This window comes from Winogradskyella algicola (assembly GCF_005869935.1).
In the GTDB taxonomy this organism is placed as follows: Bacteria; Bacteroidota; Bacteroidia; order Flavobacteriales; family Flavobacteriaceae; genus Winogradskyella; species Winogradskyella algicola.
The window spans coordinates 230,686-344,607 of sequence record NZ_SZQF01000002.1 but is presented as its reverse complement, the minus strand read 5'-3'; the positions used below and the strand labels follow the sequence as shown (position 1 = coordinate 344,607).

Below are 113,922 nucleotides of genomic sequence, written 5' to 3'. Positions count from 1 at the left end.
AAGGGATGCGTCAGCAATCCATTGAGCTCTGATTTGTTAATGAAGTTGTTTAGTTGCCAAGCTTGCTTGAGCATTTTTTTGTTTGAAGTATGTTCAAAGCGGAGCTCAAGGGATGCGTCAGCAATCCATTGAGCTCTGATTTGTTATGAAGTTGTTTAGTTGCCAAGCTTGCTTGAACATTTTTTTGTTTGAAGTATGTTCAAAGCGGAGCTCAAGGGATGCGTCAGCAATCCATTGAGCTCTGATTTGTTATGAAGTTGTTTAGTTGCCAAGCTTGCTTGAGCATTTTTTGTTTGAAGTATGTTCAAAGCAGATCTCAAGGGATGCGATAGCAATCCATTGAACTCTGATTTGTTTATGAAGTTGTTTTGTCGCCAAGCTTGCTTGAGCATTTTTTTCTTTTCAGTACGTGTTAGGAGCCAGTTTAAGTGTTTTCTTTCTATATTTAGGCAATGATCTTATTCTACCTACAAGAAGCTCAGAATCCTGAAATTAACCCTACTTTTAGACTGGTAATGCTAGTCATCTTTTTTATTGGCTTAGCAGTTGTAATTCTTTCTAAGTTTTATGCCTTTTTTGAGTCTATTTATGCTTCAAAATATAAGAAACCATTCTTTTTAAATGCTATTGTATTTAAAAAAGAGTTAACAAATAGACAGCAATCAGTTTTAAAGAATGAATTTGATTTTTACAATAGGCTCAATAAAAGAGAACAAGACATCTTCAGACATCGTCTAGCAACGTTTATTAATAAAAAAGAATTTATAGGTAGAGAAGGATTGGTAGTGGATGAAGTGATGAAGACGTTATTTTCTGCTACAGCTGTAATGTTAACGTTCGGTTTTAGAAACTATAGTATTGAATTGATAGATAAAGTAATAATCTATCCAACAGCATACTATTCTAATTTAAATGAAACTTACCATAAAGGGGAAACAAACCCGCAATTAAAGTCAATAGTTTTTTCTTGGGAAGATTTTAAAAAAGGATATCACATAGGTGACGACAATTTAAATTTAGGAATCCATGAGTTTGGGCATGCAATTCATTTAAATGCTTTTAGAAAATCGGATATAAGTAGCGAGATTTTTAGAGATGGTTTCAATAAACTGGCTAGTTACCTTCAAGATCATAAAAAGGTTAGAGATAATTTAATAACATCAAAATACTTTAGGGCGTATGCCTATACCAATCAGTTTGAGTTTTTTGCAGTATTGTTAGAAAACTTCATAGAGACTCCAGACGAGTTCAGAGATAAATTTCCAGAACTTTACAACTATATGAAACAAATGTTAAACTTTAATTTTGCAGGATACTGATGACTAAGAAATAAGCATTATTTTTGAAGTATAAGCAACTATAAACTATACATGAAAAGAATATTAGTAACAGGTGGAGCAGGATTTGTGGGTTCACATCTCTGTGAGCATCTCTTAAATAAAGGAAACGAAGTTATATGCTTGGATAATTATTTTACAGGCTCTAAACAAAACATAGAGCATCTCATGGATCATCATTATTTTGAATTGGTGAGGCATGATATTACTAATCCTTTTATGGCCGAAGTAGATGAGATATATAATTTTGCTTGTCCGGCATCTCCTGTGCACTATCAATACAACCCTATAAAAACAACCAAAACCTCTGTAATGGGTGCTATAAATATGTTAGGATTAGCAAAACGTGTTAAAGCAAAAATATTACAGGCATCTACAAGTGAAGTGTATGGAGACCCTACAGTACACCCTCAGCCAGAAAGTTATTGGGGAAACGTCAACCCTATAGGATCACGGTCTTGTTATGATGAAGGTAAACGATGTGCAGAAACCTTATTTATGGACTATCACAAGGAGAATAAGGTAAAGATTAAGATTATACGTATTTTCAACACTTATGGTCCAAGGATGCATCCGCAAGATGGAAGAGTGGTGTCCAATTTTATAGTGCAAGCCTTAAAAGGTGAAGATATTACGATTTTTGGTGAGGGTACACAAACTAGAAGTTTCCAGTATGTTGATGATTTAATTGATGGGACAGTTAGAATGATGAATACTCGAGATGGATTTATAGGTCCTGTAAATATTGGTAACCCAAAGGAATTTACCATGATTCAATTAGCAAATGAAATAATTGACCTTACAGGTTCCAAATCTAAAATTACATACTTGCCACTGCCTGAGGATGATCCTATGCAGCGTCAGCCAGATATAAGTTTAGCTAAAAAAGAATTAGGAGGATGGGAGCCAAAAATAAATTTAAGAGAGGGATTAAAAAGTACAATCAACTACTTTGATGATTTATTGACTCGGGAAAGCTAGCTTCTAACGTAGTATTAGTATATAAAAAAAGTCTCTAAAAATTAGAGACTTTTTTTATTTTATTTATGTTTTCAATGACTACCATAGCGCGAATATAGCTTGTAAGTGGGTTTGATAATGATTGTTATCTAGTCCACTTTCTGCATGGTCTAATGCAAATTTACCAATAACTTGAGCGCGTATTCCAAAGGTCTGTCTTCTATTTAACCAAAACAATACACCACCACCAAGGTTAAGCGATATATTTGTTTCGTCGATATTAAAAAATCCTACACCTGCGTTACCGTAAAAATCAATCCAATCTGCAGAAGGGAAGATATGCTTTCCGAAGTAATACTTAGCGTGAGTGTCAAAAGAAAAATAAGTGTAATCTTCTTGCAATACTACACCATCAATTTTATCACCTTCAGCAAATGAGTTTAATGTAAAGGCTTGCTCGATTGATAAACCAGAAGTCCATCCTACTTCTACTCCAAGAGAAATAGGTAGATTAATGGCCCAGTCTGTCATACCATTTGCAGGTGATTGTGTTCCAGCACTGTTAACAGCATTAAGGCCTACACTTCCAAACCATTCAGCAGAACCAGACTGGCTGTAGGAATTTAACGATAACGTCACCAAAGCTGTTAGTAAAAGTAATTTTCTCATGAAAAAATTTATTTTAAAAATCAAAGTTAAACTTTATGGCTTATAAAACAAATAAGATATTAAGTTATTATAGTTAAATGTAAATATAATTAAGTGTTTTTTAAAACAGACCTCATATGGCTAAAAATACGTCTACGGTCTTTTAATAATGCTGTTCTATAGGCTTTATTTTTTATAAAATGAGGAATCCTACTGATGATTATCCATAAAAAATCGATAAGCTTTATGAGTTTATTCCAAAATTTATAAAATTTAAGATGCTTTAATTTAAAGTTGTAAAATTTGGTTACAAAATTTGTACCGCTGTATTTTTCAGGAATATCTTTAAAAAAGATGCCCAATAAATTAAAGTAATTCCTAATGAGCTTACTGTTACTGTTTATGGTTGAGCAATCTTTTCGTTGCAATATCACCAGGCTATCGTAAGCAGATCTAAAACTAACACTATTGTATAAACTACCATTGTCATTGATCTGATAGTTAAGAATATTGTGAAGTAATAAGTGTTTTGAAGAGGGTATAGCAATGGTATTAATAAGTTGACTAGAAGATAAGATGTTAGAACAACTCAATGCTTTGTCTGTATGAGATACAAAGAGTTTTCTGTGTAATTCTACAGCACAAATATACTTGTCGGTTTTAAGTCTTGGTAGGTGTTTGTGTTCAAAGAAATCGTTGCCAAGTGTTTGTTCAATGGGATAGTAACTATTCTTTTTCAATATGTCAAAAGCCAAATCAAGCTGATTATTAGCGACTAAAATATCAATATCTCCAAGCATACGCTCTGCATTATCATCATAATAACCTCCAGAAATCAATGCGGAACCTTTTAAGAAGACGTGTTCTATTTCATGTGTATTCAATAACTCAGATAGCGAATTCACCTGAGATATTATTTCATGATTTCTTTGCGCGTTAAGTGCTGTAATCTCTTTAAGATAGATGTCTAATTCTTCAGGCAGCAGATGGGTGAGCTGCTTTGTTTTTAAGCGACAATAAATAGCGGGTAATATAAGGTGTTTGCTTCCTTCAATCACAATGTTGTCCCAGTCAAATTCCTTATCACTAAGTGTCTCTTCCAACATGTCATTAGAAGACTTAAAACTTAGAATATCTGCTATGTATTGGTATGTAATGGCAAGGTTACCCATTAAATAGAATTAATTGGTACTAAATATAATGAATATTAATCGCTATTAAATTGTTTAAAGCAAGCGGTAATTTCCTTTGTGACGCTTTCGGTATTACTGTATGTTAACTTATAAACGGGTGTTTGAGATAACCAATCTAAAAACTGACTTGCATGCAAAGGCTTAGGTGATAACCACGATTCAGGAATTAGAGTTTCTAAGGCTTCCTTAATCGATATCGACTCAAGAGATGTTTTACTACCTTTACTATAGTTAACCATTATAATTGCACTACAAGGATAACAATCTTTGATAGGGCTTTTGCAGGGTAGGTGTTTAATTACACCTTTAGTTTTATTAAATAATGTATTTGGTAAACTATCAAAATCATCAACTAAAGGACGTAATAAATCAAAAGCTCCTTCTTTTATAGATATTGCTGAAGGGTTGTGGTAAATCCTAGAGTCTTTAGCAAGCATGGGAGAGACGTCATCAGCAACTAATTCAAAACCTTGAGCACTAAGTAAAGCGCACAATGTACTTTTTCCTTTACCAGATGCGCCAATAAATAAAATGGAATTCTTGCCATCCGAAATAGTAGACCCATGAAACGTACCTAACCAATCCGATTCATCCTTATGGTGAATAAAGGAAAGAAGCTCCATAGCAAACTTGCCTTGTATAAGATGGTAGTCGCGTTTTGGTACTGTGCGCACCAATACTTCATTTTTAAATAGACATAAACGATCATCTTCAATATAAACATCGTAGATAATGTCTGGTGTAAAAAAAGCATTTGTCTCTAAATGGGCTATGCTAGGATGGATGGTTTTCTTAACTAAGTCCGAATCAAAGTTTACTCTAAAGATTCTATTATTGAAATTATAATCTACAGAGATTTGACGTTTAGAGGCATTAAATGGAGTATCTAATACAGCAATATCATCAGTTTTAGTATGACATTGCTCTAAATAAGAGTTTAGGCTGTGAATAACTGTGGTGGTGTCTATACTGGAATCAACACTTATAAATTTTGATTTAAATTCATCAAGTGATGAACATTCTAGATAATTGTATAGGAGATTTTTAAAATCATCATCTACAATACTGTAAACGTTAGATTTTTTGTACCAAAGCAACCAATAAGAACCAAACAAACGTTGATATGTTGGTGCCAAGTTGTGATTCAAACTTTATTGTAAATTAATCAAATGGATTTCCTCCTGGATCTGGTGGAGAAGACGATTGCGCTTTAAGTGGATTTAAAATCACAAAAGTACCTACAGCTGTTAATGCTGCGTACTTTCCCATTTTTTTAATGGCATCTTTACGAGTGATTTTGTCTGTATTGTTGTCTTTTTTCATGGCCAAGCCTAGATTTGGTTCAAAAATAATAAAATAATTTATTTAACAAGGGAAAAAATAAAAACGTTTATACTAAAATTTAATTCACATTAAATATTAAAGTGTAAGGTTTTCTAACCAATGATTTAACGAATATAAAAAATAAAGTTAAAAAACCTTACAATGGTCTAATACTAACGCAAATAGTATTAGGCTGGTTTTACTTATTTCAATATAATTTTTTGAGTCTTAACGGCATTACCATTAACGAGCTTCACAATATACACACCTGTATGTAAGTTGCTGGCATCGATAGTCTGTAATGTCGAGTCAGATACTAGCGGTCTAGCAGTAACCAAACGTCCTTGTATATCATATACGTTAGCAGAGGTACCTTCGGTTAGTTGTCCTGCGATACTGATAGTTTTGTTGGTCTGGTTGCCATAGATTGAAATACCATCAAAAATACTGTCCGCCGTAGACAATGCACTATTAGAGAACCTTAAGTAAAAACGTCCCGTACCATTTAAATCCTCAGAAGGCGTTAATACATAATCAGCAGCATTTAATAAGGTAGAGGTGCTGGTTAGTGTATCGTCCAAATACACTTCAATAGAGGCTGGCATTGTGTTTTCAGCAATGCTAAAAGTCAACTGCTCACCCATATTAGCATTAACACCCAAGGCAATAGTTGTGTCGTTATAATCAGTTTTTCCAATAGCCTGTGTTGCGAACGGCACGTCCATATTCTCTTCTACTAAGTGCGAAAATAGAGAAAAAGCTGGTGCAACACCACCAAGCAGACTAGCATCATAACCAGGGTCTAAACCTAAGCCGCTAGAGGCTGTAAAATATACCTTAGTGATAAAGTTGTCCGTAGCATTACTTAAATTGATATTAACGTTCGATATAGCCGATCTACCAGCAATAAAGTCGTCATCGGTAGATATAATACGCATATCTGGAGTGCTTGTTGTAAACTGAAGGTTGCCACCAACAACATTGGAAGCTACAAAGAACCCTTGACCAGGTGCAATGTTTAGTGTATTGTTTTCTATGGCACTGATAATCGTGTAATCATCAGCAGAAGTACCGTTAGTACTGTCGTTATAACCATAAATCACCACGGCACTCGGATCTAAGACCGCAGCATTTTGAGTTAAAAAAGCTTGCGCATCCAAGTAAGAAGGGAAAGGGTTACCAACCAAGTTAAGAATACTTGCTGAACCCTGAGCAATTGGTACTTGAACCAAACCAGTATTTACAGTACCTTCAAAAGATACTAAATTTGAACCGGCAACAGGATCAATACCGCTTCGGTAACCAACACCAGCAGTAAGTGGTGTAGTATCAGTTTCATCCCAAAGCTCATATGGTTCCGTTGCATTATCATTGTCAAAACCACCGAAAAGAACATCTGTGCCTGAAGGATTTGCTAAAATATTGGTGTTGTTCCCTATAAAAGTATTGAATTGTTGACCAGAAAGAGGTGCGCTAATTAAGTCATTACCATTAATAGGTCCATTATTATTGACATGGCGGTTGTAAACTACAGCACCAGTAATTGTACCTTCTGGTATTAGGCTTGAGTAGCTCGTCGAAACAGATTCTAAAGTTAGTACATCAGCTACATTGAGGTTTGCACCTGAGTTTATTGTTAATGATGCACCTGGATTTATAGTAACCAGTCTAGAATCTGTATTTGTTGAGATTATAGCATTATCTGAAGCTATTAAAAACTCATCATTAGGTGTAGACGATCCGTTTGGATCACTTGGAGTCCAAGAACCATTATAGGTGTAAGTAGTAGACTCACGGTATAATTCTGAAGATGTGAATGTAACATCACTGGTTCCTGGGTTACCTACTGGTAATCCGTTACCATAACCTTCATCCGACCTAAATACGCCACCACCGCCAAAACCATCGAGATAGGTAACAACAAATGTAAACTCAATAGCATCTCCAACGCCAATACCTATATCTGTTTTGGCAAAGCTCATGCTAAAGCTGGCTTGGGTATTACTGGTTGGATTTCCTACTCCAGCAATAAATGGAAATGAAGCGTTATTAACTAATTCCCACAGTCCACCAAAAGAGGTGTTCACTGCAACTGCAAAATCAGGCTCCATTCCTGATGGAAAATTTACTACTGAACGTGTAGCACCACCAAAAGTACCAGCACCATTTATGGCTCTGCGTAACTTGTCACCATTATCTGGGTCAGCAAAATCCACCGTTGAACTAAACCCACCTGTTCTGCTATCTATATATATAACCATTTCGTTGTCAAAAGTACCTGAACCTCGATTAAACGTAATGGTTATATTTGTTCCGTTGTCTGTAATAGTCATATTGCTACCACCAACTGCTCCTCCAAAACCAGAATTACCATTACCATTATAGGTAACTTGAGCAAAAGAAGTAAGTGCGCAAAACAAAAATGAAATAAAAATGTAAAACTGTCTCATAAGCTTATTATAGATTTGATATTATGATAATTAGATAAAACCAAATATAGTTTTTTTTTCAGATTTAAAACATCTTACTAATCTAAAGTTCATATATCGGTATTTCTAAAACAATAAAAAAACGCACCCAATACTGAGTGCGTTTCATTCTGTATGAGAATTTTTTCTCTTTATTTCAATATAATTTTTTGAGTCTTAACGGCATTACCATTAACGAGCTTCACAATATACACACCTGTATGTAAGTTGCTGGCATCGATAGTCTGTAATGTCGAGTCAGACACTAGCGGTCTAGCAGTAACCAAACGTCCTTGTATATCATATACATTAGCAGAAGTCCCTTCGGTCAGTTGTCCTGCGATACTGATAGTTCTGTTGGTCTGGTTGCCATATATTGAAATACCATCAAAAATAGCATCTGTTGTAGACAATGCACTATTAGAGAACCTTAAGTAAAAACGTCCCGTACCATTTAAATCCTCAGAAGGCGTTAATACATAATCAGCAGCGTTTAATAAGGTAGAGGTGCTGGTTAGCGTATCGTCCAAATACACTTCAATAGAGGCTGGCATTGTGTTTTCAGCAATGCTAAAAGTCAACTGCTCACCCATATTAGCATTAACACCCAAGGCAATAGTTGTGTCGTTATAATCTGTTTTTCCAATGGCCTGCGTTGCAAACGGCACGTCCATATTCTCTTCTACTAAGTGCGAAAATAGAGAAAAAGCTGGTGCAATACCACCAAGCAGACTAGCATCATAACCAGGGTCTAAACCTAAGCCGCTAGAGGCTGTAAAATATACCTTAGTGATAAAATTGTCCGTAGTATTACTTAAATTGATATTAACGTTCGATATAGCCGATCTGCCAGCAATAAAGTCATCATCGGTAGATATAATACGCATATCTGGAGTGCTTGTTGTAAACTGAAGGTTGCCACCAACAACATTGGAAGCTACAAAGAACCCTTGACCAGGGGCAATGTTTAGTGTATTGTTTTCTATGGCACTGATAATCGTGTAATCATCAGCAGAAGTACCGTCAGTACTGTCATTGTAACCATAAATCACCACGGCACTTGGATCTAAGACCGCAGCATTTTGAGTTAAAAAAGCTTGGGCATCTAAGTAAGAAGGGAAAGGGTTACCAACCAAGTTAAGAATACTTGCTGTACCCTGAGCAATTGGTACTTGAACCAAACCAGTATTTACAGTACCTTCAAAAGATACTAAATTTGAACCGGCAACAGGATCAATACCGCTACGGTAACCCACACCAGCAGTAAGTGGTGTAGTATCAGTATCGTTCCATAATTCATATGGTGCGCTGGCATTGTCGTTGTCAAAACCACCAAATAAAACCTCTGGTCCTGTTGAGTTTGTTAAAATATTAGTGTTATTGCCAATAAAGACATCAAATGCTTGTCCGCTTAAAGGGGCACTAATTAAGTCGTTACCATTTACAGCATCGTTAGTATTTACATAGCGATTATATGTCACAGTACCTGTAAGTGTACCATCTAGAATTAAACTAGAATAACTTGTTGATGTCGACTCTAAAGTTGTACCATTAGTTGCATCTAAAGTTACACCAGAATTAACGGTAAGACTGGCACCGGGATTTATAGTGAATGTATTAGTGTTTATATCGGCACTAGCAACAAAATCATCTAAAATGAATGCATTGGACTCATTTGAGTTCTCATCTGCCTGGGCGTTGTACTTCCATGTACCAGAAGCATAAACCAAATTATCTATTACACCTGGATTAGCTAAATTTTCTGATGTGGAAATGTAAGTGTCGGTTACAAAATCAAAAAAGTCTCTATCACTACCACCTACAGCATTAACCGTATCGTCAATCAAAGTGCCATCAGCAGTGCTTACTGTACCACCTTCGTAAATTTGCCAACTACGCGCTGTGCCAGTACCAAAGAACATAGCACTCGTACCTTGAACAAAAACAGTTTCTGTATTTAAAGAGCCAAACTCAGTTTCAAAATTTGTCTGTGTTCCACCTCGCGTTACTATTAAAAAACCATTAGCAGGTATTGAAGCATTAGCAATATCATCATCAAAATCCCAAACTGTTCCGTCGCTTTGCATAACAAGTTTTGACGTGCTCATGTCTATGATATTAGTTGTAGTATTATATATTTCAATAAATTCATTATTAAAATTACTAGCATCACTCACTTCCGTAATAATTAAATCACCAGCTAAAGGTGCTATAGGCGCTAAATTGATATCAAAAGTCATAGAGTCGTAGGAGCCACTGATTAAAGTCGAGTTGTCTACAGCTGTTAATACTATACCACTTGCGCTATTGTCAAAAACTAGGTTTGAAAAAGTAGCTAAACCATCGACTGCTTCAACGGTAGTTGTAGCTGAAGCATCAAAACTTCCTGATGTTGTCAATGCAATATCAAAACCAGAACCACTATAATCTATATCCACGTTGCCGTTTACATCAGTATAAGCAACTTCAACAGATGGCGACATTACAGTGTTAATAATAGTATTACTAGGTTGTTCAATGTAAGATAATTGTGTAGCTTCTACATCAACAACAAAATCATTAGAATTAAAATCACCTAGTGTTAAACTAGTAGCAAATCCACTTCCAGCTAAGTCAGTAGTAAATCCATGATTGTCAGCATCTACCATAAAGGCAATTGTGCTTCCGTCAGTTAGACCTGTAGAGTTTAGATATACCCCTACTGTTACTGTAGAGGATGTACCATCTGCTACATCTAAATTTCCAGAAATAATTGTAGCGTCTATAAAGCCGTCAGTAATATTTAAATTTTCGATTGGAATAAGGCTACCATTATTTAACGTTATACCTTGAATGGTTTCTGTCCAGTCTGCTGTATTTGTTGTGTGAGGAAACAATCTTACATTAGTAACCAAGGTGCTTAAGCCATCACTAGTTCCAATATCTTCAATTGTAAATTCAAAAACATCGATGGCTTCAGCTGAGGTGTCAGCTAAAGAAGAAAGTGTTGTGCCAACTGGTTGTGAGCCAGAATCATAAATTTCAGAATCAGTATCGTTTGAAGAAACAATTTCTATACCTTCTATGTTTATATTATCAAATCCAGCATAATCGGAACCACCATTTTGTTGGGCACCTAGCACAAGATAAGCTGAATCAGCAGTGTCAGGTATTGTAACTGTAATTGTAGTCCAAGCTTGAGTGTCTTTGTTTAAGCTTACGATACCTTGTCCAACTTCAGAACCTACAGGACCGTAAAAGACTTCATACCTTATTTCATCAGATCCATCAAATCCTATAGTGTAAAAATCAAAAGAGATTTCAACACTATTATAACTAGATACATTAATTGCGTCAAATGTTAGGGTGTGCTCAAATGCGCCCCCACCATTCGGATTATCTATATCCTGAATTCCCCAAAAACTGCCTGTTGTTCCCGCAGGGTCGTTATTGGTAGTAACTATATCCCAATCATCGCTCCCTGTACTATAGGGCGCAGGGTTAGAAGTATAGTTCCATGTTGGAGTTGAACCATCAAAGTCCTGAACTGCAATCGTAGTCTGCCCAAACCCAATGCTTGTAAATAAAATGGCAATTAAAATTGTGTAAAAATGTTTCATGTGTTTTTAAATAAATTGTTTAACGATAACAATAAGTAGTAATTATAATTCAATAAAGTAGAAAAGGATGACAAATATAATAAAACTATAGACCCATTAGGGCTTTAGATATTAACAAAGCGTTAATAATGATTCTTCAATCTTCAATATAAACTAAAAAAGCGCAGGTTACCGCGCTTTTTTTGTTCATTCTGCTAATTTCTTCCTATTTCAAAACAATCTTCTGTGTTTTACTGGTATGGGCACTTTCAATGGAAACGATAAATACACCAGAGGGCAAGTCGATCAAATCAACCTCTTGTGAACTTAGATGGGCTTTTAATTGCTGTTGTATCAAAAGACGACCTTGTATATCAAAAAGCTTCAGTTCGGAAACTGTATAAAGTTGTCCTTTTATAGCTAATGAACGCTGCTCTTGATTGACAAATAAACCAAGTTGTTCCAAAGCGGTTTCATTTTGACTTAAAGCTTGATTAACAAAACGTATATAGAAGCGACCTTTATCTACTACAGCAGTATTTAATGTGGCCTCATAGTTATGCGCATTAAGTAATGTAACGCTCCCAGCAACTACATCTTCAAGATACACGTTTATCCCTCCAGGTAAGGTAGACTCTAAGATTGAAAATGTAACAGGTTCATTAGGATTGATGCTAATACCCAACGGTATCATAACATTGTTGAGGTCATAGCTATGAAGCGCTTGTACTGACATGGCAGTATCATTACCCTCTTCCACAAGATACGAATGAATCGAAAAATGAGCCGGTTGGCTATTCCATACCGACGCATCGTAACCTATATCTAAACTCGTACTAGCTTCTGGGTTAAAATAGAAGTCCGTTTTATAACGTGCGGTGCTACTGCTCAACTGAAGTTTAAGATATGTTAAAATGTTAGTATTCCTTCCGGCTATAAAATCATCATCAGTACCAGTAGTACGCATTCCGGGAGTAAATTCAATAGTTCCAGAGCTTTCAGCATTAATAAAAAAACCTTGTCCTGGGGCAACTACAGTACTTGGAGTGGTAGTTGCGAGGTTATAAATGGTCCAACCATCGGATGCGGCACCATCATAGCCATAGACGCCTACTGCATTCTCATCGATAAGACCAGAGTTAGCCATATTGTTCAAAAAGGCTTGTACATTGATATAACTTGGATAGGGATTTCCTATCAAATTCCAATCACTTGAACCATCTGAAACCACAGGTACATTAACTGTTGTGGTTTCTGCATTTCCCGTAAATGTAAACGTGGAGTTATTAGTAGAGCCTGTACGGTAACCAATACCAGCTCCCATAGTACTGGTATCGTTTGATGGCGTAAAATTGATATAACTGCCCGTTGAAGTATCAAAAGGGCCAAACAAAAATGCTGTATTGCCGCCAATAGTTCCTGACAGTAGGTTTGGGTTTGCTGCTCTAAAATCACCAAAAGTCTGTCCAACCAGTGGAGCACTTATAAGATCATTTGCTGTAGTAGTTGCACCGGCACCTGCAGCACTATTCACATGGCGTTTATATTCTATAGTGCCGTTTATTGTACCATCTAATATAAGGCTAGAGTAGCTTGTGGATGTGGACTCTAGAGTAAAGATGTTAGAAACATTTAAATCAACACCACTATTTACAGTGACGCTGGCGCCAGCTTCAACAGTGATGGATTGGGCATTTGTATTAGAATTAAAGATGGCATTACCAGCTTCAACAAGTATTGGATTAGCCAGAGTTGCTACTCCATTAGGGTCTGTAGGTGACCAACCATTATTGTAAGTGTATGTTATACCAGGAAGAACTGTAACAGTGTAATCTTCTATTTCACCATCTGTAGAGCCATCACACGGGCCATTTGTTGGTACATTCGAAAAAAAGTATTGGCATAAAATACGCATTCTTGTATCCCCAAGTGCGGCATCCAAGGGAACCTCAATAGTTAAAGCACTATTAGATGTAGGTCCATTGGGTGTATTAATCGCCTCTCCTAAGTCATAGGTCTCACCAGCATCATCAAAATCACCATCTCTATTCCAATCGATCCAAGCATAGCTATACACAGCAAAATTACCATCCGTATTAAGGTTTACAGTTAAATCTTCAGATTCACCTCTGGCAATGCTTGTGGATTGTGCTGTAAAATCGTCATAACCAGACCCTTGAGTCGTAACGTTATTAATACTTCCAAAATCAACCAGAGTAATTGAGGTATCAAAACTAGTGTCACCATTTACGGTACAATAATCTATAGCTAGGCTTACAGGAACACCAGAACTCCAAGAAGTACCTTTTCTTGTGAAAATTTCGAAATGATAGGTGTTGCCGAGGCTTACATTGCTAACAGCAACACTGCTGCCAATAGCGTTAAAAACAACAAATTCGTCAGTTGAAATTTCTGTGCCATTGCCAAAGATTGTATCAGGACTGTAAATACTACCATCTCCTGTGGGTGTTGAGCTTACAGCACTACCTTCTCGGGCTATAACAAGGATGTCGTCATAACAGCTGCCTAATGCCCAATTTAGATTAATAGCATTGCCGTCGTAATTGGCAGATACATTGGTCACCGCGTCAGGAATGGTACATGGTGCAAGTTCAACGACCGAAATATCATCCAAAAACCAATTATCACCATCATTCTGTTCCATTACAAAGGCAATATAGATGATGCCACTGTAATGAGATAGGTCGATGGTTTTTTCATTAAAGGTAGAACCCAACTCGGCTTCGTTGTATGTTTCAATAGTTGTAAAACTTGAAATATCTGTCGGTGATGTTTGTGATACTCTGACGGAATACTCGGTATTCCAATCTAAAGTAAACTGTTCCCTTGCAAAAAACCGTAACTGTGTCTGTGCGCTTCCCAAGTCAATAGCAGGAGTAACCAACCAATCTTCAGCGTTACCTCCTGTAACCACTTCGTACTCCACAAACGCAGATGTTGTGCCAGAATTGGCTAAAAGTGTTGAGCTGGTCCAATCATTAATGGTTCCTAAGTTATTTGAGCCTCTAAAGCTTTGCCAACATGCGGGCGGAAAGACACCTCCTTCAAACCCTTCGTTAAATGGTAGGGAAAAAGCAGTAGTACAGTCACTTGTTCCGGTAACTTCAATAGCATCGATGCGTTGACGTTCACCACCACCATTATTGGTCATAGTGACCCTAAGTTCTAATGTAGAGCCCAATAAACCCGATGTACTACTCAACGTAAGATCATAATCATCAGAAAGTGTTCCGTTTATTGATGCTGTGGTCCAGGTACCAGAATCTATGCGATATTCAATGAGTACAGTATCAGTGGGTTCTAGATTGTTACCTCCAGTACCATTAGATTCTGTTACCGTTAAAGAAAATGCCACGGCAGTGTAATTAGAAATATCAATAATAGGAGATAACCAAGAGGCATTGGTGTCTAAGTCTCTACCTTCTAAAAATTCATTACCACCCACATCAATCACCGCAAAATAATCATTAGTGTTAGTAAGGTTAGCGTTACTGATATCAATAGACCAGTTAACGCCAGATAGGTCAATACTTGGGTCGTCATCGTCAGACCCTATCGCTCCCTTACCAGTTTGGCCGGTAAAGTCTTCAAGGTATATGGTGCTCTGCCCAAAGGATATGAGACAGCAAAGTGCACAAAATAAGTGCAAAGTGTTCTTTTTCATTGTTTTTAAACATTAGTAGTTCAATTATAATTTTTAATAAATACACACCTCTGCCTGTTTGATGGATGTTGATGTTCCTACCAGATAAGGGCAGCAAACATTAATACCAACAAAAACATCAAAGGTTTTGATAGTACATAACAATGAAAATGGAATTCTAAATATGAGAATATAACACGTGGTTGTAGCAAGAATACCAAGTGCTAGTTAAGAATTTTCAATGTTATTATTTAAGGGTTAAAACATTAAACAATACACATTAGTTAAAAAGTGGTCACAAGAATTAATTAATGTGTTGTTTTTGTAATCATTAGGAGTCGTTAATCATATCATATTAGTTTTTAAAGTTGTCAATGGATTATAAAAAAATCGTACTTGAGATATAAGACCTTCAAATACGATGACTTTTAGTTGTTTAAAACGAAAACTATAAGGGGCTAGGAAGTTGGTAGTATGAGTGTGAATACTACTACAAAAGGTTGAAAATATTAAAGATTCCCTCATGAAATCAATAAAATCCTTTGTTCGAGTTGGTGTTTGATAACTTAATTCTCACAAATATAATAAATTTTAATAATTACTTTCTTACAATCTTGTTTGATAAAAACACTTTTTATCATCTTATGTATACCTTAATAAAAGCATGTAGTAAGAGAATACACAACATAAGGTAAATGGTATTAATTTGGAGCTACTTTGTTATGATGCTAAGAGAATTGTTTTAGATTTGTAACGTAGCCGTAATTTATAACCTGTTTATAGATAAAGTTGGTAGGTGTAATTGGCTAAGTTTTTAACAAATAATGGATATACTTAAAGTAAAAAAAGCACAACTACAAGGTCAGGTAAGACTCAGTGGTGCTAAAAATAGTGGGCTTAAACTACTCACAGCATCAGTATTAACAGATGAACCTGTTGAAATTTCTAATGCTCCCAACGGATTGTTAGATATGCAAGTACATATTAAAATGCTCAATAAAATGGGCAAGATTTGTGAAGAGGGTGACCGTTTTTTAAAGATTACAGAGAATACCATTAACCCAGAACTTTTATGGGACGAGCGATCCATCAGAAACTCATTACTCATTTTAGGAACGCTAACCACAAGATTTGGTCATGGAAAAGTACCATTACCAGGTGGCTGTAAATTAGGCGAGCGCAAGTATGATTTGCACGTTATGATTTTAGAGCAGATGGGTGCCAAAGTATGGGAAGAAGAGGGCTATCTGTGTACCAAAGCAAACGGAAAACTTAAAGGTGGAGACCTTCATTTGTCTATGCGTTCTACTGGTGCAACAGAAAATGCCATTTTGTGTGCAACGTTAGCAGAAGGCACTACTACAGTTTGGAATCCACACATACGGCCAGAAATTATAGACCTTATTACCATGCTCAACAAAATGGGAGCAAAGATTAAGGTGTTTGGCCAAAAATGTATTGTTATAGAAGGTGTAGAAAAATTAAGTGGTGTAAAGCATAGTGTAATACCAGATAATATGGAAGCCTTAACTTGGGCTATTGGTGCTGTGGTAACACATGGTGATGTTGAAATTTTAGATTTCCCTTTTGAGCATCTCGAAGTCCCTTTGGTACACCTAAGAGAGAGTGGCATGCAATTTTACAGAGGCGAAAACTCGTTGATTGTAAGAGGAGGCGAAGCTTATCCTATAGATATTAGTACTGGGCCATATCCAGGTATCAACTCAGACATGCAGCCCTTGTTTGCGGTGTTTGGTGCAGTATCCAAAGGGGAATCCCGCATTATAGATTTAAGATTTCCTGGACGTTATGGATATGCCGAAGAATTAGCAAAAATGGGTATGGATTATCAAATAGATGGAGACTTGCTTAAGATACATGGTGGCAATCCACTTACAGGAGCTACGGTTACTGCACTAGATTTAAGAGCTGGTATTGCTTTGGTTTTAGCAGGACTTACAGCAGATGGAGAAACTACCATTGAAAATGCTTGGCAAATTGGTAGAGGGTACGAAAACCTACATGATAAATTGCAAGGATTGGGAGTTAATATGAATCGATGAGTAGATTACTAAAAAATAAGTTTAAATCTCTCGATATTCATACAAGAGAAGTAATTAAAAAATCTATTGCTTCCATGTTTGTAAAAGGTACTGGCATGATTGTAGCTCTTGTGGTTAGCATTTTTCTAGGTAGAGCAATTGGTGCATCAGGTTTAGGGATTATTAATCTTTCTAATAGAGTAATTGCTATCGCTCTTGTATTTTGCTTATTGGGTACAAGGACAGTATTAGTTAAAAATATAGCTGTAGGGTATAATCTAAAACAATTTAATAGAATAGGGTCGTACATGCATACGGCTTATATTTTTAATGGTTTACTTTCTATAATTGTTGTTAGCATTCTTTTGTTAATATCTCCTTGGTTAGCATTTAACGTTTTTAATGAACCTGATTTGATGATACCCCTGGTTGTAGCAGTAATATCTCTGGTTCCTCAAACTTTTTCAAGATTATTTAGTGCAGGGGTAAACGGATATAGAAAAATTTGGCAAAGTAATTTGGTAGACAAAACACTGAGTTCGATCTTAATAGCAATATCACTTTTCTTAATGTATATTACAGATACAGAAATTTCTATTGTTAGAGTTGCAATTGTCTATGGTGTAAGTAGCCTAATAGTTACCATAGTCATTGGTGTTTATTGGAAAAAATTATTTACAAATAATAGTAAGCCAAAATTTGTTGTAAAAAAGTTAATAAGACCTGCGCTGCCTCTGTTGTGGATATCAATAAGCAGCATAATTTCAGCTAATGCAGCAGTTGTTTTACTTGGTTGGCTAAGTAATTCAAAAGAAGTTGGCTTGTATACTGTTGCGACAAGTATTGCACTTTTAACAAGTTTTTTTTTAAAAGTGACAAACTCTGTTGTCTCACCAAAGTTAGCAGGTTTAAATGCAGAGGGCAAAAAAAAAGAAATGGAAGTAATGGTAAGGCAAACCACCAAAGGTTTGACATTTATAGCAGGCTTACCTGTGATTATTTTTATAATTGCCGGAAAGTATGTTTTAAATCTTTGGGGTGAAGAATTTATCGTCGCATACCAAATTTTGGTTATTTTGAGTATTGGTCAATTTTTCAATATAGCAACAGGGTGCTCGGGTTTATTGTTAGTAATGTGTGGTTTTGAAAAACAACATGGTTATATATCTTTCGTTTTTGTGGTGCTCAATTTAATTTTAAATTTTATTCTTATCTCATGGTATGGGCTTTTAGGTGCTGCTATAACCATGTCTGTGACAGTGGCTCTAGAAAACATAATTAAGGTCATTGTAGCACAGAAAAAAACAGGGATCTTAACTTTACCAATAAAAATTTTTAAATGAAAAAAGACTTTACCTTTATCAGTGGGCTAGGTGGTTCGGGAACTAGAGTTATTGTAGATATATTTAAAGAAATTAATTTTAATTTTGGTTACGATGTTAATCGTGCAGACGATGACTTATCATTTACGTTATTATTTAAATTACCAACCCATTTTAAAAAATATTTTGGTAAGCGAAGTAGGTATATAAATCGTCTTTTAGATACGCACAATAAACTTCTGCTAAACAAGAGATTGAATTTTTTGGACTGTTATTTTATACTAAGAGCCTCTATCCTTCATTTTTTTCAATTTCGTAAGTACAATTTTAAATGGATACTTTACAGGTATAAAGGAATTCTTTTTAAGCGGAGAGGTGTTGATGAACAATTATGGGGATGGAAAGAACCTCATACGATTATGTTCATAGAAGATATTTACTATAAGTACCCTAAATCTAAATTCATCTTGCTAATAAGAAATGGATTAGATATGGTATATTCTAAAAACAATCAACAATTTTATAATTACTCAGAATATTTTGATATCGATAATAAGAATGAGTCAGAAAAAAACAAATTTGACTTTTGGTACAATTTTAACAAGTACAGTATTGAAAAAGGGCGGAAATTATTTGCAGAAAACTTTCACATAGTGTTCTACGAAGATTTAATACATCATAACGAAGGTAGTATTAAAGAACTATTACAGTTTATGGGTTGCACGGCAGATCAATCTTCAATAGAAAAAATAAAATTGAAAATAACTGCACCACAAACAGTAAACCGCTTCAAGAATAAAGATAAAAGTTGGATTGATAAGGATGTAAAAACAAAATTACAAACTATTGGATACGATAGTAAAAAATTTGATTTAGAATGATAAAAATTGCAATATGCTTAACAGGCTATTATTTTAGAAATTTAAATCTATATAAAAGTTTGCTTGATGAAGCTAAACTAAACCCTTCGTTTATTTTCGATTTTTACATTCTATCCCACAAAAAAGTAACAGAAATTGATAGAAATATTCTAAATTATTTAAGAGATAATAATTGGCAAATTATCTTTGAAGAAAATGTTGGTTGGGATTGGGGTTGTCACGTGCAATTTATGCAATGGTTATCAAAAAAAAACAACCAAAAACCAGATTATATACTCTTTTTGCATGATGATATTAGAATTGTAAAAAATGGTTTCGTTGAAGCTTTTATGAATAAAATAAAGCAAGGATTCGAATTGGTTGGCAACAGTAGTCCTTTTACTAAAATTGATAATTTTAAAGATAATTATTTCGAAGAAGCTTTTATTTTAAACAGGCTAAATATTCCATTTGCAGAAAAAGAGATAAAAATTGTAAGAGGTTCTGCATTTTTCACAACCTTTGGACTCGCAGATTCTACTTTAAAAAACTTACCATACCAAATTACAGGAAATATACATATGGCTAATAGATCGCTTCGCCTTTTTGCATCGATGGTAGCAGAAAAAGTTAGTGTTCAAAAAGTATGCTATCTTGATAAAAGAAACTTTGAAAGTGATTTTATTATTGAAGAAATGAGAGGAAAGAAGATGAGTCCCTTTTTTAAAATTTTGAGACAGTTAAATCAGCAGACTAAAAAACTATTTAAAGCTATATTTAAAAAGTATCAATATTTTAGATTAAATCAATCTAAAAGTAATTGTAAAAACAGGCTTAAGATTCATATTTCTAAAACTTCGGTACTTAATGGTTATTTAAACATACACCTAGGTGAAAACAAAAAACACAAAAGTGATATAGATGATTATGAAGATTTGATAAAGAATGGAAGGGTTTGTGAAGTGAAAATATCCGACGATTTGATAGCCTATAATGAACAAATAATGAGTCATATTATTAGTTCAGCTAAACGTTCAAAACAACCAGTAAGAATTTTTATTGAAGTTTCAAAGAATCAAAAAACTACTGTCAAAAAAGTAATACCAGCTGACCAAAGTTTAAAAATACATACTTTTCTTATGCCAAAAGGTGATGGTTTTAATTGGATTAGTAATTTAGTCATTGACGTAAATTTTTGATCTAAAAAATAAATGAAGTATTACAAAGATTTTGATTTAACAAATTATAACGCATACAGGGTAAAAGCGATTTGTAAGAATGCTTTTTTTCCAGAAAATGAAGCAGACCTTACAGCGTTATATACCAAAAAACAAGACTATGTACTTTTAGGTAGCGGTCATAATATTATTTGTTCTAAACCGTATTATGATGCAGATTTTATCATCTTTAATGGTAATTTTAATACATTAAAAGTGGATGAAACTACAAGTGTAATTGAGGCAGAAGCTGGCGCAACCATTTTAGAGGTGAGTAATTTGGCACAAAAGCATAGCTTATCTGGCGCAGAGTTTTTTTACGATATACCAAGTTCGGTTGGCGGTGCTGTAGTAATGAATGCTGGTACCAAAGAAGGGGAGACCAAAAACATTTTAACTAAGGTGCGTTACCTCGATTTGGCAGATATGCTGGTTAAAGAAAAACATAATGAAGATCTAGAGTTAAGTTATCGCAACAGTCTATTTCAAAAACAAAATGATAAAGTCATTCTAAAAGCTTGGTTTCAACTACAAAGGGGCAATGCAGTAGACATAAAATCCATTATGGAAGCGTCTAAAGCTAGACGTTGGGAAAAACAACCTAGAGAATACCCAAATTGTGGCAGTGTATATAAAAGACCTCCTGGGCGTTTTGTTGGGCCAATGTTAGATGAGCTTGGGCTTAAAGGTTACAGGGTAGGTGGTGCAGAGATATCCAAAAAGCATAGTGGGTTTATCGTAAATGTAGGTAATGCAACAGGTAAAGATATTTTAGAGCTTATTAAGCATACCAAAGAACAAGTTAAAGCAGCTTTTGGAGTAGATTTAGAAGTTGAGCAACGTATTATCTAAGAATTATAAGTTTGGTAGACTTTTTTTAGAAAAATTATAATGAAATGGGCATAACAAAATCAAAAAAAGGGCTAGTCTTAATACTGTTCTTTACGCTGTTGTCGTTTTTTGATTTACTGTATCCGTCAAAAGGCGATAATGTAGATAGGATTGTGCCGCAAATCGGCAGAGCTGCTTTTTTTGGAGTTATGTTGGTTTATCTTTTTAATATTAAAATAAAGGGATACAGAATACCCGAACCAATTACGGGCAAAGCTATTAGGTTTCTTTTGTTGTTATTTTGTGTGGTTAGTTTACTACATTTAGAGTTACTGTTAAAAAATCTCTTTCCGTTCTTAAAGGTGTTGTATTGGATGGCAGGTTACTATTGCTTTTACTATGCTATCGTCTCGGGTCTTGTGTCTAAGAGACATCTTAATATACTTGTCGTTTCCATGGTTGTTATTTATTTCTTGGTAGTACTTAGGGATTTTTCGAATACAGCTTTATGGAAAGGGTCAAAAAACTATTTTGTATCTAATAATTCGTATCATTTATTAAAATTATTCCCTTTAGTACTTCTAATGAGAAATAAGTTTACTAATGTATTGATATTGCTAACTGCATTAGGAATTGTTTTAGCGTTTAAAAGAGGAGCGTTGTTGGCATTTAGTGTAGCTTTTGCAGTATATTATTTTTATATTTTGTTTAAAGTAAAAGAAAAAAAGCTTCTGAAGTTAATCTTTGGTATAGGTGTATTTTCTGCGGCTTCCTATTACTTTTTATTAAACATGGATATTTTTCTTACTCGTGTAGAAGATTTTGAAAATGTTGAAACAGCAGGATCTGGGAGGGGAAGAATGTTTACTCTTATTATAAATGAAATGTTGAATAATGATAATCCGTTAGTGTTGTTGTTTGGCAATGGGTTTTATGCAACAGTTGACTTTTTTCAAAAGACTATTGGTCATAGCATAGTGGCGCATAGTGACATTATGGAATTTTTCTTTAACTACGGTCTTTTAGGACTGGGTGCAATTATTTTCTTTTTTTATAGAGTATTTAAGTTGTTTTTATTTTTTAAAGGCACTTATGAAGGACTTGTGATTTTTATATGGATGGTGGTTGTTGGCCTTGGCTGTTCTTACTCTGTTAATCTCTTTGCTCCCGAAATGATTTATGCTATCATCTCTTTGGTCATATTAGAGGCTAAAAGAATTTGGATACTAAATAGTAGGACTATAACCCATCAACCAATTAATTAACTAAAAACTAATAATGAGAATAGTTTACTTAATTACAACAAAGGGACATGGAAAAGGAGGGCATTTTCATAGTTTAAATACCATAGCCAATACCATTGGACAGGTTCATGATGTACATGTAATTAATGTTGGTGTGCAACGCTCAGAATCTCTGGATTCCAGTAGCTATAAAATGTCATTTGTAAACTATAACGGATATAATTTTTTTAAGGTTTTTCTCAAGCTTAAAAAGATCGTTAAACATATTCAACCTCAGGTAGTTCACGCATTTGATGTAGAATCCTTTGCGTTTGGAAGATTACTTTCTGCAAATCTAGGACAGTCTAGTTACCTTAATAAATGCGGTGGGCCAAACCCAAAATTATACTATCCCAAAGCTGATAATTTAGTGCTTTTCAGCCATGAGAATCAACATTTTTTTGATGAGCATAGAAAATATCAAAAAGTTAATAAAGTTCTTATACCTAATAGAGTGTTACCTGTTTATATAGATGAAGAAAAGGTAAAAGCGTTTAAAGAAAAACATAAGATAAATACGGAAATTACAATCTTAAGAATTGCTAGAATAGGAAACCATTATCATAAGTCCATATTACAAGGTATTAATTTGGTGAAATGGCTTGCAGAACAAGGATGTGATATCAAATTTATAATTTTGGGTACCATTCAGAGTGAAGATATATATAGAGATATATTAGATTATATCAATCAAAATAATATATCTAACCATGTTATTATAGAAACAGATGATAAATTTACTTATAATGCAAGTAGGGTTCTCAGTGTGGGTGATATAATTATTGGTACAGGTCGAAACTTTATGGAGGCCTCGAGTCTAGGTCAAATTTTACTTGTTCCTTACAAGGACGATGATTACCCTTTGCTTGTAGATAATCATAATTTCAATCAAGTTTTCGAAACCAATTTTTCGCCAAGAACTAAGGTAGATAATTATGACAGCAAATTAAATTTAGAAAATATACTTAGCCTAGTTCAATCAAATGATCGTAACATCAATTCCAAAAAATGGTTCAATAGTTTTTTTAATGTCAATGAGGCGGTAAATAAATATACCGAGTTGTACAATGTATCTGATAATCGTAAATTATTTTTGTTAGATGTTATCCTTAATATATTGTATTCAATCAAAGGACTTGTAATTAAGTAGTAAAGAGACAAACCATGAAAATAATCATAGGTGGCGACATTTGCCCAATAAATACGAATAAAAACCATTTTAAAAATAATGCTAAGCTTTTTGGTGATTTTCAGGAAGAATTCCAACAATCAGATTTAAATATTATAAATCTAGAGGTTCCATTGACCAATGCTACAAGAAAAATTTTAAAGTCAGGCCCTAATATCAAAGGGCCAGTTTTTGCTGCAAATTCTTTAAACCTGTCAAATATACATGTAGTGAGTTTGGCTAATAATCATATAGGTGATTTCTCTAGTCAAGGAGTGTTAGAAACTATTGAGGTTTGCTCTAAAAATAATCTAAAGAGTGTTGGTGCTGGTACAAATATCTATGAAGCTGGCAAGCCATTAGTTGTAAATGCAGCCAAGAAAGTTGGGATAATATCCATGTCTGATACAGAATTTGGAATAGCTACAACTAAAACAGCTGGAGTAAATCCTTTAGATATTTGCGAAGTTTCCCTGCGGTTAATCGATCTTAAAGAAAAAACCGATTTTAATATTGTTATTCTTCATGAAGGCAAAGAACATTACAAATACCCATCACCTAACTTGCAAAAAATTTGCAGATATTTATGCGATGTGGGGGCAGATTTAGTTGTTTGTCAGCATTCACACATATGTGGTGCCTGGGAAACTTATAAAAATGCTAATATTTTTTATGGACAAGGTAACCTCATGTTCGATTATGCCAACAGAAATTCCATTAACTGGAATACAGGTTTTTTAATTAAGATAGAGTTAGAAGACAATAAGGTTCGCATAAAACAAATACCATTTAAACAAACTTATCCGGGTATAGCTAAGTTAAATAAAGAAGAAAGCGAAAAGTTTTTTGAGGAATCAGAACAAATGAGCAAAAATGTCTTAGATCAGAATTTTATAAATGAATCTTGGGCTAAGTTTATTGAAAAGTTCGAACCATTGTATTTTAGTGTTTTTAAAGGATATGGTAGAGTTTTAAGGAAACTGAATTCCATATTTCCTTTTGTAAAAAGAACGTATTCAAAAAAAAGTAAAGCTATATTACTTAATGCAATAAGGAGCAGAGTTCATAGAGAAGTTGTAATAGATATTTTAGAGAAAGAGGTAAATGGAAAATAAAACAATAGTTTTCTTAGTAGACTACAATAATAGGTTTTCATACAAGTGGAATGCTAAACCTTACAGAAGTGGTCTTAATAAAGAGACACTTCTCTTGGAGTTTAAAAAACTTGGACGTGAGGTCATATTTATGTCTTACACAGATTTAAATTTTAGAGACAAGGAGTTTTTTTTAGACAAAGTTTTTTTATACACTAGCCAAGAAGATGAAAATTTATTTTACAAAAGCTATGTAGAAGATATTGTATTAGGCTTAGAATTGATAGGTGCAAATGTGATACCAGGATATAAGTATTTAAGAGCTCACCATAACAAAATGTTTATGGAGATTATTAGAGATGTGGCACCTATCCCTGAAATCAAAAATATAAAGTCAAATTATTTTGGGACTTTTGAAGATTTCAAAAAATCTGCCGATAGTTTTAGTTATCCACTAGTACTTAAAAGTGCGTTTGGTGCTACAAGCAAAGCTGTAACTTTAATCAGCAATAAAAAAGAAGCGCTAAAAAAAATAAAATCTTATTCTAATAGTAAAAGCTTTTGGTATGATCTCAAAGATTATATTAGAGCCATAAAACACAAGGGCTACAAAAGAGAATCTAGATATAGAAGAAAATTTATAGTACAGAACTTAATATCTGGGATGGATAGAGACTATAAGATACTAGTATTTGGTGATAAATATTATGTTTTAGAAAGAAGAGTTAAGAAAAATGACTTCAGAGCAAGTGGAAGCGGACTTATAAACTATACCAAAGATATACCAGCAGGTATGTTAGATTATGCTCATGATTTTTTTGAAAAACAAAACCTTCCGTTTTTTGCAATGGATGTGGCCTTTGATAAACAAAATTTCTCTTTAATAGAGTTTCAGGCATTATACTTTGGAACTCATACTTTAGACACGGCACCATATTATTTTATCCAAAAAAATGGAGAGTGGGTTTGTGTTGAGAAAAAATCTGTAATAGAAACAGAAATGGCATTTGCTTTAGATAGTTTTTTAAGCAGACAGCAATAAGTGTCTAATACAATAAATATGAAAAAAGTACTAATAGTTGTACCAGATTTAAACTTGCCAGGTGGTGTTGCCAATTATTATAAGACTTTAAGGATAGATAAGCATAAACACATAAAATACTTTAATATTAATGGTGGTATTTTTAAGAATACGGCTTTAAGATTGATAGAAAGAAATATTTCTTTTTTCTTTTTATTGTTTAGGTTTAAAATTGTTCATGTCAATCCTTCGCTACTAAATAAAGCTTTTTTACGCGAAAGTGTTTTAATCGCTATATCTTTATTGCATAGAAAGAAAATAATAGTATTTGTAAGAGGTTGGGGTAATGATTTTGAAAATAAAATACATTCTAACAAGATTTATAACCAAATATTTAGATTAATATGGTGCAAGGCAAATGTGTTTATTGTACTTGGCAATGTGTTTAAATCAAAAATAAAAAAGCTTGGTTATAATAAAAATGTAATAATAGAAACAACCTTGTCTGAGTATCAAAGTTCGATACCTAAATCAATAGATAATAAGGGTGTTAATTTGCTTTTTATATCTAGGTTGGTAAAAGAAAAAGGAGTCTATATAGCAATAGATGCACTAAAGATTCTTCAAAAAAAATATAATATAAAGAATGTGTGTTTATACATTGCAGGAGATGGTGATATACGTAAAGAGGTTGAAGATTATATTAACAAACAAGAGGTTGTTAATTGTAGTGTGTTAGGGGCTGTGCACGGTGACACAAAAGATGAATTATTTCAAAAGTCTCATATTTTAATTTTTCCGACATATCATGGAGAAGGGCTTCCAAATACAATCTTAGAAGCAATGGGTAGTGGACTTCCTATAATATCTAGAATCAATGCAGGTATACCAGATCAGGTAGAACAGGGCGTCAATGGGTTTTTAACTTTGTCATTAAAACCAGAGTGGTATGCTGAAACCGTATTAAAGTTGCTGGATAACGATACATATCAAACAATTTCAAAAAATAATATAGAAAAAGCAAAGCATTACTCAATAAGTGCCGTAAGTTCGAGATTGCTGAGTATATATAGTCAACTATAAAATAAAAAGTGATTCCTAATTTTAAAAACAGCTTCCAAAACCTCAAAACCTATTGCGAAACCGAAAACTTCGCAGGTTGGGACCCTTACGATGGTTTAAACTCTAAAGTGTTTCAAGCATTACCGCTTAAACATTGGGATTTGGCGCGCTTGGCATGGATACAGGGCTTTAAAAGGAGTCCTATTAATTTTAGGAGACTATTGCTGGTACCTAAGCAGCACAACTCAAAAGGGATAGCATTATTCCTTTTGGGCTATTGTAGGTTATACGAAGCATCACGCAATGGTAATACCGAATTCGGAACCTCAGAAACGCTTTTAGAGAAAATTAAGTATCTAACCAAACTACTTTTAGACATGAAAGTAGAAGGTTATGCAGGGGCATGTTGGGGCTATAACTTCGATTGGCAGGCAAGACGACTCTTTCTATTCAAAAAAAATACACCAACAGTAGTGGCAACTGCCTTTTGTGTAGAGGCACTAATAGAAAGCTATAAAATAACACAAGACGAAAACGTGCTAAATACAGCCCTGTCGTCAGCAGAATTCGTGTTGCAAGATTTATCCAGAACCGAGCACGGTAACGGACACATCTTTTCATACAGTGTCAAAGACGGCAATAATACGGTAATCAACGCCTCGTTGTTAGGTGCAAAAATTTTAAGCTACGCCTACAAATACAAACAAAAGCAAACGTATCTAGATACGGCAAAAAAAGCGGTTATTGCAGCTTGTGATTTGCAAGAAGACGATGGTTCATGGATATATGGATTATTATCCATACAGTCTTGGAAAGATAGTTTTCATACCGGTTTTAATTTAGATGCCTTAGAAACCTATCAGCAAAATACAGGCGATACGACGTTTCAAAAATACATAGATAAAGGTTGGGACTACTATACAGAACACTTTTTTGAAGCAGATGGCAAACCAAAATATTATCACGATAAAACCTATCCTATAGATATCCATTGCCCAGCACAGGTCATAGTAACAGCCTCAAAATTGAGCACCTTTAAAGAACATTTAGAATTATTAGAGCGTACACTAAACTGGACGATAGAAAACATGCAGTCTAAAAAAGGCTACTTTTATTACCAATACAGGCAAGGATTGAGTTCAAAAATTCCATATATGCGATGGAGTAATGCCTTTATGTTTAACGCTATGGCACATTATTATTTAGAAATAAACAAATAACCATGCAGTTTCAAGCCCTAAATAACGTCATTACCTATGCGCCAAAATCTAGAGATCAACTTATAGACTATGCTTTTCAGCATCACAAAATATTGGTGGCAGTAAATGCAGAAAAAATTCTACATGCTACAGATCAAAGTCGCGCTATTATTAACCGAAACTTAGGTTATCCAGATGGTATAGGTGCCGTTTGGGCATTGCGCAAAAAAGGACATAAAGAGGTCGTTAAAATCCCAGGATGCGAACTTTGGCTAAATATTGTAGAGAAGTACCATAAAACAAAGACGTTTTATTTGGTAGGAGGGAAACAAGAAGTTATAGATGAAACTGTTGCAAAGCTAAAAGAAGACTTTAAAGGCATTAACATATGTAACTACAGAAATGGCTACATAAAGAATGAAGTTGAAGAAAAAACGCTTATTGAAGATATCGTTAAACACCAGCCAGATGTTGTTTTTGTAGCTATGGGATCACCAAAGCAAGAACTACTCATGGAGCGTATACAGCAAAAACATCAAGCCGTATATCAAGGCTTAGGAGGAAGTTTTGATGTGTACACAGGTAATGTAAAACGCGCTCCAAAATGGTGGGTTAAAAACAATCTAGAATGGGCATATAGACTCATTAACCAGCCATCAAGAATCAAGCGTCAAATACATCTGGTACGTTTTTTAGTAAATTTAATACTAGGGAAATATTAAGAACCCAAACAATAATAGTTATTTAGCATTTTAAACAAAAGGTATCGTGTTGGCGTCACGTCGAGCATGTCTGTAGCTAGATAGGCCTTCCGATAGCTAACACCAAGATTATCAAGAAGCATATCATAAAAAGAAAACACACGCATTACGTCAGTTCGAGTGTTTTATTCGAAGTATGAGAATAAAATGTATCGAGAAGGTTTTTGGTTGCTAAATTGTAATACTAAAGAAATGATAGCTAACAGGCAGGAAAATTTTTATCATGTCAATCAAAAGGCCCAATCCCAATGACGAATTTTATAAAAAAGAACAGGAGTTGGTACATTAAGTTGCTATTAAATTTTAGAATATTAGATAGCAATGCGTCATTAGGAGCTCCTTCGGGTCTTCACCGGGTCTAATTCGGGTCTAATTCGGGTCATATTCGGGTCAACGGTAGTTTTTTCCTACAAATCCTAAAAGTTTGAATTTAAAGACTGTTGTTCATGGTAAAGGAATTGCTAAAAAACTATAAATTTGTAGTATTAGCACTATAACTATAATAAAACCAATCAACCCAAAGCTCTCATGTACAAGATCACAATAATAGCAGGTGCAAGACCTAACTTTATGAAAATAGCACCAATAATCCATGCCATTGAAAATGCTAAACAAAAAGGTGAAGCTTTAGAGTATAGATTAGTGCATACGGGTCAACATTACGATAAAAACATGTCTGGTAGTTTTTTTGAGCAACTCAGCATTCCAGAACCACATATTAACTTAGAGTGCAGTGGAGGCACACAAGCTGAGCAAACAGCAGCGATTCTAGTAAGTTTTGAAAAGGAATTAATGACAAATCCTGCAGATTTGGTTTTGGTGGTTGGTGATGTAACATCAACAATGGCTTGTGCTTTAGTAGCGCAAAAACTGCATACTAAGGTAGCCCATGTAGAGGCAGGTATTCGCTCTGATGACTGGACAATGCCAGAAGAGATTAATAGATTAGTTACCGATAGTATTACCAATTATTACTTTACAACATCAGAATTGGCGAACCAAAACTTGCTTAAAAGTGGTGCAGAAGACAACCAGATATTTTACGTGGGTAATACCATGATAGATACACTTTTAAAGCATAGACCAAACTTTAAAGCACCAGAGGTCTATGGTCAATTAGGTCTCAAGCCAAAATCGTATATCGTAATGACGCTGCATCGTCCAGCAAATGTCGATGAAGAGGGTCAGTTAAAGGCTATGATAGAAGAGATTGTTGGCAATACTAAAGACTTGCCATTAATTTTTCCTGTGCATCCAAGAACTGCTAAAATCCTGGAGCGTTTAAAAGTGTCACATCCTAGATTGCATATGGTGGCACCTTTAAGCTATTTAGAATTTAATTACTTAGTAGAAAACGCTAAAGCAGTCATTACAGATTCAGGTGGTATTACAGAAGAAACCTCAGTAATGAACGTGCCTTGTATGACGCTTCGAGATAACACAGAGCGACCAGAAACCATAACCTTAGGGACTAATGAGTTGGTAGGAACTAATCCGCAGGCTATTAAACCTTACTTAGAAAAACTTTTTAATGGAGAATGGAAAGATTACAAAACAATTCCGCTATGGGATGGTAAAACCGCTGAAAGAATAGTAGCGCATATCCTAAATTTTGCTAAGAAATAATTTGTAGATATTTGTCTAAACATCTTATACTTCGTTTAGAAAGTTGTATATTTCTAATCCCCTAAGATGTTTTAAAATCAACCATATGATTGAAACATTACTCAAGAATTTTTCCCCTGAAAATAATATAACCATTTGGTTAATAGCAGCTTTTGTATTGGCTTTCTTAATCGCTTTTCAGACATTCCCTACCATACTATATGTAGCCAAAGAGAAACACTTAATGGATGAACCAGATAGTAGAAGTGTGCATTCTGATAAAACACCAACCCTTGGTGGTATTGGTATTTTTGTAGGGCTCATTGTCGTAATGACAATTGTAGGAGCCTTTTTAAATACCAAGGTTTTGCTATTGGTTATGGGCGGTCTTACGATTCTATTCTTTTTAGGGCTAAAGGATGATTTAACCGTACTCTCTGCAAGGAAGAAGTTTATGGGACAATTACTTGCGGCTGGTTTGCTCATTGTGTTTACAGATACTAGGATAATTGGATTTTCAAAAATTTTAGATATCGATGTGTTGCCATATTGGATATCAGTAGGATTTACCCTCTTTGTTTATGTTCTTATTATTAATGCATACAATTTGATTGACGGCGTGGATGGGTTGGCAGGTACTATTGCATTAAGTGTTAGCGGTATTTTTGTGTACTTTTTTGTAAATTCTAATGAGTTGAGTTTAGCAACGATTGCTATTGCCCTATGTGGTTGTTTGCTTGCATTCCTAAGACTAAATTTTTCAAAAAAGAGTAAGCTTTTTATGGGTGACACTGGTTCAATGATTGTTGGATTTTTACTGGCCTTCTTTACTATTAGCTTTATTAATATGGCACAATTAGATAGTAGCTCAGCATATTATAAGGCATCACCAGCTTTAGCGTTTGCATTATTATTTTACCCACTTATTGATACTTTAAGAATATTCTTTATAAGAATCGTAATTCACAAAACAAGTCCTTTTAAAGCCGATAAAAATCACATTCATCACAGATTCATAAGAAGTGGTTACAGCCATTTAATGACAACGGTTTTAATTAGCAGTATTAACGTTATTATAATAGGTATAGCTTTTAATTTACTTCACCTCAACCTCAATACTCAAATCATATTTTTATTACTTTATGGTTCTGCCCTTTATACGCTGCCATTTCTAATAAGAAAAATAACGGTTAATTGAGTTAAGTCCGTACTAAGATCTTATTATGTTACTATAGCTTTTGTCAATCCTTGAAATGCGGTTATATTTGCTATACTTGTAATTATTAGTTTTAATGAAAAAAAGAATATTAAGTTTACTTATTTTGGTTGTTTTGAGCTCTTGTGCTTCAAAAAAAGAAATATTGTATATGCAAGATGCCCTACAGCAAGATAATAGCACAGTAAACTATAAGTCTGCGAATATTCAGCCAAATGATATTTTAAAAATAACGGTAGAAAGTACAATACCAGAAGCAGCAGTACCATACAATAAATCTAGAGTCTTGGGTGCGCAGCCTCAAAACTTACAAGTACTTCAATTAGATGGCTATTTAGTATCTATAGATAATACAATTAAGTTTCCGGTTTTAGGTGAAATTTCGACAGCAAATAAAACAACTAAAGCATTGGAAGAGGACATTAAAGATCGGTTAACCTCAGGTGGCCATCTTACCAACCCAACAGTTAACGTAAGACTCATCAATGCTAAAGTTACTATTTTAGGCGAAGTTAATAAGCCTGGCACGTATAGTTTTACAGAACAAAATATTACGATATTACAAGCCTTAGGTTATGCTGGTGATCTAACTATTAATGGTAAACGTGATGATATTCTTATAACTCGGGAAGTTGACGGTGTGCGTAAAATATCTCATATAGACCTAACTTCAACTTCATTTATGAATAGTGAGTTCTATTTTATAAAGCCAAATGACAATATTGTTGTAAACCCTAATAACCCTAAGGTTAAAAGTGCTGGTTTTGTTGGTAATGTGGGCACTATATTAACCATTGCATCATTAGCGCTTAGTGTTACAATTTTACTTACAAGATAAAGTATGGATAATCAATTTAATAATAGTTTTTTGGGGGAAGAGGATAAAATTGATGTTAAGCAAATTGTAAGGCAATATTTAAGCTATTGGCCGTGGTTCGTAATTGCAGTTGTTGTTTCAATGTTAAGCGCGTATATCTACTTGCGATACGCACCACGTATTTTCGAAACCTATTCTAAAATAAAAGTTTTAGATGAATCTGAAGGTCTAGAGTTACCTACCTCCGCATTTGTTTTTAAGAGATCTAATATAAACCTTGAGAATGAAATTGAAATTATAGGCTCATTTCTTATTATGGAGAAGGTAGTTAGGGAGTTAAACCTAAATACTGTTTTTTATGAAGAGGGTACAATCCAAACCAAGCAAATAGAATCACTGCCACTAGATTATGCTCAAGTCATCCTGCCAGATAGTATATCAGCACCTATGTCCTATAAGGTATCAATAACTGATAAAGGATTTCAAATAACCAATTTAGATACAGAAAAAGTCTTTAATTTTAAAGGACATTCAACATATACACAGAATCATAAATTACCATTTAATTTAAAGTTAAACGATCAGATACCGTTAACTGATATAGTTGAGAATACATATAATATTGTTTACAGAACAGTAAAAGAAGCTACACTGTCCTTAAAAACTAAAATCGTTGTTGAAGCTATTGGAGACCAAAGTGACATATTAAAACTTTCAATTAAAGGTGAAAGTAAAGAGTTGTCAGAAAAAATCCTAAATACTTTAATGAAGGTTTTTGATAATGATGGTATTAAAGATAGGCAGTTAGTATCTGAACGTACTATAGATTTTATAGATGCAAGATTTAAATTTTTGGCAAAGGAGTTAGACTCCATAGAAATTAATAGACAAGGGTTTAAGCAAGATAATAATATAGTAGACATTCAAACCGATGCAGAGCTAGGACTTCAACAACGAACAAAATCCGAAGAAGAAGTGTTTGCGCTAGAAAACCAATTAGAACTTTCAAATTTGTTGGTCAATTCACTGATTACTGACTCCAAATCAGACCTATTGCCAGCAAATATTGGTATAGAAAACGTAAGTATTAATGCGCTTATTTCAGAATACAATACTGCAGTAATAAATAGGGATAAGTTAATTAGTAGTGGTGGTGAAAATAATCCAATGGTGCAACTAGCTATTACTGAAGTTCAAAATTTAAAGTCAAATATAGATCGGTCTTTAAAGGCATATTCAGCTCAAGTAAGTGCCTCTCTAAATCAATTAAAAAATAAGAATAGAAGATTGACTGGAAGAGTGTCTCAAATACCAGAGCAAGAAAGATTGTTTAAGGCTATTGATCGTCAACAGAAAATAAAGGAAAGTTTATATCTATTATTACTTCAAAAACGAGAAGAGGCTGCTATAAATTTAGCGATAACTGAACCATCTATAAAAGAGGTCGAGAGAGCACTTTCTAGTATAAAACCAATATCGCCAAAACCAACTATAGTCTATGCAGGTGCCCTTTTAGCTGGCTTATTAATACCTTTTGGAATATTATACCTCATTTTTATGTTAGATACAAAACTACATAGTAAAGACGATATTATTGAGGTAACTTCAAAGATCCCTGTGATAGGTGAGATACCAGATTTAAGAAAAAAGAAAAATATTATTTTTAAGGATCCCAATGACCGTTCACCACTAGCAGAGGCTTTCAGAATATTAAGCTCTAATGTAGATTTTATACTACCTATAGAACAAGATCGAGGGAGAGTTATTTACTGTACATCGACAATAAAAGGTGAAGGAAAGACCTATGTTAGCCTTAATTTGTCTCTCGCTTTATCTAGTATCAATAAAAAAGTGTTGGTCATTGGTGCTGACCTTAGAAATCCTCAGATACATTCGCATATTAGTGAGGATAAACAAAAGGCAGGTTTATCTAACTATCTTCATGACGTAGATTACGATTGGAAAGATGCTCTAATAAGTGGTTTTGATAAGCATCCTAATCACCATATTATTCTTTCAGGAAGTATTCCGCCTAATCCAGCACATTTGCTTACAAATGGACGCTTTAAAAAATTAATTGAAGAAGCAAGAGAAGAATATGACTATGTTGTCGTTGATACAGCGCCAACAATATTGGTAACTGATACCATGCTAATTTCTCAATTTGCAGATGCGACTATTTACCTTACAAGGGCTAACTATACCGAGAAAAACTTATTAAAATTCTCAAAAGAATTATCAGAGAGTGGTAAGTTAAAGAATGTGGCATATGTTATTAATAGCGTAGGAGCGAGTAAGTCTCAAGGCTATGGCTATAACTATGGCTACAACTATGGTTATGGTAGTGTTAAATAACACATAGGATGTAACTACTGGTTTGGATTCAGTTTCTTACATGATATTTATCATGATTTCTCTCGGTTTTATGGATTACTTTTAATAGTGAATTATAAAACTAATAGTCATGAGATATATACCACCAATTTCCGAAATAATGAGTAAAAACATCATTGCTCTTAATAGAGATGATGATTTAGAAACTGCCGAACTACTTTTTAAAAGACATAAAATAAGACATATACCTGTTGTTAACGGAGAAGTTATTATAGGGATGCTTAGCTATTCAGATTTGTTACGCATAAGTTTTGCTGATGCTGTCTATGACAATGAAGAAGAAGTTGATACTCTTGTGTATAATATGTTTACAATAGACCAAGTGATGGTAAAAGACGTGGTTACCGTACCTTCAACTGCAACTATAAAAGATGTAGCTAAGATATTGTCAGAAAAAGAGTTTCATGCTTTACCTGTTGTAGACGACGGAAACCTTGTGGGTATAGTTACTACTACAGATTTAATAAATTATCTCCTAAAGCAATTATAAATGAAAAGCGCCTATAAGGCGCTTTTTTATGAGTTGGCTATGGATTTTAAACTTTTGATTGTTGCTGTAGGATTATCACTTTTAAAAACATGACTTCCGGCAACAAAAGTGTCTGCACCAGCCTCGACTAATTTCTTTATATTCTCATCGGTAACACCGCCATCAATTTCAATGCGCGTGTCTAAACCTTGTTTATCAATTAGTGCACGCAATTTTTTAATACGTTGGTAGGTAACGTCTTCAAATTTTTGACCGCCAAAACCAGGATTTATTGACATTAGCAATACCATATAACATTCTGGTAAAATATCCTCTAAAACATTAATGGGAGTAGTAATGTTAAGAACAACTCCTGCTTTGCATCCAGCATCTTTAATTTGTCGTAATGTTCTATGTAAATGTACTGTAGATTCATAATGCACAGTAATGATATCTGCACCTACTCTAGCAAATTCTTCAATATAGCGTTCAGGTTTTTCAATCATTAAATGCACATCTAAAGGTTTGGTAGCGTGCTTTTTTATAGCTGCAATTACTGGCATTCCGTAAGAAATATTTGGCACAAAATGCCCATCCATTACATCAATATGAAACCAATCTGCTTCACTATTGTTAACCATTTCGGTATCGCGTTGTAAGTTTCCGAAATCAGCAGCTAACATGGAAGGTGCTATAATTTTTTTAGTCATTTAATTAGATTGTTAAGAGTTTGGGCAAAGTTATATAAAATTGAAGTTTATTAAGCTTTGAAGTTAATAAGATATTATAAAAAGTGAACCCACGGTAATCAGCCGTGGGTTCTTTCATCAATCAAAAAACGAACAGTTATGTTTTGTAACTGTTGTTACCTTTATTAGGTTGGTGCTTAAATATACAAAAAACCAAGCCCAATCAAACCTTTATATCATTTTAACTCTAAATACTTTTATAATTATTATAAATAATATTATCTAAAGTATTCTATAACAGAAGTTAACCTAAATAAGTTTTTAATATTTTACTTCTAGACGTATGTTTTAATCTGCGAATTGCTTTTTCTTTAATTTGTCTAACACGCTCACGAGTTAAATCAAAAGTCTCTCCAATTTCTTCTAAAGTCATCGGATGTTGATTTCCAAGTCCAAAATACAATCGGATCACATCAGCTTCTCGTGGAGTAAGAGTTTCTAGCGCACGCTCAATTTCAGTTCTTAAAGATTCATGTAATAAATCTTTATCAGGATTTGGAGACTCGCCGCTACGCAGTACATCGTAAAGGTTAGAATCTTCACCTTCAACCAAAGGTGCATCCATGCTTACATGGCGACCAGAATTTTTCATAGACTCTTTAACATCGTTAATAGTCATGTCTAATTCCTTAGCAATTTCTTCAGCAGATGGTGGACGCTCATGACTTTGTTCTAAGAATGCAAATGTCTTATTAATTTTATTTATTGAACCAATCTTATTGAGCGGTAAACGCACAATACGAGATTGCTCTGCTAATGCTTGTAAGATAGATTGACGAATCCACCATACCGCATAAGATATAAACTTAAAACCACGTGTTTCATCAAAACGCTGAGCGGCTTTAATAAGACCTAAATTTCCTTCATTAATTAAGTCTGGTAAGGTTAAACCTTGGTTTTGGTATTGTTTTGCTACAGATACAACAAAGCGTAGGTTGGCCTTAGTTAATTTTTCTAAAGCAACTTGATCTCCTGCTTTTATACGCTGTGCTAATTCTACTTCCTCGTCTGCTGTAATTAAGTCGACTTTACCAATTTCTTGTAGGTATTTGTCTAATGAAGCGGTTTCTCTGTTAGTAACCTGCTTGGTAATTTTGAGCTGTCTCATTTACTTATATATGATTTGTGCAATTTACAACATTGTTGTTGCTTTTATTATACGTAAACAAGCATCAAAATGTTACAGAGTTTAGAAAAAAAAATTAAATTTTAAGCAATTTTACGGTGTCAAGGTGAATGGCATCGATGGTCTCATTTGTGAATTTGTAATGCCCTCTTGTAGTAATTAACCTAAAGCGATAAGACTTGAGTTGACTTAGCGTGTTGAGAAATAACCACTTTGATTTTAATAGCTTAGGTCTTTTAGATTTTAGGCTTAAATCAAAAATATGTTTTCTACCTTCTTTTTCAGCAACAATATCTGGTGTAATATCTATATCACTACCTCTTTTATGATAAGATTTTGGCGTTTCATAGCCTTCTAAATCTGCTTTGATATTATTGTATCCCAAGTTTTCTAAATAACTTATTGAGTTACTTAATTCTTCGCTGTATTTTTTTTTATCTTCTGAAATCATAACATATATAATAATGATTTAGAATGAAAATTCCAAATTTTCGACTGTTTTTAAGTAGCTAAACACTACTAAATCCTTACTTGGCCATCCCCAAAAACATAATATTTATTGGTAACTAATTGCTTTAAGCCCAGTGGTCCTCTATGATGTAACTTGTCTGTACTTATAGCAAGTTCAGCACCAACTCCCATTTGCCCACCATCGGTAAATCTAGTGGAAGCATTGTGGTAAACAGCAGCACTATCTACATTGTTCATAAATGTTAAGGCCTCATTTTCATCTTCTGTTATGATTGCTGCAGAGTGTTTACCTGAGTATTTATTGATCATTTCAATTGCTTCGACAACATTATCAACAGACGCAATGAGAAGCTTTAGTGCGAGAAACTCTTCAAACCAAATACTGTCCTGAGATACTTTATCTACGTGCTTTAAAAGATGAGAAACACTTTTATCTGCGATGATTTCGACCTTATGTTGTTCTAGTTTCTGCTGAAGCATTTTAAGTTTGGTTTTATATTCTGGAATATTCTTATTAATCAATACTTTATCAAGTGCGTTACATCCTGAAATTTTGTCGGTTTTGGCGTTGATAATAACATTAACAGCTTTACTCCAATCTGCTTTTTCTGAGACATACAAGAAATTATTTCCTCTACCACTGACGAGTACTGCACAGGTTGCATGAGTTTTAACGAACTCAATAAGTCGTTCACCTCCTCTCGGCACAATTAAATCTAACGGTTCGGTTGGATTTTTCAAAAACTCTTGGGTTTCTTCTCGTTTTAAATGTAATAGCTTAATCCAATCTTTAGAAAGTCCGTTTTTAGTTAAAGCTTCATGCCAGCATTGCTCTAAAATAATATTACTGTTATAAGCTTCTTTACCACCTTTTAGTAAGATCTTATTATTGGCCTTAAATGCCAATACAGCGGCTTCAATGGTAACATCTGGTCGCGATTCATATATAATAAGAATGGTGCCGAATGGGGCAGTAGTATTCACTATATTAAGTCCATTTTTTAAGGTTCTATTAGAAATTTCCTGACCAACAGGATCGTCTTGAAGTCTTACCGAGTTTACGGCTTCTATCATTTCGTTTACTTTCTTATCATTAACAATAAGGCGGTCAAAAAGCGCTTGGTCTTCCTTTTGAAAAGCTTCTAAGTCTTTTTTATTGGCTTCTATAATAGCATCGCGTTTGCGATCTAAAATATCTGCCATGGATGTTAATACCTTGTTTTTTATTTCTGTATTCAAAAGTTTCATAATTGTTTCGATTTTAGGCACTAATAAATTTTGTGCCAACTTCTTTGTTATTAATAATATCTACAATGACGTTTTCGCGCTTGCCGTTTGCGATGTAAGTAGGAATATTCTTTTTGGCAGTACCTTTGGCTATCTTTAGTTTAGACGCCATGCCTCCACGTCCTTCGCCTTCTTTTTTATTAGAAGCGCAAACATACTTTTCTACATTTTGGTTTGTTTTTACGACGTTTAATTTTCTAGATTCGTCATCGTCTGGGTGGCCTGTGTAGAGTCCGTCGGTATCTGATAGTATGATTAGGCGATCTGCATCGAGTAGTTCTGCGACTAAACTCGCTAGCTCGTCATTATCAGAGAACATGGACATGGTTAAAGAGACGGCATCGTCTTCATTTGCAATCGGAATTACACCTTCGGCCAATAATCCTTCATAGCAGTTTATCATGTTCTGACGATGTTTTCCAGGGTCAAAATCGCGTTTGGTTGCCAAAATTTGCGCGCAGCGCATTCCATAGTCATGGAAAATACTGTAGTAATGACGCATCATTCTGGGTTGTCCTACGGCAGAATATACTTGTCTTCTTACAGATTTGTTATCTATTTTAGTATCGCCCAAAACTTCCATACCTGCAATTGCAGAGCCAGAAGACACCAAAATTACCATGATATCTTCTTCATATAATACGGCGATTTGGCGAACTAACTCTCTTAGTACTGGTCCTAAAATTCTATTGTCTTTATTTGTTAAAACGTTGGTGCCTACTTTTACGACCACACGTTTAATATTGTCATTCATTTTATTTGTTTTTTCCTAATTCAACAGCTCTATCAAATGCGGCATAAGCTGCATCCTGTATGAGTTGCTTTACATTATTATCTTCCATTGAGTCTATTGCGGCTTGTGTAGTGCCGCCTTTTGATGCTACTTTGTCAATCCAGCGCTCAGGTGAAATATTAGACTGGTTAAACAATTCAATAGCTCCTTCAAAAGTGTTGCTTACCAAAACTTTAGAGTCATAGTCTGAAAAGCCCATCTTTTGAGCAGCTTCTAACATAGATTGCATAAAGTAAAATACATAAGCTGGCCCACTACCAGAAATACCTGTAGAGGCATCGATAAACTTCTCGGAGTCTACATGTATAGAAGTCCCTGTTGTGTCTAATAGTTGGCGCACCATTAGTAACTCTACACGAGATATGGCTTTTGCGCCAGTGTACGAGGTTACACCTTTGCCTACTTTAGCTGGTAGATTTGGCATGGTGCGTATTACTTTTTTAATTCCTAAACCATCTTGTATTGTTTCTATGCTTACACCTGCCATTAGCGATACAAATATTTGTTCGCTATGAATAAGCGGCTTCATTTTTTTGAATAAATCTTCGCAGTGATATGGTTTTACTGCTAAAAATACAATGTCCGATTTCGGTAAACCATCCTCTAAAGAGGTGTACACATCAAATCTTGGGTTTTGTCTGAGTGTTTCAATTTTGTTAGGGTCAGTGTCATAGATTCTTAACTTTTGTTTTCCTAATAAAGAAGAATCTGCCATGCCTTCTGAATAGGTTAAGCCCATATTTCCGGCACCTATTACTAATACTTTCATACTTGTGTTTTAATTAAACTTTACTTGTCAGTTGCTATGTAAGCCGCAAACACTATGCGATAGTGCCAAACTAAAAAGTTGATTTTAAGTTTTTTGAAGTTTAAAAAGAAAAAGTGGAATTGTTGAGGATATGCCAAAACATTGCTTGTATGCTTAAGGATATGTGAATCTTAAGAAATGTTAAATACATTAAAACTGTCAGTATGTCGGTGACAAAATGTGATTTTAAGGCTAAAATAAGGGGTTATTAGGAGGTAATAACGTAAGTCTAAACGTTTTTTCTGGGAATGATTAAATGTTTTTTGATTGGTAGAAATAAAAAAAGGAGGCTATGTTTTAGCCTCCCTTTTTGTTTAATTAAGCAAACGAATTGCTTCATATATTGTAATTAGTTTTCCTCAAAAGTTTGTGCATCACCAAAATGAGCAACTCTTGAGTTGATGGCAAAGGCATCACCTGTAAAATTTTCATTAGTAATGAATGCAACGATACTCATTTCATTTGTATCTACAACATTTGATGGTACATTAGCAGTGAAAGTCCTACTATAAACAGAATTAGTAACTTCATTATTAGGAAGGTCATCGCCTAAAATATTGGTTAAGCTAGCTCTAAGTACATGGTCATGTACAAAATTTGGAACAGGGTTTTGACCACCATAATAACTTTGATTATTTGCTTGATCATAAACTAATCCATCTTCAAGTACCATAACTACAAGTTTAGCATTATTAAAATCAAAATCTTGACTAAATTTAGCATCTACTTTAACGGTCATTGTATTACCAGATAACGATGGTGTAATAGCCAAGCCTAGAGGTGCGTTGTCACATACAGTTTGGTCGACAATCTGGTCTATATTGTTTGGTTCTGGGAATGTCCAATCAGAGCCTCTGTTAACTTTGGCTGTTGGGTAACCTGTTACACCAAGAGCAGATTCCAATATATCGGCACCTGCAAAATTATATGGGTCATAACCGTTACTGGATGTATTAGAACTATACCTGTGAATAGCAACTACACTTATTTGATCTGTTTGCTCCTTGACCTGCTCTATAGCGTAAGTTACTCTTGTACAAAAAGGACACCAAGTCCCTGTGAAATCTTCTATGACTACATGTTTTGTAAATTTAAAGTTGTCAACTGCAACATTTACATTTAAATTATTTGTCGTACTTATATCTTGGTAAGTCGCAGAGACTTGTAACGAACCTGCTTGGGTTGTAGTATATGTATTACCAGATATGGCTGTGCCGTTAACAGAGATTGTAGCCGAATTGGTAACATCTGTATTATTGTTGCCCATAACAGCAAAACTTACAGTGTCACCAGCGTAAATGCCACAGGCTACAGAACTTGATATTTCAACAGATATGCTTGTTATGTCATTACCGTTTCCATTGCCGTTTCCATTTCCATTGCCGTTTCCGTCACCATCGCTATCGCTACTGCAAGCGCTAAAGCTTATAGCTAAGGCCATAAATAAAAGATTGAATAGATGTTTAGTTTTCATAAATTATGAGTTTTAATAAAAAATTTTTAAGGTTTTGTTTAAAAAAATGCAAATTATACTAATTTTTTAAAAAAGTGGTATTATTATTGCAAAATGTTAAAAAAAACTAAAATTTTAAAAACATGAAATATCTATTTGCTGCTTTTTTTATAAGTATCTCATTACTAATGCATAGTCAGGAATTTCCAGACATAAACCTAAATAATCTCGATGGAAATAGTATTTCTGTAAAAGCGCTTACGGACTCTAGCGATATAAAAATTTTTAGCTTTTGGGCGACTTGGTGTGTTCCTTGTATTAATGAGCTAGATGCTATAGCTGATGTCTATGAAGATTGGCAAGATGAAACCAACGTAGAACTTATAGCAGTCTCTACAGATGATGCTAGAACTAAGAAACGCGTTATTCCTTTAGTGAATGGAAAAGGCTGGGAATACCAGATATTATTAGATGAAAATCAAGATCTTAAACGTGCCCTAAATATTAATGTGCTACCATATGTTGTTGTGGTTAAAAATGGTGAAATTATTCATACCAGAACAGGCTACACACCTGGAAGTGAAGAGGAACTATATGAGGTCGTAAAAGAACATTCTAAATAACTGTAGACAAAACAACAACAATAACCTAACTAACCTAACTAAAATTTACAATCATATATGAAAAAGCTTTTAATGCTGTTAACATTTTGTTTTACGGTAAACCAAATGTCAGCACAATTGCTAGATAACTTGCGTGTTGGTCTAGAGTCTAACATGGCGTGGTATAATGATGACAAACGCACAGGACCTTTTTTTGATGGTGAAAATAATGATGGTGATGAGCATGTAAGGGTCAATTCTTACCTAAAACTAGACTATGATTTTCTTGAAAATTTTACAGCAACGGTTCAAATAGAATCATACGAACCATTAGCTTTATTAAATTATTCACCAAATTTTGAAGGTACAGACTTTGGGATTTATTCACTCAATTACAGAAGTGATAAGTTAGAAGCAAGTGCAGGACACTATTATGAGCAATTCGGTAGTGGTCTTATCCTTAGAAATTGGGAAGATCGACAGCTTGGTCTTAATAATGCTCTTTTGGGTGGAAGAGTAAAATACATGCCCACAAACTTTTTGTCTTTAACAGGGTTGTATGGAAAACAACGTGTTGGCTTTGAAACTGCCGACAGTGATATTTTTGGTTTCAATACTGAAATCGATATTTCTAATATTTTTAAGTTTGAAAATTCCTCATTAAATCTTGGGATTAGTTATGTTGGTAGGCAAGAAAAAACAGATATAGAAGAACCGAATTTTGATGAGTTGACTAATGCTTTTTCTGGTCGCATAGATTTCTCTAAAGGTAACTTTTATGCCAATGCAGAGTACGTTACCAAGTCTGATGATGTCTTTGTTATTAACGGACAAGTCATTAATTCATTTGTTAATCCAGGTAATGCTTTATTATTCAATACTGGGTTTTCTAAAAAAGGTTTTGGACTAGATGCCACATTTAGACGTTTAGAAAATATGGGGTTTTTCTCGGAGCGTGAAAAAACAGGAAATGTTTTTTTAGAGAATAATATCAATTTTACACCTGCACTAACAAAGCAGCACGATTATTTATTGACTAATATTTTTGTGTATCAGGCACAGTCTCAAGTTGTTTTTGCAGATCCTGAACTTATGGAGGCAGGTGAAATAGGAGGGCAGATTGATGTATTTTATAACATTAAAAAAGGAACAGCACTTGGTGGTAAATATGGTACAAAACTAGCATTTAATGCGTCGTATTGGGCAGGTCTTAAAGGAGATTATGATTTTGATAATTTAACTTATGATGTAGATTATTTTGGTTTTGGCGAAAAGTATTTTTCTGATGTTAGTTTAGAGATTAGAAAAAAATGGAATAAAAAGATGAATTCTATTTTTTACTACGTTAACCAATACTATAACCAAAGAACTATAGAAGATAATTTCTCTGGTGAACAAATTAAAACTAATATTATCGTTGGTGAAACCTTTTATAAGTTTGGTAGAATAGGACAGTCTGTACGCTTAGAATTACAGAAACTATGGTCTAACACTGAAAATCATGATTGGGTAGGTGGAACCATAGAATATAATGCAAGTCCGAGATTATCATTTTACGTTAACGATATCTATAATAGTGGAACTGATAGTAGTACATCAGAAAATCATTATTATAATTTTGGTGGTAGTTATAACAAGGGTGCAACCCGTTTTTCTTTAAATTATGGTAGGCAACGTGCAGGATTGGTCTGCGTAGGCGGTGTTTGTCGTTTTGTTCCGGAGGCTACAGGGTTATCTGCCAGTTTATTAATGTCATTCTAGAAATTTGAGACAATATCAAAAAAAAGCCCATCAATTTTGATGGGCTTTTTTATTAAACATAAAAAGCGTAATTAATCTTCTTTGTTATTGTCTCTTCGGTTTCTATCGTCTCTGCGATTATTACCTCTGTTACGGTTATCGCGTCCTCGATTATTGTCTCTGTTACGGCTGTTATCACGTTTTGGTCTATCTTCCCAACCTTCAGGTTTTGGTAAAATAGCTTTTCGAGATACTTTTTCTTTGCGAGTTCTAGAGTCTATACCAAAGTATTTTACATCAAATACATCTCCCATGTTAACGACATCAGAAACATTCTCTGTGCGTTCCCAAGCGAGTTCGCTTACGTGAAGTAAAACTTCATTGCCAGGAGCTTCAGTATATTCTACAACAGCACCAAAGTCTAGCATTTTAATTACTTTTACTTCGTAAATGCTACCAACTTCTGGTTTAAACATCATGGCATCTATATGAGCCATTACAGCGTCAATACCTTTGTTGCCAACACCAAGAATCTCAACAATACCCTCTTCAGTAACAGGGTCTTCATTAATTACTATAGTGGTTTCGGTTTCTTTTTGTAATTCCTGAATCACTTTTCCACCAGGCCCAATTAATGCTCCGATGAATTCATTTGGAATACGTGTTGTCACCATGGTAGGTGCATGATCTTTAACATTAGCATTAGGTTGTGCAATTGTATCTGTAAGATGCTTTAAGATGTGTAAACGACCATCTCTTGCCTGCATTAATGCTTTTACTAAGATTTCATAAGATAATCCTTTGATCTTAATATCCATTTGGGTTGCTGTAATACCGTCTGCAGTACCAGTAACTTTAAAGTCCATATCGCCTAAGTGATCTTCATCACCTAAAATATCTGAAAGTACAGCGTATTTGTCACCATCGGAGATCAGTCCCATGGCAATACCAGAAACAGGTTTTTTAAGCTGAACACCTGCATCCATTAACGCCATAGTACCAGAACAAACGGTTGCCATAGAAGAAGAACCGTTAGATTCTAAAACTTCAGATACTACTCTCACAGTATATGGACAGTCCTCTGGAACCATACCTTTTAATGCACGTTGTGCTAAGTTACCATGACCAACTTCTCTTCTTGAAGTTCCTCTAATAGGTCTAGCTTCACCAGTTGAAAAAGGAGGGAAGTTGTAGTGTAAATAGAAACGCTCTTCACCTTCAAAAGATGGCATATCTATTTGGTTAGCCTCTCTAGATGTTCCTAAAGTAACTGTTGCTAATGCTTGAGTTTCACCACGTGTAAAAATTGCAGAACCGTGAGTTGATGGTAAGTAATCTACCTCACACCAAATTGGTCTTATATCTGTGGTTTTACGACCATCTAAACGTAATCCTTCGTCTAAGGTTAAATTTCTTATTGCTTCCTTTTGCGCTTTGGCTACGTATTTATGAATAAGTTTACCCAATTCATCTTGTTCTTCTTCAGAAAACGAATTGAAGACTTCTTCTTTAATTTCAGAAAATGCAGCACCACGCTCATGTTTTGCAGAACCAGCCTTAGCAATAGCATACGTTTTGTCATATACCATGTCATGAATTTTCTTAGCTAAGTCTTCATCTTCAACTTCTGGTTCGTATTCACGCGTTTCTTTTTTACCAAAAGCTTCAGCTAATTTTAACTGCGCTTCACATTGAATTTTAATCGCGTCATGTGCTGCTTTAATAGCTTCTACCATTTCTTCTTCAGAAATCTCATCCATTTCACCTTCTACCATCATTACTGAATCTGCAGAAGCACCAATCATCATGTCGATATCAGATGCTTCTAATTGAGCAAAAGAAGGATTGATGATAAATTCACCGTCTACACGAGCTACTCTAACTTCAGATATTGCAGTCTCGAAAGGAATATCTGATAATTGAATTGCTGCAGAAGCAGCTAAACCTGCCATAGCATCTGGCATTACATTTTCGTCGTGAGACATTAACTGAATCATCACTTGAGTTTCCGCATGATAGTCTTTTGGGAATAGTGGGCGTAATACACGGTCTACTAAACGCATAGTTAATACTTCTCCATCACTTGGCCTTGCTTCTCTTTTAAAGAATCCTCCAGGATAACGACCTGCTGCCGCAAACTTTTCTCTGTAATCTACTGTAAGTGGTAAAAAGTCAACATCTGCTTGGTGGTAGTTAGACACTACTGTACATAACAGCATACAATTACCAGATTGAACTACAACACTACCATGTGCCTGTTTTGCTAATTTTCCCGTTTCAATAGAGATTTCTCTACCATCACCTAGGTCTATGACCTCTTTGTAAGTTTTTGGAATCATAAAAATTTTCATTTCGATTACGCTCAATGATCAAATTTTCAATTTAATGATCATCAAACTTGTTAAACATTGGTGTTGTGTTGTTGTGTAGTTGTTGTTGTGACCAATGAAAAACCGAAGTCCCAAACTAGTTTTGGGATCTCATCTGCTATTTCAATTCGAAAATTAAACGCTTTCGAAGACGTTATATTGTAAACAAAAAACCACGCTAAAAGCGTGGTCTTCGTATTTAGATTATTTTCTTAATCCTAATTCTTTAACGATAGCACGGTATCTTAAGATATCCTTTTTAGTTAAGTAGTCTAATAAAGCTCTACGCTTACCTACCAACTTTACTAGAGAACGCTCAGAGTTGTAATCTTTACGATTGTTTTTTAAGTGCTCAGTTAAATGGTTAATTCTGTACGTAAATAACGCAATTTGTCCTTCAGCAGAACCAGTATCATTTTTTCCTTTACCGTGTTTTGCGAAGATTTCTTCTTTTTTCTCTTTAGATAAATACATTCTAATATTATTGTAAATGATTGTTATGTACTTTGAAAGATTTTCTTTCAAGCGGCAAATATAATACTTTCTTTGTGATTTGTGGTTTTTTTCGTAACTTTTAATCTGTATAACAACGTTTTAATAAGTCTCCCCTGGCTAATTAAGAGCTTTTTCCTATTGATCCTGAAAATTTAGTTAGGATGAAAGCTATTCGCTCTTCTCAAAATGTTGCTAATGCATACGATGTTCTCGATCGTGTGTTTAACAATACTTATAATGGTATTGCTGTTGTAAGTATGGATGGCAATTGGCTTAAAATGAACGAAGCCGTTTCTGATATTTTTGGTTATACAAAATCCGAGCTTTTTAATATGGATATAGACAACATTGTCTTTATAGAAGACTTGGGTGTGCATGAAGAAAAGTTTGAGAAGTTAATAAGCGGAAAAATTGATAAGTATCGTGTAAAACAGCGCTATTTTCATAAAAGTGGCGATGTCATCTGGTTATTGATCTATGTGACTCTTGTATATTTTAAAGAAGGTAGGCCGCATATGATTTGGCAATTTACAGATGTAACCAACCGTCAAAAAAATCAAGATAAGTTAAAAGCTATGTTGAGTGTAGCTAAAGAGCAGAACGATAGATTAACATCTTTTGCCAATATAGTAACGCACAACCTCAGATCACATTCAGGAAACCTTACTTCTCTAACGAAGTTCTTAGAAGACGACTTCGAAGGGATAGTAGCTAACGAGAACTACATAATGCTTAAGCAAGCAATAGATAATTTGGAAGAGACCGTTGCCCATCTTACTGAGGTTGCTAAAATTAGAGAAATAGAACCTTCCAAATTACAGGACCTTAATCTTTATGAATATGTTGAAAAGGCTATGTATAATATTATTGCAATGGCACAAAACTCAAATGCTCTAATTTATAATGAAATAGATGAATCTCACTATATAAAGGGTGTGCCAGCATATCTAGATAGTATAATTTTAAATTTTCTTACCAATGCTATTAAGTATAAATCAGAAAAAAGGATACCCATTATTGAATTAACCTCTTTGATTGAAGATGAGTATATAGTATTTAAGATAAAAGATAATGGATTAGGTATCGATATGGATAAGTTTGGTGACAAGCTATTTCAGATGTACAAGACCTTTCATTATAACGATGATGCCATAGGTATTGGTCTTTTTATCACCAAAAATCATATTGAATCTTTGGGCGGTAAGATTACTGTAAACAGTGAGGTAGACGTAGGTACAGAGTTTTCAATTTATTTTAGAAAAGCATAAATTTTATTTTTCGATTAAACTTTTTTCAATTGTTATAGTCTTAACATCATATTAACAATAAAAAAGTAATCATGAATTATTCAAATCACAAACTCAAAAAAGTCGGTATTAATTACGTGAGTAAAAATTTTAATGTCATTAAAAGAGGAATTTTCAGCCTTTTGGTTTTAGGTTTAACATTTACGTCTTGTAGTAATAATGACGAAGTTACGGCAACAGAAGATGTAACACAAGATACAATCGAGGTGCAGCGTTCTGCTGAAATCGACCAAATAGACAACATTTTAGGTGATTTAGTTATAGACGCTTATGAACAACAAGAGTTTGAGTTGGCAGATAGAATTGAATACACGCAAGATAATCCGACAAGAGAAACATACTCAAGAGATATTCCAGAATGCGTAACAATTACTCTGGTAGCACAACAAAATTACAGAGAAGTAACGTTAGATTTTGGTACAGAAGGATGTGTGGTCAATGGACACTTAATACAGGGACAGATTGTATTTGATTATACCAGAAATCCAGAAGCACAACAAATTGCTATTAATTATAATTTAATTGATTTCTACTTTGATGCTAAAAATGTAATTGCAAGTCGTTCTATTTTAAAAGAATTATCTAATGATAACGGAAATCCACAGTTTACACACAACCTGAGCGTTACAGTTATTTGGCCAAATGGTGTGCAAGCTTCTAGAGAAGGAACTAGGATAAGAGAATGGGTTGAAGGCTTTGGAAGTGGTGTTTTTAGCGATAATGTTTTTGAAATTACAGGGGATTGGACAGCAACTTTTGTAAATGGAAACACACATACTTACGAGGTTCTAGTCCCTTTAAGAAGAGAAGTTATTTGTGCTTTCTTTGTCAGTGGTTCTTTTGATGTACAACGCACAAATTTTGGTGGTATCTTTGATTTTGGTGAAGGTAATTGCGATAACCAAGCGACGTTTACTTTTAACAATGGTACAGAAATACCTATAGTGCTAAATTAGATTTAGTTTCAGTTGATTGGAGTAAAAAAGCGAGCCATTTGGCTCGCTTTTTTTATGCTCTTAAAGGTTGATTTTTAATTAAATCTATATATTGGTTTACCTTTTTCTTTAAATCTTTTCTGTGTGTTATAAAATCCAAGAAACCATGTTCTAATAAGAACTCTGAGGTTTGGAACCCTTCAGGAAGTTCTTGTCCTGTGGTATCTCTAACAACTCTTGGGCCTGCAAAACCAATCAAGGCACCAGGTTCTGCAATATTAATATCACCTAGCATCGCAAATGAAGCTGTAGTACCACCTGTGGTTGGATCTGTACATAAAGATATATATGGTATACCAGCATCTGCAAGTTGTGCTAATTTAGCTGAAGTTTTAGCTAACTGCATTAGTGATAGGGCTGCTTCCATCATACGAGCACCACCAGATTTACTAATAATCATAAATGGAATCTTTTTCTTTAACGCATAGTCTGCAGCTCTTGCAATTTTTTCACCTACAACACTACCCATAGATCCACCTATAAAACCAAAGTCCATACAGGCAACAACTAAATCTTCTCCCATAGATTTTCCTACGGCAGTTCGCACAGCATCTTTAAGGTTAGTTTTAGCTTGGGCTGCTTTTAAACGATCTGGGTATTTCTTGGTATCTTCAAATTTAAGAGGATCCTTAGATGTTAAATTTGTATCCAATTCTTTAAACTTGTTGTCATCAAAAAGAATTTCGAAATACTCTTTACTTCCAATTCTTACATGGTAGCCATCCTCTGGACTTACATAAAAATTTTGTTCTAATTCTTTAGTGTCTATTATTTTACCGGTAGGAGATTTGTACCAAAGTCCTTTTGGAGTATCTTTTTTCTCTTCTGTAGACGTTTGAATTCCTTTATCTTTTCTTTTAAACCAAGCCATATCAATTTGATTTTTAAACCCTTAGACTGTGCTTAGGGTAATTTTAATCATAGATTAAAAAAATTCTATAATTAATTGTTGTTAGTTAGTTAAAGCAAAATTACTACTAATTAATTAAACTCAAAAGTAGTTGCTTCATGTAATTGTTAAAATAAACAAACCTATCAAAACTATAAAACAGTTTTGATAGGTTTGAAAATTTTGAATGAGTTGTTATGTTATAAAGTATCTACGTTATTTAAGTCCTCAAAAGCTTTTTTAAGACGTTCAACAAAAGCTTGCTCACCTTTTCTTAGCCAAACTCTTGGGTCGTAGTATTTTTTGTTTGGTACATCGTCTCCCTCAGGATTACCAATTTGTGTTTGTAAGTAATCATGATTGTCTTGTACATAATCTCTAACACCACTTAAGAACGCCCATTGCATATCGGTATCTATATTCATTTTAATAACACCATAGCCAATAGCTTCTCTTATTTCTTCTACTGTAGAACCAGAGCCACCATGGAACACAAAATCAATGTGGTTGTGACCAACATTATATTTTTTAGTAATATATTCTTGCGAGTTCTTTAAAATTTTTGGTGTTAATTTTACATTACCTGGTTTGTAAACACCATGAACGTTACCAAAAGCAGCAGCGATGGTAAACTGATCACTAACTTTGCTTAACTCTTCATAAGCATAAGCCACTTCTTCTGGTTGCGTGTATAATTTTGAAGCGTCTACATCACTATTATCTACACCATCTTCTTCACCACCAGTAATACCAAGCTCTATCTCTAAAGTCATACCCATTTTACTCATACGAGCTAAGTATTGTTTACAGATTTCTATGTTTTCTTCAATTGGCTCTTCAGACAAATCTATCATATGAGAACTGTAAAGTGGCTTACCAGTTTCTTCAAAGTGTTTTTCGCTAGCATCCAATAAACCATCAATCCAAGGCAATAATTTTTTTGCACAGTGATCCGTGTGTAAAATTACAGGAACTCCATAAGCTTCTGCCATATGGTGTACATGTTTAGCACCTGCAATTCCGCCTGCAATAGCACCTTTTTGGTTTTCGTTTCCTAAACCTTTTCCTGCATTAAATTGTGCACCTCCATTAGAAAACTGAATAATAACTGGGGCATTTAAAGCTTTAGCGGTTTCTAAAACACCATTAATAGAATTTGAACCTATAACATTTACTGCTGGTAAGGCAAATCCTTTTTCTTTAGCTAATTTGAAAATTTCCTGAACTTCTCTTCCTGTTGCAACGCCAGGTTTGATATTGTGACTCATTATTATATGATTGAAAATTAGATATCAAAAATACGGAATTTTAGCCATTTTTTGATCTAGATGATTAGAATAATAACTATAAAATATCGAAAACGATGTAGATGAATTAATGCTGTTAGAAAGGATAATTTATACCAATATTGTAAACAGCGTTTCGAAAGTTATAGTTTCTAAACCAACGACTACCTTCTGGTTGCGAAGGGTCGTAGGTTTTAAAACCAGTATCGAACCGAAGTACAAAAAAACCGAAATCATAACGAAGGCCAAAACCAGAACCAACAGCTATATCTTCGAGCGAATTAAAATCAGTAAAGGTCGCTCTATCATCTTCAACATTGTCCAAAACATTCCATATGTTTCCTGCGTCAACGAAGAGTGCGCCTCTTAAATCTCCGAAAAGTCCGAAACGTTGTTCTGCGCTTAAGTGAATTTTAAAGTTAGCCTCGTTAAATTCATTAGTTGAGCTAGAGCTTCCTGGTCCAAGATTATAAGCTGTCCAAGCTCTATTGTCATTAGGTCCACCAGCAAAGAAACTTTCAGCAAAAGGAATACTGTTAGAGTTGCCGTAAGGTATGGCTATGCCAGCATAACTTCTGAATGCAAAAACATTGTTTTTACCTAAGTCGAAATATTTTACATAGTCAACTTCAGTTTTAAAATACTGAGAAAAAGCTACACCAAATACCTCATAATCTCCATCGCTGTTTTTTGGCGCACCAAATATTTCAGATAGGTTAGATAGTAAATTACCGGCTAGCTCAACGCGCCATTTAAAAATAGAAAAGTCATTGTCAAAGATACTTGTGCGTTTATCTTTTTTATAATCGAAACTAGTTGAAAAAATAAGGTTGTTTTCTGTAAGTCTTTGTTTTCGTTCTTCAATATTATTTACTGTTATAAAATCATCGTCGTTAGATGATAAACTTGTATTTCCGTTGAGTACGTCATCAATAAATTGATTGGCTCCATTTGGAATGGATAGATTTTCTTCTGAAGCTATATAGCCAATGTTTCTAGCAATAGTATTAAGTCTGCTAAAAGAATTTATGTAAACTCCAAAGTAATTGTTTGTATTTAGGTTTTTTACAAACTGAACATTAAAGAGTTCTAGTGTATTTGAAACTGTTCGTGATGGTGACCAATTATAGCTTAAAAGTCCGGATAAGGTTTGCTTATCTAATCCAATATTCTGTTGACTCGTTGTAGAAAGGTTAATTGCTGTACTAGGCGACATGTATTTTGGGATAATACTATCTGTGTTGAATGGTGTAAATAATCTTGGAATTGTTAACCTAATATTACCACCAAATTCATTTATATCAAAAAAGGCATCATCATCTTCACTACCATCTCTTGAAGCACCAATGGCTGCAATGCCACTAATTTCTAAAGTTTCTGCTCCTCTAAAAATATTTCTAATTTTTAAACCAGGAGTTACAGAAAAACCAATGGTCTGTATATTGCTTTGAGAGACATCTAAGTCTAAACTTAGCGCGTATTTTTTCTTTGGTTCTAGATATATATTTGCAGTTAATGTGGTATCCTCGGTGTTTTCTATGTATTCAATACTTGGATATCTAAACATTTGTAAATCATTAAGGTAGCGCAAAGATCTGCTACGTGCTAAGTCTGTATAAGTATCACCTTTATTTATAAAAACAGCATCGGTTAATGCCTGAGGCCTAAATCTAAGTTTTTCTTTGCTGAATAAATTGTAGTCCTTGTAGATTGTTGTATCAGAAATTGTTTTGAAGCGATTATCAAAATTATCGTCTGTAAATATGTTAACTTCTTTTATTTTAAAAATTTTGAAAGGTTCAACCCTAGAAGAATCTTCGGTCCTTACAGTTCTGTTTGCTATTATAATGTCTGTATTAACCTTGTGGTTAGTATCTATAGTATCTGTCTCAAACCTAATGTAGTCCTGACCAAAATAGTAGAAACCAGCATTTCTCAAATAGGTGTTGATGCGCTCGCGCTCATTTTCAAAATTTTGTTCATCGTATTGTTCTCCTTTCTTTAGAAGCGTTTTTCTAATAAATTTAGGATAAAGGGAATCTATTGATGGACTACTAATAACTGGTTTTAAAGAGTCTAAAAAGTAGGGTTCATTTTTAGTGACTTTGTAGGTAACTTCAGCTCTTTTGTTACTGTCCTTGTCAACTTCAAAAATCACCTCATTATCAAACCAACCTTTACTGTAATAATATTTTCTGAGGTTATTTACAGTTTTTAATGTTTTATCTTCATCATAAATGGTAGGCTTTTCACCAGTACGTTTTAGCCAGCTATTAAAGTTTTTCCTAGCCTCTATTTCTTTATCAAATTGTTTTTTAGATAATAATTTAGTTTTCCAACGTACCTTAGAAGAGTCACTAAATACTTTTGCTTGTAGTATAGAGTCTATATTAGGTCTTGCTAAATTATAAACATGAAGTTTTAAAGGAAAACCCAGTAGACTATTCATACCAGAATTGGTTTTCTGAGTAATGATGTTGTTGACGCGTTCTTCGTTATTAATCTTATCATCTACAATGATGGTGTTTTTGGTAATTAAATGTTCATTAGATTTTACACGTTTTACAACATCACAAGAATTTAAAAATGTAATAAAAACCAACATCAAAATACCCTTGAGCATTCTAGGAAATTTAGCAAGTATAGAGTTTTGAATTTGCAAGTTTATTTGATGTATGTTTTTTGATATTGGTTGCTATAAACAAAAATTAGTCCAAAAAAGGTTTACTTTGTAATTAACCACAACAAAAGTAAATACATTTTAATGGTTACAAAGCAAGACATAAAGTTAATTAAAAGTTTAAATCAAAAAAAACACAGGCAACAGTTAGGTCTCTTTACTGTTGAGGGTATAAAAGGCATTACCGAATTTCTTGATTCTGATTTTAAACTTCATAAATTATATGCCACCAAGCAAATTTTTAGCGCTCCAGAACACCAGATTGTAGAGATTTCTGAAAATGAACTACGTAAAATATCAGCTTTAAAAAACCCAAATACTGCATTGGCAGTTTTTGAGATACCGAAATCAAAAAGTGTAAATCTAGATGGATTGATTGTAGCCTTAGATGATGTAAGAGACCCAGGGAATTTAGGGACAATTATTAGACTTTGTGACTGGTATGGCGTAACGGATTTGGTTTGCAGTCTTAATACCGTAGATTGTTACAATTCTAAAGTAGTACAAGCTACAATGGGTTCTCTAACGAGAGTCAATATTGTATATAAGGACCTTTCAAAATTTATGACAAACTATAAAGGTGAAGTTTATGGCACCTATATGGATGGCGAGAACATTTATAGTGCAGATTTGCCAAATGAAGGTATTATTGTTTTAGGTAATGAAGCCAATGGTATTTCAGATGCAATCACAACATTAGTAAATAGACGCCTTACAATTCCTCAATTTGGAAAAGGCAAAGACACGGAGAGCCTAAATGTAGCTAATGCAACAGCTATTGCATTAAGTGAATTTAGAAGGAGAACTATTGAAATGTAAAGTTTATAAAAATACCCCTAGTTTGCATTTTAGCAACATTACCGGTCCAAGGACTATTTGGGTCGGCATCTCTTACAATTTCATCATTTATAGCAAAAACACCACGAATTGAAGGGGTAAACTTAAAGTAAAGCAGGTATAAGTCTATTCCAAAACCAATTTCGTAGAAATACATGTTTTTTTTCATTCTAAACTCACCAGCACTATTGTCGTCAGGATTGTCTTGGTTACTAGAGAGATTTAATGCTGTTGAAAAACCACCAACTATAAAGGGCTTAAAATTATTAATCCGTTTTGTAGAAACCTTTAATAGTAAAGGAATATGAATGTAAGTAGATTTTACTTCTCGTAATAAGTCAGAGTCGTTAAAATCGGTGCCCTCAAAATAACTTTGGTTATACATTAAATTTCTGGTAGTAAAGAAAACACCAGGCTCTAATCTCAAATTCATATAGTTATTAATACGCATGTCTCCAATAAGACCAAGATGAAACCCAAACGTATTGTCAACTAAGATATCATCAAGATTTTGTTCATACTCAAACTTAAAATCGTATTGATTAAACCCTAAGAAATAGCCCCAAGACAAAAACTTTTGGTCCAAATTGTCAATATTATTAGCAACCTTTTCCTTGGTAAATAATTGTGCAGTTGCTAATTGAGATGCCATTATAAATGTTAAGAAAACTAGGATTTTCTTCATAACTATGCTTTAGATGCTGTATATATTGTTGCCACACCCATGGTTTGTGGTTTATCTTCGACATTAATAAACCCAATTTTTCTCAAAATATTGTTTAGTTCCTCACCATAAGGAAAAACCGAAGCTGATTCGCTTAAATAGTTATAAGCTATTTTGTCTTTTGAAAATAATTTTCCAATAGTTGGTAATATAAATTTAGAGTAGATATTATACCCAAATTTATAAATTGGATTTGTTGGTACCGAAGTTTCTAAAATAACAAAAATTCCGTTAGGCTTTAACACTCTTAATATCTCTGAAAGTCCCTTTTCTAGATTTTCAAAATTTCTTATACCAAAAGCAACCGTTATGGCGTCAAAGGTATTGTCACCAAAAGGTAAATTCTCAGAGTCTCCAATTACCATCGAGATAATATTCTCTAATTTTTTTGTAACTATTTTTTTTCTGCCCACTTCAAGCATACCATTGCTAATATCTAAACCAATAATTTCTTTAGCATTGGTTGAGGCAAGGTTAATGGCTAAATCACCTGTGCCAGTGGCAATATCTAAAATATTTTCTGGCTGTTTTTGGCTAACAATTTTAACGACTTTATTTCGCCATTTTACGTCAATACCAAAGGAAATAACACGATTCAGTCCATCGTATTCATTAGAAATGGTATCAAACATTTCGGTAACCTGTTCTTTTTTAGAAGCGTTACTGTTTTTGTATGGTTTAACTTTTTCGGCCATTAAAATTTTTTTGCAAAAATACGTGAAATTTTTTGTTTGAAAATTCACAATCCATAATTCACAAATGAAATATTTCTTTAAATGTTAATAGTTAGCCATAGGTGTTAAGTTTAAAGCTTTGAAACGTATTAACTTATTACTTCTTACTATATTTGTATGTTTATTTTGAATAAAAACATAGATGAAAATAATTATCGCAGGTGCAGGAGAGGTAGGATTTCATTTGGCAAAATTACTATCCTACGAGTCGCAAGAGATAACACTTATAGATACAAAAAAGGATAACCTGACCTATGCAGGTGAGCATCTGGATATAAAAACCATTAAAGGAGACGCCACATCTATTGCTATTTTAAGAGAAGCGCGTATAGATTCGGTAGAACTATTTATAGCAGTTACATCGTCTGAAACTACAAATATTACAGCATGTGTGCTAGCAAAACAATTAGGCGCTCAGCGTACAATTGCACGAATATCCAATACAGAATTTATTGATGAAAAGGAAACTATTGGGTTTTCTCAATTTGGCATAGACGAGTTGATTTCACCAGAGTCTCTAGCAGCATCAGAAATTGAACTTTTATTAAATCAGTACGGTTTTAACGATACTTATGAGTTTGAAGGAGGTGCATTAACAATGTTGGGTTTAAGACTTTCTAGAACTGCAAAGTTTGTTGGTAAGACGGTAAAGGAAGCGGCAGAACTTTATTCAGAATTGCATTTTATTCCAATTGCAATTCAACGATACGGAACTCAATATACTATTATTCCACGTGGTGATACACAATTTAAAGAAGGAGATAAAGTAGTATTTATGACTTCTGCAGGTGGTGACGCCGAATTATTTGAACTTTCAGGTAAGGTTAAGTCTGAGATTAAGAATGTAATGATTCTCGGCGGAAGTAAAATCGGTTACAAAACTGCAAGAGACCTTTGCAAAAGCAAGTTTAAAGTAAAACTTGTAGAAAGTAAAAAGCCGCTTGCTGAAGATTTAGCAGATAGACTGCCTAACGCTTTAATTATATGTGGAGACGGAAGAAACGTTGAGATTTTAGATGAGGAAAATATTAACGACATGGATGCTTTTATCTCAGTAACTGGTAATTCTGAAACTAATATCATGTCGTGTTTATTAGCAAAGTCAAAAGGGGTAAGAAAAACAATTGCCTTGGTTGAAAATATGGACTATTACCAGCTATCTCAATCTATAGGTATAGATACCCTCATCAATAAAAAATTACTTGCGGCAAACAACATATTTAGGTACATAAGAAAGGGTGAGGTTGTAGCCATGACCAAGCTTACTAATATGAATGCAGAATTGTTAGAATTTGTGGTGAAGCCTAATTCTAAAATTACAAATAGACTTATTAAGGATTTAAATTTTCCAAGATCGGCTATCTTCGGCGGTGTTATTAGAGATGGAGAAGGTATGATTCCTTTGGGAAGCTTTAAAATTGAGGCTGGAGATAGAGTTGTAGTCTGTTGTTTGCCACGTTCTATTTCTGAAGTAGAGGCCTTTTTCTCGTAATTAGTATTATGTCTAGAATTCGACTAAATTATAAAATCATTTTCCATTTTTTTGGATTGCTATTGCTTTTCAATGGTGGTTTTATGATGTTGGCCACGCTTATCAGTCTAATATACAAAGATGGTGTAACCTTAAATTTATTTTTAGCTAGTTTATCTACTTTGCTCATAGGTGGTGTCGCCATGTATGGCACAAAAAATCACAGTAAAGAGATGAACAAACGCGAAGGTTATATTGTTGTAGCCTTTGGTTGGATTGTAATGTCGCTAACAGGTACATTGCCTTACATGGCAACAGAATCCATTCCTACATTTACTGAAGCGTTTTTTGAAACCATGTCTGGCTACACGACAACTGGTGCCAGTATACTTAATGATATAGAAATACTTCCTGAAGGTGTTTTGTTTTGGAGAAGTATGACCCATTGGATAGGTGGTATGGGAATCATTGTACTTGCTATTGCCATTTTACCGTTATTAGGAGTAGGTGGTATGCAGCTTTTTGCAGCTGAGGCACCAGGACCTGGTGGTGATAAATTACACCCAAGAATCACAGACACTGCAAAACGCTTATGGCTTATATACTTTGGTTACACTGTTGCCGAGACAATTCTTTTGCAAGTAGCAGGCATGTCTTTTTTTGATGCTATTAACCATGCATTAAGTACATTATCCACAGGAGGTTTTTCAACTAAAAATGCAAGTATAGCACATTGGAATGATAATCCAACAATTCAATATATCATCATATTTTTTATGTTTTTAGCTGGTACAAATTTTGTACTGAGTTACTACCTTTTTAAAGGTAATGTTACCAAAATTATTAAGGATGATGAGTTTAAATTATATTTTAAATTCATATCGATTTTTACCATTATCGCTGCGGTTTTAATTTATTTTAGAGCAGATGTGTCTCAGTCTACCATTGCGCATCCAATGGTTTTAGGTGAAGGTGAAAGTGCTTTTAGACATGCTTTATTTCAGGTATTAGCAGTAGTTACAACAACAGGATTTGTGTCGGCAGATTATACCATGTGGACACCATTTTTAACGGTATTCTTCTTTGGGTTAATGTTCTTGGGAGGTTCTGCAGGTAGTACCTCTGGAGGTGTTAAGGTTGTACGTCATTTAATTTTAATTAAAAATGGTTTTTTAGAATTTAAACGCTCATTACATCCTAATGCTATTTTGCCTGTACGATATAATACAAAATCAGTTTCTAAAGACATTGTATTTAATGTCTTAGGGTTCTTTATTTTATATATGCTGTCCTTTATTATTGGAGGGTTAGGATTCTCCATGTTTGAGATAGATTTTGAATCTGCCATTGGTCTGTCAGCCTCTAGCTTAGGTAACGTAGGGCCTGCACTCGGTGATTTTGGACCTGTAAATAATTATGCTGCATTACCACCTTTAGGGAAATGGTGGGCGTCATTTTTAATGCTGATTGGTCGATTAGAATTGTTCACAGTGCTTATAATTTTGACTCCTTTTTTCTGGAGAAACAGATAAAATTTCAAAAATTTTTAATTTTTTTTAAAATTTAGCTAGCCTATAATTTTACTATTGTTTTTTGAGTTTTATGTGCTCTAAATCAAGCTGTTGTTGAGATACTACTTGTAACATTTTTATTTCTGTTGCGTCATATTTGCGTAACCAATTAAAAATTATCAATCATGGAATTAGTATTAAATCAAGAATTAGAATCTGTACCAGAACCCATTGCGGTATCGCATTACACAACAAACGGTTTGTTAAATTCTAATTACAAATCTATTGTGAAGCACAACTTTAGCAAGTCTACAACAAAATCTGTTTTCGGAATTAGACAGCGTATTAAGTCTTCACAATTGCGTAAAGTAGACCACGTTGCAGCTATATTAAAATTGTCTGTATTCGTTATAGCTTTAATCGCTATTTTCTAAAATATATTCACTCTAGTTTCTGAACTCTAACTGGCATTTTTAAAAATGCCTTTTATCTCTATTAACATGTATATAGATATAATGTTAATGCTCTGTACCTTAATTTAAAAGTAAGAAGTTATGTCAGGAGGATATATGTCAACCAGTATTAAAAATAATCTAAGTTTGCTTTCTAAAAGAGAAAAACTTAAAAATACTCTAGGTAGTAAAAAAAATACCAGAAAAACAGAGTATAACTTACCGAAAGCTTCTAACAAGGAACTAAGTATTATTGCTAGACGCATGCAGGAGGAACATAGGCTTAGAATGGCAAAAGTAATGGTGGTAACAGCAATTCTATTTTTTATTCTCGTAGCTGTTTTTCTTGCTTCAAGAGGTGGTATAGTAGAACTCTTAACGTATTAAAAAATAAAACTTTGGTTTGGATGCTATTGGCATCATAAAAAAAGCTATAATTCATCTTTTAAGAATTATAGCTTTTTTTTAAAACGTTATCGGTAGGCTTAACTTAATGCTTCTTTAATCCTTTTAACTGCTTCGATAATTTGCTCTTGTGAAGCAGCATAAGAAATACGTATGCAGTCAGGATTACCAAAAGCTTCACCGGTTACTGTGGCTACTAAAGCTTCTTCCAATAAGAAGAGAGACATGTCAGTAGCGTTGTTTATGGTTTTTCCTTTTATGGTTTTTCCAAAATAGGAAGACACATTAGGGAATACATAAAAAGCACCTTCTGGTTCATTGGTTTTAAAACCTTCAATATCATCAAGTAAGCCTAAAATTAATTGACGACGTTCTTTAAATTCGTCAATCATGTATTGAATTTCAGAAGGATCTGCTTCTAAAGCAGCTATAACCGCACGCTGGGCAATACAGTTTGCTCCACTAGTGACTTGTCCTTGCATTTTATTGCACGCTCTAGCAATCCACTCTGGTGCACCAATATAACCAATTCGCCAACCTGTCATAGCAAAGGCTTTAGAGACACCATTTACAGTGATTGTTCTGTCATACATATCATCAAACTGAGCCATACTATGATGACCTCCAATAAAATTGATATGCTCATAGATTTCATCTGAAACAACATGAATATTAGGGAAATCCTGCAAAACATCTGCAATGGCTCTAAGCTCATCTTTGCTATAAACTGAACCGCTTGGGTTACAAGGTGAACTGTACCAAATCATTTTTGTTTTTGGAGTAATGGCAGCTCTTAATTGATCAGCTGTCATTTTAAAATCATTGCTTATCGCTGTTTTTACTTCAACAGGAACTCCACCATTTAATTTTACGATATCTGCATAGCTAACCCAATAAGGGCATGGTAAAATAACTTCATCACCATCATTAAGCATTACGGAAGCTATGTTAAACAAAGCTTGTTTGGCTCCAGTAGAGACTACTATTTGAGATCTTGAATAGTCCAACCCATTATCACGTTTAAACTTTGTAATAATCGCATCTTTAAGTTCTACATAGCCATCAACAGGTGTGTAACTATTGTAGTTGTCGTCCACAGCTTTAATTGCAGCTTCTTTTACAAAATCTGGCGTGTTAAAATCTGGTTCACCAAGACTTAATCCAATAATGTCTTTACCCTCTGCTCTAAGTTCTCTGGCTTTTGCAGCCATAGCTAGGGTTGCTGAAGTCGATAGATTATTAATTCTATCTGAAAGTTGGTTCATGTTTTAGTAGTAATAGAATTATGCTTGCATTGCTGGTTGCGTTCCCATTTCTTTTAAAAATCTAAAATGCGCAGCAATAGCTTTTCTTGTGGTTTCGTATTCTTTGTAAGGTAAATTAAATTCTTTAGCAGTCTCCTTTACAATTTTAGCAATCTTCCCGTAGTGTATATGACTAATGTTAGGGAAAATATGATGCTCTACCTGATGATTTAAACCACCTGTATACCAGTTTACTAACCAATTTTTAGCTCCAAAGTTAACAGTCGTTTTAAGCTGATGAATTGCCCATGTATTCTTCATAGTACCATCCTTTTCAGGCATCGGCATTTCGGCTTCATCCATAACATGCGCTAACTGAAATACAACACTAAGTATAAGACCTGCTACATAATGCATTATAAAGAAACCAATTAAAACCTCATACCATGCTAAATCTGTAAGTACAATAGGTAAAACAATCCACATAGCAATGTAAACCAGTTTAGAAATCACCAACTTACTCCAATTTACAATAGGGTTTGGTAGTTTCCCATATGATAATTTGCGCTTCATGTAGCGTTTCATTTGTTGGAAATCTGTTGTAATTGCCCAATTGATAGTAAGCAATCCATATAAGAAAATGGAGTAAAAATGTTGAAATCTGTGGTGTTTGCGCCATTCTGCGTGTTCAGAAAACCTTAGGATTCTTCCAGCTTCTAAATCTTCATCATGCCCATGAATATTAGTATATGTGTGGTGAAGGACATTGTGCTGTACTTGCCAGTTGTAAACATTTCCGGCCAAGATGTAAATACTGCTACCCATTAGGCGATTTACCCATTCTTTGTTAGAAAAAGAACCATGGTTGCCATCATGCATCACATTCATGCCAACTCCAGCCATACCAACACCCATAACCACTGTTAGTAAGATTTGAGCCCAAGTAGGTATGTCTAGTGTAAGCAATAAAAAATATGGTGTTAGAAAAAGGGAAAACATAACAATCGTTTTAAGCCATAATTGCCAGTTACCTGTACGTTTAATGTTATTTTCTTTAAAGTAATTGTTAACACGCTTATTTAGAGTTCTAAAGAACTTTGCCGAGTCAACACGAGAGAATGATAAGGTTTGTTGAGCCATAAATCTATTTTTTATTTATAACGAAATGAGATTAACTTCATTATAAGTTGACAAAGATAATTAATAAATAAAATGAAGCCTTATGCTTAGGCGTTAATTTATGCACACTAAAATAGTTATTTTTGCACAAATTGTAATAGATGGATTTAATTCTAAAATATTTTCCTGATTTAACCGAACATCAGATTGAACAATTTGCAGCTCTTGAAGCATTATATAAAGATTGGAATTCAAAAATAAATGTGGTGTCTCGCAAAGATATTGACGAGCTCTATCTTAGACATGTGTTACATTCTCTCGGTATTGCTAAGGTGATACAGTTTGCAGATGGTTCCTCAATCTTAGATGTTGGTACCGGAGGTGGTTTTCCTGGTGTGCCTTTGGCTATTATGTTTCCTAATTGTCAATTTCATTTAGTAGATAGTATTAATAAAAAATTGAAAGTTATTAATGCGGTTTGTGAAGCTATTGACTTAACTAATGTAAGAACAACACATAGTAGAGTAGAGGCTATTACTGAAACTTGCGATTTTATTGTAAGTAGAGCCGTTACAGCTATGCCAGAGTTTACAAAATGGGTAAAAGGTAAAACTGCGAAAAAGCAGAGAAATGAATTAAAGAATGGGATTTTGTATTTAAAAGGTGGTGATCTAACAGAAGAGTTAAAGCAATACACCACAGTTAAAGCCTATTTATTATCAGATTATTTTGAAGAAGAATTCTTTGAGACTAAAAAAGTGATTCATTTACCACTTAAGCATAACTAAATAAAGAGGCTGTCTAAAAAGTCAGTGTTTTGTCAATCTGAACTGGTTTCAGATTCTAAAACAAACTAAAAATCTGCTTATTAAGATTCTGAAATAAATTCAGAATGACAGATTTTCAGACTTTTTAGACAGCCTCTTTTTTATGCTACAATTAAATTAGTCAGCGATAAACTTAGTTGTGAAGCTAGTATTATTTTCTGAATTTACATTCAATATGTAAAACCCTGAAGCTAGATTTACAGGAATTGTAGTTCTATTATTCAATAATATTGAAGTGTTATAAATTACCTTCCCTGAAACATCCATAACTTGTATTGATGCATTTGATTCAGTGTTAGAAAGAAGAACAATTTCGTCTTTTATAGGATTACTTTCCAGTTGAAATGAGTATGCGTCATTATCTGTATTACTCAATGGTATTGTTAAGATTTCAGAAAGTGCAAAAGCTACGTTATCCTCAGTTAACTGAACATGAGGCTCATTGTCATCTGGTAAAAATGTATTATCAAAAGGTGTGATGTTTGTTGTTCCACGACCAGCCAGATTAATATCGTGATGCCAATCTATTTCATCATCTGTGATTTCTAATGCAAGTCCACTTACGGAAGGGATGAAATTGAATTTATCGATTTGTAAAGCATTCACAAAATCGCCTGCTGTACCACCTCCAGAGGCAATATCACCAGTTAAAGCTGCCAGATCAAAAAGCCCACCTGGTGCTGAGTCTACACCATCAGAATAAGAAAATGACTGACTACTTGCTTCAGACCCTTCTACTTCAACTCCAAAAAGAGAGATGGAAATATCACTTACTGTAGATGTTATACCAGCTGCTGGTGTAAAGTTTATTTCGATATTAACAATTGCTGTGAAAATACCCGCAGGAACGCTTAAGCTAGTATTAATTACAGAATATCCATTTGTAACTGTAGGTCCGCTATTACCCATTGCAAAATATGAACTCCCAATGCCACTACCATTTATTATTGCAACCTTTCTTGTATTCTCGGGAAATCCTGAAGTATTAAAACTGTTGATGTTGCTCACAAATTGAGTTCTAAAAGGATGCGGTTGAGGCAAGGTTAGAGCAGGATCAAAGTTTACAGAACTTCCAGATTGAAGGTGCGCTTCAAAATGATCAACTAATAACTGTCTTGCGGCTGAAGATTTTAAAAAAGAATCTATGAGTGGTTGTACCTCTGCAATTGGTTGTGTGCCATTATTAGCAAGAAAATTTAATTGATGCTGTAAACCTATTGGAACATTAGCGCCATGATGAGGAGAATCAAAAGACATATATAGTCTCGTATCGGCATCTAGCATGTTAGCCTCCATGTAATTTAAGGCATAACGAGATATTAATCCACCCATGCTTGGACCTATGATAACGTTTTGCTCAGGGTTACTTGCACTAGCCTTTGAGGTGTTTATAATGTCCAAAAGTTCTACAAGTAGCATGGCATTACGTTCTATAAAGTCAGTACCACCATCTATTGTTGCGCCATCAGCAGCTCTTACATAAACAGGGAAGTTTAAGATAATAACATCAAAACCTTCAGCTCTTACTAAGTCTGCTAAGTTTTGGGAACCAGAACTGCCAGTAAAATCCAATAAACTGTATAGTCCAGGAATGTCTCTTGAATCTGTTGGGTCAAAGCCGTCAACTACAATGATAGGTTTGTCTAAAATACCATCATCAGTATCTAGAAAAATTTGATATTCACCTTCACCAGGATAGTTGTTTGCTTCACCATAAGCTGATAAATCTGGTGTTATACTCGAAGTGAAGGAAGTTTGAGCTATAACTAAAGCGGGAACAATTAATAAAATTAAAATGTAAAATTTCTTCATATTGAGGGAGTTTTTGATTTTAGACTTAAAAGATACAAAGTTTCAAAAGGCAATTGCTAAATTCAATGTTATATTCTACCAAAAGCAAAAAAAATCCTTAAAAGCACAAGGCTCTTAAGGATTTGTAATTCAGTTTGTTATACTGGTTAGCCTAAGAAAGGATATCTGTAATCTGTTGGAGTTACAAATGTCTCTTTAATTAACCTTGGAGATACCCAACGCAATAAGTTTTGAGCACTACCAGCTTTATCATTTGTTCCAGAAGCTCTGGCACCACCAAATGGTTGCTGGCCAACAACAGCACCAGTTGGCTTATCGTTAATGTAGAAGTTACCAGCCGAATTTTGTAATGCTGTAGTTGCTTCGTCTATAGCATAACGCTCAGTGGCTAAAATCGCACCAGTTAAAGCATATTCACTTGTTTCATCAACAAGTTTTAAAGTCTCTGAATAGGCATCGTCTTCGTAAACATATATAGTTATTACTGGACCAAATAACTCTGTACACATCGTAGTGTATTTTGGATTTGTAGTTACAATAACTGTTGGTTCAATAAAATACCCTTTAGATTTATCGTAATTACCACCAGCAATAATTTCAGCATCACTATCAGCTTTCGCTTGATCTATATATTTAGCTAATTTATCAAATGAACCTTCGTGGATTACAGCAGTGATAAAGTTGCTCATATCTTCAGGAGAACCCATTTTAAAAGAAGCAATGTCTTCTAACACATAGTTTTTAACATCTGCCCAAATGCCTTTTGGAATGTATGCTCTAGATGCAGCACTACATTTTTGACCTTGGAATTCAAAAGCACCACGAGAGATAGCAGTTGCTACTTGCTTAGCATTAGCGGATTTGTGAGCTACGATGAAATCTTTTCCACCTGTTTCTCCAACAATTCTTGGGTATGTTTTATAATTGTGGATGTTCTCTCCAATTTGTTTCCAAAGTTCCTTAAATATAAATGTAGAACCTGTGAAGTGTAAACCAGAAAAATCTGGACTAGCTAAAACAGTATTGGTAATCATTACAGGATCCCCAAATACAACATTAATTACACCATCTGGTACACCTGCTTCTTTAAATACATCCATAATTACTTTAGCAGAGTATATTTGGCTGTCACTTGGTTTCCATACAACAACATTACCCATTAATGCCATACATGCAGGTAAGTTGCCAGCAATTGCAGTAAAGTTAAAAGGTGTTACAGCATAAGTAAAACCTTCAAGTGGACGATATTCTACACGGTTCCAAGCATCGCTTGTGCTTTCTGGTTGCTCCATGTAGATATCAGTCATAAACTGTACATTAAAACGTAAAAAGTCTATAAGCTCACATGCAGAATCAATCTCTGCCTGGTGGATTGTTTTAGACTGTGCAATCATAGTTGCAGCATTAATTTTTGCTCTGTATGGACCAGCAATTAATTCTGCAGCTTTAAGAAAAATACCAGCACGTTGTTCCCAAGGTAATTGAGACCAAGTCTTACGAGCTTCTAATGCTGTAGCAATGGCTTCTTCAACGTGCGATTTCTCAGCTAAATGGTATTCGCCAACGATATGTTGATGGTCGTGAGGAGGAGACATTGTTCTGGTGTTTCCAGTTTTTACATCTTTTCCGTTAATATATAAAGGGACTTCTACTTTGCTGTTAAACATAGCTTTGTAAGTTTCGGCTACAGCTTTACGCTCTGGTGAGCCTGGTGCATAAGACTTTACAGGCTCATTAACCGCTACAGGTACATTAAAGAATCCTTTTGACATAATATGATTGTTTTTGTTTGAATTTTTGAAAGTGCAAAGGTACAATTTTTAAAGTAGAAATTTGGTTTCAAACGTTATAGTTCTGTGAAACTTACATCCATATTTTTTGTAAGTTGCCGTTAAAATTTTCTACAAAGACCTATGTTGAAAACTGATGCCTTTATTTTAACCCTTGCTTATCCTGAAACTATTGTGTCTCATGCAGACGAATGGTATTCTAAGTATTTAAAATACCTTTCAATCGGCAATAAAAATCATGTGAGAGCTGGACACGCAGCCATGGTGTTAATTCATAAAGAAACAGGTGTTTTAGAGTATCATGATTTTGGAAGATACATCACCTCAGAACCCAATGGACGTGTTAGAGGACGAGAGACGGACTTTGAATTGAATTTTCCTCTAAAAGCAAAAATTGAAGACAATACAATTAAAAACTTAGATGAAATTCTTGAGTTATTAGCTGTGAACCCTAAACTGACACATGGAGATGGTCATTTGTATGCATCGGTTTGTAGTGCCGTGAATTATGAGTCAGCCCGAAATCATATCGATATCATGCAAGCTAAAGGCTTTATTAGGTATGCGGCATTTATAAAAGAGGCTTGTAATTGTGCTAGGTTTGTAACTGATGCATTAATAGCAGGTGTTTTAGATGTGAAAATTAAGAGACAACTACTGCGATCTAAATGGTTCACGCCAAGTACTATTGGCAACGTTGTTATTGCAGATACTGAAGATTTTGTCCATTTGGTAAATGAAAAAGGTGTTATATCTGAATTTAAATCTACCGTTAGCAGAGAAAATAGGAGGTTGTTTTTAGATAGGCTAAAAGGTTATAACCCAAGTTTGGTTGGAACGCTAAAACCAAAACACAATGAGGTTAAGAAAGAACATGCGCAATGGCTGAGTGGTATTGCTGCAGGTGCCTGGTTTGAATTACACGATTTAGGACACGATTCTGAGTTTCGTTTTAGAAGGATTTCACCTTATGGGAATATGGACTGTGACGGTATTTACAAAGTGAATGATGATAGCTTTGATATTTCTAAAGACTATCAGTTTGTTCATTATTCAAATTGTTTGTTTTTTAATATAGAACAAGAGGGTAAGAAATATAGATTTAATCTTATAAAAAATTATATGTCAGATTGAGCGCAGTCGAAACCTAATTAAGCGCAAAAGGAGCACTCAATTTAAACGAAGGAATATATACTTTGAACTTACTGGCTTTTGTAAAGTTTACCATATTGTAATGGCCTTGCATAGCGCCAAAAGGAGAGGTTAGTAGGCAACCAGAATTATAAGTGTGCTTTTCACCTGGTTTAAGTACAGGTTTTTTTCCAATAACACCTTCACCTTCAATAATCTCTTCGTTATTAAGGGCGTCAAGGATTTTCCAATGGCGAGAATGTAACTGAACAGAATCTTTACTTTGGTTTTCAATAGTTACCTTATAACCAAAAGCAAAATGCACTTTATAATTTTTATAAAAAGTGCCTTCAAAATTGGTTTCGACTGAAATTTTAATACCGCTTGTAACTTGTTGTACCATAGATTTTTTGAGCGTTGTACTTGCTAAAATAAGATAAAATTTTAATCAAGTCGTAAATTTTAAGTTAAGACGTAGGTATTTTTAACATTTTTTCGTCTACATAGGCCTCCAAAGTTCTAAAAAAGGCTAAAATGTCTGCTTTTTCCAAGACACTATTTATGGTTACCATGCGTACAAATTGTTCGTTTTTATAGGAGCCAAAACCTACCATGAGTTGTGCATCTTCGTATAACGCAGTACATAATTCTTTTGGGTCTATGTCTTTATAGTTAAAGCAAACTGAAATAGAATCATCAAAACTGTAAAGTTTATAATCTTTATTTTGTTTGATGTAATCTCTGACGATTTCAGCCATTTCAAACTGCTTGTCAACAATTTTTTCTAGTCCTTTGGTGCCGATGGATTTCCATAATGTCCATATTTTAAGAGCATCATTGCGTCTACCACATTGCATTGAGGTTTTACCTAGGTTAAAGTCATCTCCATCGGTTTGGTATAAATAATCTGCTTCGTTTGAAAATGAATGGTGCAGTTGCCCAGGGTGTTTTGTAACGATAATAGAGCAGCTTAAAGGTGTGCCAAGCATTTTATGTGCGTTAACACTAAACGAATCGGAATTTTTGAGACCATTTACCAGATGTTTGTATTTTTTGCTAAAAATAACACTACCACAATAAGCACCATCAACATGAAGCCAAAGGTGGTAGGTTTTGCATATAGGACTTAAGGTTGAAATATCATCAAAAGCGCCCAGCACAGTTGTACCTGCAGTAGCATTTACAAAGAATGGTATGTGGTTGTTTTTGAGGTCTTCTTTAATCAAAGTTTCTAAATGATTGGCGAGCATCTCACCTTTGTCGTTGGTTTTAACAAGACGTAGCTGCTCCCGTCCAATACCAGTTAAGGCTGCATTTTTTGCTATGGAATAATGGGACTCAGCAGAAGTGTAAACAATCATTTTTGATGAAAGCCCTTTAGCTCTAATAGATTCATTTTTGGCATCTCTTGCCATAATAAGTGCCATCATATTACTCATAGAACCACCTGGTGCAAAAGTACCATCGCTTTTTTCTGGATATCCTGCTAGTTTAGAGATGTTTTTCAGAACTTGTTTTTCTATACCAACTTGTGGTCCTGCAACCTTGTAAGTATACATGCTGTTGTTGAGCATTACGGCTAATAGATCACCTAAAGTTGCTTTGCCGATTCTTCCTCCAAAGAGTTGATTAAAAAAGGATTTTGAAGCTGTTTTGGGCGTGCTTTTTACGATGGTTTTCAGATTGTTAATTAGGGTCTCATCAGCCATGCCTTCATCATCTAATGATAAGTCTAATGCATCGTATAGACTAGAAGTAGTAATTTGTTTGGCTACTGGTTGTTTATATTCTTCAGCTAATAACAGTTCAGCGAGTTCTATGAAAATATTGAGGTCTTTTTGCATTAGATTGATTTCAAAATTTTGCTCAGGATAAATTTATTCCTATTTTCGATATTAAAGAATTATTTCTCTAAATATTGAGTACTCAGGAACATATTCATTCACTTGTTAATGTATTGTCGCATTCTTCCAAAGAAGATTACACAGATATTCTCTTAAATTTCAATTTTCAGGATGTAGACTTTTCTGAAATAGAAAATTGGAAAACCCATAGTTACACAAGAAACTGTTTTTATAAGGATGAAAATTTTGAGCTGATTTTGATTTGTTGGGATAAAGAACAAAAAACGGCTATTCACAATCATGGCGGCGAAGATTGTTGGGTCTACTTATTAGAAGGTGAGTTGGAAGAGGATTTTTATGAGTTGGATGATTCTGGGCAATTAAAACATAAATCATCTCAGATTTTAAAACCAAATGGAATTTCTAAATCTGAGGGACATGATGGATTTCATAGATTAGGAAATAGTACTAAAAGTAGAGCATTAAGTCTTCATGTTTACGCAAGGCCAATAGCGCAAAGTCTTACTTTTGATGATGGTTTAGGAAAGTTGGTTGATAAAAAGTTAGGATACGATACTTTTAAGAGTTTTGTGTCTATGGGGCTTTAAAGGCAAAAATTATAAATATAATTTAAGAAGAAAATTCATTTTAGCTTTTTTAATTGTTTTATCATTTGTAATTATCAAATTGCCCTTAAACTCAAAGTTAACACAATCAAAATGGTCGCATTTTAAATCCGTGTTTTCTTTAACAGAGTTTTTGTCAATTTCTATGACAATATTGCCAATACAGGACTTTTCTATTTCAAAATACTCTAGTTTCTCGAGATCCCAGAAAAACTCAAAACTACTGACCTTTGGTTTCTCACTAATAATTTCTGATAAGCAATTATTAATTTTATTGTCTTTGGAAACAAATTTAATATCGATTTTTTGGTTGAAATCCCCATGAAAGAAAATATCTAAACTTTCATTAGAGCCTTCGACTGTACCCAATAAATTACCTTGGTATTCACCATTATCTTTGCCATTGGTGTAGTTTGCAAGAAACACATAATTCAAAAATCCGAATGAAATTAATATTATAATATTTTTCATCCTAATTAGAAATATCTACAGAGGTAGCTTCTCCGTAACCGATGAGCCTGTCATATCTCGCTCCTAAATCTCTGTAATACACTAAAGTCTTGTAGTTGTTTTCGGTTTGCCAGTAATCGCCACTAATAGCACCTTCATCAAGTTCACCTGTCTCACTATCTACAACAACATACTTATAATTATAAAATCCTTGTTTTAACCTAAAGTTTGTTTCGTATGCACCTTTTTCAGAATTATATTCCATTCTGGTCAGCGGTTCAATGGCAAATGCATTAAAATTACCATATACATGAATGTCTTTTCCGATTAATTCATCCTGTACTAATGAAAAATGCACCATGGTGTAGTCTGCTTCGATGTCTACGTCTGTTCGGTCTAATGCTGTTACCTGAAAATTGCCATTTAAATCTGGGTTGTAGGTGTAAGGTCTTCCTACTCTAGGCGCATTTGGGTACAAGTAAGTTTGGTAAATATCTTTTAGGTCAATAAACTGAACACCTACATTAGATACTCTTACATCCTTATTTTCAAACCATAAAAACTCGTTACTTCCCCAAAAAGCAGACTCAGTATCGTAACGATATATTAGCTCGTTACCAAGTGTGTATTGTGGCTTTAAATCTGAAATTGAAGTGTTGAGGTTGTTGTTTTGAATGATTACAGTTTTAATAGTCTCAAGAGGATTATTAAAATTGATGCTACTTGTAGAAATTGTAAGGTCAACCGATTGTTTTTCTTCAATAACTCTTACATCTCTAGAGCGTTTTACTCTAACACCAACATTAACCAAGTCTTCATATATCATGAATTTTCTGCTGAACATTAGTTCATCATATTCGTCATATATAGATATCATGTAGTTGCCACTCTTTAATAATGCTCTGGTTTGAATATTAGGGATTTGTAATTTATAGTGCGAATACACTTGGTAAGTATTAAAAGAGTTATAATATTCCAATATACGTTGATTGTCTAATCCTCTCATATACTCTGCCTTAGCAAGAACTGAAGGTGTCCAATCAAAGTTAAAATGCTCAATCACATAATAAAAGTCTTCTTCATTGGCATTAAGTGCGTCAAATTCTAAAACCAAAGGTTCTCCTAGTTTTAAAACAGGTAACTGACCCTGAGTGGTGTTACTTTTAAAGGTAATTGTTTTAATAAAATCTGGAGGACTAACTTCTTCTGCTTGCGCAAATAAAATTGTAGGGATGCTAAGAAAGCACAAAATATAGAAAAGTTGTTTTGTATTCATCTGGTAAAAGTAAGATACTATAAATATAATCAAAATCTGTGCCTCAATGCATAAGAGTTATTTATAATGATTATAAATAAAAATGTTGATGTTAAATTGAAAATAAATTGCTCTTTAATTCTTAAATTTGCACGGATTTTTAGATAACTAATCTTTAACTATATGTCAAAAGACATCAGAATAAAAAAAGGTTTAGATATAAAACTAGTCGGCGAAGCTGAGAAAACAACCGAAAATGCTATTGTTAGTAATTTTTATTATATCAGACCAGAAGATTTCCACAGTATTATCCCAAAACTTGTTGCTAAAGAAGGTACACGTGTAAAAGCGGGTGAAACGCTGTTTTACAACAAGGACATGGAGGACATGAAGTTTGTTTCACCTGTTTCGGGCGAGATAACTGAAATACAGCGTGGTCCAAGACGTCGTATCGACGCAATAAAAATTACTGCAGACAAAGAACAATTTTATGTAGATCACGGTAAGTTTGATATGTCATCTGATGCAGATAAACTAAAAGCACATCTACTGGCATCTGGTTGTTGGGCTTTTATTAAGCAACGTCCATACGATGTTGTGGCAAAAGCTAATAGCATTCCAAAAGGAATTTTCATTTCAGGGTATGCTAGCGCACCTTTAGCTGCTGATTTAGATTATACCTTAGCAGGCAAAGAAGCAGAATTGCAAGCTGCTGTTACTGCACTTTCCAAACTTACTGAAGGGAGCGTTCATGTTGCTGTAGGAAGTTCTAATTCTCCATTAGCAGGATTAGATAATGTAACTACTCATAAAGTTTCTGGTCCACATCCTTCAGGTAATGTTGGTACTTTAATTAATAAAGTAGACCCAATAAACAAAGGTGAAGTTGTTTGGACAGTCAACGCACAAGATTTAGTAATTATCGGTGAGCTTTTATTAACAGGAAAGTTTAATGCAGAGCGTATTGTAGCTCTTGCAGGTTCTTCTGTTAAAAAGCCTAGATATTTTAGAACAAAAATTGGTTCTGAAGTGGCAACTATGGTTTATGATAATGGCGTAGATAAAGATGGTAACGACAGAATTATTTCAGGAAATGTTTTAACAGGAAAAAAAGTAGCACCAGATGGAGCTTTAGATTATTATAGTAACGCCATTACTGTGATACCTGAAGGTGATGATTATGAATTCTTCGGTTGGAATAAGCCAGTATTTGATAAGGTATCAACGTCTAGAGCGCTAACATTTTCTTGGTTAAATCCAAAGAAAAAGTATGATCTCAATACAAATACAAATGGTGAGCATCGTGCATTTGTGGTTACGGGAAGTTACGAAGAGGTATTTCCTTTAGATATCTATCCAATGCAAATTCTAAAAGCTTGTATGTACAAAGATTTAGATGAAATGGAAGCGTTAGGTATGTATGAAGTAGCACCAGAAGATTTTGCATTAACAGAATTTATTTGTGTGTCTAAACAACCACATCAAAAAATAATAAGAGAAGGATTAGACTTAATGCTTAAAGAGATAGGATAATGGGTTTAAAACAAAATTTACACAATTTTAAAGAGAAGAATAAAGATAAAAAGTGGCTTCCAGGATTTAATGCTCTTTTTACCTTTTTGTACATGCCAAACGAGACCACGCATAACGGTACTCATATAAAAGCGGCAGATGATCTTAAACGTACCATGAATACGGTAATTATGGCTTTAGTGCCATGTTTAATATTTGGTATGTTTAACGCTGGTTATCAACACTACTTGGCACAAGGTCTAATAGACTCTGCTGACGGATTTTTAGGCGCATCTTTCTGGACATGGGACAATTTTGTTATTGGTCTTTGGAAAGTTCTGCCATTGGTGGTAGTGTCTTATGGTGTTGGCTTAGCTGTAGAATTTGTATTTGCCATAATTAAAGGGCATGAAGTAGAAGAAGGTTACTTGGTAACAGGAATGCTAGTACCATTAATTGTACCAGTAGACATTCCATTGTGGATGTTAGCGGTAGCTGTAGTTTTTGGTGTAATTATTGGTAAAGAAGTATTTGGTGGTACGGGAATGAATATTCTTAATCCCGCGTTAACTATCAGAGCATTTTTATTCTTTGCTTATCCAACTTGGATGTCTGGAGATAAAGTGTGGGTACATGGTGCTGTAGAACGCGATCAAGCCATTGCAAATGGCGCTAATTTAGATGCAATCTCTGGCGAAACTTTGTTAGGGTATTACGCTAAATCCGGACAAGAGCTAACTGTAGCAGGAACAGATACGGTAACCACTTATGGTGCTAGAGCAGAAGAACTATACTCTTATGCAGATATGTTCTGGGGTATCATACCTGGTTCAGTAGGTGAGACTTCAAAGTTCTTAATTATTATAGGTGCCCTATTTTTAATCTTTACTAAAATAGGAAGCTGGAGAATAATGCTAAGTACAGTGATTGGGGCATTAGTTATGGGACTAATCTTTAATGGAGTTGTCGATGCTGGTTGGATTGGTGAAACAAGTAAGTTTTATGGACTAATGAGTGTTCCATTTTGGCAACACCTTATCATTGGAAGTATATTGTTTGGTGCCGTTTACATGGCAACTGATCCTGTAACTGCATCTCAGACAAATAAAGGAAAATGGATATACGGTTTTTTAATCGGATTTATTTCTATTATGATACGCGTCTTTAACCCAGCATATCCAGAAGGTGTATTCTTAGCGATTTTATTAATGAATGTATTTGCACCGACTATTGACCATTATGTGGTACAAGCAAACGTTAAGAAACGAATGAAACGATTAAAAGCGAAAGTTGCATAACTATGGAAAATAGAACAGATAAAAATTCGTACACAATTATTTTTGCTATTGGAATGGTAATTGTTGTGGGTGCCTTATTAGCATATTTAGCATCGACATTAAAACCAAAAATTACCGAAAACCAAAGGTTAGAAAAGCAACAAAATATTCTTTATGCCATGGGCATAAATGAGAACGACGAAACAAGTGCAGTATTTATTTCTACTGACAAAGCACCTGAGGCTTTTGATACCAATGTTACTGATCAGATTGTTATTACAGTTGATGCTAATGGTAAGGTTGTTAAAACACAATCTAGGGATGAATATTACGAAGAAACTAAGCAGGAGCCATACCTTATAGATGTAAAGAAGCAGCAAGCAAGTGTAAAAGCTGGTGGAAACAGAAAGCTACCTTTATTTGTTGGTAAAACTCCAGAAGGAAAAACCGTCTATGTAGCTCCAATCTATGGTAAAGGACTTTGGGATGCTATTTGGGGTTATGTAGCGATGGACGAAGATATGATTGTTAGAGGTGCCTATTTTGACCATAAAGGGGAAACACCAGGTCTTGGTGCTAACATAAAGCAGCGTTATTTTATGGACGACTTTTACGGTGAGCATCTGCTAACTAAGAACGGAGCCTTTAAAGGAATAACAGTTGCAAAAGGTAATGCGGACCCAAAAAACAATGATAAAACTGATAATGAGGTGGATGCCATTGCTGGTGCCACAATAACTGGTGACGGTGTAACAGCAATGATTAAAAAAGATTTAAAATTATACTTACCTTACTTTAATTCATTAAAAGGAAAATAAGCGATGGCAAAAGATAGTAGATTAATATTAGACCCACTAACAGATAATAATCCAATTACTATTCAGGTATTAGGTATTTGTTCGGCACTTGCAATTACCGCTGAGTTAGAAGCATCAATTGTAATGTCTATCTCTGTGTTATTTGTAATGGGTGTAGGGAATGTTGTTATTTCATTAATGAGAAACATTATTCCTTCAAAAATTAGAATTATTGCACAGCTAATTGTTGTAGCGACATTAGTGATCATAGTGGATTTAGTTTTAAAAGCCTTTGCCTACGAACTCAGTAAAACGTTATCCGTATTCGTAGGTCTTATCATTACCAACTGTATCATTATGGGGCGTTTTGAGGCCTTTGCTTTAGGTAACGGTCCTTATAGATCTTTTTTAGATGGTATAGGAAATGCGCTAGGTTATGGAATTATCTTAATAATAGTAGGATTCTTTAGAGAGCTCCTAGGGTCAGGAACTTTATTGGGAATTCCGGTATTAGGAGATCCAATAGAGAAAACAGGTTTGTACGCTTTGGGTTATGAGAATAATGGATTTATGTTATTGTCACCAATGGCTCTGATTGTAGTTGGTATTATTATTTGGGTACAGCGTACAAGGAATAAAGCATTAATAGAAGATTAAATGTAGTAATGAGATTCTAGTAATGAGAATTTATATTTCTCAAAACTAATTGCTCAAAACTCAATACTAAAAAGAATATGGAACACGTAGAATTATTTTTTAAATCAATATTTATAGATAATATGGTATTCGCTACATTCTTAGGAATGTGTTCATACCTAGCAGTATCTAAGAAAGTGTCAACAGCTGTTGGCCTTGGTGCTGCCGTAATATTCGTATTAGCAATAACAGTGCCTTTAAACTGGTTGTTAGATCAGTATATTTTACAACCAGGCGCCTTGTCTTGGTTAGGTGCTGAGTATGCAAGCTACGATTTAAGTTTCTTATCGTTTATTATGTTTATAGCTACCATCGCAACTATGGTACAGTTGGTAGAAATTATAGTAGAGAAATTTTCACCTTCCTTATACAACTCCTTAGGTATATTTTTACCATTAATTGCTGTAAACTGTGCAATTTTAGGTGGATCTTTATTTATGCAGTCTCGTGAAATAGCAACTTTAGGCTTAGCACTTAACTACGGAATAGGTTCTGGTATAGGTTGGTTTTTAGCAATTTTAGCTATAGCAGCAATTCGTGAAAAAATTAGATACAGTAATGTGCCTCCAGCATTAAGAGGTTTAGGTATTACATTTATCATTACTGGCCTAATGGCAATTGGATTTATGAGCTTTGGTGGAATGTTGACAGGCGGTGATGACGAAGGTAAAGCTGAAGAAAAATCTGCCGCAATAGAAGTTATCGAAGAAGATGTTAAACAAGAAGATGCTAAAACTGAGTCTGACTTAGAATTGGCAGAAAATATAAATAAGTAATCGATGAGCATGATGATATTAGCCGCAAGTACAATCGGAACTGTAGTAGCAACTGTTGGAGCCTTTTTGTTGGTGACGCTATTACTAGTAGCATTATTATTATTTGTAAAACAAAAATTATCGCCTTCTGGACCAGTAAAAATACTCATTAATGGCGAAAAAGAAATTGAAGTAGCCTCAGGCGGGACACTACTATCAACATTAGGAAGTAATAAAGTATTCTTACCGTCTGCATGTGGTGGTGGTGGAACATGCATTCAGTGCGAATGTCACGTACTATCTGGCGGAGGAGAAGCTTTACCTACTGAAACACCTCACTTCTCAAGAAAGGAACTTCAGCATGGTGCTCGTTTAGCATGTCAGGTAAAAGTCAAACAAGACATGGAAATTACTATTCCCGAAGAAGTATTTGGTATTAAAAAATGGGAAGCAACCGTTGTTCGTAACTATAATGTTGCGTCTTTTATTAAAGAGTTTGTTGTTGAAATACCTGAAGATATGAATTACAAAGCGGGAGGTTATATTCAGATTGAAATACCACCATGCGAAATTAAATATTCTGATATAGATATTACCGCACACCCAGAAGAGCATGATACACCAGATAAGTTTCAAGCAGAATGGGATAAGTTTGGTCTTTGGCCATTAGTAATGAAAAACACAGAAACTGTAGAGCGCGCATACTCCATGGCTTCTTACCCAGCCGAAGGTAGAGAGATTATGCTTAACGTACGTATTGCCACTCCACCATGGGATCGCGCAAAAAACCAATGGATGAATGTAAATCCTGGTGTAGCATCATCATATATTTTTGCTCAAAAACCTGGAGACAAGGTGGTGATTTCTGGTCCTTATGGTGAATTCTTCATCAATGAATCGGAGAGCGAAATGCTTTATGTTGGTGGGGGTGCAGGTATGGCACCAATGCGCTCACACTTATATCACTTATTTAAAACCTTAAAGACTGGGCGTAAAGTAACCTATTGGTATGGTGGGCGTTCTAAGCGTGAATTATTTTATATAGATCACTTTAGAGAATTAGAAAGAGACTTTCCGAACTTTAAGTTCTACATGGCATTATCAGAGCCATTAGAAGAAGATAATTGGAAAGTTAAAAAAGACATCAACGATGAAGAAGGTGATGGTTTTGTAGGATTTATTCATAACTGTGTGATTGATAACTATCTTAACCATCATGAAGCTCCAGAAGATATAGAATTATACTTCTGTGGCCCACCGTTAATGAATCAAGCCGTTCAAAAGATGGGAGAAGATTTTGGTATCCCAGATGAACATATCAGATTCGATGACTTTGGTGGATAAACATTAAAGTACTAAATAAATAAAATCCTATTCAAAATTTTTGAGTAGGATTTTTTAATTCTGTTGTTTTTGAATACTCAGAATACTAAGATTATTGTAACACTTCTTTAATAATTTACTTCGTATCTTTGTTGTCTAGAAGAAGAAAATGAATGGAAACAAAAGTAGCTTCAAATATATTACCAGAACGCAAACCAAAATGGTTAAGAGTCAAATTACCAACAGGTAAAAAATATACAGAACTAAGAAGTTTAGTAGACAAGTACAAATTAAACACTATTTGTACATCCGGGAGTTGTCCAAACATGGGAGAATGTTGGGGAGAAGGAACGGCAACTTTCATGATATTAGGTAATGTCTGTACACGTTCTTGTGGTTTTTGTGGTGTTAAGACAGGAAGACCAGAAACTGTTGATTGGGATGAGCCAGAAAAGGTAGCACGTTCTATAAAACTGATGCAAATAAAGCATGCTGTTTTAACAAGTGTAGATAGAGACGATCTTAAAGATATGGGAAGCATTATGTGGGCAGAAACAGTAAAAGCTGTTAGACGAATGAATCCTGAAACTACTCTTGAAACATTGATACCAGATTTTCAAGGTATAGAGAGACATATTGATAGAATTGTCGAAGTAGCTCCAGAAGTTGTGTCGCATAATATCGAAACTGTTCGTCGCTTGACTAGAGAGGTACGTATACAAGCAAAATATGACCGTAGTATGGGTGTTTTAAAATATCTAAAACAACAAGGACAACGTAGAACTAAGTCTGGAATAATGCTCGGTTTAGGAGAGGCAAGGGAAGAAGTTATTGAAACACTTCACGATCTTAGAGAAAACGATGTTGATGTTGTCACTATTGGTCAGTATCTTCAACCAACCAAAAAACATCTACCTGTACAACGATTTATCAATCCAGACGAGTTTAATGAATACAAAGAAATTGGATTAGATCTTGGGTTTAGGCACGTAGAAAGTAGCGCATTAGTGAGATCTTCTTACAAGGCACAGAAACATATTAATTAATGATAAAGGTTGCCATAAATGGATTCGGTAGAATTGGCCGACGTGTATTTAGATTAGCATTAGACCATCCAAAAATAAAAATCGTTGCTATTAACGATATATCAGATGCCAAAACATTGGGTCACCTTCTTAAATACGACAGCATACATGGTGTGCTTCATAAACATGTTACCTACAGTGCTAATAGTATTATTATAGACGGTGATGCAATCCCTTTATTCAACGAAAAGCATCCTAAAACAATCAACTGGAAATCAACTCAACCCGATATAGTTATTGAATCAACCGGAAAATTTAAATCCAAAGCAGAATTACAACACCATATTACTAATGGTTCAAAAAAAGTGATCTTGTCTGTTCCGCCTACGGATGATGACATCAAAACTATAGTTCTTGGTGTCAACGAAGACGCTATCGTAGGCTCAGAGTCTATTATATCAAATGCTTCTTGCACCACCAACAACGCAGCACCAATGATAGCTTTAATAAAACAACATTTTGGTATAAAACAGGCTTATATTACAACGGTTCATTCATACACTACAGACCAAAGTCTGCACGACCAGCCACATAAAGACTTAAGACGGGCCAGAGCTGCAGGCCAATCTATTGTACCAACAACAACAGGAGCTGCAAAGGCTCTGACAAAAATATTTCCTGATTTATGCGATGTTATCGGAGGCTGTGGTATAAGAGTTCCTGTAGCAAACGGCTCACTAACTGACATAACTATTAATGTAGAAACTGATACTACTATAGAAGAAGTAAATTCTATATTTAAGAACGCTTCGAAAGGGTCTTTAAAAAATATTTTAGAGTATACAGAAGACCCAATAGTTTCAATAGATATTGTAGGTAATAGACACTCTTGTATATTCGACGCTCAGATGACTTCCGTTATCGGAAACATGGTGAAAATAGTGGGCTGGTACGACAATGAAACAGGATATAGTTCAAGAATTTTAGATTTAATTTGCAATTTATCGGATAAAAAAGCACTTTTGTCGAATAAATAATTATATTTGTTTTATAAATAGAGCTGAAATGTCCCGAATCAAATATCACATATTTGTTTTTTTAGCATGTTTTTGTAGTCTGGTTTTCGCGCAACAAAGTGTTGTGGAAGATCCAGACATGTTATCTATACGCTTACAAGAACGAATTATCAAGCAAAATTAGAAAGCGATAGAGGTGATTATTACAATGCTCTAAATAACCTTGATAAAGCTTTAGATATAGCGAAAACTATTGATGATAAAATAAGTCAAGGAACAACACTTACCAAAATAGCTAAAGTGCGTTACCTAGTAGGCGAAACCGATAAAGCTAATATAGCACTAGGAAAAGCAATTCAGTTGCAACGCGAAAATGATGACTATGGTAATCTTGCGGTCAGTTATAATATACAAGGTGTTGTATACAGTACTGATGAAAAATATAAGTTGGCATTAGATTATTACAATTCCGCAAAAAATTTGTTTGAACAAGAAGATTTGGAAGAATACATTTCAGAAGTTACCTTAAATGAAGCAAAGGCATACATAGCACTGCAGAGATACGAAGAAGCTAAAACACAGCTCGATAAAACAATTATTATTTCTAAGAAATATGAACAAAGAAGAGTTTTAAGTAGTGCCTTAATTCAGTCTGGTAAAGTATCGAGTGCACTAGATAATACTGATTTAGCTTTATCTCAGGTAGAGGAAGGACTCTCAATTGCAAAAGCCCATAATGTAGTAGAAAATGTTAATGAGGCTTATTTAACTTTAAGTGATATACATAAAAAAAGAGGTGACTATAAAAATTCATTGGAGAACATAACCCAGCACATACGTCTTTCTGATTCTATATTAGATGTTAAGCGCGAAAACTTAGCTTTAGGTGTTTCAAGCCAAGTTATCAATAAATATAAGGATGCCCAAAATGAGCAGCTCAAACAACAAATAGACGAAGTAAGTGCGGAAAGTAATTTTACAAGAATAACAACGATATTAAGTATTGCCTTAATTACAATTCTTTCGCTTTTAACTTTATCCTTATATAAAAACAACAATATAAGGTTGAAGACTAACAATATGCTTCACAAAAAAAATGATGAGCTTATCGTTGCTAAAGAAAAAGCAGAGTTAGCCTCAAAAACAAAAGCTAACTTTTTATCAACCGTAACACATGAGTTAAGAACACCTCTTTATGCTGTTACAGGGCTGACTAATATGCTTTTGGATGAAAACCCAAAAGAACATCAAATACCACACTTAAAATCATTAAAATTTTCAGGAGATTACTTGTTGACGTTTATTAATGATATTCTTCAAATAAATAAAATTGAAGCAAATAAAGTTGAGCTAGACCCTGAAATATTCAACCTTAAAAATAAAATAGAAAATGTAATGTCTGCCTTAGACAATTCAGCTAAGGATAATGGCACTAAATTACATTTCGATTATGAAGATGGTTTGCCAGAAAGTTATAATGGTGACCAGCTAAAGATTTCCCAAATCTTAATTAACCTACTCGGAAATGCCATTAAATTTACAAAAGATGGAGACATCTGGGTAAGAGCGTACAAAATTGATCAAAAGGACAATAAGTACACCTTACGTTTTGAAATTGAAGATAATGGTATTGGTATTACAAAAGAAAAACAAGACCAAATGTTTGAGAGCTTCTCCCAAGGCTCCGTGCAGATTAATCGCAAGTATGGCGGTACAGGTCTTGGTTTATCGATTGTAAAAGGACTTATCAAAATTCTTAAAGGAAAAATTTATTTGAAGAGTGAACTTGGAAAAGGTACTACATTCTTCTTTGAGATTCCCCTAGAGAAGGCTGAGACAGTTGATACGCCAGCGGTAGAAGAAACTAAACAAACAAATAAGATGGAAGATTTGGATCTAAGCGAAGTGAAGATTTTAATTGTCGAGGACAATAAAATCAACCAAATGATTACCAAAAAGATTCTCAATAAAATGGGACTTTATTGTGATGTTGTAGATAATGGTGAAGCTGCCGTAGAACAAGTAAAATCAACAGATTATAATGTTGTTTTAATGGATATTCATATGCCAGGTATCAGTGGTTTAGAGGCTACTAAGATTATTAGAACTTTCAATAAAGACTTAGTCATCTTCGCATTAACAGCTGTAACGTTAGAAGATAAAATGCATGAGTTTGGTGAAGCCGGGTTTAATGATATCATCTCTAAGCCATTCAAGCAAGAAGATTTTGAAGGTAAGTTATACGATGTGCTTTCAGGTAAAGAAGTAGTGTCTAGTTTCTTTTAGCCTACAAAAGACATAATTGCATTATCAAAAACATCTTTTTTATCAATAGTTATTTCAATCGGAAGGTAGAATAATTTAGCTTCTAAACTTTCATTATCCACTAATCGGACAAAATCTTTTTCTGTAGTTATAATCAATTCCTTTTTTGCTAATTCTTCAATGTCATTTATCCTAAAACTATAGTGGTCAGGGAACTCTAAATGATCAAAATTTAATCCCTTAGTTTTCAAAAATTTAACCAAAGGCGTTGCATTAGCTATACCAGTTACAAGCGTAAATTCTGGTAAAGATTGTACTGCCATCTTAGAATGTGTTGAAATAACCTTTTCAGCGTAACTTATAGAGCTAAATACTAATTGTTGATATGGTTTAATCCCTAACCCATTAGAAATTTTATGTTTTTCACTTTCAGAAATATCCGCAGGACATTTTGTTACTACAATTATATCAGCTCTTTTAGCACCAGATCTTGGTTCTCGTAAGTTTCCAGTAGGCAAAACAATATCATTGCTATACAGGTTATAATATGCGGTTAGCAGAATATTAAAACCAGCTTTTACTTTTCTGTGTTGGTAAGCATCGTCTAGTAAAATAACTTCAGGTTTATCCTCTAACTCTAGCAATTGTGCAATACCATTTTGGCGATTACCATCAACAGCAACTTTTATATCCTTAAATTTTCTGAAGAATTGAAAAGGTTCATCACCAATGGTATCAGCTGTTGCACCTTGGCCTGCCAACTCATAACCCTCGGTTATGCGTTTGTAACCTCTGCTTAGTGTAGCGACAGACTTTTCATCTTTTAGCAAACGAATCAAGTATTCTATCATAGGTGTTTTTCCTGTGCCACCAGTACTAAGATTTCCAACACAAATAATCGGAATGTCATATGATTTTGAAGACTTAACACCTTTATCGTATAGCCAATTTCTTAGCCAGGTCACCAAGTAGTAAATTGGCACAACAGGAAACAATATGATGCGTAGAAATTTCACAAGCACTAAATTATATTATTTTTGAAACAAATATACACTTATGCTAGTACACGACGTAATAAATCATTTACACGAGTTGGCTCCTTTAAACTATGCCGAAGATTTTGATAATGTTGGCCTTTTGGTGGGTGACAAAAATCAAACAGTCACAGGTGTTTTGGTAACTTTAGACACGCTTGAAGCTGTTGTAGATGAAGCTATAGAAAACAACTGTAATCTAATTGTGAGTTTTCATCCTATCATTTTTAAAGGCCTAAAAAAACTGACCGGTAAAACCTATGTAGAGCGTGTAGTTATAAAAGCAATACAGCATAAAATCGCAATTTTCTCAATACATACGGCTTTAGATAATGCATTTCAAGGTGTTAATTCTATAATCTGCGATCAGTTACAATTACAGAATAAAAAGATTTTAATACCACAATCTGGCACCTTAAAAAAGTTACAAACCTATGTACCTAACGAAAATGCTGAAGCATTAAGAACAGCATTATTTAGTGCAGGCGCAGGCAACATAGGTAATTACGATGCTTGCAGTTTTAATCTTGAAGGCAAAGGAACTTACAGAGGAAATGAAGAATCAAATCCAACATTAGGTGAAAAAGGCAAATTACATACCGAAAATGAAACTTTAATTTCTGTAGTATTTGCAAAACATACAGAATCTAAAGTTCTAAGAGCACTTTTTAATACACATCCTTATGAAGAAGTAGCTTACGAAGTTACCACGTTAGATAATACCAACCAGTATATAGGTATGGGAATGATTGGTGAGTTGGCAAAAGAGATGGATGAGTTAGACTGTTTAAATTACGTAAAGCAAAAAATGAATACCAAATGCGTGAGACATTCAAAACTCCTCAATAAATCAATAAAAAAGATAGCGGTTTTAGGAGGTTCTGGAAGCTTTGCCATAGGTGCAGCTAGGGCATCTGGTGCAGACTTGTTAGTAACAGCAGATCTTAAATATCACGACTTTTTTAGTGCAGAAAACAATATTTTGTTAGCAGATATTGGTCATTATGAGAGCGAACAGTTCACAAAATCGTTTTTAGTAGACTATCTCTCGAAAAAAATTACTAATTTTGCAGTCATTTTATCAAAGACAAATACAAATCCGGTAAAGTATTTATAATTATGGCGAAAAAAGCTGAAGTTACTGTAGAAGAGCGTTTAAGAGCGCTTTACGATTTACAGTTAATAGACTCTAGAGTAGACGAAATAAGAAATGTGAGAGGTGAGCTTCCTTTAGAAGTAAGAGATTTAGAAGATGAGGTGGAAGGGTTAAATACCAGACTAGAGAAACTAAATGATAGCCTTGCTGTTATTGATGATGAGATTAAAGGAAAGAAAAATTTAATTGAAGAAGCTAAAGCTTTAATCAAAAAATATAGCGAGCAACAAAATAACGTTAGAAATAATAGAGAATACAATTCATTGACCAAAGAGATTGAATTTCAGGAATTAGAGATTCAATTGGCTGAAAAGCACATCAAAGAATTTAAGGCTCAGATAGAGCAGAAAAAAGAAGTTATTTCTGAAACTAAAGACCGTTTAAAAGATCGTAAAGAGCACCTTAAGCACAAAAAAGGTGAATTAAATGAAATCTTAAAAGAAACTGAAAAAGAAGAAGAGGCCTTAATCGCTAAATCAGAAGATTTTCAGAAGAAAATTGATCAACGTTTAGTAAAAGCGTATTTGAGAATTAGAAATAATGTAAAAAATGGTTTAGCGGTAGTACCAATTGAACGTGGAGCTTCTGGTGGTTCTTTCTTTACTATTCCACCACAGGTACAAGTAGAGATTGCTTCTCGTAAAAAAGTTATTACTGATGAGCATAGTGGTCGTATCTTAGTAGATGCTGCTCTTGCAGAAGAAGAAAAAGAAAAAATGGATAAGTTATTTGCTAAACTAGCAAAGTAACTACCATTAAATAATATCTCAAAAGCCTTCACAATTTGTGAGGGCTTTTTTATTTAATAAAACTTTAAAAGATTTCTTTTTAAGGAATTGTATTTTTATACGTCTATAGAAAAGTAAAAAAGAAATTTATGAAATACCCAGAAAAAGAATATGCAAATCAACGAAAAATGATAATCTGGGTATTCCATCTTACCTTAAAAAACAAATAAATATTAGCAAATGAAAAAGTTACTCATCATTTTAAGTATAAGTTTATGTTTTAACTGTCATAATCAAGCACAAAACAATCCAAAACAACAAGAAATAATTAATGCAGAACCTGTAGAAGTTCCTATGGAAGATGGTAAGGCAAAAGCCTATTTTGCAAGTGGGTGTTTTTGGTGTGTAGAGGCAATTTACGAAAGTGTAAAAGGAGTTGAAGAAGTCTACAGTGGTTTTTCAGGTGGACATACAGATGATATTACGTACGAGAAAAGTCACTCCGGTACAACAGGACATGCTGAAGCTGTTGAAGTTATTTACGATCCAGAGATTGTGAGTTTTTCTACTTTAGTAGACGTGTATTTTGGTTCTCAGAATCCAACACAAGTTAATGGTCAAGGACCAGATAAAGGGCCGCAATACCGTTCTATTATATTTTATCAAAATGATGAACAAAAAGAAATTATAGAGAATAAGAAAGCAGCGCTTGCGAAAGAATTAGATGCGACAATAGCTGCTGAAGTATATCCATTCTTAAAATTTTATAAAGCGTCAGACTATCATCAGGATTTTGAAAAGCGAAATCCAAACCAGAGTTATGTAAGAGCGGTTTCTATTCCTCGATTAAATCGTTTTAAAGCTAAGTTTCCTGAGTTACTGAAGGATGAAGAGAAGCATTAAATTGCTATTCAGAAAGGTTTTTTTAGATCTTGTAAGTTGTAAGTGTTTATAAGTAGTTTATTTTCCCCTTTGGGGAATTAAAGGGGCTTTTTAGTCGCCTTAATCTCAAAAATCATAGGGAATAATTGTTTTTTCATATTATATAATCCTGTTTCAGTTTTAATCAAATCAGGAAAAACATCATAAGGGCTTTCATCATGTTCGTTAAGATACTCAATCTGCAAGCCAGCTTCGATAAGTGCATTAACCACTTGTGAAAGTCCATGATTCCAACCATATTCCTTACTTACCATTTTAGAAGATTGGTTAGCATATGTACCTTCGTATTCTTCATAAATAACTTCATCTTGGCTGTAATGGTATTTCATTTTTGGTTTACCATCCACATAATCAAACATCCATAGAATAGGATGAAACTCTACCATATAAAATGTACCACCAATCTTAAGTCGTTCAGAAATCATTTTAGCCCAAGGTTTTAAATCTGGCAACCACCCAATAACTCCATAACTCGTATAAACAATATCAAACGTTTTATAAATGTGTTTTGAAGTATCTAAAACATTGCAGCACACAAATTCGGCTTTTAGGTTTAATTCGTCATTTAGTTTTTGGGCAAGCTTAATGCCTTCGTTGCTCAAATCCACACCAACGCACTGCGCTCCCATACGTTGCCAGCTTAAGGTGTCTTGTCCAAAATGGCATTGCAAATGCAAAAGTGATTTCCCTTTAATATCGCTTAATGCCTTTAGTTCGTAGAGCATTAAAGAAGATTTTCCAGACTTAAAAGCTTTCATATTATACATTTCACTTTGCGCATGTATCGCTACTTTCTTATTCCACGTGTCTCTATTGGTTTCAAAGTAGTTATTGGTGTCTTCCATTTTTAATAACTTTTTGTTCCTTCCTTTTGAGAAGGTTAGGATGGGCTTTAAATTTGTATCTAAATTAAATAACTTTTTAATATGAAGCCTTTATATCTTAGTTTCATCTGCTTACTCATAGTTTTTTCTTGTAAGTCTGAAAAGAAAGAAACTCCAAACAAAACAAAAGAAACTGAATTAAGTATCGCTGAAAGAATAGCTCATGCTCACGGTTATAAGAATTGGGTAAATGTTGAAAAAGTGGCATTCACTTTCAAAGTAGACAGAGATACTATAAAAGGTAGCGGTCGTTCATGGGTTTGGTTTCCAAAGAACGATAGTGTTTATATGAAGGCAGGAACACAAGAAGTAAGGTACTCTAGGAAAAATCTAGACAGTGTGCCAGCCAATGTAGATAAAGCCTTTATAAATGATAAATTTTGGCTTTTAGTACCATTTCAATTGGTTTGGGATACATCTGCTACAATTTCTGAGCCAAAAAAAGTAGAATCGTCAATTAACAAAGAACAATTGGAGATGATTACAATTACCTATCCTGATGAAGGCGGTTACACACCTGGTGATGCCTATGATATTTATTTTGATGAAGATTATTTGATTAGAGAATGGACGTATAGACAAGGAAATTCACCAGAACCATCATTGTCTAATACATTTGAAAGCTATCAAGATTTCAACGGTATAAAAATAGCAATAGACCACAAAAAAGATAATGGTAATTGGAACTTAAATTTTACAGATGTAAGCATAACGCTTAAATAAAGAGATTAAAATTTTGGCATTACTTTTGTAATCTATAATGTAAGTTTCACGTGAGTCATTACGACTTAGAACGTATAGCTTACATTTTCCGCCTTTTGGCGTCTATATATATTCAAGCACTTTAGTTTACAAGCTAAAGTGCTTTTTATCCTTTAAAGTCTTGTTTAACATGGGCTCCATCACAGTAGGGCTTATTTTGCGAAGCTCCACATCGGCAAAACGCTGTAGTCTTATTTTTGGTTTCTTGTTTCCCGTCTTTGTGGGTAACTTTAAGCGTGCCGTAAATTAATAGCGGACCGTTTTCTAACACTTCAACTTTAGTTTCTAAAATCTCTGAAGTTTTGTCCTCACTATCAGTCATATAATAGCTTAGTGCTCCTGATGGGCATTTTTTAACCGTTTTAATGATGTTGTCGGTTGTGCCTGAATCAATTTTTATCCAAGGTCGTTCCTTAGGTTGAAACACATCTGGTAAGCCCTTTACACACATTGCTGAATGAATGCATTTTTCAGCCTCCCAAACAACAGTGACTTCGCCGTTAGAATATTCTTTTGTATTGCCCATCTGTAATTAGATTTTTAAAGTTAGAATTAAACTCTTTTTCTTTAAAGGTACTAAAATTTAATCCTTAATCAGCCTTTTAATACTACACTTTAAATCCTTATTTTTGTTACAAACCGATAAATCTATCTCAAATTGTTCAACTTTCAAACTAACCTAGAATACGCTAAACAGCAAGATGAGTTAGATAACTTATCCCATTACAGAAAGCAATTTCATATCCCAAAAGATAAGAACGGAAATGAGCTGATCTATCTATGTGGAAATTCTCTTGGATTACAACCAAAATCTACAAAAGATTATATAAATCAAGAATTAGAGGATTGGGCAAATCTAGGGGTTGAAGGACATACACATGCTAAAAATCCATGGATGCCTTATCATGAGTTTTTAACAGAAGCTTCAGCAAAATTAGTAGGAGCAAAACCTATCGAAGTGGTTACTATGAACTCGTTAACGGCAAACCTACATTTTATGATGGCGTCTTTTTACAAGCCAACAAAAAAACGTTATAAAATTTTAATAGAAAGTGATGCATTTCCATCTGATAAATATGCAGTAGAGTCACAATTACGTCATCATGGTTTTGATGATAAGGAAGGATTGTTGTTATGGAAGCCAAGGACAGGCGAAGAGTTGCTTAAATATGAGGATTTAGAACAAATTCTTGAAACTCATGGTAATGAAATAGCGTTAATAATGATTGGTGGAGTTAACTATTACACTGGGCAGTATTTCGATCTAAAACGCATTGCCAAATTAGGTCATAGCCACGGTTGTATGGTTGGTTTCGACTGTGCACATGGCGCAGGAAATGTAAAATTAGACTTGCATAATTCTGGTGCTGATTTTGCGGTATGGTGTACCTACAAATATTTAAATTCTGGACCAGGAAGTTTATCAGGTTGTTTTGTACACGAGCGACACGCTTATGATAAAAGCTTAAACCGCTTTGCAGGCTGGTGGAGCCATAATAAAGAAACGCGTTTCAATATGCGTCATGAGTTCGATGTATTGCCTGGAGCCGAAGGTTGGCAGCTGAGTAATCCACCTATTTTATCAATGGCGGCAATTAAGGCATCATTAGATATGTTTAACGAAGTTGGGATGGATAAACTCACAGAAAAATCTAAAAAACTGACAAGTTATTTTGAGTTTTTGTTGCAACAGTTAGGTGAAGATGTTATAAGAATCATTACTCCATCTAACCCTGAGGAACGAGGTTGTCAGCTATCTATTCAAGTTTTAAATGCAGATAAATCACTCCACCAAAAACTTACTGATGCAGGTGTTATAAGTGATTGGCGCGAACCTGATGTGATCCGTTGTGCACCAGTACCATTTTACAACAGTTTTGAAGATGTGTTTAGAATGGTAGAAAAGTTGAAAGAAATTTTAAATTAAACTGTCATCTCGAGCGCAGTCGAGAGGTCATAAAAAGGTCTCTACTGGGCTCAACCAGACAACAAAAATAATGAAACAAAAAGAAAACATATTAATCATTGGTGCAGGTTTATGCGGCTCACTTTTAGCATTACGATTAGCACAAAGAGGATATAATGTCAATGTTTACGAAAGTAGACCAGATCTACGCACAACAGATATTTCCGCAGGTCGTTCTATCAATCTTGCTTTATCAGATCGCGGATTCAAAGCCTTACGTTTAGCTAATGTTGAAGATAAAGCGCGTGAGATATGTATCCCAATGAAAGGCAGACTCATGCACGATACCGAAGGTAATACCTTTGCGTCCAACTATTCTGGTCGCGATAACGAATACATCAACTCAATTTCAAGAGGCGATTTAAACGGAATGCTATTAACCGAAGCCGATACATACGACAATCTCACCATTCATTTTAATACCGAATGTGAAACGGTAGATTTAGATACCAATACTGTTCATTTTACAAACCGAAATACAAAAGAAACCTTTAACGTCACTGCAGACGTTATATTTGGTGCCGATGGAGCGGGTTCAGAATTAAGAAAAAGCTACTTTTTACAACGTAAATTCTTATTTAGTTTTTCTCAGAATTTTTTAACCCATGGTTATAAAGAGTTAGAAATTCCTGCAGCAAAAGACGGAAGCCATCAAATAAGCAAAGATTATTTACATATTTGGCCAAGAGGTGGTTATATGTTAATTGCCTTACCAAATTTAGATGGAAGTTTCACCGTAACCTTATTTTTAAGTCATGAAGAAGGCGAGTATAATTTCAAAGATCTAGATACAGAAGACAAGATTAGAGCCTTTTTTCAAGCGCAATTTCCAGATGCATTGGCTTTAATTCCAAACATAGCATATGAATTTGCTAACAATCCAACGGGACCTTTGGGTACTATTAAGTGTTCACCATGGTATTATAAAGGCAACACCTTAATTTTAGGTGACGCAGCGCACGCTGTTGTTCCGTTTTATGGTCAAGGGATGAATGCATCTTTTGAAGATGTTGCAGTTCTAGATAGTGTTATCGATAAGCACGAAGGCGACTGGGAAACGATTTTCAAAACATATCAAAACGTAAGAAAAGCAGATGCAGATGCTATTGGCGAATTAGCTCAAGAGAATTATTACGAAATGCGAGATCACGTTGCTAATCCAATGTTCAAGAAAAAACGTCAGCTAGAAGTGCAATTAGAAAAGCATTTTCCAGAGGACTATTTTTCAAAATACTCAATGGTAACATTTAATGAAAATATTGGTTATCATGAAGCCATGACTAAAGGTCGTGCGCAAGACAAAGCCATTTTAAACATGATTGCAGATAACGAGATATCGATAACAACAGATATGACCAATGAGCAATTAGAAAAGGCTTTACAAAAAGTACAAGAAAAAACTAACGATATTATTGATGATGACAACGTTGCAAAAACAATGCATCATTAAATTCCTGCGAAAGCAGGAATCTTTTAAAACAAGAATAAATTGTCACTTCGAGCGCAGTCGAGAAGTCTATCCAAAAGACAGCTTTATTGCCTCAATATGGCCCAATAATTATAAAAATAGATTCTGAATCAACACTTCGACAGGCTCAGTGTGACAATTCAGAGAGGCGATCATTATGAATACAAACGCAGGAACTAAAGTAACACCAAGAGGCGCATATCCACACGTAAAAGTGGTAGGCGATTTCATTTTCGTTTCAGGAACCAGCTCAAGACGCGCAGACAATACGATTGCTGGTGTAGAACTTATTGACGAAATGAATACTAAAAAATTAGATATCGAAGTTCAAACCAAAGAAGTTTTAAAAAATATCGATAAAAATTTACAAACCGTTGGAGCAAGTCTAAAAGACGTGGTTGATGTGACCACATTTTTAGTAAACATGAACGATTTTGCAGGCTACAACAAAGCCTACGCTGAGTTTTTTGAAAAAGAAACTGGACCAACAAGAACAACCGTTGCTGTACACCAATTACCGCATCCAGATCTGTTGGTTGAGATTAAGGTGATGGCGTATTTGAAAAAAGATTAATGAACCAAGACACAAGACTAATCTGTCTTGATTCTTGACTCTTGGGTCTAACATCTATTTAACATAATGAATATTCAAAACTACATAAACGGCGAATTCGTAAATCCAGAAAGTAATCAGTGGATTGATAACTACAACCCTTCAAACGGTGAAGTCTATGGGCAAATCCCAAACTCATCAAAGGACGATGTAGAGCAAGCCTATAAAGCTGCACAATTTGCTTTTCCAAGCTGGAGTCATACTACATTAGAAGAACGAAGCAGAATTCTAATTAAAATTTCAGAATTATTAGAAGCCAATTTAGACCGTTTTGCTGAAGCCGAAAGTAAGGACAACGGAAAACCCATAAGTCTCGCCAAAATGGTTGATATACCAAGAGCAGCAAGTAATTTCAGGTTTTTCGGAAATGCCATTACACAATTTGCAAGCGAAAGCCACGAAAGCGTTGGTCAAAACGCTGTAAATTATACTTTACGCCAACCTATTGGTGTTGTAGGCTGCATAAGTCCATGGAATTTACCCTTGTACCTTTTTACTTGGAAAATCGCACCAGCAATCGCAGCAGGTAATTGTGTCGTTGCCAAACCAAGCGAAGTCACACCAATGACAGCGTATTTGTTAGGCGAAATTTGTAATGAAGCTGGCTTACCTAAAGGCGTATTGAATATTGTTCACGGTTTAGGCACCACGACTGGTCAGGCAATCGTAGAGCATCCAAATATCAAAGCCATTAGTTTTACTGGCGGAACTGCAACTGGTGCACATATTGCCAAAGTTGCCGCACCAATGTTTAAAAAATTATCTTTAGAATTAGGAGGAAAAAACCCAAACATCATCTTTGCCGATTGCGATTATGATGATATGTTGAACACAGCGGTACGCTCGTCGTTTGCTAATCAAGGTCAGATTTGTTTATGCGGAAGTCGAATTTTTGTAGAGGAAACTATTTACGATAGATTCAAAACAGACTTTGTAAACAAAGTAAAAGAGTTGAAAGTTGGTCATCCTTCTGAAAAAGACACAAACATTGGAGCATTAGTTTCAAAACCGCATCTTGAAAAGGTGAAAAGCTACATCGAAATTGCTAAAGAAGAAGGTGCAACTATTTTATGTGGTGGAAACGAAGTCACTGTTGAAGACTATGAAAACGGTTACTATTTACAACCAACAGTTATTGAAGTTCAAACAGACGATTGTCGTGTTAATCAAGAAGAAATTTTTGGTCCAGTAGTTACCATTATGCCATTTAAAACTGAAGACGACGTTTTAGAGATGGCTAACAAAGTAAAATACGGATTATCGGCAACGCTTTGGACAAATAACCTAAAACGCACGATGCGAATGAGCAACCAACTTCAGGCAGGCATCGTTTGGGTAAATACTTGGATGATGCGCGATTTACGTACACCTTTTGGCGGAGTAAAAGCAAGTGGAGTTGGTCGCGAAGGTGGTTTTGAAGCTTTACGCTTTTTTACTGAGGCTAAGAATGTATGTATAAAATACTAGAAGCCCATCTTCCGTCTTCCCAAAGGGAAGAAACTGAAAGAAGTAATTAAAATATAAAATTTGACTAGAAAAGATTTCTTATTTGATATTTGGAAAAAATATTTAAGACCTATCTTATTTATTTTTATAATGTTATTTTGTATTAAGTCTCTAATCGATTTATTTATAAAAAATAATTTTAGTGACTTTCTAACTGTTGGAGCAATAGTAACTATACTATTGTTAATCTACGTTTCAACATATTTTTTGAATTTATTAATTAAATCATTTGGAAAAAAAGTAACTTCAAAATTACCCGATTCAATTAAATCATTATTTAGAGTCATAAATAAAATTACAACTTTTATTCAACCTTTTATTATTGGTGCATTAGTATATCATTTTTGGTATGTTGATAAAACAATAGCTGTCGTATTAATTTTTATTGTCTTAAGTGAGAAAATAAGTTATTTTATTAAATCAGAAAGACAAAATGAATACGAAAGTAATAGTGTAAAGTGATTAAAACGTATATAATCTAAAAACACTTAATTACCCAGTTAAGTGTTCCTTCCCTTTGGGAAGGTTAGGATGGGCTTTTTTATGGACTTAAAACTAAACAACAAATACGCACTAGTTTGTGGTAGCACAGCAGGTATTGGTAAAGCAACTGCTTTAGCTTTAGCCGAAGAAGGTGTAAATATTACACTAGTTGCAAGAAACGAAGACAAGCTAAAGGCAGTTTTAGCTGAACTGCCAAAACACAGAAACCACGATTATATCGTAGCCGATTTTTCTAATCCGATGGAATTAAAAGAAAAAGTTGAAAGCTATATTAAAAACAATCACGGATTTCATGTATTAGTAAACAACACTGGCGGACCAGCTGGCGGACCAGTTTTTAATGCAAAAATTGAAGAATTTGAAAGCGCTTTTACACAGCATTTAAAATGTAATCATGTATTAGCTCAAGCTATTGTTCCGTTTATGAAAGCTGAAGAATATGGACGTATAATTAATGTGATTTCAACATCTGTAAAACAGCCATTAGACGGACTTGGTGTAAGCAATACCATTCGTGGTGCTGTAGCCAACTGGAGTAAAACCTTGGCTAACGAGCTTGGACAATTTGGCATTACTGTAAACAATCTATTACCTGGTGCAACTGGAACAGAACGTTTAACCGAAATCATTAAAAACAAAAGTGCTAAAAGTGGTAAGACAGAAGAAGAATCTGCTAACGCCATGAAAAGCGCTATACCAGCAAAACGATTTGCAAAACCAGAAGAATTAGCTGCTGCAATTACTTTTTTAGCAAGTGAAAAGGCGAGTTATATTAACGGAATTAACCTTCCGGTTGATGGTGGTAGAACAAAAAGTTTATAATTGCCCATCCTAACCTTCCCAAAAGGAAGGAATAGATTGAGCAAAAAATACCATATCTTTATACCAATAATTATTTTATAACAAAACTCTATTCCCGGATGAGTTTTTCCCAGCTTGTACTGAGCGTAATCGAAGTAGGGAAATTAAAAAGGGGCTTTTATTATGAGCAAATTATTTCCACCAATTAACTTTAAAGCATGGATTGAAGAAAACCGTCACTTATTAAAGCCACCTGTGGGAAACAAAGTGGTTTGGAAAGATGCCGATGTTATTGTTATGGTTGTTGGTGGACCAAACGACAGACAAGATTATCACTATAATGAAACACCTGAATTTTTCTATCAAATTGAAGGTGATATGGTTTTAAAAGTGATTGAAGATGGTGAGTCAAAGGATATCCACATAAGAGAAGGTGAGATTTTTGTGTTACCACCAAAAGTACCGCATTCACCTCAACGTAGCGCAAATACAGTTGGTTTGGTTATCGAATATCCAAGACCAGAAGGTGTTATGGATAAATTACAGTGGTACTCTGATGAGGACACAAGTTTGATTTATGAAGAAGAATTTATGCTTGACAATATAGAAACAGATATGCCTGCTATTTTTGACCGTTATAAAAATATGGTTAAAAAAGGAGCATTTAAGAAATAAGCCAAAGAGTATCTAACCAACATACAATAATTGCCGAAACTAAAGTTTGGTAACACCTAAAACAAATGAGTAAACGTAAACTAAGAATTAACGGTCATTCTCACCTTCTTCCTTATCCTGAAGAAATTCCTGAATTTATGAAAGATAAAGGGATTTTTTGGGTCGATAAGGACCGTAAATTCATGCTTCAAAAAGATTGGAACAGACCAATTACAGATTCTAGTTTTTTCTTAAATGAAAAGTTAGCATGGATGGAGCATTTTAAAATTGACCATGCTGTTGTTTTGAATTTATCTCAACTCTATGGCAACGGTTTGCGTTTAGAGGAAATGAAGCAAGCCTTGCGTTTTCAGAATGATTTTAATGCACGCATACAACACGATCACCCAAGTAAATTTACAACGGGTTTTGTGGTGCATCCTGGTTTTGTAAGAGGCGCTTGTTGGGAAATAGAGCGTTGTGTTGAGGTTTTAGGCATGCGTTTGTTGTGTTTGCCAACACATTATATGGATACTATTGGGACATGGCGTTGTATTTTTGATGAAGAAAACGAACCTATTTTTGAGCTTGCCGATAAATATAATTTAGCGGTTGAAATTCACCCATACGATGGTGAAAAATTCATTAAACTAGAAAACACATCATGGCGTTTTCATTTAATTTGGATGTTGGCACAATGTGCAGATGCTTATCATTTTTTAACCTTAAATGGTTATTATGAAAAGTATCCTAATATGCGAATTTGTTTTGCTCATGGTGGACAATTAGCACAGATTAATCTTGGTCGTCGTATTCAAGGGTTTGATGGTAGACCAGATTTGTTTGAAGGTAAAAAGCATCCTCGTAAAGCTGTTGGTCATAAAAATATTTTCTTTGATACTTTAGTGCACGACACAGGTTCTTTAGAATTACTGATAAAAAATCAAGGTTCAAAACAAGTTATAATGGGATTAGATGATCCTTATCCACTAGGTGAAATGGAAAGTGCTAAACAATCGTCGTATCCTGGTAAAATTTTAGATTTGGCCATAGAACGGAAAATCATAAACGAGTCTGAACGCGATGCCATTTGGGAAGATAATATTGTACAGTGGTTGTGTGGTGATGATGAACAGGCAAAAAAAGATCTTATAGCCAGAATTACTTCTTAGACATACAATTTTCAAATTTTTGTCTATATTTAAATTCTAATCATCAACTATATATTATGAGAAAAACCGGAGGTTACATGATCTTTTTTGGTCTTTTTGCAATTGTTTTAAACTTTTTTGATAGAGTTCCAAGTATTTTAATGTGGATATATGAATGGGGAGAAGGTGTGGCTTGGGCCATAAAAATAGGCTTAGTGGTTGTAGGTGCTGCATTATTCTTTTTAGGTAAACCTGAGGCAGAAGAGGTAGAACTTGAACTTCCGGAAGAACCAAAGGCAGAATAACTATCCAACTTTAAATCTTTGACATGTATTTTTTGCCAGAAGCTTTAGACAATTACGTTGTTTCACATTCTGAGCAAGAGCCTGAGTTGTTACAACAATTAACTCGAGAAACATACCAAAAAATTTTACAACCAATCATGCTCAGCGGTCCTTACCAAGGTAGAGTGCTGAGTATGATTTCTAAGTTGGTAAATCCTAAATCTATTTTAGAATTAGGAACATTTACAGGCTATGCCACTTTATGCTTAGCCGAAGGATTGCAAAGTGATGGTGTTATTCATACCATTGATATAAATGAAGAACTTCATGATTTTCAACGAAAGTATTTTGATAAATCTGATTATGGCCATCAGATTATTCAGCATACAGGAAGCGCAATAGATATTATACCTACTCTAGATATTTCATTTGATTTGGTGTTTATTGATGCTGATAAACCTAATTACAGCAACTATTTTCATTTGATAATTGACAAACTAAGTACAGGAGGTATTATACTTTCTGATAACGTCTTATGGCACGGAAAAGTAGTTGAAACTGTAAACGATAAAGATGTGTCTACAAAAGCTGTTTTGGATTATAATACGCTTTTAAAAGAAGACGATCGGATTGAAACAGTAATGTTCCCAATACGAGACGGACTAACTATCAGTAGGAAGAAATAAAAAAATAGCTTTGCATTAATTTGCAAAGCTATTTTCAGTTTTGATTGGTTATTATTGTACAGCTTGCAGAGCATCTATATTTCCATAGCCGAAACTACTACTTTTACTAGGGTAGAGATCTGCAGATTGTTTTAATCTGTTTAATACTTGAGTTCTAGACCAGCTAGGATACTTTGACCAAATTAAGGCTGCGATACCTGCTGTTGTTGCCGTAGCAACTGATGAGCCACCTGTATACCTTCTTTGTCCTGTGTTAAATCCTAAAACTGGTGGAGCTTTGCTGGTGTTGTTGTCACCTTCCATAATGATTGTAAAATCTATTTTGCTTCCACTGTGACAGGTGTCACATCGTTCATAGCTCGAGCCATCATTTACACCTGTAACCGCAACAGTTTCGCTCATAGTTGCTGGGAAAATGACTCCAAAACCATTGGTGAAACTCGTTGAGGTTCCGCCGGCAGCAAAGATTAATTTTCCTTTACTGTAAGCATATTTCACTGCATCTTTGATGTTTCCTATTGACCAAACGTAACCAATAGACATAGAGATGATTTTTACATCACTTCTATTTCCTAATTGAGTTAGAGCAGCAGAAACACCTTTACGTTCATGATAATCGTTTAATAACACATCTTCTGTTGCTCTGTAAGCTACAAGGTTAGCATTGTAAGCCACACCAACAGGCATTCCATCATTGTTTCTGGGTGCAGCCATTGCAGATCCCATTGCAGTACCATGTCCGCATTTGTCATGTGGTCCATCATAATTGCTACTCCACCACCACCAAGAGTCAATAAATGTTCCGTATTTCTGAACAAATCTACCCGTAGAAGCACCATCATTAAATCCTGGTGAGTTTAATAAATATTGTGAAGCAGAAACTCCAGTATCTATAAGACCTATTGTTACACCAGACCCAGTACTATGATTCCATGCCTGAGGAATATTGTGCTCGCTAAAATGCCAAGACACTTGCGCATTATTTGGGCTCGTTGTTGTGTAGTGTGCAGAATTAATACTGTCGGGATTTTTGTCACATCCTGAGCTTGAACGAAAAGCTTGTTCAGCACCATAATGATTATAGCCATTTGGCTCTAAATAGCGAACATAGTCACTTTTTCTTAACTCAATTATGGTCTCAATTTTTGTAACTTCTATATCTATTACGGTAATGATTTCATGTTCTACCAACTTTAAATCTTTCTTTTCAACAGCTTCATTATCTAGTACTATTTCTATTAGTGCATTTTTCTTAGAAGCTAAGACAGGATCTTCTGTTTCGCTGAAGCTTTGACCAGGATTTCCATATCCAATGCTAAGTACATTTTGTCCATGAACAACAGCACTCCATAAAAAATGTTCATCAACGGCATTCCAGTCAAAGTCACCTGTGTTTTCTATGGTCTCGGAAATTCTCGAATTAATTTGTTCAATGGTGAGTGGATTTTCAGGAAATTGAACTGTTTCTGGTTGGGTTTCAACATTCGTATCATCTTTAGAACATGATACTAACACTATTACAGCTAGTAGTAATAGTTTGAAAAAACTTTTTTTCATTTAATATGATTTAGATGGTTAGTAACTTCTAAATATATTAAATTATTCTATAAAAAGCATATTATATATTAAGGATATGATAAAAAATTAATATAAAAATAATGAATATTTCATCTTACATATTTCGCTTTACTGAGCCTGTAAAGTTTTCGAGATCGTCTTTGACTTTATTAATCTCTTGCTGAATCTCTTTCGCAGCGTCTGTATCTACAACATTACTCTCTTTGGCGCTTTTTGTAACTTCGTGTTTTATGTCATTAGTGGCATCCCTCAAGGTTCGCATACCTTTACCTAATCCTCTTGCAATTTCTGGTAGCTTATCTGCACCAAAAACCAGTACTACTATAAATAGTATAAAGACAATTTCGGTTCCACCGATAAATAATAATTTTGCTAATTGTATCACAGTGCAAATATAGAGTGACTTTATGTAATAAAAAAAGCCGACTCGTTAAAGTCGGCTTTAATTTTAAATAAATTTTTCTTAATCTTTTATTTTGTTCTTAAACTTATCGAAATCACTTTCTTTAGTTTCTCTTGGCCAAGAGTTGTTAGAAGTGTCGATATCTGCAGTTTCTAAGTCTGGATCTACAGTTATAGCAACAATTTCTTTGTCTGTTGCAATTGCTCTGCTAACTTCCTTGTCATTAAATCTCCAAATTTGTGCAGGATACGTGATTTTTTCTTTAGAACCATCAGTATATTCATACTCAACGATTAGAGGCATTACTAAACCGCCAGGTTTATCAAAAGTAACTTGATAGAAATATTTAGGCGATTTCTTCATGTTCTTTTGTTCTTCAGGTGTAAAATTATCCATTATGTATTCTTTTACAGTAGGAAGATCTTCCATGGATTTTCCGCTTTTTAAAGCTTCTTCATAACCTTCGTCACCTTCGCTAATAAAGTAAACAAGTGCATCAGGATCCATATTGTAACGTTCTGCTAATTGTCTTCCATTTTCGTTAGGATTATTAGTTACAGCAAATTTCTTTACCTCTTTAACTCCAATGTCTGTATAATCTGTGGTATAAAACCAACCTCTCCAGAACCAATCTAAGTCTACAGCAGATGCATCTTCCATTGTTCTGAAAAAATCTTCTGGAGTAGGATGCTTAAACATCCAACGTCTTGCATATTCCCTAAATGAATAATCAAATAACTCCCGTCCCATAACTGTTTCACGAAGAATGTTTAAACCAGTAGCTGGCTTACTGTATGCGTTACTACCAAATTGATAGGTGTTTAAACCTTTGGTCATAATTGGAGCAATATAGTCTTGATCACCTCCCATATATCTCACTATGTTTTTAGCAGGTCCTCTACGAGAAGGATATTTATCTTGTCCTGGCGATAGAGCTTTTGGATACCACTCACCAAAATCTTGTTCTGCTACATATTGAACAAAAGTGTTTAAGCCTTCATCCATCCATGTCCATTGACGCTCATCACTATTTACAATCATAGGGAAGAAGTTGTGCCCAACCTCATGTATAATAACACTTATCATTCCATACTTTGTTCTATCTGAATAGTTGCCATTTTCGTCTGGTCTTCCGTAATTCCAACAAATCATAGGGTATTCCATTCCTTGTCTTTGGGCATGAACAGAAATAGCTTTATGGTACGGATAATCAAAGGTCATACGAGAGTAAGACTTTAAGGTGCTTGCTACAGCTTTTGTAGACCATTGCTCCCAAAGCGGATTTCCTTCTTTAGAGTACATAGAGACAGCCATAACATCTTTGTCACCAATTTTTACGGCCATCATATCATATAAATATTTTCTAGACGTTGCAAAACCAAAATCCCTAACCATTTGGGCAGAAAGTTTCCATGTCTTTTTCTTTGTGCTTTTTGTCTTCTCGTTTTTACGAGCTTCGTCTTCGGTTACAATCATTACAGGTTCGTCGTAAGATTTTTTAGCCTGATTGTAACGCTTCATCATTTCTTTAGTAAAAACTTCTTCTCTGTTGGTTAAATAACCTGTTCCATCTAAGATATGATCTGCTGGTACTGTAATGTTAACATCAAAGTTACCGAATGGTAATGCAAACTCATCTCTTCCCCAAAACTGAGAGTTTTGCCAGCCTTCAACATCGTTGTACACTGCCATACGAGGATAAAATTGTGCAATAACATAAGATCTGTTATCATTTTCTTCAAAATACTCATAACCAGAGCGTCCACCATCTTTGACATGGTCGTTAATGTTGTACCACCATTTTATTTTGAAAGAAAATTTATCACCAGTCTTCATTGGTTTAGGTAATTCTACACGCATCATAGTGCGATTTATGCTATGAGGTAAATCTTTACCATTAACATCTTTAACGTGTTCGATATTAAAACCACCATCAAAACGTTCTTTTAAATATGTTCCTGTAGCTCTTGAAGCTGAAGTTGCAGGACCAATACCAGAACTACTAATTAAAGGTGTTTTAGAATCTTTTGCTCTCATGTTTTGGTCTAATTGGACCCAAAGATAAGTGAGCTCATCTGGGGAATTATTGGTATATGTAATAGTTTCGTCACCATACAATCTGGCATTGACATCATCTATTTCTATATCCATTTTATAGTCTGCTTGTTGTTGGTAGTAAGCAGGACCAGGTGCTCCAGAACCAGTTCTAAACATGTTTGGAGTTGCAAATTTGTCATATAATTGTTTGAATTTGTTTTGGTTAGTGTGGCCAGGTTTGCGCTCTGGCTTTATGTCTTCTTGTGCAAAAGCACCAGCGGAAACAAAAAGCAAAGCACCAAAGAAGTACTTGAAAATTTTCATTATAATTAGTGTTATTTAAAAATGATTTCGAAAATAGAGAAATTAAGGTGTTTTAACAGAATTTTTAGTTAAAGTTTAACATGCACTCATCATTCTCTGGTATGAGTAAGAAACTCTTGTTTCTATCATTTAACTTTAACCTTACGATGTTCTGTTGTTCTGGAAGAATATCAAAAAGTATACGGTTAACAACTCTAATTGATTTTATGTCTTTTATATTTTCAATTTCGAGGTAGCAGTAGGTAATGTCTTCTTTATACTCTTTACCTATGAAATTAAATTTATAAGCCTTTCCGTTAATTGAGATTTTAAGTTTATCTTCAAGATAACGCTTCATATATTCATCAACTAATTCTGGTTCATCGTCTTCAGCAAGTGTAATGGTTTCATCATAACGCTCACGGATTAGCCTTTCAAAATCATCAATAAAAACTTGACTGATTATCTGAACAGATTCTTGCTCTTTGGCATGCTCAATGTTGGTAACGCTAACATAGTATTCGTGTTTGGTGTTGCTAGAAGTTAATGTTAAGCCAACTGATAAAATAAAAATGAGGAATATTGATTTCATACGTTATGTCTAATAGTTCTTTTCTAAAAACCAAAAAGTGTTCCAAAGTTAATTATTATTTGCGCTATCTAAATTCTCTCTGTAAGCTATTAATTTTTGCTGTAAAAATTCCAAGAGTTTGATGTCATTATCTTCTTTGCACAAACTCAGAAAGTTTTCATCTTCTTGAGAAAATAAAAAATATTCATCTCTTAGGTTTTTGGCGAGTGAATCATTTTCAAAAATTATTGATTCGTAATCAACTCTAAGTCTATTAATACATCTGTCTCTGTCATCTAGGTCAACTATGTTTTTTAGTTTTTTTGTTCTTCCACTGATTTTATTGAGAAGCTTATGAAAGTTAACACCAAAGCCAAGACCTAGATGTCCCCAAGAACCACCATCTGCATCGTGAAGTTTTTTTTCGTTTTGAGTAAGAGGTAACTTAGTGTTGCCAGGTATACCAAGACCATAGAAATTAATCTCTGTTTTTGCATCTGAGTTTTCTAAATCAGATTCTAAGCTTCCTGTGAGTATTTTGCCAACTACAACTTTGTCTAATGCGCTAACTTTTTCATCTAATTTGATTTCTATTGTATTAGAGTTTATGTGCTCTTGCGTAATAATAATTTCTTTATTTTCATAAATCAGGCTCGATATGAATAAAGTGTCTGAAGCTTTAGCAAGGATGGTAAATTCACCTTTGTCGTTAGATATTGTAAACTTTGAAGCTGTTTTGTTCAGAATGTGGATGCCCTCAACATCGTCATTAGCAATTAGTTTGCCTTTGAGTTCTGTTCTTTGGGCTTGCAACAAAAAAACAGATACTAATGCTACAAGACTAAAAAGGTGTTTAGTCTTTTTCACTTTTATCTTTAAGGAAAGATTTACTTAATTGAGTAATACGCTCTAAAAATTGTATTTCTTTATCTTCGGCAAGCAACTCTTCATCAACACCCTCTTCTTCAATATAATCTATGAAAGCATCTACTTGGTTTAATGGAATATTAAAATTGGTGTGAATATAGTTAACACTGTATTTATCTAAAGCTTCTTTAAATGGTGTTTTTTCAATAGCTTTTTCGGCATTGGTTTTTTTATCTTTTTCAATGTCTGCAATTTGACTGACTAAAAAACCAGCAAGATTTACAATGTTAAGCATGTTACCTACACGAGGATTATTTTCATTAAAAGCCACATTTTCTGCTTTTGTTTTATAATCTGCAGAAAATTCAAAATCTTCAATATGATCTAGACCAAAATAAACATAATCTAAGCTTACATTATAAGTTCTGACATTTTCTAAATCTGCATTAATGTTCCCTGTTAATCCAAAAGGTAATAGCACGACTTCATCTAATTTGTTGACTTCTTCAACAAGAATAACAGTCATCGTTTTAGACTTAATTATGTCTTCTGTAATGGCAATTGTAAAGTCTTTGAATTGAAGCGCTCCAAACTCTACAATATCGTTAAGTGCAACGCTAATTGTAAAGTCACCATTTTCATCGGTTACTGTACCTTTATTAGAAGAAGCATTATAAACTGTGACACCTTGTTTGTCTTCAGAAGAGACTGAAATTCTGCCGTTTACAGAAACTCTTTCAACATTTTGGCCAAAGATTAAAAAGGTTGTAAAAAAGCTTATAATAAAAAGTATGTGTTTCATGTTGGTTTTATTGATTTATAAAGTTCGTGCTTATTCATCAATTTTCATAAAAAAGGCTTAATAAATCTTTGTTAAAGTGATAGATTTTGGTTTTAAAGTTTACAACTATAAACATTAAATTTGTGATATGAAATCAATTATTATAGCAAGTACGTCAACAGTTCATGGAAGTGGTCCTTTAGAATATCTTTTAGATGAATTAAAAGTTCATTTTAAGTCTGTCAATGAGATTTTATTTATTCCTTATGCAAGACCAGGTGGAATATCGCATGATGAATATACAGCCAAGGTTGCTGAGCCTTTTAAGAAAATTGGAAAAACTGTGAAAGGCATTCACACTTTTGAAGATCCTAAGAAAGCCATAAAAGAGGCTAAAGGCATTTTTACAGGCGGCGGAAATACTTTTGTTTTGGTAAATCAGCTCTACAAGAATGATGTGTTAACCTCTATAAAGGATGCTGTAAATAGTGGTACACCATATTTAGGTACAAGTGCGGGAAGTAATATTTGTGGCCTTACAATGAATACTACTAATGATATGCCAATAGTCTATCCTCCGAATTTTAAAACCTTAGGTTTGGTTCCCTTTAATATCAATCCTCATTATTTAGATCCAGATCCTAATAGTAAACATATGGGTGAAACCAGAGAAACCAGAATAAAGGAATTTCATGCTTTTAATACACAGCCTGTTATTGGTTTGCGAGAAGGAAGTTGGGTAGAAGTAAAAGGAAATAACTTAACGTTAAAAGGTAATTTAGATGCAAGGGTTTTTGAATACGGCAAGGAGCCTTATGAAATTCCTACAAATTCTGATTTAGGATTTTTAAAATAACCCTATATCTTTTTTAGAAAATGGTAGCCTAATATCTCAAAGCCTTCATTGTAATAAAATTTGTGCGAAGGATAATTTTGAACATAGGTGTTTAACTCTAAAGATTCAAAGCCTTTTTCTTTGCAATAGTCAGTAATCCAGGCCATAAACAATTTACCTAGCCCTTTGTTTCTATGCTTAGGTTTTATGTATACATGATCTATTTCCACAGATTTGCCAATGTAATGACGTGTACAGAACCATAGACCTGTAACACCAACAATGTCATTATTATTTAGGATGATAGCACACTCATAATTTTGATGCTTCATTTCGTTAAAGCGCCGCGTTAAAACAGATTTGCTGATCTTGCCTTGATTTAAATCAAAAACCAAAGGGACTATAGATTCTAACTCATTGTTTGGCAATATTTTAAAGTCGTAGTTCATTTATTTCTTTGTGTAAAATTAATGTTTTTCAAAGTTTAAAAATAGCAGAGATGACTTTCCAAGAAATTATGTGTCAAACTTTTGTAAATTTATCACACTAAGACCGTTTATATGAGAAGAGGTAATTTTAAAGTCAGAATATTTATTGCATTGGCTGTAGTAGCATTTGCGTTTATAAGAAATTGGAGTCAGAGAGAGACAAATCCTTACACAGGCAGAGTTCAGGCTATTTCATTATCACCAGATCAAGAAATTGCCATAGGCTTACAAAGTGCACCAGGTATGGCTAAACAACATGGTGGTTTGCATTCAAATAATCAATATCAGGCCTTAGTAGATAATGTTGGTAATAAGCTTGTAAATAGTAGTGTGGCAAAAAACACACCATATCAATACGAGTTTCACTTACTAGCAGATGAGAGAACTATAAATGCTTTTGCGTTGCCTGGAGGACAAATTTTTATTACTTATGCCTTATTTTCAAAGCTAGAAAATCAAGATCAATTGGCGGGTGTTTTAGGTCATGAGATAGGACATGTGTTAGGTAAACACTCTAACGAACGTATTACAGATTCAAAAAAATGGCAGACTATTGTCATGGGTGCTGGTGCAATAGATATGGGAAGTGTAGCGCAGCAAATTGGGCAAGGGGAACTCTTAAAAAACGGTAGAGACGACGAATTAGAAAGTGATGAGTTGGGCGTTAAATTTATGATTGATGCTGGTTATAATCCAGAAGAATTAATAGGTGTTATGGAGATACTGAAAGCTGCTGCTGGTCCTAATCGCGTTCCAGAGTTTCAGAGTACACATCCCGATCCTGAAAATCGTATCGAAAAAATTAAAGAAGCTATTAGAAAATACAAAAATGCGTCTTAAATAATAAGACGCATTTCCAATTAACTAACTCAAATAATTGTCTTTAATTAGACACTTTCTTTTTAAAACGTTTCAAAAACTGTGCCGCTTCTTTAGCATTAGTTTTTTTTGCATGACCTAGAGCGGTGTACCCTAAATCACATGTTTTGTGTACGTCTGCACCAGCAGTTACTAATATTTTTATTAATTCAACGCGATTGTATTTTGCAGCATAATGAATAGGGCTCATGCCATTTGATTTGGCATTAACGTCTGCTCCTTGGTCAATTAAGGTTTTTGTAAGTTCTACGTCTCCAGTGGCTACTGCCTTACATAGAGGGCTTACTTCTAATTTTTTTACAGTTACTTCGCTAGTTGCTGAAGTTAAAAGATTGTTTGATGCATTTAAATTTGTGATTGAAAAGCCCAATGCTAAGGCTAAAACTACTACTGTTTTTTTCATGATGAAAGATTTAAAATTAATTGATTTGTTTTTTGATTATACTAAAGAGACGACTTTATTTCCTTTATGTTACACTCCAAAATTTTAAATAACATACATTTAACGTTTTGAAAACAAATCTGTTAAGGCTTTCATAAAAACATGTATTTATATAACAATCAGTAGTATATAACTTTAAAATTAAATAACACTCAAAATTTTTTGAATACAGATTTATAGTCGTATACTATACCTTATATTTGAAGTTACTAAACAATACAGTATGAACAAGAAGGTAATTTTAATGATATTAGATGGTTGGGGAAAATCACCAGACCCTAAAGTCTCAGCTATCGACAATGCAGAAACACCGTTTATAGATTCGTTATATACTAAATATCCTAGTGCGAGCTTACGTACTGATGGTTTACATGTAGGTTTACCAGAAGGTCAAATGGGTAATAGCGAAGTTGGGCACATGAACCTTGGAGCTGGTAGAATTGTTTATCAGGATTTAGTAAAGATTAATCTAGCTATAGAAAATAAAACACTTCAAGAAGAGCAAGTCCTAAAAGATGCTTTTGATTACGCTAAAGTTAATGGAAAAGACGTGCATTTACTAGGCTTGGTAAGTGATGGTGGAGTACACTCTCATATTAATCACCTGTTTGGGCTTTTAGATGCTGCAAAAGAGAAGAATATAGATAATATTTATGTCCATGCTTTCACTGATGGAAGAGACGTAGATCCTAAATCTGGTTATGGTTTTATTTCAGAGTTAGAAGAACATTTAGCTAAGACAACAGGTAAGCTGGCTACTGTAATAGGTCGTTATTATGCAATGGATAGAGATAAACGTTGGGAACGTGTTAAACTAGCCTATGATGCTGTAGTGCATGGGCAAGGAACTCAAACAACGAACATATTAAAGTCTGTTCAACAAAGCTATGAAGAGGATGTTACTGATGAATTTATTAAACCTCTTGTAGTTAATGAAAATGATAAGCCTATAGCAACAATAAAAGACGGTGATGTTGTTATTTTCTTCAATTTTAGAACAGATCGAGGGCGACAACTAACCCAAGCACTATCTCAAGAAGATTTCCATGAGTACAATATGCACAAATTGAATTTGCACTATGTAACCATGACTAATTACGATGATAATTTTGAAGGTATAAACGTTGTGTTTAATAAAGATAATTTAACGGATACCTTAGGTGAAGTTTTAGAAAAACATGGCAAAAAACAAATAAGGATTGCTGAGACCGAAAAGTATCCTCATGTAACCTTCTTTTTCTCAGGTGGTAGAGAAGCGCCTTTTGAGGGTGAAACAAGAATTTTAAGAAATTCACCTAAAGTTGCAACATACGATCTAAAGCCAGAAATGAGTGCTTACGAATTGCGAGATGCATTAGTGCCAGAACTTAAAAAAGGTGAAACAGATTTTGTATGCCTTAATTTTGCTAATGGAGATATGGTTGGTCACACAGGTGTAATGGAAGCTGCAATTAAAGCCTGCGAAGCTGTAGATGATTGTGTAAAAGATGTTGTAACTACAGCCTTAGAAAGCAATTTCACAACTATTTTGATAGCAGATCATGGTAATTGTGAGACTATGGTAAATCCTGATGGTACTCCACATACAGCACATACCACTAATCCTGTGCCAATAATCTTAATTGATAAAGAGCTTAAGGAAATAAAAGACGGCATTCTAGGCGACATTGCACCAACTATTTTAAAGTTGATGGGTGTGGAACAACCAGAAGCTATGACACAACATAGTCTTGTATAAATGGTACATTGTTGTAACTTTGTCGCCTAATTGATTGATTGCATGAATTTTCAGGATAGATTAATAATAGCAGTAGATTTTGATGGAACCATAGTTGAGGATGCTTACCCAAAAATAGGTAAAACAAGAATCTTCGCTTTTGAAACTCTAAAACGCCTGCAGCAAGACGGTCACAGATTAATACTATGGACCTACAGAAGTGGATCTAAACTTCAAGAAGCTGTAGACTTTTGTAAAGATAACGGCATAGAGTTTTATGCTGTAAATGCAAGTTTTCCTGAGGAAAAGTTTGATTACAGCAGAAGCCGAAAAATCCATGCCGACTTATTTATAGACGATAGAAATATTGGTGGTATCCTTGGTTGGGGAGAAATTTATCAGATGATAACTAATGAAGAACCAAACATTAAGACACCTAAAGGTAAAGGCGGTCTCTTTGGTTGGTTCAAATAAGGTTTTACATCAACTCAAAATAAGCTTTGTCAATTTCTTCTCTGTGATCTGGATGAGCTATATCTACCAAGGCTTTTACCCGTTGCTTGATTGTTTTTCCAAATAAATTAGCAATACCGTATTCTGTAACTACATAATGCACATGTGCTCTCGTCGTTACAACACCAGCTCCTGGTTTTAGTGTTGGCACAATTCTACTTACACCTTTACGAGTTACAGAAGGTAGAGCAATAATAGCTTTTCCACCATCACTAAGAGAAGCGCCTCTTATAAAATCCATTTGACCACCAACACCAGAATACATTTTTGAGCCAATAGAATCTGCACAAACCTGTCCTGTTACATCAACCTCAATGGCAGAGTTTATGGCTACCATTTTTGGATTTTGTTTTATGTAGGCGACATTGTTAGTGTAGTTGGAGGCTCTCATTTCTACAAAAGGATTATCATCTACGTAGTCATATAATCGTTTAGAACCCATTAAAAAAGTGGTCAAGGCTCTACCTCTATTAATTTTTTTAAAATTACCATTAATAACGTCGCTTAATATTAAATCAATAACACCGTCAGAAAACATCTCGGTATGTAAACCTAAGTCTTTATGATTTGTAAGTCTAGATAAAACTGCGTTAGGAATATTTCCAATTCCCATTTGTAGCGTGCTTCTATCTTCAATTAGACCAGCAACATAGTCGCCAATTCTGCTCTCAATATCAGAAGGTTCGGAGGCGTGCATAGTTGGTATTTCATCATCGCACTCTACAAAATAGTCTATTTCGGTATAGTGTATTATTCCCGCTCCATGGGTGCGTGGCATGTTTTTGTTAACTTGTGCAATAACTGTAGTCGCATTGTCAATAGCGGCTAATGTGGCTTCAACAGAAACACCTAAAGACAAATAGCCATGCTTGTCTGGTTCAGATACATGAATTAAGACAACATCTAAATCTATAATATTCTTTTGAAAAAGTCTCGGTAATTCACTTAAAAACACTGGAGTATAAGAGCCATTACCAGCATGTAATGTATGTCTTACATTTTTGCCTAAAAAGAAAGAATTGACATGAAAACTATCCCTCAAATCAGGATTAGCATAAGGTGCTTCACCCTCTATGTGTAAATGGCATACTTCAACATTTCGTAACTCTTCATGTCTTGCAGACATGGCATTGATTAATTTTTGAGGAACTGCTGCTGCTGCCTGAATATATACTCTGTCGTTAGATTTTATAGCTTTTACCGCTTCTTCTGCGCTTACCGTTTTGAACATTTTTTAAATTTTAGGTTACAAACTTACAGCCCAAAAGGTAAAGAAAAACTGCCTTTTATCATGTTTTTCTAAAATTATTTAATAGTTATAATTAATTATCTTTGCAACCAAATTTAAGAGACCATGATTATTGTAAAAACAAAGGAAGAGATTGAGTTAATGAGACAAAGTGCTCTTGTTGTATCTAAAACTTTAGGTATGCTTGCCACAGAAATAAAGGAAGGAGTTACGACAAACCACCTCGATGCTATTGCAGAAGAATTTATACGAGATCATGGCGCGTTACCAGGATTTAAAGGTTTATACGACTGTCCTTCAACTTTACTTTGTAGTGTTAATGAGGCTGTGGTGCATGGGTTGCCAACCGATATTCCCCTTAAAGATGGTGATATCGTATCTGTAGATTGTGGAGCACTAATGAATGATTTTTATGGAGACCATGCTTATACTTTTGAAATTGGTGATGTTTCTGAAGACACAAAAAAATTAATTGAAACCACTAAGGCATCTTTATACGTAGGTATAGAGCAACTGAGAGTAGGAAATCGTGTGGGAGATGTTGGTTATGCTATACAGCAGTATTGCGAAGCAGAGGGTTATGGTGTGGTACGAGAGTTGGTAGGTCATGGTATTGGTCGTAAAATGCATGAAGACCCAGAAATGCCAAACTATGGTAGACGCGGACGAGGTAAAAAGTTTATAGAAGGTATGGTCGTGGCTATTGAGCCTATGATTAACATGGGCACTCACAAAGTGAAACAACTAAAAGATGGTTGGACAATTGTAACACAAGATGGAAAACCGAGCGTACATTTTGAACATGATGTAGCCATCGTAGATGGAAAGCCAGAAATTCTTTCAACCTTTGCTTACGTACACGAGGCCTTAGGTATAACAACTGATGAAGAAGATAGATTTAGACAGAATGCGCTCTCACTATAAAATTTCATATGAGAATTAACCAATTAGAGCAAGAACTAACTTTATTAAGAGAAGAGCTTAATAACCATAAACTTTATGGTACTTTAAATTCAGTTGATGATATAAGAACCTTTATGCAACAACATGTGTTCGCGGTTTGGGATTTTATGTCTTTGTTAAAAGCATTACAAAACAATTTAACGAACACTTCTTTGCCTTGGTTGCCAGTATCCGATTCTAAAATCTCCCGTTTCATTAACGAAATTGTCTTAGATGAAGAGAGCGATGTTAATGAATTGGGTGTGCCAATGAGCCATTTTGAAATGTATTTGGATGCGATGCGTCAAATAGGTGCAGATACAAAGGCTATCCAATCATTTTTGTCTGACATAACTAAAGGAAAAACTGTAAGACAAGCTTTAAGTAGGTTATCTTTAAATCAACAGACAGTAAATTTTGTGAACTTTACATTTTCTGTAATTGAGACTAATCAAAATCATAAAATAGCAGCAGCCTTTACGTTTGGAAGAGAGGATGTTATACCAGATATGTTTTTTCAAATTATCAATAGGTCAAAAAGTAAGGAATCCTCTTTTAGTAAATTGACTTACTACTTAAACAGACATATTGAGTTAGATGGCGATGAGCATGGTCCTTTGGCTTTAAAAATGATAGAGGGTCTTTGCGGTGAGGATTCTAATAAGTGGAATGAAGCCTTAGAAATCTCAAAACAGGCATTACAACACAGAATTGCACTTTGGGATGGTATTTACAACTCCATAACAGAAAGCCAAGCTATTGAACAAGTATCATAGCTAATGAAAACAATTTTTAAGTTTTTTCTAAATCTTTTCCCTAGACCTTTGTTAATAAGGTTAAGCTATGTGGTTAGACCACTCTTAGCCTTTTTTTTGCAAGGAAGTAAATATATAGATCCGATAGACGGTAAAGGTTTTAAAACTTTCTTGCCTTATGGTTACGGAAAACAAAGGCCAAATGTTTTATCTCCCTCCACACTATCTCTAGAGAGACATCGCCTATTTTGGTTGTATCTAAAAAATGAAACCGACTTTTTTTCTAAAGGATATAAGGTTCTTCATTTTGCTCCGGAGCAATGTTTTTTAAAACGGTTTAGAAAACTAAAGCATGTAGATTATACTACTACAGATCTGCTATCTCCCATTGCAGATGTAAAGGCCGATATTTGTAATCTTCCCTTTGAAGATGATAGTTATGATGTCATTTTTTGTAATCATGTGTTAGAGCATATACCAGATGATACTAAGGCTATGCAAGAGTTATATCGTGTAATGAAATCAGGTGGTTTTGGAATATTTCAAATACCTCAAGATTTAAATAGAGAAACTACTTTTGAGGATGATACAATAACGGATAAAGAAGAGCGTGCTAGAATATTTGGACAATACGACCATGTTAGAATCTATGGTCGAGATTACTTTGATAAACTGAGAAGCGTAGGTTTTGAAGTTGAAGAAGTAGATTATACTGCCACTTTATCAGATTCTGAGATAGATAAATTTCGTTTAGCCAAAGGCGAAATCATTCCTTTGGTTTTTAAATTATAGAAAAAAAAGAGAAAGAATAATTGTGTAGAAAAGTACTAAGAATACTTCAAGTTTATTTTGCCTTAAAAAATACATGCTTTTCTGCTTACAGTCCATTGACAATACTCAAGAATTCCTCGCGCTTATCCTTTGCTAATGAGATCGTTTCATC

At 34.4% G+C, this 113,922-nt stretch carries 103 protein-coding genes (1 of these 103 only partly in view); 61 read left to right on the top strand and 42 right to left on the bottom strand.

The window, feature by feature from the left end; genetic code table 11:
* The first annotated feature begins 452 nt into the window (after positions 1–452).
* Together FC091_RS06075 and FC091_RS06070 are read left to right on the top strand one after the other, a co-directional pair.
* A complete protein-coding gene (locus FC091_RS06075) occupies positions 453–1,319 on the top strand; it encodes a zinc-dependent peptidase (protein WP_246035805.1) in 867 nt (288 codons plus the stop codon).
* 51 nt (positions 1,320–1,370) lie between these two features.
* Positions 1,371–2,318, top strand: coding sequence for a UDP-glucuronic acid decarboxylase family protein (locus tag FC091_RS06070; RefSeq protein WP_138433379.1), 948 nt, complete (start codon positions 1,371–1,373; stop codon positions 2,316–2,318).
* Between the two features lie 78 nt (positions 2,319–2,396).
* Here the strand turns inward: FC091_RS06070 and FC091_RS06065 are convergent, their stop codons facing one another.
* The 7 genes from FC091_RS06065 to FC091_RS06040 form a co-directional block, all read right to left on the bottom strand.
* Positions 2,397–2,966 (bottom strand): hypothetical protein, encoded by a 570-nt coding sequence (locus FC091_RS06065; protein WP_138433378.1) that lies wholly within the window; start codon positions 2,964–2,966, stop codon positions 2,397–2,399.
* An 89-nt stretch (positions 2,967–3,055) separates the two neighbouring features.
* A complete protein-coding gene (locus FC091_RS06060) occupies positions 3,056–4,117 on the bottom strand; it encodes a nucleotidyltransferase family protein (protein WP_138433377.1) in 1,062 nt (353 codons plus the stop codon).
* Positions 4,118–4,152: 35 nt separating this feature from the next.
* Entirely contained in the window at positions 4,153–5,274 is a 1,122-nt protein-coding gene (locus FC091_RS06055) for a hypothetical protein (protein WP_171032474.1), read from the bottom strand.
* A 25-nt stretch (positions 5,275–5,299) separates the two neighbouring features.
* Positions 5,300–5,461, bottom strand: coding sequence for a hypothetical protein (locus FC091_RS15190; protein ID WP_171032473.1), 162 nt, complete (start codon positions 5,459–5,461; stop codon positions 5,300–5,302).
* Between the two features lie 203 nt (positions 5,462–5,664).
* The gene (locus FC091_RS06050) at positions 5,665–7,911 is read right to left on the bottom strand and encodes a T9SS type A sorting domain-containing protein (protein WP_138433375.1); all 2,247 of its coding nucleotides are present in this window, start codon (positions 7,909–7,911) and stop codon (positions 5,665–5,667) included.
* A 170-nt stretch (positions 7,912–8,081) separates the two neighbouring features.
* Positions 8,082–11,528, bottom strand: coding sequence for a T9SS type A sorting domain-containing protein (locus tag FC091_RS06045; RefSeq protein ID WP_138433374.1), 3,447 nt, complete (start codon positions 11,526–11,528; stop codon positions 8,082–8,084).
* A 205-nt stretch (positions 11,529–11,733) separates the two neighbouring features.
* Positions 11,734–15,192 (bottom strand): T9SS-dependent choice-of-anchor J family protein, encoded by a 3,459-nt coding sequence (locus tag FC091_RS06040; protein ID WP_138433373.1) that lies wholly within the window; start codon positions 15,190–15,192, stop codon positions 11,734–11,736.
* An 803-nt stretch (positions 15,193–15,995) separates the two neighbouring features.
* Here FC091_RS06040 and murA point away from each other — a divergent pair.
* The 17 genes from murA to FC091_RS05955 all read left to right on the top strand — a co-directional run bounded on the left by murA (position 15,996) and on the right by FC091_RS05955 (position 35,553).
* Positions 15,996–17,234 (top strand): UDP-N-acetylglucosamine 1-carboxyvinyltransferase, encoded by a 1,239-nt coding sequence (murA, locus tag FC091_RS06035; protein ID WP_138433372.1) that lies wholly within the window; start codon positions 15,996–15,998, stop codon positions 17,232–17,234.
* Positions 17,231–18,556, top strand: coding sequence for an oligosaccharide flippase family protein (locus FC091_RS06030; RefSeq protein ID WP_138433371.1), 1,326 nt, complete (start codon positions 17,231–17,233; stop codon positions 18,554–18,556). The genes murA and FC091_RS06030 overlap by 4 nt, the downstream gene beginning before the upstream one ends.
* A complete protein-coding gene (locus FC091_RS06025; protein WP_138433370.1) occupies positions 18,553–19,416 on the top strand; it encodes a sulfotransferase in 864 nt (287 codons plus the stop codon). The genes FC091_RS06030 and FC091_RS06025 overlap by 4 nt, the downstream gene beginning before the upstream one ends.
* Positions 19,413–20,594 (top strand): hypothetical protein, encoded by a 1,182-nt coding sequence (locus tag FC091_RS06020; protein WP_138433369.1) that lies wholly within the window; start codon positions 19,413–19,415, stop codon positions 20,592–20,594. The genes FC091_RS06025 and FC091_RS06020 overlap by 4 nt, the downstream gene beginning before the upstream one ends.
* A 12-nt stretch (positions 20,595–20,606) precedes the next feature.
* Positions 20,607–21,464: a UDP-N-acetylmuramate dehydrogenase gene (gene murB, locus FC091_RS06015; protein WP_138433368.1), complete on the top strand. Its 858-nt coding sequence runs from the start codon at positions 20,607–20,609 to the stop codon at positions 21,462–21,464.
* A gap of 44 nt (positions 21,465–21,508) precedes the next feature.
* Positions 21,509–22,708 carry an O-antigen ligase family protein gene (locus tag FC091_RS06010; RefSeq protein ID WP_138433367.1) on the top strand — a complete coding sequence of 400 codons (1,200 nt, stop codon included), beginning with the start codon at positions 21,509–21,511 and terminating at the stop codon, positions 22,706–22,708.
* A gap of 13 nt (positions 22,709–22,721) precedes the next feature.
* Complete coding sequence (locus FC091_RS06005; RefSeq protein WP_138433366.1) at positions 22,722–23,876, top strand: glycosyltransferase; 1,155 nt, start codon at positions 22,722–22,724, stop codon at positions 23,874–23,876.
* A gap of 14 nt (positions 23,877–23,890) precedes the next feature.
* Entirely contained in the window at positions 23,891–25,009 is a 1,119-nt protein-coding gene (locus FC091_RS06000; protein WP_138433365.1) for a CapA family protein, read from the top strand.
* The gene (locus tag FC091_RS05995; protein WP_138433364.1) at positions 24,999–26,030 is read left to right on the top strand and encodes an ATP-grasp domain-containing protein; all 1,032 of its coding nucleotides are present in this window, start codon (positions 24,999–25,001) and stop codon (positions 26,028–26,030) included. Before FC091_RS06000 ends, FC091_RS05995 begins: the two co-directional genes overlap by 11 nt.
* 18 nt (positions 26,031–26,048) lie before the next feature.
* Positions 26,049–27,092: a glycosyltransferase family 4 protein gene (locus tag FC091_RS05990; protein ID WP_138433363.1), complete on the top strand. Its 1,044-nt coding sequence runs from the start codon at positions 26,049–26,051 to the stop codon at positions 27,090–27,092.
* An 8-nt stretch (positions 27,093–27,100) separates the two neighbouring features.
* Positions 27,101–28,291: a delta-aminolevulinic acid dehydratase gene (locus FC091_RS05985; RefSeq protein WP_212745828.1), complete on the top strand. Its 1,191-nt coding sequence runs from the start codon at positions 27,101–27,103 to the stop codon at positions 28,289–28,291.
* A 2-nt stretch (positions 28,292–28,293) separates the two neighbouring features.
* On the top strand, positions 28,294–28,992 hold the full coding sequence (locus FC091_RS05980; RefSeq protein ID WP_138433362.1) for a WecB/TagA/CpsF family glycosyltransferase: 699 nt from the start codon (positions 28,294–28,296) through the stop codon (positions 28,990–28,992).
* 567 nt (positions 28,993–29,559) lie between these two features.
* A complete protein-coding gene (gene wecB, locus FC091_RS05975) occupies positions 29,560–30,657 on the top strand; it encodes a non-hydrolyzing UDP-N-acetylglucosamine 2-epimerase (protein ID WP_138433361.1) in 1,098 nt (365 codons plus the stop codon).
* Positions 30,658–30,742: 85 nt separating this feature from the next.
* Positions 30,743–31,834 (top strand): MraY family glycosyltransferase, encoded by a 1,092-nt coding sequence (locus FC091_RS05970; protein ID WP_138433360.1) that lies wholly within the window; start codon positions 30,743–30,745, stop codon positions 31,832–31,834.
* A 94-nt stretch (positions 31,835–31,928) separates the two neighbouring features.
* On the top strand, positions 31,929–32,690 hold the full coding sequence (locus tag FC091_RS05965; RefSeq protein WP_138433359.1) for a polysaccharide biosynthesis/export family protein: 762 nt from the start codon (positions 31,929–31,931) through the stop codon (positions 32,688–32,690).
* A 3-nt stretch (positions 32,691–32,693) separates the two neighbouring features.
* Positions 32,694–35,024, top strand: a complete 2,331-nt coding sequence (locus tag FC091_RS05960) for a GumC family protein (RefSeq protein WP_138433358.1) — start codon at positions 32,694–32,696, stop codon at positions 35,022–35,024.
* 109 nt (positions 35,025–35,133) lie between these two features.
* The gene (locus FC091_RS05955; RefSeq protein ID WP_138433357.1) at positions 35,134–35,553 is read left to right on the top strand and encodes a CBS domain-containing protein; all 420 of its coding nucleotides are present in this window, start codon (positions 35,134–35,136) and stop codon (positions 35,551–35,553) included.
* 26 nt (positions 35,554–35,579) lie between these two features.
* Here the strand turns inward: FC091_RS05955 and rpe are convergent, their stop codons facing one another.
* From rpe to FC091_RS05920, 7 genes are all read right to left on the bottom strand, one after another.
* Positions 35,580–36,242 carry a ribulose-phosphate 3-epimerase gene (gene rpe, locus FC091_RS05950; protein WP_138433356.1) on the bottom strand — a complete coding sequence of 221 codons (663 nt, stop codon included), beginning with the start codon at positions 36,240–36,242 and terminating at the stop codon, positions 35,580–35,582.
* Positions 36,243–36,525: 283 nt separating this feature from the next.
* Positions 36,526–37,389, bottom strand: a complete 864-nt coding sequence (locus FC091_RS05945; protein WP_040247666.1) for a sigma-70 family RNA polymerase sigma factor — start codon at positions 37,387–37,389, stop codon at positions 36,526–36,528.
* Positions 37,390–37,483: 94 nt separating this feature from the next.
* A complete protein-coding gene (locus FC091_RS05940; protein ID WP_138433355.1) occupies positions 37,484–37,858 on the bottom strand; it encodes a hypothetical protein in 375 nt (124 codons plus the stop codon).
* A 68-nt stretch (positions 37,859–37,926) separates the two neighbouring features.
* Positions 37,927–39,126: a glutamate-5-semialdehyde dehydrogenase gene (locus tag FC091_RS05935; RefSeq protein WP_138433354.1), complete on the bottom strand. Its 1,200-nt coding sequence runs from the start codon at positions 39,124–39,126 to the stop codon at positions 37,927–37,929.
* 13 nt (positions 39,127–39,139) lie between these two features.
* The gene (gene proB / locus FC091_RS05930) at positions 39,140–39,919 is read right to left on the bottom strand and encodes a glutamate 5-kinase (RefSeq protein ID WP_138433353.1); all 780 of its coding nucleotides are present in this window, start codon (positions 39,917–39,919) and stop codon (positions 39,140–39,142) included.
* Between the two features lies 1 nt (position 39,920).
* The gene (proC, locus tag FC091_RS05925; protein ID WP_138433352.1) at positions 39,921–40,727 is read right to left on the bottom strand and encodes a pyrroline-5-carboxylate reductase; all 807 of its coding nucleotides are present in this window, start codon (positions 40,725–40,727) and stop codon (positions 39,921–39,923) included.
* 388 nt (positions 40,728–41,115) lie between these two features.
* Positions 41,116–42,240, bottom strand: a complete 1,125-nt coding sequence (locus FC091_RS05920; RefSeq protein WP_171032472.1) for an Omp28-related outer membrane protein — start codon at positions 42,238–42,240, stop codon at positions 41,116–41,118.
* Positions 42,241–42,362: 122 nt separating this feature from the next.
* Here FC091_RS05920 and FC091_RS05915 point away from each other — a divergent pair, with 122 nt between their 5' ends.
* Positions 42,363–42,842 (top strand): TlpA family protein disulfide reductase, encoded by a 480-nt coding sequence (locus FC091_RS05915; protein ID WP_138433351.1) that lies wholly within the window; start codon positions 42,363–42,365, stop codon positions 42,840–42,842.
* A 57-nt stretch (positions 42,843–42,899) separates the two neighbouring features.
* A complete protein-coding gene (locus FC091_RS05910; protein WP_138433350.1) occupies positions 42,900–44,582 on the top strand; it encodes a DUF6029 family protein in 1,683 nt (560 codons plus the stop codon).
* Between the two features lie 71 nt (positions 44,583–44,653).
* On the opposite strand, the gene FC091_RS05905 is transcribed toward FC091_RS05910, so the two are convergent.
* Together FC091_RS05905 and rpsO are read right to left on the bottom strand one after the other, a co-directional pair.
* Entirely contained in the window at positions 44,654–46,900 is a 2,247-nt protein-coding gene (locus FC091_RS05905; RefSeq protein WP_138433349.1) for a polyribonucleotide nucleotidyltransferase, read from the bottom strand.
* 234 nt (positions 46,901–47,134) lie between these two features.
* Positions 47,135–47,404: a 30S ribosomal protein S15 gene (gene rpsO, locus FC091_RS05900; protein WP_138433348.1), complete on the bottom strand. Its 270-nt coding sequence runs from the start codon at positions 47,402–47,404 to the stop codon at positions 47,135–47,137.
* Positions 47,405–47,586: 182 nt separating this feature from the next.
* Between rpsO and FC091_RS05895 the strand changes: the two genes are divergently transcribed.
* Together FC091_RS05895 and FC091_RS05890 are read left to right on the top strand one after the other, a co-directional pair.
* The gene (locus FC091_RS05895; protein ID WP_138433347.1) at positions 47,587–48,693 is read left to right on the top strand and encodes a sensor histidine kinase; all 1,107 of its coding nucleotides are present in this window, start codon (positions 47,587–47,589) and stop codon (positions 48,691–48,693) included.
* Positions 48,694–48,764: 71 nt separating this feature from the next.
* Complete coding sequence (locus FC091_RS05890; RefSeq protein ID WP_138433346.1) at positions 48,765–49,688, top strand: hypothetical protein; 924 nt, start codon at positions 48,765–48,767, stop codon at positions 49,686–49,688.
* 52 nt (positions 49,689–49,740) lie between these two features.
* Here FC091_RS05890 and accD read toward each other — a convergent pair whose 3' ends face one another.
* The 3 genes from accD to tamL form a co-directional block, all read right to left on the bottom strand.
* Positions 49,741–50,598, bottom strand: a complete 858-nt coding sequence (gene accD, locus FC091_RS05885) for an acetyl-CoA carboxylase, carboxyltransferase subunit beta (RefSeq protein ID WP_138433345.1) — start codon at positions 50,596–50,598, stop codon at positions 49,741–49,743.
* A 218-nt stretch (positions 50,599–50,816) separates the two neighbouring features.
* The gene (fbaA, locus tag FC091_RS05880) at positions 50,817–51,884 is read right to left on the bottom strand and encodes a class II fructose-bisphosphate aldolase (RefSeq protein ID WP_138433344.1); all 1,068 of its coding nucleotides are present in this window, start codon (positions 51,882–51,884) and stop codon (positions 50,817–50,819) included.
* Between the two features lie 115 nt (positions 51,885–51,999).
* Entirely contained in the window at positions 52,000–54,525 is a 2,526-nt protein-coding gene (tamL, locus tag FC091_RS05875) for a translocation and assembly module lipoprotein TamL (protein WP_138433343.1), read from the bottom strand.
* 141 nt (positions 54,526–54,666) lie between these two features.
* Between tamL and FC091_RS05870 the strand changes: the two genes are divergently transcribed.
* On the top strand, positions 54,667–55,401 hold the full coding sequence (locus tag FC091_RS05870) for a TrmH family RNA methyltransferase (RefSeq protein ID WP_138433342.1): 735 nt from the start codon (positions 54,667–54,669) through the stop codon (positions 55,399–55,401).
* Here the strand turns inward: FC091_RS05870 and porT are convergent.
* Positions 55,388–56,104 carry a type IX secretion/gliding motility protein PorT/SprT gene (gene porT / locus FC091_RS05865; protein ID WP_138433341.1) on the bottom strand — a complete coding sequence of 239 codons (717 nt, stop codon included), beginning with the start codon at positions 56,102–56,104 and terminating at the stop codon, positions 55,388–55,390. The two genes, FC091_RS05870 and porT, sit on opposite strands and share 14 nt — an antisense overlap.
* Before the next feature lie 2 nt (positions 56,105–56,106).
* Positions 56,107–56,838 carry a bifunctional demethylmenaquinone methyltransferase/2-methoxy-6-polyprenyl-1,4-benzoquinol methylase UbiE gene (ubiE, locus tag FC091_RS05860; RefSeq protein ID WP_138433340.1) on the bottom strand — a complete coding sequence of 244 codons (732 nt, stop codon included), beginning with the start codon at positions 56,836–56,838 and terminating at the stop codon, positions 56,107–56,109.
* Positions 56,839–57,019: 181 nt separating this feature from the next.
* Between ubiE and trkA the strand changes: the two genes are divergently transcribed.
* The 4 genes from trkA (at position 57,020) to FC091_RS05840 (ending at position 60,698) form a co-directional block, all read left to right on the top strand.
* A complete protein-coding gene (gene trkA, locus FC091_RS05855) occupies positions 57,020–58,369 on the top strand; it encodes a Trk system potassium transporter TrkA (protein WP_138433339.1) in 1,350 nt (449 codons plus the stop codon).
* An 8-nt stretch (positions 58,370–58,377) separates the two neighbouring features.
* Positions 58,378–59,880 (top strand): TrkH family potassium uptake protein, encoded by a 1,503-nt coding sequence (locus FC091_RS05850; RefSeq protein WP_138433338.1) that lies wholly within the window; start codon positions 58,378–58,380, stop codon positions 59,878–59,880.
* A gap of 164 nt (positions 59,881–60,044) precedes the next feature.
* Positions 60,045–60,293 (top strand): hypothetical protein, encoded by a 249-nt coding sequence (locus tag FC091_RS05845; protein ID WP_138433337.1) that lies wholly within the window; start codon positions 60,045–60,047, stop codon positions 60,291–60,293.
* Positions 60,294–60,413: 120 nt separating this feature from the next.
* Positions 60,414–60,698, top strand: a complete 285-nt coding sequence (locus FC091_RS05840) for a hypothetical protein (RefSeq protein WP_138433336.1) — start codon at positions 60,414–60,416, stop codon at positions 60,696–60,698.
* Between the two features lie 98 nt (positions 60,699–60,796).
* On the opposite strand, the gene FC091_RS05835 is transcribed toward FC091_RS05840, so the two are convergent.
* Positions 60,797–61,981, bottom strand: a complete 1,185-nt coding sequence (locus FC091_RS05835; protein ID WP_138433335.1) for a pyridoxal phosphate-dependent aminotransferase — start codon at positions 61,979–61,981, stop codon at positions 60,797–60,799.
* 18 nt (positions 61,982–61,999) lie between these two features.
* A complete protein-coding gene (locus FC091_RS05830) occupies positions 62,000–63,100 on the bottom strand; it encodes a fatty acid desaturase family protein (protein WP_138433334.1) in 1,101 nt (366 codons plus the stop codon).
* A 140-nt stretch (positions 63,101–63,240) separates the two neighbouring features.
* On the opposite strand from FC091_RS05830, the gene rsmG reads away from it, so the two are divergent.
* Complete coding sequence (rsmG, locus tag FC091_RS05825) at positions 63,241–63,867, top strand: 16S rRNA (guanine(527)-N(7))-methyltransferase RsmG (protein ID WP_138433333.1); 627 nt, start codon at positions 63,241–63,243, stop codon at positions 63,865–63,867.
* Between the two features lie 156 nt (positions 63,868–64,023).
* On the opposite strand, the gene FC091_RS05820 is transcribed toward rsmG, so the two are convergent.
* Together FC091_RS05820 and pruA are read right to left on the bottom strand one after the other, a co-directional pair.
* The gene (locus FC091_RS05820) at positions 64,024–65,718 is read right to left on the bottom strand and encodes a T9SS type A sorting domain-containing protein (protein WP_138433332.1); all 1,695 of its coding nucleotides are present in this window, start codon (positions 65,716–65,718) and stop codon (positions 64,024–64,026) included.
* A 146-nt stretch (positions 65,719–65,864) separates the two neighbouring features.
* Positions 65,865–67,490 (bottom strand): L-glutamate gamma-semialdehyde dehydrogenase, encoded by a 1,626-nt coding sequence (pruA, locus tag FC091_RS05815; protein WP_138433331.1) that lies wholly within the window; start codon positions 67,488–67,490, stop codon positions 65,865–65,867.
* A 141-nt stretch (positions 67,491–67,631) separates the two neighbouring features.
* Between pruA and FC091_RS05810 the strand changes: the two genes are divergently transcribed.
* Positions 67,632–68,642, top strand: coding sequence for a DUF6695 family protein (locus FC091_RS05810; protein ID WP_138433330.1), 1,011 nt, complete (start codon positions 67,632–67,634; stop codon positions 68,640–68,642).
* Between the two features lie 13 nt (positions 68,643–68,655).
* Here the strand turns inward: FC091_RS05810 and apaG are convergent, their stop codons facing one another.
* Positions 68,656–69,042, bottom strand: a complete 387-nt coding sequence (gene apaG, locus FC091_RS05805) for a Co2+/Mg2+ efflux protein ApaG (protein ID WP_076617735.1) — start codon at positions 69,040–69,042, stop codon at positions 68,656–68,658.
* A 64-nt stretch (positions 69,043–69,106) separates the two neighbouring features.
* The gene (locus tag FC091_RS05800) at positions 69,107–70,483 is read right to left on the bottom strand and encodes a pyridoxal phosphate-dependent decarboxylase family protein (RefSeq protein WP_138433329.1); all 1,377 of its coding nucleotides are present in this window, start codon (positions 70,481–70,483) and stop codon (positions 69,107–69,109) included.
* Between the two features lie 74 nt (positions 70,484–70,557).
* On the opposite strand from FC091_RS05800, the gene FC091_RS05795 reads away from it, so the two are divergent.
* Entirely contained in the window at positions 70,558–71,091 is a 534-nt protein-coding gene (locus FC091_RS05795) for a cysteine dioxygenase (protein WP_171032471.1), read from the top strand.
* A 9-nt stretch (positions 71,092–71,100) separates the two neighbouring features.
* On the opposite strand, the gene FC091_RS05790 is transcribed toward FC091_RS05795, so the two are convergent.
* Positions 71,101–71,580 carry a hypothetical protein gene (locus FC091_RS05790; protein WP_138433327.1) on the bottom strand — a complete coding sequence of 160 codons (480 nt, stop codon included), beginning with the start codon at positions 71,578–71,580 and terminating at the stop codon, positions 71,101–71,103.
* Position 71,581: 1 nt separating this feature from the next.
* Positions 71,582–72,835: a type IX secretion system plug protein gene (locus FC091_RS05785; protein WP_138433326.1), complete on the bottom strand. Its 1,254-nt coding sequence runs from the start codon at positions 72,833–72,835 to the stop codon at positions 71,582–71,584.
* A 162-nt stretch (positions 72,836–72,997) separates the two neighbouring features.
* On the opposite strand from FC091_RS05785, the gene FC091_RS05780 reads away from it, so the two are divergent.
* The 9 genes from FC091_RS05780 (at position 72,998) to FC091_RS05740 (ending at position 83,501) form a co-directional block, all read left to right on the top strand.
* Complete coding sequence (locus FC091_RS05780) at positions 72,998–74,347, top strand: Na(+)-translocating NADH-quinone reductase subunit A (protein WP_138433325.1); 1,350 nt, start codon at positions 72,998–73,000, stop codon at positions 74,345–74,347.
* The gene (locus FC091_RS05775; protein WP_138433324.1) at positions 74,347–75,624 is read left to right on the top strand and encodes an NADH:ubiquinone reductase (Na(+)-transporting) subunit B; all 1,278 of its coding nucleotides are present in this window, start codon (positions 74,347–74,349) and stop codon (positions 75,622–75,624) included. The genes FC091_RS05780 and FC091_RS05775 overlap by 1 nt, the downstream gene beginning before the upstream one ends.
* 2 nt (positions 75,625–75,626) lie before the next feature.
* On the top strand, positions 75,627–76,421 hold the full coding sequence (locus FC091_RS05770) for a Na(+)-translocating NADH-quinone reductase subunit C (RefSeq protein ID WP_138433323.1): 795 nt from the start codon (positions 75,627–75,629) through the stop codon (positions 76,419–76,421).
* A 3-nt stretch (positions 76,422–76,424) separates the two neighbouring features.
* Positions 76,425–77,057 (top strand): NADH:ubiquinone reductase (Na(+)-transporting) subunit D, encoded by a 633-nt coding sequence (locus FC091_RS05765; protein ID WP_076617716.1) that lies wholly within the window; start codon positions 76,425–76,427, stop codon positions 77,055–77,057.
* A 77-nt stretch (positions 77,058–77,134) separates the two neighbouring features.
* A complete protein-coding gene (nqrE, locus tag FC091_RS05760; protein ID WP_138433322.1) occupies positions 77,135–77,872 on the top strand; it encodes an NADH:ubiquinone reductase (Na(+)-transporting) subunit E in 738 nt (245 codons plus the stop codon).
* A 12-nt stretch (positions 77,873–77,884) separates the two neighbouring features.
* The gene (nqrF, locus tag FC091_RS05755) at positions 77,885–79,195 is read left to right on the top strand and encodes an NADH:ubiquinone reductase (Na(+)-transporting) subunit F (protein ID WP_138433390.1); all 1,311 of its coding nucleotides are present in this window, start codon (positions 77,885–77,887) and stop codon (positions 79,193–79,195) included.
* Positions 79,196–79,347: 152 nt separating this feature from the next.
* Positions 79,348–80,220, top strand: coding sequence for a lipoyl synthase (gene lipA, locus FC091_RS05750; RefSeq protein ID WP_138433321.1), 873 nt, complete (start codon positions 79,348–79,350; stop codon positions 80,218–80,220).
* Entirely contained in the window at positions 80,220–81,236 is a 1,017-nt protein-coding gene (gene gap, locus FC091_RS05745) for a type I glyceraldehyde-3-phosphate dehydrogenase (protein ID WP_138433320.1), read from the top strand. The genes lipA and gap overlap by 1 nt, the downstream gene beginning before the upstream one ends.
* 123 nt (positions 81,237–81,359) lie before the next feature.
* Positions 81,360–83,501: a tetratricopeptide repeat-containing hybrid sensor histidine kinase/response regulator gene (locus tag FC091_RS05740; RefSeq protein WP_138433319.1), complete on the top strand. Its 2,142-nt coding sequence runs from the start codon at positions 81,360–81,362 to the stop codon at positions 83,499–83,501.
* Here the strand turns inward: FC091_RS05740 and lpxK are convergent.
* Positions 83,498–84,496, bottom strand: a complete 999-nt coding sequence (gene lpxK, locus FC091_RS05735) for a tetraacyldisaccharide 4'-kinase (RefSeq protein ID WP_138433318.1) — start codon at positions 84,494–84,496, stop codon at positions 83,498–83,500. The two genes, FC091_RS05740 and lpxK, sit on opposite strands and share 4 nt — an antisense overlap.
* A gap of 40 nt (positions 84,497–84,536) precedes the next feature.
* Here lpxK and FC091_RS05730 point away from each other — a divergent pair, with 40 nt between their 5' ends.
* The 3 genes from FC091_RS05730 to msrA all read left to right on the top strand — a co-directional run bounded on the left by FC091_RS05730 (position 84,537) and on the right by msrA (position 87,301).
* Entirely contained in the window at positions 84,537–85,631 is a 1,095-nt protein-coding gene (locus tag FC091_RS05730) for a Nif3-like dinuclear metal center hexameric protein (RefSeq protein ID WP_138433317.1), read from the top strand.
* 2 nt (positions 85,632–85,633) lie between these two features.
* Positions 85,634–86,419 carry a zinc ribbon domain-containing protein gene (locus FC091_RS05725; protein WP_138433316.1) on the top strand — a complete coding sequence of 262 codons (786 nt, stop codon included), beginning with the start codon at positions 85,634–85,636 and terminating at the stop codon, positions 86,417–86,419.
* Between the two features lie 219 nt (positions 86,420–86,638).
* Entirely contained in the window at positions 86,639–87,301 is a 663-nt protein-coding gene (msrA, locus tag FC091_RS05720; protein WP_138433315.1) for a peptide-methionine (S)-S-oxide reductase MsrA, read from the top strand.
* A gap of 77 nt (positions 87,302–87,378) precedes the next feature.
* Here the strand turns inward: msrA and FC091_RS05715 are convergent, their stop codons facing one another.
* Positions 87,379–88,185 carry a class I SAM-dependent methyltransferase gene (locus tag FC091_RS05715; protein ID WP_138433314.1) on the bottom strand — a complete coding sequence of 269 codons (807 nt, stop codon included), beginning with the start codon at positions 88,183–88,185 and terminating at the stop codon, positions 87,379–87,381.
* 81 nt (positions 88,186–88,266) lie between these two features.
* On the opposite strand from FC091_RS05715, the gene FC091_RS05710 reads away from it, so the two are divergent.
* Entirely contained in the window at positions 88,267–88,947 is a 681-nt protein-coding gene (locus FC091_RS05710; RefSeq protein ID WP_138433313.1) for a hypothetical protein, read from the top strand.
* A 145-nt stretch (positions 88,948–89,092) separates the two neighbouring features.
* Here the strand turns inward: FC091_RS05710 and FC091_RS05705 are convergent, their stop codons facing one another.
* Positions 89,093–89,512, bottom strand: a complete 420-nt coding sequence (locus FC091_RS05705; protein ID WP_138433312.1) for a (4Fe-4S)-binding protein — start codon at positions 89,510–89,512, stop codon at positions 89,093–89,095.
* Between the two features lie 132 nt (positions 89,513–89,644).
* Between FC091_RS05705 and kynU the strand changes: the two genes are divergently transcribed.
* The 10 genes from kynU (at position 89,645) to FC091_RS05655 (ending at position 98,619) form a co-directional block, all read left to right on the top strand.
* On the top strand, positions 89,645–90,913 hold the full coding sequence (gene kynU / locus FC091_RS05700; protein ID WP_138433311.1) for a kynureninase: 1,269 nt from the start codon (positions 89,645–89,647) through the stop codon (positions 90,911–90,913).
* Positions 90,914–90,983: 70 nt separating this feature from the next.
* Entirely contained in the window at positions 90,984–92,402 is a 1,419-nt protein-coding gene (locus FC091_RS05695) for an FAD-dependent oxidoreductase (protein WP_138433310.1), read from the top strand.
* Positions 92,403–92,577: 175 nt separating this feature from the next.
* The gene (locus FC091_RS05690) at positions 92,578–92,994 is read left to right on the top strand and encodes a RidA family protein (protein WP_138433309.1); all 417 of its coding nucleotides are present in this window, start codon (positions 92,578–92,580) and stop codon (positions 92,992–92,994) included.
* Positions 92,995–93,060: 66 nt separating this feature from the next.
* On the top strand, positions 93,061–94,500 hold the full coding sequence (locus FC091_RS05685) for an aldehyde dehydrogenase (RefSeq protein ID WP_138433308.1): 1,440 nt from the start codon (positions 93,061–93,063) through the stop codon (positions 94,498–94,500).
* Between the two features lie 60 nt (positions 94,501–94,560).
* Complete coding sequence (locus FC091_RS05680) at positions 94,561–95,001, top strand: hypothetical protein (protein ID WP_138433307.1); 441 nt, start codon at positions 94,561–94,563, stop codon at positions 94,999–95,001.
* Between the two features lie 81 nt (positions 95,002–95,082).
* On the top strand, positions 95,083–95,865 hold the full coding sequence (locus FC091_RS05675) for an SDR family oxidoreductase (protein ID WP_138433306.1): 783 nt from the start codon (positions 95,083–95,085) through the stop codon (positions 95,863–95,865).
* A gap of 162 nt (positions 95,866–96,027) precedes the next feature.
* Positions 96,028–96,519, top strand: a complete 492-nt coding sequence (locus FC091_RS05670; RefSeq protein WP_138433305.1) for a 3-hydroxyanthranilate 3,4-dioxygenase — start codon at positions 96,028–96,030, stop codon at positions 96,517–96,519.
* A gap of 65 nt (positions 96,520–96,584) precedes the next feature.
* Complete coding sequence (locus FC091_RS05665; RefSeq protein ID WP_138433304.1) at positions 96,585–97,670, top strand: amidohydrolase family protein; 1,086 nt, start codon at positions 96,585–96,587, stop codon at positions 97,668–97,670.
* Between the two features lie 56 nt (positions 97,671–97,726).
* Entirely contained in the window at positions 97,727–97,954 is a 228-nt protein-coding gene (locus tag FC091_RS05660; protein WP_138433303.1) for a hypothetical protein, read from the top strand.
* A gap of 23 nt (positions 97,955–97,977) precedes the next feature.
* On the top strand, positions 97,978–98,619 hold the full coding sequence (locus tag FC091_RS05655) for an O-methyltransferase (RefSeq protein WP_138433302.1): 642 nt from the start codon (positions 97,978–97,980) through the stop codon (positions 98,617–98,619).
* Between the two features lie 51 nt (positions 98,620–98,670).
* On the opposite strand, the gene FC091_RS05650 is transcribed toward FC091_RS05655, so the two are convergent.
* The 6 genes from FC091_RS05650 to FC091_RS05625 all read right to left on the bottom strand — a co-directional run bounded on the left by FC091_RS05650 (position 98,671) and on the right by FC091_RS05625 (position 105,180).
* On the bottom strand, positions 98,671–100,176 hold the full coding sequence (locus tag FC091_RS05650) for a S8 family peptidase (RefSeq protein WP_138433301.1): 1,506 nt from the start codon (positions 100,174–100,176) through the stop codon (positions 98,671–98,673).
* Positions 100,177–100,291: 115 nt separating this feature from the next.
* Positions 100,292–100,582 (bottom strand): Sec-independent protein translocase subunit TatA/TatB, encoded by a 291-nt coding sequence (locus tag FC091_RS05645; protein WP_138433300.1) that lies wholly within the window; start codon positions 100,580–100,582, stop codon positions 100,292–100,294.
* A 78-nt stretch (positions 100,583–100,660) separates the two neighbouring features.
* The gene (locus FC091_RS05640; protein WP_138433299.1) at positions 100,661–102,961 is read right to left on the bottom strand and encodes a M1 family metallopeptidase; all 2,301 of its coding nucleotides are present in this window, start codon (positions 102,959–102,961) and stop codon (positions 100,661–100,663) included.
* 64 nt (positions 102,962–103,025) lie between these two features.
* Positions 103,026–103,532 carry a DUF6702 family protein gene (locus FC091_RS05635; RefSeq protein WP_138433298.1) on the bottom strand — a complete coding sequence of 169 codons (507 nt, stop codon included), beginning with the start codon at positions 103,530–103,532 and terminating at the stop codon, positions 103,026–103,028.
* A gap of 48 nt (positions 103,533–103,580) precedes the next feature.
* The gene (locus FC091_RS05630; RefSeq protein ID WP_171032470.1) at positions 103,581–104,378 is read right to left on the bottom strand and encodes a carboxypeptidase-like regulatory domain-containing protein; all 798 of its coding nucleotides are present in this window, start codon (positions 104,376–104,378) and stop codon (positions 103,581–103,583) included.
* Positions 104,365–105,180 (bottom strand): hypothetical protein, encoded by an 816-nt coding sequence (locus FC091_RS05625; protein WP_138433296.1) that lies wholly within the window; start codon positions 105,178–105,180, stop codon positions 104,365–104,367. Before FC091_RS05625 ends, FC091_RS05630 begins: the two co-directional genes overlap by 14 nt.
* Positions 105,181–105,307: 127 nt before the next feature.
* Here FC091_RS05625 and pepE point away from each other — a divergent pair, with 127 nt between their 5' ends.
* Complete coding sequence (gene pepE / locus FC091_RS05620; protein WP_138433295.1) at positions 105,308–106,015, top strand: dipeptidase PepE; 708 nt, start codon at positions 105,308–105,310, stop codon at positions 106,013–106,015.
* A gap of 2 nt (positions 106,016–106,017) precedes the next feature.
* Here the strand turns inward: pepE and FC091_RS05615 are convergent, their stop codons facing one another.
* Positions 106,018–106,443 (bottom strand): GNAT family N-acetyltransferase, encoded by a 426-nt coding sequence (locus FC091_RS05615; RefSeq protein ID WP_138433294.1) that lies wholly within the window; start codon positions 106,441–106,443, stop codon positions 106,018–106,020.
* Between the two features lie 111 nt (positions 106,444–106,554).
* Here FC091_RS05615 and FC091_RS05610 point away from each other — a divergent pair, with 111 nt between their 5' ends.
* Entirely contained in the window at positions 106,555–107,322 is a 768-nt protein-coding gene (locus FC091_RS05610; RefSeq protein ID WP_138433293.1) for a M48 family metalloprotease, read from the top strand.
* A gap of 43 nt (positions 107,323–107,365) precedes the next feature.
* Here the strand turns inward: FC091_RS05610 and FC091_RS05605 are convergent, their stop codons facing one another.
* Complete coding sequence (locus FC091_RS05605) at positions 107,366–107,764, bottom strand: ankyrin repeat domain-containing protein (protein ID WP_138433292.1); 399 nt, start codon at positions 107,762–107,764, stop codon at positions 107,366–107,368.
* Positions 107,765–108,026: 262 nt separating this feature from the next.
* Between FC091_RS05605 and gpmI the strand changes: the two genes are divergently transcribed.
* Together gpmI and FC091_RS05595 are read left to right on the top strand one after the other, a co-directional pair.
* On the top strand, positions 108,027–109,541 hold the full coding sequence (gene gpmI, locus FC091_RS05600; RefSeq protein WP_138433291.1) for a 2,3-bisphosphoglycerate-independent phosphoglycerate mutase: 1,515 nt from the start codon (positions 108,027–108,029) through the stop codon (positions 109,539–109,541).
* 42 nt (positions 109,542–109,583) lie between these two features.
* Complete coding sequence (locus FC091_RS05595; protein WP_138433290.1) at positions 109,584–109,994, top strand: BT0820 family HAD-type phosphatase; 411 nt, start codon at positions 109,584–109,586, stop codon at positions 109,992–109,994.
* 4 nt (positions 109,995–109,998) lie between these two features.
* Here the strand turns inward: FC091_RS05595 and FC091_RS05590 are convergent, their stop codons facing one another.
* The gene (locus FC091_RS05590; protein ID WP_138433289.1) at positions 109,999–111,264 is read right to left on the bottom strand and encodes an acetyl-CoA hydrolase/transferase family protein; all 1,266 of its coding nucleotides are present in this window, start codon (positions 111,262–111,264) and stop codon (positions 109,999–110,001) included.
* 123 nt (positions 111,265–111,387) lie between these two features.
* Between FC091_RS05590 and map the strand changes: the two genes are divergently transcribed.
* Genes map through FC091_RS05575 form a run of 3 tightly spaced genes read left to right on the top strand, consistent with a single transcriptional unit; the run spans position 111,388 to position 113,771 of the window.
* Positions 111,388–112,206 (top strand): type I methionyl aminopeptidase, encoded by an 819-nt coding sequence (gene map / locus FC091_RS05585; protein ID WP_138433288.1) that lies wholly within the window; start codon positions 111,388–111,390, stop codon positions 112,204–112,206.
* 8 nt (positions 112,207–112,214) lie between these two features.
* Entirely contained in the window at positions 112,215–113,000 is a 786-nt protein-coding gene (locus tag FC091_RS05580) for a DUF3050 domain-containing protein (protein WP_138433287.1), read from the top strand.
* Positions 113,001–113,003: 3 nt separating this feature from the next.
* Complete coding sequence (locus FC091_RS05575; protein ID WP_138433286.1) at positions 113,004–113,771, top strand: class I SAM-dependent methyltransferase; 768 nt, start codon at positions 113,004–113,006, stop codon at positions 113,769–113,771.
* An 85-nt stretch (positions 113,772–113,856) separates the two neighbouring features.
* On the opposite strand, the gene FC091_RS05570 is transcribed toward FC091_RS05575, so the two are convergent.
* Positions 113,857–113,922 carry the end of a LytR/AlgR family response regulator transcription factor gene (locus FC091_RS05570; protein WP_138433285.1) on the bottom strand. 684 nt of this gene lie beyond the right edge of the window, so the window shows 66 of its 750 coding nt (coding positions 685–750); its start codon lies off the right edge, out of view; it ends in the stop codon at positions 113,857–113,859.

What these genes read in the sequence shown, in the direction of transcription:
- FC091_RS06075 (WP_246035805.1), top strand. Translation starts at nt 453, where the DNA reads ATGATCTTATTCTACCTACAAGAAGCTCAGAATCCTGAAATTAACCCT.
- FC091_RS06070 (WP_138433379.1), top strand. Translation starts at nt 1,371, where the DNA reads ATGAAAAGAATATTAGTAACAGGTGGAGCAGGATTTGTGGGTTCACAT.
- FC091_RS06065 (WP_138433378.1), bottom strand. Translation starts at nt 2,966, where the DNA reads ATGAGAAAATTACTTTTACTAACAGCTTTGGTGACGTTATCGTTAAAT.
- FC091_RS06060 (WP_138433377.1), bottom strand. Translation starts at nt 4,117, where the DNA reads ATGGGTAACCTTGCCATTACATACCAATACATAGCAGATATTCTAAGT.
- FC091_RS15190 (WP_171032473.1), bottom strand. Translation starts at nt 5,461, where the DNA reads ATGAAAAAAGACAACAATACAGACAAAATCACTCGTAAAGATGCCATT.
- FC091_RS06050 (WP_138433375.1), bottom strand. Translation starts at nt 7,911, where the DNA reads ATGAGACAGTTTTACATTTTTATTTCATTTTTGTTTTGCGCACTTACT.
- FC091_RS06045 (WP_138433374.1), bottom strand. Translation starts at nt 11,528, where the DNA reads ATGAAACATTTTTACACAATTTTAATTGCCATTTTATTTACAAGCATT.
- FC091_RS06040 (WP_138433373.1), bottom strand. Translation starts at nt 15,192, where the DNA reads ATGAAAAAGAACACTTTGCACTTATTTTGTGCACTTTGCTGTCTCATA.
- murA (WP_138433372.1), top strand. Translation starts at nt 15,996, where the DNA reads ATGGATATACTTAAAGTAAAAAAAGCACAACTACAAGGTCAGGTAAGA.
- FC091_RS06030 (WP_138433371.1), top strand. Translation starts at nt 17,231, where the DNA reads ATGAGTAGATTACTAAAAAATAAGTTTAAATCTCTCGATATTCATACA.
- FC091_RS06025 (WP_138433370.1), top strand. Translation starts at nt 18,553, where the DNA reads ATGAAAAAAGACTTTACCTTTATCAGTGGGCTAGGTGGTTCGGGAACT.
- FC091_RS06020 (WP_138433369.1), top strand. Translation starts at nt 19,413, where the DNA reads ATGATAAAAATTGCAATATGCTTAACAGGCTATTATTTTAGAAATTTA.
- murB (WP_138433368.1), top strand. Translation starts at nt 20,607, where the DNA reads ATGAAGTATTACAAAGATTTTGATTTAACAAATTATAACGCATACAGG.
- FC091_RS06010 (WP_138433367.1), top strand. Translation starts at nt 21,509, where the DNA reads ATGGGCATAACAAAATCAAAAAAAGGGCTAGTCTTAATACTGTTCTTT.
- FC091_RS06005 (WP_138433366.1), top strand. Translation starts at nt 22,722, where the DNA reads ATGAGAATAGTTTACTTAATTACAACAAAGGGACATGGAAAAGGAGGG.
- FC091_RS06000 (WP_138433365.1), top strand. Translation starts at nt 23,891, where the DNA reads ATGAAAATAATCATAGGTGGCGACATTTGCCCAATAAATACGAATAAA.
- FC091_RS05995 (WP_138433364.1), top strand. Translation starts at nt 24,999, where the DNA reads ATGGAAAATAAAACAATAGTTTTCTTAGTAGACTACAATAATAGGTTT.
- FC091_RS05990 (WP_138433363.1), top strand. Translation starts at nt 26,049, where the DNA reads ATGAAAAAAGTACTAATAGTTGTACCAGATTTAAACTTGCCAGGTGGT.
- FC091_RS05980 (WP_138433362.1), top strand. Translation starts at nt 28,294, where the DNA reads ATGCAGTTTCAAGCCCTAAATAACGTCATTACCTATGCGCCAAAATCT.
- wecB (WP_138433361.1), top strand. Translation starts at nt 29,560, where the DNA reads ATGTACAAGATCACAATAATAGCAGGTGCAAGACCTAACTTTATGAAA.
- FC091_RS05970 (WP_138433360.1), top strand. Translation starts at nt 30,743, where the DNA reads ATGATTGAAACATTACTCAAGAATTTTTCCCCTGAAAATAATATAACC.
- FC091_RS05965 (WP_138433359.1), top strand. Translation starts at nt 31,929, where the DNA reads ATGAAAAAAAGAATATTAAGTTTACTTATTTTGGTTGTTTTGAGCTCT.
- FC091_RS05960 (WP_138433358.1), top strand. Translation starts at nt 32,694, where the DNA reads ATGGATAATCAATTTAATAATAGTTTTTTGGGGGAAGAGGATAAAATT.
- FC091_RS05955 (WP_138433357.1), top strand. Translation starts at nt 35,134, where the DNA reads ATGAGATATATACCACCAATTTCCGAAATAATGAGTAAAAACATCATT.
- rpe (WP_138433356.1), bottom strand. Translation starts at nt 36,242, where the DNA reads ATGACTAAAAAAATTATAGCACCTTCCATGTTAGCTGCTGATTTCGGA.
- FC091_RS05945 (WP_040247666.1), bottom strand. Translation starts at nt 37,389, where the DNA reads ATGAGACAGCTCAAAATTACCAAGCAGGTTACTAACAGAGAAACCGCT.
- FC091_RS05940 (WP_138433355.1), bottom strand. Translation starts at nt 37,858, where the DNA reads ATGATTTCAGAAGATAAAAAAAAATACAGCGAAGAATTAAGTAACTCA.
- FC091_RS05935 (WP_138433354.1), bottom strand. Translation starts at nt 39,126, where the DNA reads ATGAAACTTTTGAATACAGAAATAAAAAACAAGGTATTAACATCCATG.
- proB (WP_138433353.1), bottom strand. Translation starts at nt 39,919, where the DNA reads ATGAATGACAATATTAAACGTGTGGTCGTAAAAGTAGGCACCAACGTT.
- proC (WP_138433352.1), bottom strand. Translation starts at nt 40,727, where the DNA reads ATGAAAGTATTAGTAATAGGTGCCGGAAATATGGGCTTAACCTATTCA.
- FC091_RS05920 (WP_171032472.1), bottom strand. Translation starts at nt 42,240, where the DNA reads ATGAAAACTAAACATCTATTCAATCTTTTATTTATGGCCTTAGCTATA.
- FC091_RS05915 (WP_138433351.1), top strand. Translation starts at nt 42,363, where the DNA reads ATGAAATATCTATTTGCTGCTTTTTTTATAAGTATCTCATTACTAATG.
- FC091_RS05910 (WP_138433350.1), top strand. Translation starts at nt 42,900, where the DNA reads ATGAAAAAGCTTTTAATGCTGTTAACATTTTGTTTTACGGTAAACCAA.
- FC091_RS05905 (WP_138433349.1), bottom strand. Translation starts at nt 46,900, where the DNA reads ATGATTCCAAAAACTTACAAAGAGGTCATAGACCTAGGTGATGGTAGA.
- rpsO (WP_138433348.1), bottom strand. Translation starts at nt 47,404, where the DNA reads ATGTATTTATCTAAAGAGAAAAAAGAAGAAATCTTCGCAAAACACGGT.
- FC091_RS05895 (WP_138433347.1), top strand. Translation starts at nt 47,587, where the DNA reads ATGAAAGCTATTCGCTCTTCTCAAAATGTTGCTAATGCATACGATGTT.
- FC091_RS05890 (WP_138433346.1), top strand. Translation starts at nt 48,765, where the DNA reads ATGAATTATTCAAATCACAAACTCAAAAAAGTCGGTATTAATTACGTG.
- accD (WP_138433345.1), bottom strand. Translation starts at nt 50,598, where the DNA reads ATGGCTTGGTTTAAAAGAAAAGATAAAGGAATTCAAACGTCTACAGAA.
- fbaA (WP_138433344.1), bottom strand. Translation starts at nt 51,884, where the DNA reads ATGAGTCACAATATCAAACCTGGCGTTGCAACAGGAAGAGAAGTTCAG.
- tamL (WP_138433343.1), bottom strand. Translation starts at nt 54,525, where the DNA reads ATGCTCAAGGGTATTTTGATGTTGGTTTTTATTACATTTTTAAATTCT.
- FC091_RS05870 (WP_138433342.1), top strand. Translation starts at nt 54,667, where the DNA reads ATGGTTACAAAGCAAGACATAAAGTTAATTAAAAGTTTAAATCAAAAA.
- porT (WP_138433341.1), bottom strand. Translation starts at nt 56,104, where the DNA reads ATGAAGAAAATCCTAGTTTTCTTAACATTTATAATGGCATCTCAATTA.
- ubiE (WP_138433340.1), bottom strand. Translation starts at nt 56,838, where the DNA reads ATGGCCGAAAAAGTTAAACCATACAAAAACAGTAACGCTTCTAAAAAA.
- trkA (WP_138433339.1), top strand. Translation starts at nt 57,020, where the DNA reads ATGAAAATAATTATCGCAGGTGCAGGAGAGGTAGGATTTCATTTGGCA.
- FC091_RS05850 (WP_138433338.1), top strand. Translation starts at nt 58,378, where the DNA reads ATGTCTAGAATTCGACTAAATTATAAAATCATTTTCCATTTTTTTGGA.
- FC091_RS05845 (WP_138433337.1), top strand. Translation starts at nt 60,045, where the DNA reads ATGGAATTAGTATTAAATCAAGAATTAGAATCTGTACCAGAACCCATT.
- FC091_RS05840 (WP_138433336.1), top strand. Translation starts at nt 60,414, where the DNA reads ATGTCAGGAGGATATATGTCAACCAGTATTAAAAATAATCTAAGTTTG.
- FC091_RS05835 (WP_138433335.1), bottom strand. Translation starts at nt 61,981, where the DNA reads ATGAACCAACTTTCAGATAGAATTAATAATCTATCGACTTCAGCAACC.
- FC091_RS05830 (WP_138433334.1), bottom strand. Translation starts at nt 63,100, where the DNA reads ATGGCTCAACAAACCTTATCATTCTCTCGTGTTGACTCGGCAAAGTTC.
- rsmG (WP_138433333.1), top strand. Translation starts at nt 63,241, where the DNA reads ATGGATTTAATTCTAAAATATTTTCCTGATTTAACCGAACATCAGATT.
- FC091_RS05820 (WP_138433332.1), bottom strand. Translation starts at nt 65,718, where the DNA reads ATGAAGAAATTTTACATTTTAATTTTATTAATTGTTCCCGCTTTAGTT.
- pruA (WP_138433331.1), bottom strand. Translation starts at nt 67,490, where the DNA reads ATGTCAAAAGGATTCTTTAATGTACCTGTAGCGGTTAATGAGCCTGTA.
- FC091_RS05810 (WP_138433330.1), top strand. Translation starts at nt 67,632, where the DNA reads ATGTTGAAAACTGATGCCTTTATTTTAACCCTTGCTTATCCTGAAACT.
- apaG (WP_076617735.1), bottom strand. Translation starts at nt 69,042, where the DNA reads ATGGTACAACAAGTTACAAGCGGTATTAAAATTTCAGTCGAAACCAAT.
- FC091_RS05800 (WP_138433329.1), bottom strand. Translation starts at nt 70,483, where the DNA reads ATGCAAAAAGACCTCAATATTTTCATAGAACTCGCTGAACTGTTATTA.
- FC091_RS05790 (WP_138433327.1), bottom strand. Translation starts at nt 71,580, where the DNA reads ATGAAAAATATTATAATATTAATTTCATTCGGATTTTTGAATTATGTG.
- FC091_RS05785 (WP_138433326.1), bottom strand. Translation starts at nt 72,835, where the DNA reads ATGAATACAAAACAACTTTTCTATATTTTGTGCTTTCTTAGCATCCCT.
- FC091_RS05780 (WP_138433325.1), top strand. Translation starts at nt 72,998, where the DNA reads ATGTCAAAAGACATCAGAATAAAAAAAGGTTTAGATATAAAACTAGTC.
- FC091_RS05775 (WP_138433324.1), top strand. Translation starts at nt 74,347, where the DNA reads ATGGGTTTAAAACAAAATTTACACAATTTTAAAGAGAAGAATAAAGAT.
- FC091_RS05770 (WP_138433323.1), top strand. Translation starts at nt 75,627, where the DNA reads ATGGAAAATAGAACAGATAAAAATTCGTACACAATTATTTTTGCTATT.
- FC091_RS05765 (WP_076617716.1), top strand. Translation starts at nt 76,425, where the DNA reads ATGGCAAAAGATAGTAGATTAATATTAGACCCACTAACAGATAATAAT.
- nqrE (WP_138433322.1), top strand. Translation starts at nt 77,135, where the DNA reads ATGGAACACGTAGAATTATTTTTTAAATCAATATTTATAGATAATATG.
- nqrF (WP_138433390.1), top strand. Translation starts at nt 77,885, where the DNA reads ATGATATTAGCCGCAAGTACAATCGGAACTGTAGTAGCAACTGTTGGA.
- lipA (WP_138433321.1), top strand. Translation starts at nt 79,348, where the DNA reads ATGGAAACAAAAGTAGCTTCAAATATATTACCAGAACGCAAACCAAAA.
- gap (WP_138433320.1), top strand. Translation starts at nt 80,220, where the DNA reads ATGATAAAGGTTGCCATAAATGGATTCGGTAGAATTGGCCGACGTGTA.
- FC091_RS05730 (WP_138433317.1), top strand. Translation starts at nt 84,537, where the DNA reads ATGCTAGTACACGACGTAATAAATCATTTACACGAGTTGGCTCCTTTA.
- FC091_RS05725 (WP_138433316.1), top strand. Translation starts at nt 85,634, where the DNA reads ATGGCGAAAAAAGCTGAAGTTACTGTAGAAGAGCGTTTAAGAGCGCTT.
- msrA (WP_138433315.1), top strand. Translation starts at nt 86,639, where the DNA reads ATGAAAAAGTTACTCATCATTTTAAGTATAAGTTTATGTTTTAACTGT.
- FC091_RS05715 (WP_138433314.1), bottom strand. Translation starts at nt 88,185, where the DNA reads ATGGAAGACACCAATAACTACTTTGAAACCAATAGAGACACGTGGAAT.
- FC091_RS05710 (WP_138433313.1), top strand. Translation starts at nt 88,267, where the DNA reads ATGAAGCCTTTATATCTTAGTTTCATCTGCTTACTCATAGTTTTTTCT.
- FC091_RS05705 (WP_138433312.1), bottom strand. Translation starts at nt 89,512, where the DNA reads ATGGGCAATACAAAAGAATATTCTAACGGCGAAGTCACTGTTGTTTGG.
- FC091_RS05695 (WP_138433310.1), top strand. Translation starts at nt 90,984, where the DNA reads ATGAAACAAAAAGAAAACATATTAATCATTGGTGCAGGTTTATGCGGC.
- FC091_RS05690 (WP_138433309.1), top strand. Translation starts at nt 92,578, where the DNA reads ATGAATACAAACGCAGGAACTAAAGTAACACCAAGAGGCGCATATCCA.
- FC091_RS05685 (WP_138433308.1), top strand. Translation starts at nt 93,061, where the DNA reads ATGAATATTCAAAACTACATAAACGGCGAATTCGTAAATCCAGAAAGT.
- FC091_RS05675 (WP_138433306.1), top strand. Translation starts at nt 95,083, where the DNA reads ATGGACTTAAAACTAAACAACAAATACGCACTAGTTTGTGGTAGCACA.
- FC091_RS05670 (WP_138433305.1), top strand. Translation starts at nt 96,028, where the DNA reads ATGAGCAAATTATTTCCACCAATTAACTTTAAAGCATGGATTGAAGAA.
- FC091_RS05665 (WP_138433304.1), top strand. Translation starts at nt 96,585, where the DNA reads ATGAGTAAACGTAAACTAAGAATTAACGGTCATTCTCACCTTCTTCCT.
- FC091_RS05660 (WP_138433303.1), top strand. Translation starts at nt 97,727, where the DNA reads ATGAGAAAAACCGGAGGTTACATGATCTTTTTTGGTCTTTTTGCAATT.
- FC091_RS05655 (WP_138433302.1), top strand. Translation starts at nt 97,978, where the DNA reads ATGTATTTTTTGCCAGAAGCTTTAGACAATTACGTTGTTTCACATTCT.
- FC091_RS05650 (WP_138433301.1), bottom strand. Translation starts at nt 100,176, where the DNA reads ATGAAAAAAAGTTTTTTCAAACTATTACTACTAGCTGTAATAGTGTTA.
- FC091_RS05640 (WP_138433299.1), bottom strand. Translation starts at nt 102,961, where the DNA reads ATGAAAATTTTCAAGTACTTCTTTGGTGCTTTGCTTTTTGTTTCCGCT.
- FC091_RS05635 (WP_138433298.1), bottom strand. Translation starts at nt 103,532, where the DNA reads ATGAAATCAATATTCCTCATTTTTATTTTATCAGTTGGCTTAACATTA.
- FC091_RS05625 (WP_138433296.1), bottom strand. Translation starts at nt 105,180, where the DNA reads ATGAAACACATACTTTTTATTATAAGCTTTTTTACAACCTTTTTAATC.
- pepE (WP_138433295.1), top strand. Translation starts at nt 105,308, where the DNA reads ATGAAATCAATTATTATAGCAAGTACGTCAACAGTTCATGGAAGTGGT.
- FC091_RS05615 (WP_138433294.1), bottom strand. Translation starts at nt 106,443, where the DNA reads ATGAACTACGACTTTAAAATATTGCCAAACAATGAGTTAGAATCTATA.
- FC091_RS05610 (WP_138433293.1), top strand. Translation starts at nt 106,555, where the DNA reads ATGAGAAGAGGTAATTTTAAAGTCAGAATATTTATTGCATTGGCTGTA.
- FC091_RS05605 (WP_138433292.1), bottom strand. Translation starts at nt 107,764, where the DNA reads ATGAAAAAAACAGTAGTAGTTTTAGCCTTAGCATTGGGCTTTTCAATC.
- gpmI (WP_138433291.1), top strand. Translation starts at nt 108,027, where the DNA reads ATGAACAAGAAGGTAATTTTAATGATATTAGATGGTTGGGGAAAATCA.
- FC091_RS05595 (WP_138433290.1), top strand. Translation starts at nt 109,584, where the DNA reads ATGAATTTTCAGGATAGATTAATAATAGCAGTAGATTTTGATGGAACC.
- FC091_RS05590 (WP_138433289.1), bottom strand. Translation starts at nt 111,264, where the DNA reads ATGTTCAAAACGGTAAGCGCAGAAGAAGCGGTAAAAGCTATAAAATCT.
- map (WP_138433288.1), top strand. Translation starts at nt 111,388, where the DNA reads ATGATTATTGTAAAAACAAAGGAAGAGATTGAGTTAATGAGACAAAGT.
- FC091_RS05580 (WP_138433287.1), top strand. Translation starts at nt 112,215, where the DNA reads ATGAGAATTAACCAATTAGAGCAAGAACTAACTTTATTAAGAGAAGAG.
- FC091_RS05575 (WP_138433286.1), top strand. Translation starts at nt 113,004, where the DNA reads ATGAAAACAATTTTTAAGTTTTTTCTAAATCTTTTCCCTAGACCTTTG.